Origin of the sequence: Cedecea neteri NBRC 105707 = ATCC 33855 (assembly GCF_001571265.1) — a bacterium.
GTDB classification, from domain to species: domain Bacteria; phylum Pseudomonadota; class Gammaproteobacteria; order Enterobacterales; family Enterobacteriaceae; genus Cedecea; species Cedecea neteri.
Window position 1 is genome coordinate 1 of the sequence record NZ_BCTL01000018.1, and the last position, 111,795, is coordinate 111,795.

At 55.8% G+C, this 111,795-nt stretch carries 98 protein-coding genes, 1 pseudogene and 1 other annotated feature; of the genes and pseudogenes, 50 read left to right on the forward strand and 49 right to left on the reverse strand.

Translation table 11 applies throughout. From position 1 onward, the window contains the following. Window positions 1–181: 181 nt before the first annotated feature. From napC to napF, 5 genes are all read right to left on the reverse strand, one after another. Entirely contained in the window at window positions 182–784 is a 603-nt protein-coding gene (gene napC / locus CNE01S_RS08610) for a cytochrome c-type protein NapC (protein WP_061275191.1), read from the reverse strand. 3 nt (window positions 785–787) lie between these two features. Beyond that, window positions 788–1,237: a nitrate reductase cytochrome c-type subunit gene (napB, locus tag CNE01S_RS08615; RefSeq protein WP_061275193.1), complete on the reverse strand. Its 450-nt coding sequence runs from the start codon at window positions 1,235–1,237 to the stop codon at window positions 788–790. 86 nt (window positions 1,238–1,323) lie between these two features. Then, on the reverse strand, window positions 1,324–3,810 hold the full coding sequence (gene napA / locus CNE01S_RS08620; RefSeq protein WP_061275195.1) for a nitrate reductase catalytic subunit NapA: 2,487 nt from the start codon (window positions 3,808–3,810) through the stop codon (window positions 1,324–1,326). Next, the gene (napD, locus tag CNE01S_RS08625) at window positions 3,807–4,070 is read right to left on the reverse strand and encodes a chaperone NapD (RefSeq protein WP_061275197.1); all 264 of its coding nucleotides are present in this window, start codon (window positions 4,068–4,070) and stop codon (window positions 3,807–3,809) included. Before napD ends, napA begins: the two co-directional genes overlap by 4 nt. After that, entirely contained in the window at window positions 4,060–4,551 is a 492-nt protein-coding gene (napF, locus tag CNE01S_RS08630; RefSeq protein ID WP_061275200.1) for a ferredoxin-type protein NapF, read from the reverse strand. Before napF ends, napD begins: the two co-directional genes overlap by 11 nt. Before the next feature lie 351 nt (window positions 4,552–4,902). On the opposite strand from napF, the gene narQ reads away from it, so the two are divergent. From narQ to acrD, 3 genes are all read left to right on the forward strand, one after another. Further along, the gene (gene narQ / locus CNE01S_RS08635; protein WP_061275337.1) at window positions 4,903–6,612 is read left to right on the forward strand and encodes a nitrate/nitrite two-component system sensor histidine kinase NarQ; all 1,710 of its coding nucleotides are present in this window, start codon (window positions 4,903–4,905) and stop codon (window positions 6,610–6,612) included. Between the two features lie 19 nt (window positions 6,613–6,631). After that, window positions 6,632–7,273 carry a nitrate/nitrite response regulator protein NarP gene (gene narP / locus CNE01S_RS08640; protein WP_061275202.1) on the forward strand — a complete coding sequence of 214 codons (642 nt, stop codon included), beginning with the start codon at window positions 6,632–6,634 and terminating at the stop codon, window positions 7,271–7,273. 153 nt (window positions 7,274–7,426) lie between these two features. Further along, complete coding sequence (gene acrD / locus CNE01S_RS08645; RefSeq protein WP_061275204.1) at window positions 7,427–10,537, forward strand: multidrug efflux RND transporter permease AcrD; 3,111 nt, start codon at window positions 7,427–7,429, stop codon at window positions 10,535–10,537. A gap of 115 nt (window positions 10,538–10,652) precedes the next feature. Here the strand turns inward: acrD and ypfM are convergent, their stop codons facing one another. Then, entirely contained in the window at window positions 10,653–10,712 is a 60-nt protein-coding gene (gene ypfM / locus CNE01S_RS25215) for a protein YpfM (RefSeq protein WP_115586383.1), read from the reverse strand. A 202-nt stretch (window positions 10,713–10,914) separates the two neighbouring features. Here ypfM and CNE01S_RS08650 point away from each other — a divergent pair, with 202 nt between their 5' ends. The 3 genes from CNE01S_RS08650 to CNE01S_RS08660 are packed head-to-tail and all read left to right on the forward strand — an operon-like array spanning window position 10,915 to window position 12,620. Then, window positions 10,915–11,271: an ArsC family reductase gene (locus tag CNE01S_RS08650; protein ID WP_061275207.1), complete on the forward strand. Its 357-nt coding sequence runs from the start codon at window positions 10,915–10,917 to the stop codon at window positions 11,269–11,271. 4 nt (window positions 11,272–11,275) lie between these two features. Continuing rightward, window positions 11,276–12,403, forward strand: a complete 1,128-nt coding sequence (gene dapE / locus CNE01S_RS08655) for a succinyl-diaminopimelate desuccinylase (protein WP_038480353.1) — start codon at window positions 11,276–11,278, stop codon at window positions 12,401–12,403. A 28-nt stretch (window positions 12,404–12,431) separates the two neighbouring features. After that, window positions 12,432–12,620: a YpfN family protein gene (locus CNE01S_RS08660; protein WP_061275209.1), complete on the forward strand. Its 189-nt coding sequence runs from the start codon at window positions 12,432–12,434 to the stop codon at window positions 12,618–12,620. 42 nt (window positions 12,621–12,662) lie between these two features. On the opposite strand, the gene ypfH is transcribed toward CNE01S_RS08660, so the two are convergent. The 6 genes from ypfH to dapA all read right to left on the reverse strand — a co-directional run bounded on the left by ypfH (window position 12,663) and on the right by dapA (window position 19,344). Beyond that, a complete protein-coding gene (ypfH, locus tag CNE01S_RS08665) occupies window positions 12,663–13,358 on the reverse strand; it encodes an esterase (protein ID WP_061275211.1) in 696 nt (231 codons plus the stop codon). A gap of 72 nt (window positions 13,359–13,430) precedes the next feature. After that, window positions 13,431–15,461 (reverse strand): tRNA(Met) cytidine acetyltransferase TmcA, encoded by a 2,031-nt coding sequence (locus tag CNE01S_RS08670; RefSeq protein ID WP_061275213.1) that lies wholly within the window; start codon window positions 15,459–15,461, stop codon window positions 13,431–13,433. Between the two features lie 3 nt (window positions 15,462–15,464). Further along, window positions 15,465–16,343, reverse strand: a complete 879-nt coding sequence (ypfJ, locus tag CNE01S_RS08675) for a KPN_02809 family neutral zinc metallopeptidase (protein ID WP_061275215.1) — start codon at window positions 16,341–16,343, stop codon at window positions 15,465–15,467. Window positions 16,344–16,482: 139 nt separating this feature from the next. Further along, on the reverse strand, window positions 16,483–17,196 hold the full coding sequence (purC, locus tag CNE01S_RS08680; RefSeq protein WP_038480341.1) for a phosphoribosylaminoimidazolesuccinocarboxamide synthase: 714 nt from the start codon (window positions 17,194–17,196) through the stop codon (window positions 16,483–16,485). Between the two features lie 218 nt (window positions 17,197–17,414). Next, complete coding sequence (gene bamC, locus CNE01S_RS08685) at window positions 17,415–18,449, reverse strand: outer membrane protein assembly factor BamC (RefSeq protein WP_061275216.1); 1,035 nt, start codon at window positions 18,447–18,449, stop codon at window positions 17,415–17,417. Between the two features lie 16 nt (window positions 18,450–18,465). Further along, window positions 18,466–19,344, reverse strand: coding sequence for a 4-hydroxy-tetrahydrodipicolinate synthase (gene dapA, locus CNE01S_RS08690; protein ID WP_061275218.1), 879 nt, complete (start codon window positions 19,342–19,344; stop codon window positions 18,466–18,468). Between the two features lie 146 nt (window positions 19,345–19,490). Between dapA and CNE01S_RS08695 the strand changes: the two genes are divergently transcribed. Both CNE01S_RS08695 and bcp read left to right on the forward strand, forming a co-directional pair. Next, complete coding sequence (locus CNE01S_RS08695) at window positions 19,491–20,045, forward strand: glycine cleavage system transcriptional repressor (RefSeq protein ID WP_061275220.1); 555 nt, start codon at window positions 19,491–19,493, stop codon at window positions 20,043–20,045. A 15-nt stretch (window positions 20,046–20,060) separates the two neighbouring features. Then, a complete protein-coding gene (gene bcp, locus CNE01S_RS08700; protein WP_039295873.1) occupies window positions 20,061–20,531 on the forward strand; it encodes a thioredoxin-dependent thiol peroxidase in 471 nt (156 codons plus the stop codon). Between the two features lie 45 nt (window positions 20,532–20,576). Here bcp and CNE01S_RS08705 read toward each other — a convergent pair whose 3' ends face one another. After that, entirely contained in the window at window positions 20,577–21,653 is a 1,077-nt protein-coding gene (locus CNE01S_RS08705) for an AI-2E family transporter (RefSeq protein ID WP_061275222.1), read from the reverse strand. 203 nt (window positions 21,654–21,856) lie between these two features. Here CNE01S_RS08705 and bepA point away from each other — a divergent pair, with 203 nt between their 5' ends. Then, the gene (bepA, locus tag CNE01S_RS08710) at window positions 21,857–23,320 is read left to right on the forward strand and encodes a beta-barrel assembly-enhancing protease (RefSeq protein ID WP_061275224.1); all 1,464 of its coding nucleotides are present in this window, start codon (window positions 21,857–21,859) and stop codon (window positions 23,318–23,320) included. An 11-nt stretch (window positions 23,321–23,331) separates the two neighbouring features. After that, window positions 23,332–23,688, forward strand: coding sequence for an arsenate reductase (glutaredoxin) (gene arsC, locus CNE01S_RS08715; RefSeq protein ID WP_061275226.1), 357 nt, complete (start codon window positions 23,332–23,334; stop codon window positions 23,686–23,688). Window positions 23,689–23,718: 30 nt separating this feature from the next. On the opposite strand, the gene opgB is transcribed toward arsC, so the two are convergent. Continuing rightward, window positions 23,719–26,007, reverse strand: coding sequence for a phosphatidylglycerol--membrane-oligosaccharide glycerophosphotransferase (opgB, locus tag CNE01S_RS08720; protein WP_061275228.1), 2,289 nt, complete (start codon window positions 26,005–26,007; stop codon window positions 23,719–23,721). Between the two features lie 433 nt (window positions 26,008–26,440). On the opposite strand from opgB, the gene ahpC reads away from it, so the two are divergent. Both ahpC and ahpF read left to right on the forward strand, forming a co-directional pair. Further along, entirely contained in the window at window positions 26,441–27,004 is a 564-nt protein-coding gene (gene ahpC, locus CNE01S_RS08725; protein WP_008460202.1) for an alkyl hydroperoxide reductase subunit C, read from the forward strand. A gap of 80 nt (window positions 27,005–27,084) precedes the next feature. Next, window positions 27,085–28,653 carry an alkyl hydroperoxide reductase subunit F gene (gene ahpF / locus CNE01S_RS08730; protein WP_061275230.1) on the forward strand — a complete coding sequence of 523 codons (1,569 nt, stop codon included), beginning with the start codon at window positions 27,085–27,087 and terminating at the stop codon, window positions 28,651–28,653. Between the two features lie 243 nt (window positions 28,654–28,896). Here the strand turns inward: ahpF and cysS are convergent, their stop codons facing one another. Then, the gene (cysS, locus tag CNE01S_RS08735) at window positions 28,897–30,282 is read right to left on the reverse strand and encodes a cysteine--tRNA ligase (protein ID WP_061275232.1); all 1,386 of its coding nucleotides are present in this window, start codon (window positions 30,280–30,282) and stop codon (window positions 28,897–28,899) included. Between the two features lie 175 nt (window positions 30,283–30,457). Between cysS and ppiB the strand changes: the two genes are divergently transcribed. The 5 genes from ppiB to mnmH all read left to right on the forward strand — a co-directional run bounded on the left by ppiB (window position 30,458) and on the right by mnmH (window position 34,615). Next, on the forward strand, window positions 30,458–30,952 hold the full coding sequence (gene ppiB / locus CNE01S_RS08740) for a peptidylprolyl isomerase B (protein WP_038480312.1): 495 nt from the start codon (window positions 30,458–30,460) through the stop codon (window positions 30,950–30,952). Further along, a complete protein-coding gene (gene lpxH, locus CNE01S_RS08745; RefSeq protein ID WP_061275234.1) occupies window positions 30,952–31,674 on the forward strand; it encodes a UDP-2,3-diacylglucosamine diphosphatase in 723 nt (240 codons plus the stop codon). Before ppiB ends, lpxH begins: the two co-directional genes overlap by 1 nt. Before the next feature lie 139 nt (window positions 31,675–31,813). Continuing rightward, the gene (gene purE, locus CNE01S_RS08750; protein WP_038480306.1) at window positions 31,814–32,323 is read left to right on the forward strand and encodes a 5-(carboxyamino)imidazole ribonucleotide mutase; all 510 of its coding nucleotides are present in this window, start codon (window positions 31,814–31,816) and stop codon (window positions 32,321–32,323) included. Then, on the forward strand, window positions 32,320–33,390 hold the full coding sequence (purK, locus tag CNE01S_RS08755; RefSeq protein WP_061275236.1) for a 5-(carboxyamino)imidazole ribonucleotide synthase: 1,071 nt from the start codon (window positions 32,320–32,322) through the stop codon (window positions 33,388–33,390). Before purE ends, purK begins: the two co-directional genes overlap by 4 nt. Before the next feature lie 127 nt (window positions 33,391–33,517). After that, window positions 33,518–34,615: a tRNA 2-selenouridine(34) synthase MnmH gene (mnmH, locus tag CNE01S_RS08760; protein WP_061275239.1), complete on the forward strand. Its 1,098-nt coding sequence runs from the start codon at window positions 33,518–33,520 to the stop codon at window positions 34,613–34,615. On the opposite strand, the gene CNE01S_RS08765 is transcribed toward mnmH, so the two are convergent. Then, on the reverse strand, window positions 34,605–35,810 hold the full coding sequence (locus CNE01S_RS08765; protein WP_061275241.1) for an MFS transporter: 1,206 nt from the start codon (window positions 35,808–35,810) through the stop codon (window positions 34,605–34,607). The two genes, mnmH and CNE01S_RS08765, sit on opposite strands and share 11 nt — an antisense overlap. Window positions 35,811–36,392: 582 nt before the next feature. Here CNE01S_RS08765 and CNE01S_RS08770 point away from each other — a divergent pair. After that, window positions 36,393–37,571: a hypothetical protein gene (locus tag CNE01S_RS08770; RefSeq protein WP_061275243.1), complete on the forward strand. Its 1,179-nt coding sequence runs from the start codon at window positions 36,393–36,395 to the stop codon at window positions 37,569–37,571. Further along, a complete protein-coding gene (locus tag CNE01S_RS08775) occupies window positions 37,561–39,327 on the forward strand; it encodes an ATP-binding protein (RefSeq protein WP_061275245.1) in 1,767 nt (588 codons plus the stop codon). The genes CNE01S_RS08770 and CNE01S_RS08775 overlap by 11 nt, the downstream gene beginning before the upstream one ends. 455 nt (window positions 39,328–39,782) lie before the next feature. Here the strand turns inward: CNE01S_RS08775 and CNE01S_RS08780 are convergent, their stop codons facing one another. From CNE01S_RS08780 to CNE01S_RS08800, 5 genes are all read right to left on the reverse strand, one after another. Beyond that, on the reverse strand, window positions 39,783–40,316 hold the full coding sequence (locus CNE01S_RS08780) for a hypothetical protein (RefSeq protein ID WP_061275247.1): 534 nt from the start codon (window positions 40,314–40,316) through the stop codon (window positions 39,783–39,785). Between the two features lie 270 nt (window positions 40,317–40,586). After that, window positions 40,587–41,246, reverse strand: coding sequence for a methionine ABC transporter permease (locus CNE01S_RS08785; protein WP_039295917.1), 660 nt, complete (start codon window positions 41,244–41,246; stop codon window positions 40,587–40,589). After that, window positions 41,239–42,255: a virulence-associated ABC transporter ATP-binding protein SfbB gene (gene sfbB, locus CNE01S_RS08790; RefSeq protein WP_061275249.1), complete on the reverse strand. Its 1,017-nt coding sequence runs from the start codon at window positions 42,253–42,255 to the stop codon at window positions 41,239–41,241. The genes CNE01S_RS08785 and sfbB overlap by 8 nt, the downstream gene beginning before the upstream one ends. A 55-nt stretch (window positions 42,256–42,310) precedes the next feature. Further along, window positions 42,311–43,147 carry a MetQ/NlpA family ABC transporter substrate-binding protein gene (locus CNE01S_RS08795; RefSeq protein WP_061275251.1) on the reverse strand — a complete coding sequence of 279 codons (837 nt, stop codon included), beginning with the start codon at window positions 43,145–43,147 and terminating at the stop codon, window positions 42,311–42,313. A 229-nt stretch (window positions 43,148–43,376) separates the two neighbouring features. Then, window positions 43,377–44,855, reverse strand: coding sequence for an MFS transporter (locus CNE01S_RS08800; RefSeq protein WP_061275253.1), 1,479 nt, complete (start codon window positions 44,853–44,855; stop codon window positions 43,377–43,379). 174 nt (window positions 44,856–45,029) lie between these two features. Here CNE01S_RS08800 and CNE01S_RS08805 point away from each other — a divergent pair, with 174 nt between their 5' ends. Beyond that, window positions 45,030–45,983, forward strand: a complete 954-nt coding sequence (locus tag CNE01S_RS08805; RefSeq protein ID WP_245874384.1) for a helix-turn-helix domain-containing protein — start codon at window positions 45,030–45,032, stop codon at window positions 45,981–45,983. Window positions 45,984–46,049: 66 nt separating this feature from the next. Here CNE01S_RS08805 and CNE01S_RS08810 read toward each other — a convergent pair whose 3' ends face one another. The 3 genes from CNE01S_RS08810 to ybbA all read right to left on the reverse strand — a co-directional run bounded on the left by CNE01S_RS08810 (window position 46,050) and on the right by ybbA (window position 50,519). Then, entirely contained in the window at window positions 46,050–47,201 is a 1,152-nt protein-coding gene (locus CNE01S_RS08810; protein WP_061275257.1) for a porin, read from the reverse strand. Window positions 47,202–47,421: 220 nt separating this feature from the next. Continuing rightward, window positions 47,422–49,836: a putative ABC transporter permease subunit YbbP gene (gene ybbP / locus CNE01S_RS08815; protein WP_061275259.1), complete on the reverse strand. Its 2,415-nt coding sequence runs from the start codon at window positions 49,834–49,836 to the stop codon at window positions 47,422–47,424. Then, window positions 49,833–50,519, reverse strand: coding sequence for a putative ABC transporter ATP-binding protein YbbA (gene ybbA, locus CNE01S_RS08820; RefSeq protein ID WP_061275261.1), 687 nt, complete (start codon window positions 50,517–50,519; stop codon window positions 49,833–49,835). Before ybbA ends, ybbP begins: the two co-directional genes overlap by 4 nt. On the opposite strand from ybbA, the gene tesA reads away from it, so the two are divergent. The 3 genes from tesA (at window position 50,487) to CNE01S_RS08835 (ending at window position 52,871) form a co-directional block, all read left to right on the forward strand. Further along, entirely contained in the window at window positions 50,487–51,110 is a 624-nt protein-coding gene (gene tesA / locus CNE01S_RS08825; RefSeq protein ID WP_061275339.1) for a multifunctional acyl-CoA thioesterase I/protease I/lysophospholipase L1, read from the forward strand. The two genes, ybbA and tesA, sit on opposite strands and share 33 nt — an antisense overlap. Before the next feature lie 77 nt (window positions 51,111–51,187). Then, window positions 51,188–51,958, forward strand: a complete 771-nt coding sequence (locus CNE01S_RS08830) for an SDR family oxidoreductase (protein ID WP_061275263.1) — start codon at window positions 51,188–51,190, stop codon at window positions 51,956–51,958. A 58-nt stretch (window positions 51,959–52,016) separates the two neighbouring features. Further along, window positions 52,017–52,871: a co-chaperone YbbN gene (locus tag CNE01S_RS08835; RefSeq protein ID WP_061275265.1), complete on the forward strand. Its 855-nt coding sequence runs from the start codon at window positions 52,017–52,019 to the stop codon at window positions 52,869–52,871. Window positions 52,872–52,916: 45 nt separating this feature from the next. Here the strand turns inward: CNE01S_RS08835 and cfa are convergent, their stop codons facing one another. Next, window positions 52,917–54,068 carry a cyclopropane fatty acyl phospholipid synthase gene (gene cfa, locus CNE01S_RS08840; protein ID WP_061275267.1) on the reverse strand — a complete coding sequence of 384 codons (1,152 nt, stop codon included), beginning with the start codon at window positions 54,066–54,068 and terminating at the stop codon, window positions 52,917–52,919. Between the two features lie 243 nt (window positions 54,069–54,311). On the opposite strand from cfa, the gene CNE01S_RS08845 reads away from it, so the two are divergent. Continuing rightward, window positions 54,312–55,226, forward strand: a complete 915-nt coding sequence (locus CNE01S_RS08845) for an SPFH domain-containing protein (RefSeq protein WP_061275269.1) — start codon at window positions 54,312–54,314, stop codon at window positions 55,224–55,226. Next, window positions 55,223–55,669 (forward strand): NfeD family protein, encoded by a 447-nt coding sequence (locus CNE01S_RS08850; protein WP_061275271.1) that lies wholly within the window; start codon window positions 55,223–55,225, stop codon window positions 55,667–55,669. The genes CNE01S_RS08845 and CNE01S_RS08850 overlap by 4 nt, the downstream gene beginning before the upstream one ends. Here CNE01S_RS08850 and cueR read toward each other — a convergent pair. After that, entirely contained in the window at window positions 55,666–56,076 is a 411-nt protein-coding gene (cueR, locus tag CNE01S_RS08855) for a Cu(I)-responsive transcriptional regulator (protein ID WP_038480251.1), read from the reverse strand. The genes CNE01S_RS08850 and cueR overlap by 4 nt on opposite strands. A 107-nt stretch (window positions 56,077–56,183) precedes the next feature. Here cueR and copA point away from each other — a divergent pair, with 107 nt between their 5' ends. The 3 genes from copA to ybaK all read left to right on the forward strand — a co-directional run bounded on the left by copA (window position 56,184) and on the right by ybaK (window position 60,281). Then, on the forward strand, window positions 56,184–58,688 hold the full coding sequence (gene copA / locus CNE01S_RS08860; protein WP_061275273.1) for a copper-exporting P-type ATPase CopA: 2,505 nt from the start codon (window positions 56,184–56,186) through the stop codon (window positions 58,686–58,688). 104 nt (window positions 58,689–58,792) lie between these two features. Further along, window positions 58,793–59,593, forward strand: a complete 801-nt coding sequence (locus CNE01S_RS08865; protein WP_061275275.1) for a TraB/GumN family protein — start codon at window positions 58,793–58,795, stop codon at window positions 59,591–59,593. Between the two features lie 208 nt (window positions 59,594–59,801). Further along, window positions 59,802–60,281: a Cys-tRNA(Pro)/Cys-tRNA(Cys) deacylase YbaK gene (gene ybaK / locus CNE01S_RS08870; protein ID WP_038480242.1), complete on the forward strand. Its 480-nt coding sequence runs from the start codon at window positions 59,802–59,804 to the stop codon at window positions 60,279–60,281. A 3-nt stretch (window positions 60,282–60,284) separates the two neighbouring features. Here ybaK and ushA read toward each other — a convergent pair whose 3' ends face one another. Beyond that, a complete protein-coding gene (ushA, locus tag CNE01S_RS08875) occupies window positions 60,285–61,937 on the reverse strand; it encodes a bifunctional UDP-sugar hydrolase/5'-nucleotidase UshA (protein ID WP_061275277.1) in 1,653 nt (550 codons plus the stop codon). Window positions 61,938–62,125: 188 nt separating this feature from the next. On the opposite strand from ushA, the gene CNE01S_RS08880 reads away from it, so the two are divergent. Continuing rightward, window positions 62,126–63,343: an MFS transporter gene (locus tag CNE01S_RS08880; protein ID WP_038480236.1), complete on the forward strand. Its 1,218-nt coding sequence runs from the start codon at window positions 62,126–62,128 to the stop codon at window positions 63,341–63,343. Between the two features lie 217 nt (window positions 63,344–63,560). Further along, entirely contained in the window at window positions 63,561–65,237 is a 1,677-nt protein-coding gene (gene ybaL, locus CNE01S_RS08885; protein WP_061275279.1) for a YbaL family putative K(+) efflux transporter, read from the forward strand. A 72-nt stretch (window positions 65,238–65,309) separates the two neighbouring features. On the opposite strand, the gene CNE01S_RS08890 is transcribed toward ybaL, so the two are convergent. The 3 genes from CNE01S_RS08890 to adk all read right to left on the reverse strand — a co-directional run bounded on the left by CNE01S_RS08890 (window position 65,310) and on the right by adk (window position 68,420). Then, complete coding sequence (locus CNE01S_RS08890) at window positions 65,310–66,614, reverse strand: inosine/guanosine kinase (protein ID WP_061275281.1); 1,305 nt, start codon at window positions 66,612–66,614, stop codon at window positions 65,310–65,312. A gap of 64 nt (window positions 66,615–66,678) precedes the next feature. Beyond that, window positions 66,679–67,641, reverse strand: a complete 963-nt coding sequence (gene hemH, locus CNE01S_RS08895) for a ferrochelatase (RefSeq protein WP_061275283.1) — start codon at window positions 67,639–67,641, stop codon at window positions 66,679–66,681. A gap of 134 nt (window positions 67,642–67,775) precedes the next feature. Then, window positions 67,776–68,420 (reverse strand): adenylate kinase, encoded by a 645-nt coding sequence (adk, locus tag CNE01S_RS08900; RefSeq protein ID WP_008460251.1) that lies wholly within the window; start codon window positions 68,418–68,420, stop codon window positions 67,776–67,778. 400 nt (window positions 68,421–68,820) lie between these two features. Here adk and CNE01S_RS08905 point away from each other — a divergent pair, with 400 nt between their 5' ends. Then, entirely contained in the window at window positions 68,821–69,174 is a 354-nt protein-coding gene (locus tag CNE01S_RS08905; protein WP_061275285.1) for a hypothetical protein, read from the forward strand. Between the two features lie 149 nt (window positions 69,175–69,323). Here the strand turns inward: CNE01S_RS08905 and htpG are convergent, their stop codons facing one another. The 3 genes from htpG to CNE01S_RS08920 form a co-directional block, all read right to left on the reverse strand. Next, window positions 69,324–71,198, reverse strand: coding sequence for a molecular chaperone HtpG (gene htpG, locus CNE01S_RS08910; protein ID WP_061275341.1), 1,875 nt, complete (start codon window positions 71,196–71,198; stop codon window positions 69,324–69,326). A gap of 110 nt (window positions 71,199–71,308) precedes the next feature. Next, window positions 71,309–71,914, reverse strand: coding sequence for a recombination mediator RecR (gene recR / locus CNE01S_RS08915; RefSeq protein WP_038480219.1), 606 nt, complete (start codon window positions 71,912–71,914; stop codon window positions 71,309–71,311). 104 nt (window positions 71,915–72,018) lie between these two features. Next, on the reverse strand, window positions 72,019–72,888 hold the full coding sequence (locus CNE01S_RS08920) for a pirin family protein (protein ID WP_061275287.1): 870 nt from the start codon (window positions 72,886–72,888) through the stop codon (window positions 72,019–72,021). A gap of 108 nt (window positions 72,889–72,996) precedes the next feature. Here CNE01S_RS08920 and CNE01S_RS08925 point away from each other — a divergent pair, with 108 nt between their 5' ends. After that, window positions 72,997–73,902, forward strand: a complete 906-nt coding sequence (locus CNE01S_RS08925) for a LysR family transcriptional regulator (protein WP_061275289.1) — start codon at window positions 72,997–72,999, stop codon at window positions 73,900–73,902. Between the two features lie 41 nt (window positions 73,903–73,943). Here CNE01S_RS08925 and CNE01S_RS08930 read toward each other — a convergent pair whose 3' ends face one another. From CNE01S_RS08930 to CNE01S_RS08945, 4 genes are all read right to left on the reverse strand, one after another. Beyond that, window positions 73,944–74,273: a YbaB/EbfC family nucleoid-associated protein gene (locus tag CNE01S_RS08930; RefSeq protein WP_008460260.1), complete on the reverse strand. Its 330-nt coding sequence runs from the start codon at window positions 74,271–74,273 to the stop codon at window positions 73,944–73,946. Between the two features lie 87 nt (window positions 74,274–74,360). After that, window positions 74,361–76,289, reverse strand: a complete 1,929-nt coding sequence (gene dnaX, locus CNE01S_RS08935; RefSeq protein WP_061275291.1) for a DNA polymerase III subunit gamma/tau — start codon at window positions 76,287–76,289, stop codon at window positions 74,361–74,363. Continuing rightward, window positions 74,961–75,025: a sequence feature (DnaX frameshifting element), on the reverse strand. It overlaps the preceding gene by 65 nt. Before the next feature lie 260 nt (window positions 76,290–76,549). Further along, window positions 76,550–77,101, reverse strand: a complete 552-nt coding sequence (apt, locus tag CNE01S_RS08940; RefSeq protein ID WP_061275293.1) for an adenine phosphoribosyltransferase — start codon at window positions 77,099–77,101, stop codon at window positions 76,550–76,552. Between the two features lie 151 nt (window positions 77,102–77,252). After that, the gene (locus tag CNE01S_RS08945; RefSeq protein ID WP_061275295.1) at window positions 77,253–77,630 is read right to left on the reverse strand and encodes a DUF454 family protein; all 378 of its coding nucleotides are present in this window, start codon (window positions 77,628–77,630) and stop codon (window positions 77,253–77,255) included. A 35-nt stretch (window positions 77,631–77,665) separates the two neighbouring features. On the opposite strand from CNE01S_RS08945, the gene priC reads away from it, so the two are divergent. Both priC and rsmS read left to right on the forward strand, forming a co-directional pair. Further along, window positions 77,666–78,202 (forward strand): primosomal replication protein PriC, encoded by a 537-nt coding sequence (gene priC, locus CNE01S_RS08950; RefSeq protein WP_061275297.1) that lies wholly within the window; start codon window positions 77,666–77,668, stop codon window positions 78,200–78,202. A 20-nt stretch (window positions 78,203–78,222) separates the two neighbouring features. Then, entirely contained in the window at window positions 78,223–78,381 is a 159-nt protein-coding gene (gene rsmS, locus CNE01S_RS24355) for a pleiotropic regulatory protein RsmS (protein WP_072279121.1), read from the forward strand. Between the two features lie 9 nt (window positions 78,382–78,390). On the opposite strand, the gene mscK is transcribed toward rsmS, so the two are convergent. After that, window positions 78,391–81,765: a mechanosensitive channel MscK gene (gene mscK / locus CNE01S_RS08955; protein ID WP_061275299.1), complete on the reverse strand. Its 3,375-nt coding sequence runs from the start codon at window positions 81,763–81,765 to the stop codon at window positions 78,391–78,393. Between the two features lie 150 nt (window positions 81,766–81,915). After that, window positions 81,916–82,554: a multidrug efflux transporter transcriptional repressor AcrR gene (gene acrR, locus CNE01S_RS08960; RefSeq protein WP_061275300.1), complete on the reverse strand. Its 639-nt coding sequence runs from the start codon at window positions 82,552–82,554 to the stop codon at window positions 81,916–81,918. A 143-nt stretch (window positions 82,555–82,697) separates the two neighbouring features. Between acrR and CNE01S_RS08965 the strand changes: the two genes are divergently transcribed. The 6 genes from CNE01S_RS08965 (at window position 82,698) to CNE01S_RS08990 (ending at window position 89,656) form a co-directional block, all read left to right on the forward strand. After that, window positions 82,698–83,897 carry an efflux RND transporter periplasmic adaptor subunit gene (locus CNE01S_RS08965; protein ID WP_061275302.1) on the forward strand — a complete coding sequence of 400 codons (1,200 nt, stop codon included), beginning with the start codon at window positions 82,698–82,700 and terminating at the stop codon, window positions 83,895–83,897. Window positions 83,898–83,919: 22 nt separating this feature from the next. Further along, window positions 83,920–87,069 carry a multidrug efflux RND transporter permease subunit AcrB gene (gene acrB / locus CNE01S_RS08970; RefSeq protein WP_061275304.1) on the forward strand — a complete coding sequence of 1,050 codons (3,150 nt, stop codon included), beginning with the start codon at window positions 83,920–83,922 and terminating at the stop codon, window positions 87,067–87,069. Between the two features lie 563 nt (window positions 87,070–87,632). Then, window positions 87,633–88,007 (forward strand): Hha toxicity modulator TomB, encoded by a 375-nt coding sequence (gene tomB, locus CNE01S_RS08975; protein WP_008460297.1) that lies wholly within the window; start codon window positions 87,633–87,635, stop codon window positions 88,005–88,007. A gap of 28 nt (window positions 88,008–88,035) precedes the next feature. Continuing rightward, entirely contained in the window at window positions 88,036–88,251 is a 216-nt protein-coding gene (gene hha / locus CNE01S_RS08980; RefSeq protein WP_008460299.1) for a hemolysin expression-modulating protein Hha, read from the forward strand. Between the two features lie 251 nt (window positions 88,252–88,502). Further along, entirely contained in the window at window positions 88,503–89,054 is a 552-nt protein-coding gene (maa, locus tag CNE01S_RS08985; protein WP_061275306.1) for a maltose O-acetyltransferase, read from the forward strand. Window positions 89,055–89,179: 125 nt separating this feature from the next. Continuing rightward, window positions 89,180–89,656 carry a YlaC family protein gene (locus CNE01S_RS08990; protein WP_061275308.1) on the forward strand — a complete coding sequence of 159 codons (477 nt, stop codon included), beginning with the start codon at window positions 89,180–89,182 and terminating at the stop codon, window positions 89,654–89,656. 3 nt (window positions 89,657–89,659) lie between these two features. Here CNE01S_RS08990 and ykgO read toward each other — a convergent pair whose 3' ends face one another. From ykgO to CNE01S_RS09005, 3 genes are all read right to left on the reverse strand, one after another. After that, entirely contained in the window at window positions 89,660–89,800 is a 141-nt protein-coding gene (ykgO, locus tag CNE01S_RS08995; protein WP_003859006.1) for a type B 50S ribosomal protein L36, read from the reverse strand. Window positions 89,801–89,803: 3 nt separating this feature from the next. After that, window positions 89,804–90,064: a type B 50S ribosomal protein L31 gene (locus tag CNE01S_RS09000; RefSeq protein WP_008460319.1), complete on the reverse strand. Its 261-nt coding sequence runs from the start codon at window positions 90,062–90,064 to the stop codon at window positions 89,804–89,806. 124 nt (window positions 90,065–90,188) lie between these two features. Further along, on the reverse strand, window positions 90,189–92,093 hold the full coding sequence (locus tag CNE01S_RS09005) for a methyl-accepting chemotaxis protein (protein WP_061275310.1): 1,905 nt from the start codon (window positions 92,091–92,093) through the stop codon (window positions 90,189–90,191). A 379-nt stretch (window positions 92,094–92,472) separates the two neighbouring features. Between CNE01S_RS09005 and CNE01S_RS09010 the strand changes: the two genes are divergently transcribed. From CNE01S_RS09010 to CNE01S_RS09035, 6 genes and pseudogenes are all read left to right on the forward strand, one after another. Continuing rightward, on the forward strand, window positions 92,473–93,510 hold the full coding sequence (locus tag CNE01S_RS09010) for an isopenicillin N synthase family dioxygenase (protein ID WP_061275312.1): 1,038 nt from the start codon (window positions 92,473–92,475) through the stop codon (window positions 93,508–93,510). Between the two features lie 29 nt (window positions 93,511–93,539). Next, window positions 93,540–94,346 carry a MetQ/NlpA family ABC transporter substrate-binding protein gene (locus tag CNE01S_RS09015; RefSeq protein WP_061275314.1) on the forward strand — a complete coding sequence of 269 codons (807 nt, stop codon included), beginning with the start codon at window positions 93,540–93,542 and terminating at the stop codon, window positions 94,344–94,346. Continuing rightward, the gene (locus CNE01S_RS09020) at window positions 94,343–95,134 is read left to right on the forward strand and encodes a methionine ABC transporter ATP-binding protein (protein WP_072279122.1); all 792 of its coding nucleotides are present in this window, start codon (window positions 94,343–94,345) and stop codon (window positions 95,132–95,134) included. The genes CNE01S_RS09015 and CNE01S_RS09020 overlap by 4 nt, the downstream gene beginning before the upstream one ends. Further along, entirely contained in the window at window positions 95,131–95,790 is a 660-nt protein-coding gene (locus CNE01S_RS09025) for a methionine ABC transporter permease (protein ID WP_169799402.1), read from the forward strand. Before CNE01S_RS09020 ends, CNE01S_RS09025 begins: the two co-directional genes overlap by 4 nt. Before the next feature lie 199 nt (window positions 95,791–95,989). Then, window positions 95,990–97,250 (forward strand): annotated as a pseudogene (locus tag CNE01S_RS09030) (MFS transporter). Between the two features lie 4 nt (window positions 97,251–97,254). Further along, window positions 97,255–98,697 carry a glycoside hydrolase family 32 protein gene (locus CNE01S_RS09035; RefSeq protein WP_061275318.1) on the forward strand — a complete coding sequence of 481 codons (1,443 nt, stop codon included), beginning with the start codon at window positions 97,255–97,257 and terminating at the stop codon, window positions 98,695–98,697. On the opposite strand, the gene CNE01S_RS09040 is transcribed toward CNE01S_RS09035, so the two are convergent. Both CNE01S_RS09040 and CNE01S_RS09045 read right to left on the reverse strand, forming a co-directional pair. Then, window positions 98,692–99,687 carry a LacI family DNA-binding transcriptional regulator gene (locus CNE01S_RS09040; RefSeq protein ID WP_061275320.1) on the reverse strand — a complete coding sequence of 332 codons (996 nt, stop codon included), beginning with the start codon at window positions 99,685–99,687 and terminating at the stop codon, window positions 98,692–98,694. The genes CNE01S_RS09035 and CNE01S_RS09040 overlap by 6 nt on opposite strands. A gap of 43 nt (window positions 99,688–99,730) precedes the next feature. Then, a complete protein-coding gene (locus CNE01S_RS09045) occupies window positions 99,731–101,131 on the reverse strand; it encodes a PTS transporter subunit EIIC (protein ID WP_061275322.1) in 1,401 nt (466 codons plus the stop codon). A gap of 280 nt (window positions 101,132–101,411) precedes the next feature. Between CNE01S_RS09045 and CNE01S_RS09050 the strand changes: the two genes are divergently transcribed. Next, window positions 101,412–102,611, forward strand: coding sequence for an enolase C-terminal domain-like protein (locus CNE01S_RS09050; protein ID WP_061275323.1), 1,200 nt, complete (start codon window positions 101,412–101,414; stop codon window positions 102,609–102,611). Here CNE01S_RS09050 and CNE01S_RS09055 read toward each other — a convergent pair. Further along, window positions 102,608–103,321 (reverse strand): GntR family transcriptional regulator, encoded by a 714-nt coding sequence (locus tag CNE01S_RS09055; RefSeq protein WP_061275325.1) that lies wholly within the window; start codon window positions 103,319–103,321, stop codon window positions 102,608–102,610. The genes CNE01S_RS09050 and CNE01S_RS09055 overlap by 4 nt on opposite strands. Before the next feature lie 106 nt (window positions 103,322–103,427). On the opposite strand from CNE01S_RS09055, the gene pdeB reads away from it, so the two are divergent. Continuing rightward, window positions 103,428–104,987, forward strand: coding sequence for a cyclic di-3',5'-guanosine monophosphate phosphodiesterase PdeB (gene pdeB, locus CNE01S_RS09060; protein WP_061275327.1), 1,560 nt, complete (start codon window positions 103,428–103,430; stop codon window positions 104,985–104,987). Here pdeB and CNE01S_RS09065 read toward each other — a convergent pair whose 3' ends face one another. The 4 genes from CNE01S_RS09065 to norR all read right to left on the reverse strand — a co-directional run bounded on the left by CNE01S_RS09065 (window position 104,988) and on the right by norR (window position 108,887). Continuing rightward, on the reverse strand, window positions 104,988–105,458 hold the full coding sequence (locus CNE01S_RS09065) for a 2TM domain-containing protein (RefSeq protein WP_061275328.1): 471 nt from the start codon (window positions 105,456–105,458) through the stop codon (window positions 104,988–104,990). A 104-nt stretch (window positions 105,459–105,562) separates the two neighbouring features. Next, a complete protein-coding gene (locus CNE01S_RS09070; protein WP_082763199.1) occupies window positions 105,563–106,321 on the reverse strand; it encodes a molybdate ABC transporter permease subunit in 759 nt (252 codons plus the stop codon). After that, complete coding sequence (locus CNE01S_RS09075; RefSeq protein ID WP_061275330.1) at window positions 106,318–107,250, reverse strand: extracellular solute-binding protein; 933 nt, start codon at window positions 107,248–107,250, stop codon at window positions 106,318–106,320. The genes CNE01S_RS09070 and CNE01S_RS09075 overlap by 4 nt, the downstream gene beginning before the upstream one ends. A gap of 95 nt (window positions 107,251–107,345) precedes the next feature. Then, on the reverse strand, window positions 107,346–108,887 hold the full coding sequence (gene norR / locus CNE01S_RS09080) for a nitric oxide reductase transcriptional regulator NorR (RefSeq protein WP_061275331.1): 1,542 nt from the start codon (window positions 108,885–108,887) through the stop codon (window positions 107,346–107,348). A 222-nt stretch (window positions 108,888–109,109) separates the two neighbouring features. Here norR and norV point away from each other — a divergent pair, with 222 nt between their 5' ends. Beyond that, entirely contained in the window at window positions 109,110–110,555 is a 1,446-nt protein-coding gene (gene norV, locus CNE01S_RS09085) for an anaerobic nitric oxide reductase flavorubredoxin (protein ID WP_061275333.1), read from the forward strand. Beyond that, a complete protein-coding gene (gene norW / locus CNE01S_RS09090; protein WP_061275335.1) occupies window positions 110,552–111,691 on the forward strand; it encodes an NADH:flavorubredoxin reductase NorW in 1,140 nt (379 codons plus the stop codon). The genes norV and norW overlap by 4 nt, the downstream gene beginning before the upstream one ends. Window positions 111,692–111,795: the final 104 nt, after the last annotated feature.

Sequence of the window (111,795 nt, forward strand, 5' to 3'; positions counted from 1 at the left end):
CGATGAGAGCCGGGAACAAGGGCGTAGCGGTGAGACCTGAAGCGACTGTTAGTTTCCGTTTGGCTGCAAATTCAAAGCGAGTCGTTCACCGTTGCGGTGGCTGCATATAAAACAGGGCCGGAAGTGAACGGAACCTTAGCCGATCCTTCATAAGCAAGCCTCACCAGCCCCCCTGGCTCGATCAAAACCCCGCCTCAACCTCTCTCATATCCGGCAGCTTATGCGCTATCCCTTTGTGGCAGTCGATACAGGTTTTACCGTCTTTGATCGCTTCATCATGCATTTTGGCGGCCACGGTTTTCTGTGCCGTAAAATCCATATAGTCGAAATTGTGGCAGTTTCGACACTCCTGCGAGTTGTTGTTCTTCATGCGCCGCCACTCGTTTTGCGCCATCGCCAGACGGTGATCGTCAAATTTCTGTGGCGTGTCTATCAGGCCAAAAGCTTTGGCATACAGCTCCTTGCTGGCCTGAATTTTACGGATCATTTTTGGCACCCATTCATGCGGTACATGGCAGTCCGGGCAGGTGGCGCGCACGCCGCTACGGTTGTTGTAATGCACCGTGCCCATATACTCCTCATAGACGTTATTGCGCATTTCGTGGCAACCGATGCAGAACTCTTCGCGGTTGGACATTTCCATTCCGGTGTTGAAACCACCCCAAAAGATTATCCCGGCAGCAAAACCGATAAGCAGCAAGGTGCCGAGCGCTAACCGGCTTGGTCTGCGCCACCACCGCCACACGCGCTTAATGATGCCGGGTTGACGAGTTGATTTATCCATAACTTATTTCCCAAACCCTTTGGATGGCTCGAAGGTATTTTCAACAATCGGGGCAACATCCGCCTGGGGTACATGGCATTGAAGGCAGAAATAGCGGCGAGGCGCCACGTTCGATAACACTTTGCCGTCGCTATCCATAAAGTGCGTTGGGCTGACGCGCGGCGCCCCCGTGGTACGGTAACTTTCAACGCCGTGGCACTGCAGGCAGCGGTTGCTGGTCGTCGTGACCTGGTAACCGTCCACGCTGTGCGGGATCATCGGCGGCTGATTAACGTAGTTCAGCGCCATCCGTGGCTGCTGTTTTGGCATACCCACCGCCCCTTCCGGCGTGCCGGACACTTCTGGCGATTGATTGAGATCCACGCCGTTTGCCGCCCAAAGCGCGCCGCTGATAACCAGAGTGAATGCCGCTCCCCATTGAAACAACGCCTTCATCAGGCCTTGGTTATTCATGATTTAGCTCCCAGGCTCCATCGAATTGTTATTCTGAAAACATCCTCCGGGCGGATATCGATGCCGCGCCCGAAGGACATAGCTTGTTAAACCTTTGCCAGCTTCACGGCGCACTTCTTGAAATCCGCCTCTTTAGAAAGCGGATCGGTAGCGTCGAGCGTCAGGTTATTCACCAGCTGCGCGGCGTCGAAGAACGGCATGTAGACCAGGCCCCGAGGCGGCTTGTTACGGCCTCGGGTTTCGACGATGGAAACCACTTCCCCACGGCGGGAAATCACCTTCACTTTGTCGCCACGGCGCAGACCGCGCTCTTGCGCATCCAGCGGATGAATAAACGTTACGGCTTCCGGGAAGGCACGATGCAGCTCCGGCACGCGGCGCGTCATGCTGCCGGTGTGCCAGTGCTCAAGCACACGCCCGGTAGAAAGCCACAGGTCGAACTCCTGGTCCGGCGCTTCCGCCGCCGGCTCGAACGGCAGCGCGAAGATCACCGCTTTCCCGTCCGGCTTGCCGTAAAACTTGTAGCCTTCCCCGGCCTTCACGTAAGGATCGTGACCTTCGCTGTAGCGCCACTGGGTTTCTTTCCCGTCGACCACCGGCCAGCGCAAACCCCGCGCTTTGTGGTAGTCGTCAAACGGGGCGAGATCGTGCCCGTGTCCGCGACCAAAGCTGGCGTACTCTTCAAACAGGCCCTTTTGCAGGTAGAAGCCCAGCTCGCGGGACTCGTCGTTTAGCTGTTTATCTGTCAGTTCGGTTAGCGGGAACTTGCGGACCGCGTCGCTGGTAAACAGCACGTCGAACAGAGTCTTGCCCCGGTACTCGGGTTTCTTCTCAAGAAGGTCGGCAGGCCAGACATCCTCGACCTTGAAGCGTTTTGCAAAGGTCACCAGCTGCCAGAGATCGGACTTCGCCTCGCCCGGCGCGATCACCTGCTGGCGCCAGAACTGCGTGCGGCGCTCGGCGTTGCCGTAGGCGCCCTCTTTTTCCACCCACATGGCGGTCGGCAGGATCAGGTCGGCCGTCAGCGCACTGATGGTTGGGTAAGGATCGGAGACGATGATGAAGTTGCGCGGATCGCGCCAGCCCGGCATACGCTCTTCGGTGATATTCGGCCCGGCCTGCATGTTGTTGTTGCACATCACCCAGTACACGTTGAGCTTGCCGTCTTTTAGCGCTCGGTCCTGCGCCACTGCGTGCAAACCCACTTTGGCTGGGATAGTCCCGGCCGGCAGCTGCCACGTTTTTTCGACGATTTGCCGGTGTTTTTCGTTAGTGACGACCATGTCCGCCGGTAAGCGGTGCGCAAATGTGCCCACTTCACGCGCGGTGCCGCAGGCAGAGGGCTGCCCGGTCAGCGAGAACGGCCCGCAGCCCGGCTGAGAGATTTTCCCGGTCAGCAGGTGCAGGTTGTAAACCAGGTTATTAGCCCACACGCCGCGCGCGTGCTGGTTAAAACCCATCGTCCAGTAGGAAATCACTTTCTTATTCGGGTCGGCATAAAGCTTCGCGAGCGCTTCAAGCTGGTCTTTCGGTACCCCGCTCATTGCAGCGGTTTTCTCCAGCGTGTACTCGGCAACGAACGCTTTGTACTCGTCGAAGCTCATCGGCTCAGAGGCGTCAGACCCCGGATTCTTCGCGGCTTTTTCCAGCGGGTGAGTCGGGCGCAGCCCATAGCCAATATCCGTCACGCCCCGGCGCAGGTTAACGTGCTGCTTAAAGAACGACTCGTTAACCGCATTGTTCTGAATGATGTAATTGGCGATGTAGTTCAGGATGACCAGATCGCTTTGCGGCGTGAACACCATGCCGTTATCCGCCAGCTCAAAGCTGCGGTGCTGGAAGGTCGAAAGCACCGCCACATTGACGTTTTCATCGGACAGGCGGCGGTTAGCAATGCGCGACCAGAGCACCGGGTGCATTTCCGCCATGTTAGAGCCCCAAAGCACAAAGGCGTCCGCCTGTTCGATATCGTCATAACAGCCCATCGGCTCATCCATGCCAAAAGTGCGCATAAAGCCGACGACGGCAGATGCCATACAGTGGCGCGCGTTTGGATCGATGTTGTTAGAACGGAAACCCGCCTTAAACAGCTTCGCGGCGGCGTAGCCTTCCCACACAGTCCACTGGCCGGAGCCGAACATGCCGATGCCTTCCGGGCCTTTGTCTTTTAAGGTGGCTTTGAATTTCTCTTCCATCACATCAAAGGCTGTTTCCCAACTGACCGGCTGGAATTCCCCCTCTTTGTGGTACTGCCCGTCTTTCATGCGCAGCAGCGGCTGAGTCAGACGATCTTTTCCGTACATGATTTTTGGCAGGAAGTAGCCCTTAATGCAGTTCAGACCGCGGTTGACCGGCGCTTCCGGGTCGCCCTGGCTGGCGACGACGCGGCCATTTTGGGTCCCCACCAGCACGCCGCAGCCGGTACCACAGAAGCGGCACGGGGCTTTGTCCCATTTAATAGCATCGGGTTTGCCTACCACCGCACGAGCCACGCCCGGTGCGCTTAGGCCCGCCGCTGCGGCGGCTGCGGCAACGGCATTCGCTTTCATAAAGCTACGACGACTGAGTTTCATGGTGCTTCCTCACCTTGTTCATTCTGCTGGTGATAAACCAGCGACACCGCCAGCACGCCGGAGATATTGCGTGCCCGCTCAATTTGTTCGAGCAGCGTGCTGCTCTCGGCTGCCTCGATAACCACCGCAAGTTTGCCGCTGTCGATATCGTCAACCGCAACCTCGCTGCCCGGCAGGGCATTGATCGCGCTGCGTATGGCAGCGACATGTTCAGGTTTGGCCTGAACCACCAGGCCGCATACGTGCCAGTCAGACTGCATTTTGTGGCCTCAGAGTGATGGCTGAAGTCGGGCAAACGGCAACACAAGCGCCGCAGCCGTGACAGGCAGATGAAGAAATCCGTGGACGGGACACGTCCTGAAGAGTGGGGATGAACCGAATGGCCTGCGGCTCACAGGCATCTTCACAGCTGCGGCACTCCACCTGATGCCAGGCCAGACAGGTTTCGCTGAGCTGTAATGTCAGTGACCAGGGTTGAGCCGATTGCGGGGCAAAAAGCCGCTGTGGGCAAACGTCCGCGCACGCGTAGCAGAAGGTACACTCGCCCCGGCTAAAGTCGATTTCAGGGTAGCCGCCCTGGCCGCGGCGAAGCACCCGGCTTTGACAGGCGGTAATGCAAATATCGCAGCGCGTGCAGTCCAGCAGAAAATGAGATTCATCGCCGCTCCACGGAGGGCGAATGGCGGGAGTAGAACTGTGCCAGCCTCCGGTCAGCAGGCCGCGACGGGTCAGTTTAGCCATTGGGCAGATCCTTGCTCAAAATGCCCGGCCAGGTCGACACCGGGTAGAAACGTTTTTCTTTTTATCCGCGGATTTTCTGCGGTTTTTACGGCATTTAAGGTATGTGACGAGGGGTTACAAAAGCATCCCCATAAAGGGGTAAATGCCGGGGTCGGATCAAAGAGGTGAACGGTTTCGGCGCGACGGGGACGAATCAGCAGATGTAAGGCAGACGTTATGATGTGGCAAAGCTTGCGTTAAATGCGGCAGGATTTTTCGCGCCGGGGTGCAAAAGTCGCCGCCAGACGTTTGCGTCTAACGCAGATTCTGGTAGGTTTCGCTCCACCGCATTCTTTAAAGGGTTATTCCCCCGTGACAGTCAAACGCTCGGTCTCCACCAGCCTTGCCCGCGCTTTCTTTTCGATCGTTTTGCTGTCGTTGCTTTCAACCGGCATCGCGATGCTGACGCTCGCCAGCAGCCTGAAAGACGCGGAAGCGGTGAATATTGCGGGCTCGCTGCGCATGCAGAGTTACCGTCTTGGCTACGACCTGCAGGGTGATCCCAAAGCCGTTGCGGCACATTTACAGCAGTACCAGCAGTCGCTGGATTCCCCGACACTGCAGCAGCTCAACCGCTTTTGGGTGCCCGACGAGGTTAAGACTCGCTATAACTCGCTGCAGGATGCCTGGCAGCAAATGCAGAAGCACATTCAGAACGAAGATATCGACTGGTACCGCTACAACATCGCCGCCTATGTCGAACAAATCGACCTGTTTGTACTGGCGCTGCAGCACTATGCCGAGCGAAAAATGATGCAGGTTGTCGCAGCTTCGGTGGTCGGTTTTATGGCGATTTTCACCCTCGTGTTCTTCACCTTGCGCCGTATTCGCCAGCAGGTGGTTGCGCCGCTAAATACGATGGTAGAAGCCAGTCAAGCCATTGAGCGCGGCGAGTTTACGCCGCCCAATCTCGACCGCTCATTACCCAATGAACTGGGTGCGCTGGCGCAGGCTTTTATCCGCATGGCGGATGAGCTGCAAAAACTCTACCGCTCCTTAGAGCAGCAGGTGGAGCAAAAGACCCTGAGGCTGCAGGAAGCCAACCGTATGCTCGAAGTGCTTTACAGCTGCTCTCAGGCACTGAACGTCAGCACCATCAACCGCGACTGCTTCGTGCAGATCCTGCAAATTATCCACCAGCATGAGGCGGTTAGCGCCCTGCAAATGCAGGTCGGCGAAAACTGGCGCCTGACGGAAGGCTCCCCGGTACAGGACGAAGAATGGCATACCCTGCCGCTGGTCCAGCAGGACAGCGCTTTTGGTACGCTGCGCTGGCAATCGTCAGGTAAACCCCCTTCCCCACAACTGATGAAAAGCGTTGCCACCATGCTGGGGCGAGGCGTGTACTTTAATCAGGCACAGAAACACTATCAGCAGTTGCTGCTGATGGAAGAGCGAGCCACGATTGCCCGGGAGCTGCATGACTCTCTGGCACAGGTTCTCTCTTATCTTCGTATCCAGCTCACGCTGCTGAAGCGCGCGGTGCCGGAAGACAATCAGCCCGCTCAGCGTATTGTTGGGGACTTTTCTCAGGCCCTGAACGACGCTTACCGCCAGCTGCGCGAACTGCTCACCACCTTCCGCCTGACGCTGCAGCAGGCGGATTTACCTGCCGCGCTGCAGGAACTGCTTGAACCGCTGCGCGAGCAAACCCAGGCAGAGATAAGCCTGGCATGCAGCATGCCGACCCAGGCGCTGGATGCTTCTCAGCAAATCCATCTGCTGCAAATCATCCGTGAGGCGGTGCTGAATGCGATTAAACACGCGAATGCGAGCCATATTGAGATTGTTTGCCGCTCAGAAAGCGGCGGAGAGCATTACGCCTCGGTCTTTGACAATGGGCACGGCATTGCCAGCCTTGAAGAGCCGGAAGGTCACTACGGGCTGAATATCATGCACGAACGCGCGGGTCGCCTGGGCGGGGAACTAACAATATCTCGTCCGCCGCAGGGCGGAACACTTGTGGAGGTCCATTTCTCCTCCACTCCCCCGGCGGGTGCCGGTGGTCATAACAATAATTAGCTTTATTCAGGAGTTAGCAATGTCTGAGCACACGGTTTACCAGGTTTTAATCGTCGACGATCATCCGCTGATGCGGCGCGGAGTCCGCCAGCTTCTTGAGCTGGACAGTACGTTTTCCGTAGTAGGTGAAGCCAGCGGCGGCGCAGAGGCCATCAGTTTAGCGAATCGGCTGTCGCCGGATTTGATTCTGCTCGACCTGAACATGAAGGGCCTGAGCGGCCTTGATACGCTCAACGCCCTGCGCCGGGACGGGATCAGCGCTCGCGTGGTGATCCTGACGGTGTCCGACGCCCGCAGCGATATCTTCACGCTGATTGATGCCGGGGCCGATGGCTACCTGCTAAAAGACAGCGATCCGGAGGTTTTACTGCAGGATATTCACCGCTGCCTGACGGGTGAGAAAGCGTTTAGCGAGCAGGTTCGCGAGTGCCTGTTTAACCGTGGCAGCGAACGGCAGAGTAGCGATCCGTTTGCTATTCTCACTGAACGCGAGCTGGACGTGCTGTCAGAGGTGGCTCGCGGGCTGTCGAATAAGCAAATTGCCAGCGGGCTGCATATTTCAGAAGAGACGGTAAAAGTGCATATTCGTAACCTGCTTCGTAAGCTGCAGGTTAGATCGCGCGTCGCGGCCACGGTATTATTTTTGGAAAGTCGAGGTTAAAACGACCCAATAAAAGGTACGGTTACAAATCCTGCCAATTCCAAAGCATATTTACACTATCTCCTAAATTTCTCCACGTTTGACTAAGTGGTTAAAGCTACAGTGATGCGGTTATTGATAACAATTAGAAGCTTTTAAAGGGGTCCTGACCGCATGGCGAATTTTTTCATATCTCGCCCCATTTTTGCCTGGGTGCTGGCAATTTTGCTTTGCCTGACCGGGGCACTGGCTATTTTTTCGCTGCCCGTCGAGCAATATCCCGACCTCGCGCCGCCAAACGTGAGGATCACCGCGAACTATCCGGGCGCTTCCGCCCAAACTCTGGAGAACACGGTTACCCAGGTCATCGAACAAAGCATGACCGGCCTGGACAACATGATGTACATGTCGTCCCAAAGCAGCAGCGCCGGTCAGGCCACCATCACCCTGAGCTTTAAAGCCGGGACCGACCCGGACTCTGCCGTCCAGCAGGTGCAAAACCAGCTGCAGTCAGCGGTGCGAAAATTACCGCAGGATGTGCAGACTCAGGGCGTCACGGTGAACAAAACCGGTGATACCAACATCCTGATGGTGGCATTTGTATCCACCGACGGCAGCATGGATAAGCAGGACATCGCCGACTACGTCGCCAGTAACGTGCAGGACCCGATGAGCCGCGTGAACGGCGTCGGCAGCGTGGATGCCTACGGCTCGCAGTATTCCATGCGCATCTGGCTGGACCCCAACAAGCTCACTAACTACCAGATGACGACCCAGGACGTCGTCACCGCCATCAAATCCCAGAATGCGCAAATTGCCGTCGGCCAGCTTGGCGGTACCCCGGCGCTGGACAAACAGGCGCTGAACGCCACCATCAACGCCCAGTCGCTCCTGCAAACGCCGCAGCAGTTTAAAGACATTACCCTGAGGGTGAATCAGGACGGCTCGCTGGTCACGCTTGGGGATGTGGCAGACGTTGAAATGGGCGCGGAGAAATATGACTTCCTGAGCACCTATAACGGCCAGGCCGCTTCCGGGTTGGGCATTAAGCTGGCCTCCGGTGCCAACGAGATGGAAACCGACAAGCTGGCCCGCGCCAAAATCGAAGAGCTTTCGCAGTTCTTCCCGCACGGCCTTGAGGCCAAAATCGCCTACGAAACCTCCCCGTTTGTGAAGGCCTCGATTACCGACGTGGTGAAAACGCTGCTCGAAGCGATCCTGCTGGTGTTCCTGGTGATGTACCTGTTCCTGCAAAACTTCCGCGCCACGCTGATTCCGACCATTGCGGTGCCGGTGGTTCTGCTCGGTACTTTCGCCGTGCTGTATGTCTTCGGCTACAGCATTAACACGCTGACGATGTTCGCGACGGTGCTGGCCATCGGCCTACTGGTGGATGACGCCATCGTGGTGGTAGAAAACGTCGAGCGTATTATGAGCGAGGAAGGCCTCTCCCCTCGAGAAGCTACCCGCAAATCAATGGGCCAAATCCAGGGCGCGCTGGTTGGCATCGCTATGGTGCTGTCCGCCGTGTTTGTGCCGATGGCCTTCTTCGGCGGCACCACTGGCGCAATTTACCGCCAGTTCTCGGTCACGATTGTCGCCGCCATGGTGCTGTCGGTGCTGGTCGCGATGATCCTCACGCCGGCCCTGTGCGCCACCATTCTTAAGCCGCTGCACAAAGGCGAGCACCACGGCCAGAAAGGCTTCTTCGGCTGGTTTAACCGCACCTTTAACCGCAGCGCCGAACGCTACGAAAATGGCGTGGCCAGAATTCTCGCCCGCAGCGTGCGCTGGATGCTGATTTATGTCCTGCTGCTCGGCGGCATGGTGTTCCTGTTCCTCAAGTTGCCAACCTCGTTCCTCCCGCAGGAAGACCGGGGCGTATTTACCACCTCCGTGCAGCTCCCCAGCGGCGCAACCCAGCAGCAGACCACCAAAGTGGTGCAGCAGGTGGAACGCTATTACCTGACCGAGGAGAAAGCCAACGTCGTTTCGGTGTTCTCCACCATTGGCGCAGGCCCCGGCGGGAACGGGCAAAACGTCGCCCGAATGTTTATCCGCCTAAAGGACTGGGACGAGCGCAGCGCCGACGGCAGCTCGTTTGCCATCATCGAACGAGCGACCAAAGCCTTTAATAAGATTAAAGAAGCACGAGTCATTGCCAGTAGCCCGCCAGCGATTAACGGCCTGGGCAACGCCGCAGGTTTTGATATGGAGCTGCAGGATCACGCCGGTGCCGGGCACGACGCGTTAATGCAGGCGCGTGACCAGCTTTTGGAAATGGCCAGCAGTGACCCACAGCTCACGCGAGTACGCCACAACGGCCTGGACGACAGCCCACAGCTGCAAATCGATATCGACCAGCGTAAAGCTCAGGCGCTCGGCGTCTCGATTGACGATATCAACAACACGCTGCAAACCGCCTGGGGCTCAAGCTATGTGAACGACTTTATGGATCGCGGCCGCGTGAAAAAGGTTTATGTTCAGGCTGCGGCCAAATACCGCATGCTGCCGGACGATATCAACAGCTGGTATGTGCGCAATAAAACCGGCGGCATGGTGCCTTTCTCCGCCTTTGCCACCTCCCGCTGGGAAACCGGCTCGCCTCGTCTGGAGCGCTACAACGGCTATTCCGCGCTGGAAATTGTGGGTGAAGCCGCGCCGGGCTTAAGTACTGGCACCGCAATGGATATCATGGAACAGCTGGTGAGCAAGCTGCCAAACGGCTTTGGCCTTGAGTGGACGGGCATGTCCTATCAGGAACGCCTCTCCGGCGCGCAGGCTCCTGCCCTGTATGCCATCTCGCTGCTGGTGGTGTTCCTGTGCCTTGCGGCGCTGTATGAAAGCTGGTCGGTACCGTTCTCCGTTATGCTGGTCGTACCGCTTGGGGTGATAGGCGCACTGCTCGCCACCTGGATGCGCGGCCTGGAGAACGACGTTTATTTCCAGGTCGGGCTGCTGACGGTGATTGGGCTTTCGGCGAAGAACGCCATTCTGATCGTCGAATTTGCCAATGATCTGAACGCCAAAGGCCAGGACTTGGTCGCTGCCACACTTGAGGCCTGCCGCCAGCGCCTGCGCCCAATATTGATGACTTCGCTGGCGTTCATTTTCGGCGTGCTGCCGATGGCGACCAGCACCGGGGCGGGCTCCGGCAGCCAGCATGCGGTAGGCACGGGCGTTATGGGCGGGATGATCTCCGCCACCGTACTGGCCATCTTCTTTGTGCCGCTATTCTTTGTGCTGGTGCGCAGACGCTTCCCGCTGAAAGAGCATCACGACTAAGCGCCGCAGATCTTCGGCCACAAAAAAGGCGACCTCTAAAGGGTCGCCTTTTTACTGATGTTCGCTGAGTATTCAGTACCAGAATATCGCGCCGTTGCTTTTTATGCCGGAACGCTTATTTGCGCAACATATCTTCGATGAAGTCTTTCCACTGCCCTAATTCGTGCTCAATCATAACCGCCTCTCTTGATGTTGGCGCAATTATACGCGGATATATTCTGCGATTGAACCCTTTTTGAGCGGCGAAGTCTTGAGCGTCTTCACAAATATATTGTTAGCAGAATAATGATTTAGCCTGAAATCGCGGCTCGATAATTCCCCTCACCTGCGGCAAAATGGTTGCCCTCTGAAAAATTAAAACGGGACCGACCGCCACCATGATCACCATGTACGGCATTAAAAACTGCGACACCATCAAAAAGGCGCGCCGCTTTCTGGAAGCTCAGGGCGTCGATTACCAGTTTCACGACTACCGCGTTGACGGGCTGGACGCCGCGCTGCTGAATGGGTTTATCGCAGAACTCGGCTGGGAAGCGCTGCTTAATACGCGTGGAACCACCTGGCGCAAGCTGGATGAAGCCCATCGCGCGTCCATCAACGACGCACAAAGCGCGGCGGCGCTGATGCTGGAGATGCCGGCAATCATCAAACGCCCATTGCTCTGCGCGCCCGGTCAGCCTATGCTGCTGGGTTTCAACCAAACTCACTATCAGCAGTTTATCAACGAGGTATAGTCTTATGTCCTGCCCGGTTATTGAGCTGACGCAACAGCTTATTCGTCGTCCTTCCCTGAGCCCGGATGATGCCGGTTGCCAGGCGCTGCTGATTGAACGCCTGCGCGCGATTGGTTTTACCGTTGAACACATGGATTTTGGCGATACCCAGAACTTCTGGGCCTGGCGTGGACAGGGCGAAACGCTGGCGTTTGCCGGGCATACCGACGTGGTCCCGTCAGGCGACGCCGACCGCTGGATCAACCCGCCGTTTGAACCGACTATTCGCGACGGGATGCTGTTTGGCCGCGGTGCCGCAGACATGAAAGGTTCGCTGGCGGCGATGGTCGTTGCAGCTGAACGTTTCGTCGCCCAGCATCCAAATCATAAAGGCCGCCTGGCGTTTCTCATCACCTCCGATGAAGAAGCCAGCGCGACCAACGGCACCGTGAAGGTTGTTGAAGCGCTGATGGCGCGTCGCGAACGCCTGGACTACTGTCTTGTGGGCGAGCCGTCCAGTACTGAAATCGTCGGCGACGTGGTGAAAAACGGCCGTCGCGGCTCTCTGACCTGTAACCTGACTATTCACGGCGTGCAGGGCCACGTTGCCTACCCGCATCTGGCGGATAACCCGGTGCATCGCGCGGCCCCGATGCTCGCAGAGCTGACGGGGATTGAGTGGGACAAAGGCAACGAGTTCTTCCCGGCCACCAGCATGCAGATTGCCAACGTGAAGGCCGGGACCGGCAGCAACAACGTTATCCCAGGCGACATGTTCGTCCAGTTTAACTTCCGCTTCAGCACCGAGCTGACCGATGAAGACATCAAGCAGCGCGTTATCGCCCTGCTGGATAAGTACGAACTGCGCTATACCGTCGAGTGGTGGCTTTCCGGCCAGCCGTTCCTGACCTCACGCGGTAAGCTGGTGGATGCGGTAGTGAACGCCGTTGAGCACTATAATGAGATTAAACCGCAGCTGTTAACCACGGGCGGTACATCTGACGGGCGCTTTATCGCGCGTATGGGGGCTCAGGTTGTTGAGCTGGGGCCGGTGAATGCCACCATTCATAAAATCAATGAATGCGTAAACGCCGCCGACCTGCAGCTGCTGGCCCGGATGTACCAGCGCATAATGGAACAGCTTGTCGCCTGACGGGCAGTCAACTGAACGAGGTATCAGCATGGAATGGCTATCGCATTACTGGTGGATTATCGTCCTGGTGTTATTGCTGGGGATGTTTATTAACGTGATTAAAGACCTGAGCCGAATCGACCCGAAAAAGTACATGGCAGACAAACCCGAGCTTCCGCCGCATCGTGATTTTAACGATAAGTGGGACGACGAGGACGACTGGCCTAAGAAGAAATAGCCACACGCCTCACTCCGGGGGATTCCGGAGTGAGGCGCATATTTACAGCAGTTCAATCAGATCATCATCTTTCAGTGCTCCGCCGCCGCTCAAAGCTTCATCAAAATAGTGCTTCGGCACGGTGTAGCGCAGGTGATCCAGCGCCGCCTTCATGCTGCGGTCGTCTATTGCATGCCCCAGATCGTCAATCAAATCCAGCGTAACGTCCCCACCCAGGCTAAGTAACTTCTCGGCGGCATCCACCGAATGCGTCGCGTGGATCACTTTATCGTTATCGCCGTGAATCAGATGAATCGTGGTGCTGGTAGACGCCTGCTGCGGCAACTCCGCGTAACGCCCGCTAAAGGCGATGACACGCGCCGCAAGGCCCGGCTGCGCTTTAATGCTTTCCAGCGCCATGATAGCCCCCTGCGAAAAACCGATCAGCGCAGTAGCCGTGGGCGGCACGCCGCTTTGCTGCTGCCAGTAACGCACGGTTTCAATAAAGGCTGGCATCACGACATCCACTCGCTGCTGGCGGTTTTCCTCCGTTACGCCCGCCACGGAAAACCACTCCCGGCCTGCGCCGCTTTGGCCCGGGCCGCTAATACTGACCACCAGTGCGTCAGGAAATTCCGGAGCAAACCAGCTGCCGATTTCGCCCATCGCTTTCGCCGTGTCGCCCACGCCGTGGAACAGCAGTATCAGTTGGCTGGCGGGGGTGACGGGGCTTTGGACAACAAAATGGTCATGTTTCATGGTTTTCTCCTGGTTGATGAAGACAACTATACGCCGCCGTCAGGGGATGACCATGCCGTTTCATTGAACAAGTTAGTGGAATTTTTGCAATTGCAAAATGCCGTTTCGCAGCGCCTCTGCCCTTGCCTGGTCCAGGTTATCCAACGCGCTTCGAGCTTCCTCACGCATCAGCGCAAGCAACGCTTTTTTGCCAGAAAGCCCCAGCCGCTGGCTAAGTACTTCGCTGCTTTCACGCCGATCCAGGCGACCGCGCAGGGCGTGAAGCGGTAAAGGGCTCGCCAGCAGAAGGCGATTCAACGCGCCCAGGCAGGCTTCCAGCGGACGATGCGCGAAAGCAAAGCCGGACAGCTCTTCCCAGTCTGCTGCCAACAGTTCTGTTGGGCTATCCGTGGTCAGCGGCAAAGCCAATTCCAGCCAGGTTTTTTGCCATGGCCAGTCTCGCTGTAGCCGCTGCCGCTCATTTTCCATCAGCGACTGGCCTTCCGGCGTGAGCGGCAATAGCGCCATCGCGCTGTAGCAGCCGCTGCTGGCCTCTTTGTAAGAACCAATTCGAACCAGCTCGAACCCGCAGCGCTGCCAGAAGCGCCATAGCTCATCGGTGTAGCCGAAGCTGACCGAGAGATAGTCATGTCGAGCCTTCGCGGCCTGGCGTGCAAGCTGAACCATGCTGGCGCCGATATGTTCACGCTGGCGCTGAGGATGGACGGCAATGCGGCTGATACGCAGCCCACGCAAAGTAGCGGCAAGCGGGCTCCCGCCATGCGCCGCCAGCGATTGCGCCACCAGATTGCCTCTGGGGCGACGGAATCCGGCCCACACGCTGCGGCTCAGGTTTTCATCAAGCCCGCCTTCTTCGACCATCCACAACGCGCCTGCGCACAGCTCGCCCATATTAGCAGCGATAAAATGCTGGCCGGGAGCATCAAGCATGCGTCGCCAGTCGAGCGGCGAGGTGCGGTAATGCGCGCCCGAAAGCAGCCGGTACATCTGCTTTAACTGCTCAGGTTTACGCGACCAGTCTGCCTGCTCAACAACCTGTAAAACAGGATCGCCCTGCGGGAATTGTTCAAGATCCGGCTCATCGAACAGCATGATCCTGTCAACGGCATGTTCCAGCGGATCGCCCAGCGCCCAGCGGATCGGCGTATCAAGCGCGAAGCGCCTGAGCGACGGCAGTGTTGCGCAGAACTTCAGTAAAAAACCGCGCCCGGTTCCCTCGTACCCTTGCACCGTCGTGGTCAACAAAACGCGTGGGAAGCGATCTATTAGCTGGCGTAACAGCGGGGCCGGAATCGCCGCCGCCTCGTCAACCACCAGCCAGTCATACGCCGGCAGATCGTGTTCAGCAGCCAGCGCGTCCGGAGCCATAAACTGGAAAGATTCTCCGGCATAGCGAGCCAAAACGTCGGTGGCGGCCTTTGCCGGAGCGGTGACCAGAGAATCGCCTGGGCTGCGGCCAACCAACATACCGGCCAGAGCAGACTTGCCCCGCCCTCTGGCCGCCGTCACCACCGCTACGCCGCGCTCCATCTCAGACAAATTATCGAGAATGGCAGCCTGCTCCTGCTCAGGCGCGCCGCTCGCGGGCTGCCAGTCAGGACGAAAAGCAAAGCGATTCAGGGTAAGCGGCTCATGCTGCTGCCATAACATGGACTCTGAGTCCTGCCGTATGCAGCGCTGCAGATGGGAAACAAAATGGGGGGTCGGGATCGCGTGGGGAGTATCGCTCCAGCGGCAGGAATCTTCATCGGGAAGCGAAGGCCAGCGCGGCCAGTCGGGCGTCAGCAACAACAGCCAGCTGCCCGCTTTCAGCATCCCGGAAAGCGCCGCGAGCGCGGCGGCATCCAGTCCGAGCCTGGCATCGAATACGGCATGCTGAAACTCACGCCCCAGCATGCTACGCACCGCCGAGGGTGCACAGTGAAAAGGCAACTCAGGCGAAGGGCCAACCCACAGCCAGTCTCCAGTTAAAGAAGCCGACAGCGCGGCAACCTGCTGGCCGCTCCATTCACATTCGCCGGCCAGCACCATCAGCCGACGAATGCCCGTTTGCTGCATTTGCGTCGTCGCCTGCTGCAGCTGCTCTATCGTCCCTGCGGTCATTGATTAACGGAGCGCATTGCCGAAGGTGTTGCACTGGGCAGGATCGCCGCCGTCAAAACCACGTTTGAACCAGGTGTAGCGCTGCTCTGAGGTGCCGTGGGTAAAACTGTCCGGCACCACGCGGCCCTGGCTTTGCTGTTGCAGGCGATCGTCCCCGATGGCTTCGGCAGCATTGAGCGCCTCTTTCAGATCGCCCGAGTCAAGCACCTGCTGTTTCTGCATGCTGTTACCCCAGACGCCAGCGAAACAGTCGGCCTGAAGCTCCATTTTCACTGAGAGGCGGTTAGCTTCAGCCTGGGACGCATTCTGCTGTAGCTGGCGTACTTTCGGCTCAATGCCCAGCAGCTTCTGCACGTGGTGGCCGACTTCGTGAGCAATCACGTAGCCTTGCGCAAAGTCGCCGCCTGCGCCAAGTTTATTGCGCATATCGTCGTAGAAAGAGAGGTCGATATAGACGGTGCTGTCCGCCGGGCAGTAGAACGGCCCCATCACGGACTGGCCGGTACCGCAGCCGGTGCGCGTTGCCCCGCGATACATCACCAGCTTAGGCTGCTGATAGGTGCGGCCCATTTTCTGGAAAATTTCACCCCAGGTATCTTCGGTTGTCGCCAGAATCACCGAGGTAAACTTAGCGGCCTCGTCGTCTTTCGGGCTGATGGTACGCTGCTGGGAAGATTGCTGAGAGACTTGCGGCTCGCCGGACAGGAAGGAAGTGAGATCGACGCCGTAATAGCTTGCCACAATGACCACGACCAGCAGCACCAGGCCACCTTTACCCCGAGGAATGCGGAATCCGCCGCCACCCATGCTCATGCCGGGGCCGGAGGCGTCATTGCGCCTGTCTTCTACATTGTCGCTTTCGCGACGTCCTTGCCAACGCATACGCTCATCCTCATTCACAATCACAACTTGTAATGGATAGATCGTAGGTGGTTACCGGCAGGATTACCATAAGAACAGACAGCGAAAAAACAGGGTGCGCAAAAACGCACCCCATTGCGCAACGTAAACGATTGCGTGGTTAGTCTAATTTAACGCCGAGACGGTGAGCAACTTCCTCATACGCTTCAATCAGGCCACCCAGACTCTGGCGGAAACGGTCTTTGTCCATCTTATCAAGCGTTTCTTTGTCCCACAGGCGGCTGCCGTCGGGTGAAAACTCATCGCCCAGCACCACTTCGCCCTTAAACAGGCCAAACTCCAGCTTGAAGTCAACGAGGATCAGGCCAGCGTCATCAAACAGCTTGCTCAGCACGTCGTTAGCTTTGTAGCTCAGCTCGCGCATGCGGGCCAGATTCTCTTTGCTCACCCAGCCAAAGGTTTCGCAGTAAGATTCATTGACCATCGGGTCGTGCATGGCGTCGTTTTTCAGGAACAAATCGAACAGCGGTGGGTTCAGCTCAATACCTTCTTCAATACCAAGGCGCTTCACCAGTGAACCCGCAGCGCGGTTACGAATCACGCATTCTACCGGCACCATGTCGAGCTTCTTCACCAGCACTTCGTTGTCAGAAAGCAGCGCTTCCATCTGGGTCGGGATACCCGCTTCTTCCAGTTTGGCCATAATGAAATGGTTAAACTTGTTGTTTACCATGCCTTTACGGTCGAACTGCTCGATGCGTGCCCCGTCACCTGCTGACGTATCGTTACGGAATTCGAGCACCAACAGATCCGGGTTTTCCGTACTGTAAACGGTTTTCGCTTTGCCGCGATACAACTCAGCTTGCTTTTGCATCTTTCTTACTCCAGGTATAGCGATCGCTTGCGCAATCGGAGGGGTTTACCCGTCATACTTCAAGCTGCATGTGCGTTGGTTGCTCCTGCTCACTCCGGTCACATAGTTAGCTATGCTCCCGGAGATTTCCAGGCTTACCGCCTTCCTGCAGCTCGAATTATTTAGGGTATCTACATAGGCCTAAATAACAAGGGCCGGAATTAACCGGCCCCTGAGTGTTACTTGCTGAATGCTGCCTGGAAGACAGCGACCAGCGCATCGTTCTGAGACTGCGTCAACGGATGCCCTTTCGGGTCGATGAACTGCAGGCTGCTGCGGTTATCGAGGTCGCCAACCTGCAGCTTATAGTCGCCGTTGGTCAGCCCCGGGTCTTTCGCTCCCAGATCGCTCCAGCTGCTGTCAGACAATGCTTTGTAGGTGACCGCGATATTGCCCTTAGAACGGGTTGTATCGGTGACCTTCATGCCCGCTTTTTCAAGCGCAGCCGGCAGGCGGTTCCACACCACGTTGAACGGCGCACGAACGACCAGCATTGGCAGCCCGGTATCATCCGCCGCGCTCTGCACATCAAGCTGCGCTGAACTGCGGTTGTCCTGCGCATTCTGGCGGGTCGTTTCAGACTTATCGAGACCGGCACTGATGATGTTCAGCATTTGCGCGCTGTAGCGTTGCAGAGAAGAAGCATCCGCCACAGGCTTGCCGCCCTGCTCGAGGTTCAACAGTTTGACAACAACGGACTGCTGGTAGCCCTGCGGCTGCACGCTAATCTGGTAACGGCCGCGGTACTGCACGTCTTCGTCAGCACGGTTCCACTGAACCCAGTCAGTTGTCAGGGTCTGGCCGGCATCGTTGCGTTGTGCGATAGCGTAGTTCCCGGATTGCAGAATGCTCACAACCTGAGACCAAAGGCCGCTCGCCTTGTTAGCTTCAACCTGCAGCGTAGCGGTGTCACCGGTAAACTGAGTGCGCGCCCCGTTCACCAATGCCAGCGCCTGCGCAGGTGGGCGAATATCCAGCTGCTTACCTACAGCACCGCTGCCGTTGGTGACCGGAATGTTGTAGTCGCCATTCTGAATCGGCAGGATCATCCCGGCCGGAGAATGGATTTCCGCAAGTGGAGTCGCCTCCAGGTAGGACTCATCGCCGCTAACCTGACGCTTGTAACGTTGATCGGAACTGCACGCCGCTAACAGCATGGCGAGCGAAACAACAGCAACTTTTGCCACCGTCGACTTCTGTACTGAGTAAGCCATCAAATCTCCCTAAGCTTTACAGCAGACCGGCATGCTTAAGCGCGCTAATAATCACCGGGCGACTTGCGTCGGTCAGCGGCGTCATCGGCAGGCGTAAGGTATCGGTTGCCACAAGACCCAACTCCCTGGCGGCCCATTTCACCGGGATAGGGTTGGGTTCTACAAACAATTTATGGTGCAGCGGCATCAGACGCTGATTAATTTCGCGAGCCTGTGCAAATTGCCCTGAGATGGCCAGTTTACACATTTCCGCCATCTCACGCGCGGCTACGTTTGCGGTCACGGAAATTACGCCGTGGCCACCAAGCTGAATAAAGTCCAGCGCGCTGGCGTCATCGCCGCTCACCAGGATGAAGTCATCTTCAACCAGCTCTTTGATCTGGTTTACGCGGCTTAAGTTCCCGGTGGCTTCTTTGATACCGATAATATTTTTGATTTTCGCCAGGCGGCCAACGGTTTCCGGCAGCATGTCACAGCCGGTGCGAGACGGCACGTTATACAGCATCTGCGGCAGATGGGTGCTTTCAGCAATCGCTTTAAAGTGCTGGAACAGTCCTTCCTGGGTAGGTCGGTTGTAATAAGGGGTGACCGTCAGGCAGCCTACAATGCCGCTGTCCTGCAGGTGATGTGTCAGGGAAATCGCTTCGGAGGTGGCGTTAGCCCCGGTACCGGCAATGATCGGGATACGCCCGTCCGCCAGTTCCACGGTCAGCTTCACTACGTCGACGTGTTCGTCGTGGCTTAAGGTAGCCGATTCGCCGGTAGTCCCTACCGAGACAATCGCCGATGTTCCGCTGGCGACATGGTAATCAATCAGTTTTTTCAGGCTGGACCGGCAGACATTACCTTTCTCATCCATCGGCGTAATTATCGCGACAACACTTCCCGTAAACATTAGCCACCCTCTGTGCAAACATGTTCTCCAATGTTACGTTTGGTGCCATAGCAAAAGCAAGCCGCCAGAAGGCGCTAAGCGGTTGGCAGCTTACTTTTTTTATGCTTTCCTAATGTGAATCTCACCGATTGACAGGAAGAATACGTTTGACACCCTCATCACACCATTATTTGGTTATCACAGCCCTGGGGGCGGACCGTCCGGGTATCGTCAATACCATCACCCGTCACGTAAGCAGCTGCGGCTGTAACATCGAAGACAGCCGTCTTGCTATGCTGGGTGAAGAATTCACCTTTATCATGCTGCTTTCCGGCAGCTGGAACGCGATAACCCTGATCGAATCCACCCTGCCGCTAAAAGGCGCAGAACTCGATCTGCTAATTGTGATGAAACGCACAACCGCGCAGGAAAGACCGGCTACGCCTGCTACCGTGTGGGTGCAGGTTGAAGTGGCGGACTCGCCGCACCTGATTGAGCGATTTACCCACCTGTTTGACACCCATCAGATGAACATTGCCGAGCTTGTCTCCCGTACTCAGCCTGCTGAAAACGGCGTGGGGCCGCGCCTGTACATTCAGATAACTGCCCACAGTCCTGGTTCACAGGATGCGACAATTATCGAGCAAGCGTTTAAAGCCCTATGTACAGAATTGAAAGCAGAAGGCACTATTAACGTGGTTAACCCACAGCAAGATGATTAAAGACGGAGAGTAGTGATGAGCCCACTGAAAGCCGGTGATATTGCACCGAAATTTAGCTTGCCCGATCAGGACGGCGAACAAGTAAATTTAACCGACTTCCAGGGACAGAGAGTTCTGGTTTATTTCTATCCAAAAGCAATGACACCAGGCTGCACCGTGCAGGCATGTGGTTTGCGCGACAACATGGATGAGTTGAAAAAGCGTGGCGTGGAAGTGCTGGGCATCAGCACCGACAAGCCGGAAAAACTTTCCCGTTTTGCCGAGAAAGAGCTGCTTAACTTCACCCTGCTTTCTGACGAAGACCATCAGGTTTGCAGTCAGTTTGGCGTGTGGGGCGAGAAATCTTTTATGGGCAAAACCTATGACGGCATTCACCGCATCAGCTTCCTGCTGGACGGCGACGGTAAAGTGGAGAAGGTGTTTGACGATTTCAAAACCAGCAATCACCACGATATCGTTGTAAACTGGCTGACTGAAAACGCCTAAGAACAGATAAAAAAGCCGACATCTCAGTCGGCTTTTTTCTGGCTGTTATTCGCGGCTCACCGCGTCATCCCCCACCGAAGCATCCGGCCAGGCATGAACCACGGCTTTAATCAGCGTTGCCAGCGGGATAGCGAAGAACACGCCCCAGAAGCCCCACAGCCCGCCGAAAATCACCACCGACAGAATAATCACCAGCGGATGAAGATTCACCGCCTCCGAGAACAGCACCGGCACCAGCAGGTTGCCGTCCAGCGCCTGAATAATCAGGTACACGCCAAACAGCGTCCAGAACTCAGTGCCGAGGCCAAACTGGAACAGCGCCACGCAGATAACCGGAATGGTGACCACAAACGCGCCGATGTACGGAATAAGCACCGAGAAGCCAACCAGCACCGCCAGCAGCAACGAATAGTTCAGCCCGAAGACAATAAAGCCGATATAGGTCGCCACGCCCACGACGATCATTTCCAGCACTTTACCGCGAATATAGTTGGTGATTTGCTGGTTCATCTCCAGCCAGACCTGCCCCGCCAGGCCACGGTTGCGCGGCAGAACGCGGCGCACGGCGTTCAGCATCTGCTCTTTATCCTTCACCAGGAAGAACACCATTAGCGGCACCAGAATCAGATAGATAGCCAGCGTCAGCAGCCCAACCAGCGACGCCAGGGAGAATTTCACCACCTGGTCGCCCATGCCTGACAGCCGCCCGCGCACGTTTTCGGCCATGGCGTCGATAATGCCCGCGTCCACCAGCGCCGGGTAGCGCTTCGGCAGCGTGGCGGCAAAATCAGAAAGCTTGTTGAGCATTCCCGGCATATCGCGAATCAGGTTAATGCCCTGCTGCCAGGCGACGGGAGCCACAAACAGCACCATCAGCAGCAAAATGCCGACAAACAGCACCAGCACGATAGTCGTCGCCCACGTTCGGGAACAGCCGACACGCTCCAGGCGTGCCGTCGGCCACTCGAGCAAATAGGCCAGAACAATAGCCACCAGCAGCGGTGCCAGCAGGCCATGAAGGAAGAACAGAATGCAAAAGCCCGCCACAAGAATAACCAGCAGCGCAATCGCCTCCGGATCGCTGAAACGACGGCGATACCACTGCAACAACATGTCGAGCATACATCCCTTCCGTGAAGTTTTTTTTGATGGCGAATTGTATCGAAATGTCACCGTAAAGACTTTGCTTTTTACGGCGGATTACAAAGGGATAATCAACCAAATAAAATCTTCGCAGCTTCAACGCCCTACAGTACACTTCTTTAAGCGAACAAACTTGTACTCATCGTGTCAAAATCTGACAACGACTAAACGGGACAGTAGTTATGGTTAGGCAGTTGAAAAAGACCCTGATTGCAACACTTACGGCCGCACTGCTGGCGGGAAGCGCACTCCCTGTAAACGCGGATGTGACTGACCAGCTTCCCGACATGGGAACATCCGCAGGCAGCACGCTGTCTATCGCCCAGGAAATGCAGATGGGCGATTTTTACGTCCGTCAGCTGCGAGGCAGCGCCCCGCTGATTAACGATCCATTACTCACGCAGTACATTAACTCGCTGGGGATGCGGCTGGTCAGCCACGCCAACTCGGTGAAAACGCCTTTCCACTTCTTCTTAATCAACAACGACGAAATTAACGCCTTCGCCTTCTTTGGCGGCAACGTGGTGCTGCATTCGGCGCTGTTCCGCTATGCCGACTCAGAAAGCCAGCTGGCTTCGGTGATGGCTCACGAGATTTCCCACGTGACCCAGCGCCACCTGGCGCGTGCGATGGAAGACCAGAAGAAAAATGCGCCGCTGACCTGGGTGGGTGCGCTGGGCTCGATCCTGCTGGCGATGGCGAGCCCACAGGTCGGGATGGCCGCGCTGTCCGGTACGTTGGCCGGGACTCAGCAAGGCATGATCAGCTTTACCCAACAAAACGAACAGGAAGCGGACCGCATTGGCATTCAGGTGCTGCAGCGCTCAGGCTTTGACCCGCAGGCGATGCCGGGCTTCCTGGAAAAACTGCTCGACCAGGCTCGCTACTCTTCTCGCCCGCCGGAAATTCTGCTGACTCACCCGCTGCCGGAAAGCCGCCTGGCGGATGCCCGCAACCGCGCCAACCAAATGCGCCCGGTGGTTGTGCAGTCCTCAGAAAACTTCTATATGGCGAAGGTTCGCACCCTGGGGATGTATAACTCAGGACGCAATCAGCTGACCCCTGACCTGCTGGATGCCTGGTCGAAAGGCAACGTGCGTGAGCAAAATGCAGCTCAGTACGGGCGAGCGCTACAGGCTTTGCAGGCGGATAAATATGACGAAGCAAGAAAAGCGCTTCAGCCGCTGCTAACCGCCCAGTCGGCAAACCCCTGGTATCTCGACCTGGCGACAGATATCGACCTCGGCCAGCACAAGGCAAACGACGCTATCAACCGGCTGAAAAACGCCCCGGATCTGAAGAACAACCCGGTGCTGCAGCTGAACCTCGCCAACGCTTATCTTGAAGGCGGGCAGCCCGCTGAAACGGCAACGCTGCTTAACCGCTACACCTTCGCCCATCCTGACGATACCAACGGCTGGGATCTGCTGGCTCAGGCGCAGGGCAAGCTAGGCAACCGCGATCAGGAGCTAGCCGCGCGCGCAGAAGTCATGGCGCTAAACGGCCGTCTGGATCAGGCCATTTCGCTGCTCAGCAGCGCCAGCTCGCAGGTGAAGCTCGGCAGCCTGCAGCAGGCCAGGTACGACGCCCGGATCGATCAGCTGCGCCAGCTACAGCAGCGCTTTAAACCTTATATGAAGATGTAACAGGAGTTCTTATGTCCAAGAAGGTCGAAATTTATCACAACCCACGCTGCTCCAAGAGCCGCGAAACGCTGAACCTGCTAAAGGAAAACGGCGTCGAGCCAGAAGTGGTGCTCTATCTGGAAACCCCACCGGATGCAGCGACCATCCAGTCGCTGCTGAAGAAGCTGGGCTTCACCAGCGCGCGTGAACTGATGCGCCGCAAAGAAGACCTGTACAAAGAGCTAAAGCTGGATGACGCCAGCCTCAGCGAGGAAGCGCTTATTAACGCGATGATTGAGCACCCGAAGCTTATCGAGCGCCCTATCGTTCTCGCCAACGGGAAAGCCCGTATTGGCCGTCCTCCTGAGCAGGTGCTCGAGATCCTCTAACCTGCCAGCCCGTTCCCTTCCGGGAACGGGTTAGCCGCTCACCGGCACAATTTTCAGCTCAGCTAACCCCACGCCCAGCTTACGCGGATCGTGCCCCAGAATATTGCCCTCGTTGGACAGCTGCGGCTTCGGTGGCTCAATGGTCAGCACCTTGCTGCCTTCAGGGTTATCAAAGCGCAGTGTGACGGTCGAGAGCTGGTCGCCAAAGGTGATGCTCTGCTCTTCATCACCGACCTTCACCGAAACCGGCTCGCCGACGTTCGGCCCAAAGGCTTTCGCCACCAGCACCAGATCGAACGTTGTCGGCAGCGGATCCTGATATTCAATCGTCACAGCCGGAGCCATGTTGGCGTTTGACCAACGGCCCCAGGCTTCCGGGCGCGAAATACCGCTGAACTGCTTCACGCTCTGCGGCGCCCCGGCCACGTTGAAAATGAAGCTGTCCGCCTGGTAGCGAATGTTGTTTTCATCCGCCTTCAGCAAGGCAACGTTGTTTTTAAAGCGCTCATTGCTCAGCGTTTGCCCGTCAAACTGCACGTTGTATTCGTCCAGCGGCTTGTCCACCAGCCTTACCGTTGGCTCGCCGCCCAGCTGCCCCTGCGCCACGCACAGCCCGGTAGAAAGCGCGAGCTGTGGCTCCCACAGGCGCGCCATTTTGTAGCAGCGGTCGGCCCAGATAAACCGGTCATCGCTTTTAAAATCCGCCAGCTGATAGCGCAATGGCGCGGAATATTCACTTTCCGGCAGCGGCTCAATTTTACCTTTACCGATCTTCAGCAGCAGCGGCAGCTTGAAGTGCGCGCCGGAGTAGCTGAACGTGTTCTTCTTCTGATCGATGCTGTAGCGGCTGATGGTTTTCGGGAAATTCCACAGATCGATCACGTCCGGCTTCCACTCGGAGATCTTCTCTTTCAGGTTGGTGAAGACCATCGACAGCGACTCGCCGGACAGGCTACTGCGCCCCAGGCCGATGTAGTTCCCGCCGCCGAGAATATCCAGCACCGTGGCGCCGTTATCCATCGTGTTGCGCTTCACGGCTTTTATTTCTGCCTGCGGTTTGTCGCCGCGAATCACAAAGAACAGGTTCTGCCTGTCCTGCTTGGTCAGGTATTTATACGCCGTGTTGTTCATCGCCAGATGATCGGAAGAAACCACGATCACTGTATTACGGAAATAAGGCGAGGCTTTGATTTTGTCTATCAACGCCGCGATATGCTCCTGGCTGCAGGAAACGGCGCTAAAAGAGCGGTTTTCTTTACCGTCGTAGCTGTAGCTGCGGCGGTTACATGTTCGCGAAATAAAGCCGTCCGGGTGATGAGTATCGACCGTCAGCGTAAACAGCGAGAAACGCTTCCCGGCTTTAGAAAGCTCGATAAACTTGTCATAAGCTTCATCCAGCACCGTATCATCGTAAAAGCCCCAGTTATTCTTGTAATTCGGGTCGGCCACCATCCCCTTCAGCTCCTGCGCGCCGTACATATGCTCGAAGCCGTGGGACTGCAGGAAGATATCTTTGCCGGCAAAGCGCAGGTCCGCGCCCTGGATAAAGTAGTTTTGATAGCCGGATGCCTTAAGAATATCGCCCAGGCAGATGTTCTTCGGGAAGAAGCTCGACATCGACGCCGAAGAGTTGCCTTCAAAAGGCGCAAACAGCGGGATCCCACACTGCGAGGCCACAATGCCCGCAATGGTGTAGTCCATGCCCGCCATCTGGCTGGTGTGGCTAAAATCTATCGCCTGGCTTTTCAGGGCGTTCAGCTCGGGCGCTAAGTCGGGAAACGCCTGCTCATCAAAATAAGTGCGCTCCAGGCTTTCGCCGTAGATATAAACCAGGTTCAGCTTTGGCTGTTTAATGGTGCCTTCCGGCACTTTATACCAGTCGGCAAAGTCAGACGTGCCGGTACGAGTCTGAGATTTAATCAGCGACACCACCTGCTGATACGCAGGCGTTGTTTTTATCGAAAACAGGGCCAGAAACAACGCCAGGGCGCTGTAGCCCAAATGATGAGGATGGTTCTTTCGGCGTAAAACCCAGGTCAGACCGCCAAAAATGGCAATTAACCCGACGGCCAGGCCCAGCCCCGGCAGAATGTATTTGCCGACGCCTGCGCCGGTCATACTGCTGGTGAGCGTATAGAGCACCGCATCGTTAATGCCTTCGCCGGTAAAATAGTTACTGGCCAGCAACGTCACGTTGAGCACGATGAACAGGCCGAGCATCAGCAGGATGATCGTCAGCCACCAGATATTTCGACCGGCCTTTACCGCATACACGGCAATAGCCGCCAAAAATAGCACCAAAGAAAGCAATTCGGACAACGCCAATACCTCAACCCTCGCGCAGCCTGGCGCGATTATTCATGCAGAAAAATAACAGCCGGTAATTTAACCTCACTGTCATATGGCTGCAATTCTCCTGACACTACTTTGCGCACAGCATCGACTTTTCAGAATTTCCCCTCAATTTTAAGACTGACGGCCTTTAATAGTTTCCAACTATTACAACCATCGCTACTACAACGAACCAGGGAATTGACCTTTTTGGCGCTAAAGTGCTGTAATTTCGCCGCTGTTATAATTTTTTAAAGTGGAATTGTAACGCGCAACACCGGCCACCCCCGCAACGGGTGGCCTTTTTTATGCCCGCAGAAAAACTGTTAGGAAATACCTCTTGATTCAATAAAACCTACCCATTAGAGCCCAGGGCTAAAATTCGTTACCTTTCTCCCATCGCAAAACGGAGGAAGTTTAGATGTCTTTAATTAATACCAAAATCAAACCATTCAAAAATCAGGCTTTTAAAAACGGCGAATTCGTTGAAGTTACGGAAAAAGATACCGAAGGCCGCTGGAGCGTTTTCTTCTTCTACCCGGCTGACTTTACTTTCGTTTGCCCGACCGAACTGGGCGACGTGGCTGACCATTACGAAGAACTGCAGAAGCTGGGCGTAGACGTTTATTCCGTCTCTACCGACACTCACTTCACCCACAAAGCGTGGCACGGCAGCTCTGAAACCATCGCTAAAATCAAATACGCGATGATCGGCGACCCAACCGGCGCGCTGACCCGTAACTTCGAAAACATGCGTGAAGATGAAGGTCTGGCAGACCGCGCAACCTTCGTTGTTGACCCACAGGGCATCATCCAGGCTATCGAAGTGACCGCCGAAGGCATTGGCCGTGACGCTTCTGACCTGCTGCGCAAAGTGAAAGCTGCCCAGTACGTAGCTTCCCACCCAGGCGAAGTTTGCCCGGCTAAATGGAAAGAAGGCGAAGCGACTCTGGCTCCATCTCTGGACCTGGTCGGCAAAATCTAAGTTTTATCCGCGTTACCCTCTTTTATTTTACGGCTACTCCTTTTGGTAGCCGTTTTTTCTCGCCACCAGGGAGACTGACCATGCTCGACACAACAATGAAAACCCAGCTCAAAGCCTATCTTGAGAGACTAACCAAACCTGTTGAGTTGATTGCCACGCTGGACGACGGCGCGAAATCATCTGAAATAAAAGAACTGCTGGCAGAAATAGCTGAGTTATCTGACAAAGTTTCATTCACCATTAATAACGACCTGCCGGTGCGCAAGCCGTCGTTTTTAATCACTAACCCAGGCTCAAACCAGGGCCCGCGCTTTGCCGGCTCTCCGCTGGGTCACGAATTCACTTCCCTGGTGCTGGCCTTGCTCCAGGTCGGCGGTCATCCGTCCAAAGAGTCTCAGGATCTGCTGGCGCAAATCCGTGAGATCGACGGTGACTTCCACTTTGAAACCTATTATTCCCTCTCCTGCCACAATTGCCCGGACGTTGTGCAGGCGCTGAACCTGATGAGCGTGCTGAACCCGCGCATCACCCACACCGCTATCGACGGCGGCGTTTACCAGAATGAAATTCAGGAACGCAACGTGATGGGCGTACCTGCCGTGTACCTGAACGGCAAAGAGTTTGGCCAGGGCCGCATGACGCTGGCTGAAATCGTGGGCAAAATTGACACCGGCGCAGAAAAACGAGCGGCGGAAGCGCTGAACCAGCGCGAAGCTTATGACGTGCTGATCGTCGGCAGCGGCCCTGCGGGGGCGGCGGCGGCTGTGTATGCGGCGCGTAAAGGCATCCGTACCGGCCTGATGGGCGAACGCTTCGGCGGCCAGGTGCTGGATACCGTGGATATCGAAAACTACATTTCCGTGCCAAAAACCGAAGGCCAGAAGCTGGCGGGCGCGCTGAAAGCCCACGTGGACGACTACGACGTGGACGTGATCGACACCCAAAGCGCCAGCAAGCTTATCCCGGCCAAAACCGAAGGCGGCCTGCATCAGATTCAAACTGCGTCCGGCGCAACCCTGAAAGCGCGCAGCATCATCGTGGCCACCGGCGCCAAATGGCGCAACATGAACGTGCCGGGCGAAGATCAGTACCGCACCAAAGGCGTAACCTACTGCCCGCACTGCGACGGCCCGCTGTTTAAAGGCAAGCGCGTGGCGGTGATCGGCGGCGGTAACTCCGGCGTGGAAGCGGCTATTGACCTGGCGGGCATCGTTGAGCACGTGACCCTGCTGGAATTTGCCCCAGAAATGAAGGCCGACCAGGTGCTGCAGAACAAAGTTCGCAGCCTGAAAAACGTCGATATCGTGCTGAACGCCCAGACGCTGGAAGTGAAAGGTGACGGCAGCAAAGTGACCGGCCTGCAGTACAAAGACCGCGTGACCGAAAGCGTGCATGACGTTGCCCTGGCCGGCATCTTCGTGCAAATCGGCCTGCTGCCGAACACCACCTGGCTGGAAGGCAGCGTGGAGCGCAACCGCATGGGTGAAATCATCATCGACGCGAAATGCGAAACCACCGTCAAAGGCGTATTCGCCGCGGGCGACTGCACCACCGTGCCTTACAAACAGATCATCATCGCCACGGGCGAAGGCGCAAAAGCTTCCCTGAGCGCGTTTGATTACCTGATTCGCACCTCAGCCCCAGAATAAAGCACCTGCCAATAAGGCCGCGCCACAGCGGCCAGCCATAAAAAAAGCGGCTCATTGAGCCGCTTCATCGTGTCGAGAGATCCCAGACAACAGAATGATTGTCATAGGATTTAATTTCAGTAAATAAGGAAAATCAATTGATTGATTTTCGGCTGATAACCACAAAGAGGGAAAAACCACGCTTTTTCCCTCTTTGTTATCAACAAAAGCGGCTCATTGAGCCGCTTTTTCACGTTCTGAATCTTACTTACGACGCCAGGTTGTACCGCCTGCGCCGTCTTCAAGCACAATGCCCATCTCGTTCAGACGGTCACGCGCCTGGTCTGCCAGCGCCCAGTCTTTCGACTGACGTGCATCGTTACGCTGCTTGATCAGCGCTTCAATCTCCGCCACTTCGCCGTCGTCCGCCTGCGCGCCGCCCTGCAGGAACTGCTCCGGATCCTGCTCGAGCAGGCCCAGAATTGCGGAGAGCTTACGCAGCGCCGCCGCCAGTCCGTTGGCCGCCGTAAGATCTTCCGCTTTCAGGCGGTTAACTTCACGGGCCATATCAAACAGCACGGAATAGGCTTCCGGGGTGTTGAAGTCGTCGTCCATCGCTTCGCGGAAGCGGGCTTCGAAGGCTTCGCCCCCGGCTGGCGCCACATTACTGTCGGTGCCACGCAGCGAGGTGTAAAGACGCTCCAGCGCCGAGCGAGCCTGTTTCAGGTTCTCTTCGCTGTAGTTGAGCTGGCTGCGGTAGTGGCCGGACATCAGGAAGTAACGCACGGTTTCCGCGTCGTAATACTTCAGCACGTCACGCACGGTGAAGAAGTTGCCCAGGGATTTGGACATCTTCTCGCGGTCAACCATCACCATCCCGGAGTGCATCCAGGTATTAACGTACTCGCCGTCGTGGGCACAGGTAGACTGCGCGATTTCGTTCTCGTGGTGCGGGAACATCAGATCGGAGCCGCCGCCGTGAATGTCAAAATGGTTGCCCAGCTCTTTGCAGTTCATGGCGGAACATTCGATATGCCAGCCCGGGCGGCCTTCGCCCCACGGAGAAGTCCATGCTGGTTCGCCCGGCTTGGACATTTTCCACAGCACGAAGTCCATCGGGTTGCGCTTCACGTCAACCACGTCAACGCGCGCACCCGCCTGGAGCTGATCCAGGTCCTGGCGAGACAGCACGCCGTAATTCGGGTCGGTGACCACCGAGAACATCACGTCGCCGTTCTCAGCCACATAGGCGTGATCGCGGGCCAGCAGCTGTTCAACAATTTCGATGATTTCCGGGATATGTTGGGTCGCACGCGGCTCGCTGTTCGGGCGGGAAATGTTTAGCGCGTCGAAATCTTTGTGCATTTCGACGACCATGCGGTCGACCAGCGCGACAAAATCTTCGCCATTTTCATGGGCGCGCTTAATGATTTTATCGTCGATGTCGGTGATGTTACGCACGTAGTTCAGCTCATAGCCCAGGGAACGCAGGTAGCGCGCCACCACGTCAAACGCAACAAAAGTACGGCCGTGGCCGATGTGACAGAGATCGTAAACGGTGATACCACACACGTACATGCCTACCTTTCCGGCATGAATAGGTTTGAATTCCTCTTTTTGGCGAGTCAGGGTATTAAATATTTTTAACATCAGGGGATTCCATGTAAGCGTGTGGAAGAATACTCCCTGGTATCTTACCCGATTATTTTCCCCGGCGGCAGTCTGCTTTGCATTACTGACTATGATGTAGCGTTATGCTATAACAGCGTGCTGGTACGACGGCACCGTTTGCCGTCGTACTCTCTGACACTCATAGGATGCAAGCATGGTTACTTTTCACACTAATCACGGCGACATCGTCATCAAAACTTTTGATGATAAAGCGCCTGTTACCGTTAAAAACTTCCTGGACTACTGCCGCGAAGGCTTCTACAACAACACCATTTTCCACCGTGTGATCAACGGCTTTATGATCCAGGGCGGCGGTTTCGAACCGGGTATGAAGCAGAAAGCGACTAAAGACACCATTCAGAACGAAGCGAATAACGGCCTGAAAAACACCCGTGGTACGCTGGCAATGGCTCGTACCCAGGCTCCGCACTCTGCCACCGCACAGTTCTTCATCAACGTTGCCGACAACGACTTCCTGAACTTCAGCGGCGAAAGCCTGCAGGGTTGGGGCTACTGCGTGTTCGCAGAAGTGGTTGAAGGTATGGATGTGGTTGAGAAAATCAAAGGCGTTTCCACCGGCCGCAGCGGTATGCACCAGGATGTACCGAAAGAAGACGTTATTATCGAAAGCGTAACCGTAAGCGAATAATGTCGACGCTGTTTATTGCAGATTTACACCTCTGCTCAGAAGAACCGGCGATCACCGCCGGTTTTCTGCGTTTTTTGGCCGGTGAAGCCCGCCAGGCGGATGCGCTTTACATCCTCGGTGACCTGTTCGAAGCGTGGATTGGCGATGACGACCCGGAACCGCTGCACCAGCAAATCGCCACCGCGATTAAAGCGCTGGTTGATTCAGGCGTGCCCTGCTACTTCATTCACGGCAACCGCGACTTCCTGCTCGGCAAACGCTTTGCCAAAGCCAGCGGCATGGCGCTGCTGCCGGAAGAAAAGCTGCTCGACCTGTATGGCCGCAAAGTGCTGATCATGCATGGCGACACGCTGTGTACCGACGACGAAGGCTACCAGGCGTTTCGCCGTAAGGTTCACCAGCCGTGGCTTCAGGCGCTGTTTCTTGCCTTCCCTCTGTTTATACGTAAACGCATTGCCGCCCGGATGCGCGCCGGCAGCAAAGCCGCCAACAGCAGCAAGTCTATGGCCATCATGGACGTTAATCCGCAGGCCGTGGTCGATACCCTCACCCGCCATAATGTTCAATGGCTGATTCACGGGCACACGCACCGCCCGGCAATCCACGAGCTTACCGCCAACGGGCAACCCGCTTTCCGTTGCGTATTAGGCGCGTGGCATGAAGAAGGGTCGATGATCAAAGTGACGGCGGAAAACGTCGAGCTGATCCACTTTCCTTTCTGATAACAAAGCCCGCCTTTTTGCCGATTTGCTAACCACGCAACCGTTTTCCTTGCCGGAAGTTCGTGCTATTCTCTGAGCCCTTCTGAGCGGGCGCCCGACGCCCGATGATGTCTGCACACCCACAGGAGTTTTGAGACGCATGTCTTCTGAGCACACCCCGGCGCGTATCGCCATTGTTATGGGTTCCAAAAGTGACTGGGCCACCATGCAGTTTGCCGCTGAAATCCTTACCGCCCTGAATGTCCCTCACCATGTCGAAGTCGTCTCCGCCCACCGCACGCCGGACAAACTGTTCAGCTTTGCCGAGCAGGCCGAAGCCAATGGCTACCAGGTGATCATTGCCGGAGCCGGTGGCGCTGCGCACCTGCCGGGTATGCTGGCCGCGAAAACCCTGGTCCCGGTGCTGGGTGTGCCGGTCCAAAGCGCTGCTCTGAGCGGCGTGGACAGCCTTTATTCTATCGTCCAGATGCCGCGCGGCATTCCGGTCGGCACGCTGGCCATCGGTAAAGCCGGGGCAGCCAACGCCGCCCTGCTGGCCGCGCAGATCCTGGCCCTGCATGACGCAGACCTGAGCCAGCGCCTGGCGACCTGGCGTCAGACCCAGACCGACGAAGTGCTCGATAATCCGGATCCACGGAGCGAAGCATGAAGCGCGTCTGTGTCTTAGGTAACGGCCAGCTGGGGCGCATGCTCCGCCAGGCCGGTGAGCCGCTGGGCATCGCCGTTTACCCTGTCGGGCTGGACGCCGAGCCGGAAGCCGTGCCGTTCGCTCAAAGCGTGATCACCGCCGAGATTGAGCGCTGGCCGGAAACCGCTCTGACCCGCGAACTGGCGCGCCACAACGCCTTCGTTAACCGCGATATCTTCCCAATCATCGCCGACCGCCTGACGCAAAAGCAGCTGTTCGATAAGCTCGGCCTGGCCACCGCGCCGTGGCAATTGCTTTCCGGCAGCCACGAATGGCAGGCCGTGTTCAGCCAGCTCGGCTCTCTGGCGATTGTGAAGCGCCGCGTCGGCGGGTATGACGGCCGGGGCCAGTGGCGCTTGCGTGCCGATGAAACTGACCAGCTGCCGGAAGAGTGCTACGGCGAATGTATCGTCGAGCAGGGCATTAACTTCTCCGGCGAAGTTTCTCTGGTGGGCGCGCGCGGCCATGACGGCAGCACGGTGTTCTATCCGCTGACCCACAACCTGCATCAGGACGGCATTCTGCGCACCAGCGTTGCCTTCCCGCAGGCCAATGCCGAACAGCAGCGCCAGGCCGAAACCATGCTCACCGCCATCATGCACGAGCTGGGCTACGTCGGCGTGATGGCGATGGAGTGCTTCGTCACCCCAGCCGGCCTGCTGATCAACGAGCTGGCTCCGCGCGTGCACAACAGCGGGCACTGGACGCAAAACGGCGCCTCCATCAGCCAGTTCGAGCTGCACCTGCGCGCCATCGTGGATTTACCGCTGCCGCAGCCTGTGGTGAATGCGCCATCGGTGATGGTGAACCTGATCGGCACCGACCTGAACTATGCCTGGCTGAAGCTGCCGCTGGTGCACCTGCACTGGTACGACAAAGAGGTTCGTCCGGGCCGCAAAGTCGGTCACCTCAACCTGAATGACAGCGATACCGGCCGCCTGAGCGCCTCGCTGGAAGCTCTGGTTCCCCTGCTGCCGGTGGAATACGCCAGCGGTATTGCCTGGGCACAGAGCAAGCTGGTGAAGTAAAAGCGCGTCGCGTCTGACCCTCTGTACGACTTTAGAGGGTCAGACCAATTTCCCCCTCCCCCTTTCCTTTGCCCGACCAGAAGCGCACAATCCCCCACGTTACGCCGCTTCAGACTAAGGTTATGCCATGGAAAAACGCCCTAACGCGCAGGACTACGACCGCCTGCTGCTCAACGACATCCCGCTGATAGACGTTCGCGCCCCGGTAGAGTTCGCTCAGGGAGCAATGCCCGCTGCCCATAACTTACCGCTGATGCTGGACGATGAACGCGCGCAGGTCGGGACATGCTATAAGCAGCAGGGCCAGCAGGCAGCCGTCGAACTGGGGCACCGGCTGGTCAGCGGCGAGCGAAAAGCCAGCCGGGTCGAACGCTGGCTGGAGAGCTGCCGCCAGCAGCCTGAAGGCTATTTATGTTGCGCCCGGGGCGGGATGCGCAGCCACATCGTGCAACAGTGGCTACGGGAAAACGGCCTCGAGTACCCGCTGGTCACCGGCGGCTACAAAGCCCTGCGCCAGCATGCCATGCAGGTAATCGACACCCGTTCGCAGTGGCCGATGATTATCGTCAGCGGCAACACAGGATGCGGCAAAACCATTCTCATCCGTTCGCAGCCAACGGGCGTTGACCTTGAAGGCCTGGCGCACCATCGCGGCTCGTCGTTTGGCCGCACGATTGTGGCGCAGCCTTCTCAGGCCAGCTTCGAAAATAACCTCGCCGTCACCCTGCTGAAAATCAGCCCGAACGAGCCCAAAACGCTGGTTGTGGAAGATGAAGGCCGGATGATTGGCTCCCGCCATATCCCCGAAGCCTTCAGAGAACAGATGCTGCGCTCGCGTATTGTGGCGATCGACGATCCGTTCGAACTGCGGCTGGAGCGCCTCAAAAACGAATACTTCGAGCAGATGATCGAGGCGTTTTTATCCGTCAGCGATGAAGAAACCGCCTGGCGCGATTACGCCGAGTACCTGCACCACGGCCTGTTTGCCATCCGCCGCCGTCTGGGCATGGAACGCTTCCAGCAGTTCACCACCAGGCTGGACGAGGCGCTGCTCACCCAGCGGAAAACCGGCTCCTGCGAAGGCCATCTGGCCTGGCTGTCGCCGCTGCTGAAAGAGTATTACGACCCGATGTACCGCTATCAGCTCAGCCAGAAGGCCGACCAGATTGTCTTCCGGGGAGATTACCAGCAGGTCGAGTCCTGGCTGCGCAGCATTAACGGTTAGCCGATTTATCCCCTGCCGAGAGCGCCAGCCCCAACCCGGTTACCGCCAGCAAGACCAGAGGAATGCCCACCGCCCACGGCAGCGTAAACGAAAGCGCGAACAGTGCCGTGCCGGTAGCCGGCCCCACCGATCCCTGCAAATCGCTCACCACCGAAAGCGCGGCCATATAGGTCGCGCGTAACCGCGCCGGGGCTAACTTGTTCACCGCCGTCGGGATCAGCGGGCCGGTCATCATCTGGGACAGCGAATAGAGGCAGACTGCCATCACCAGCGTCACGACGTGAGGATAAGCCAGCAGCAAAACAAAGGCGGTGATAAGCGAGGAGCCTGCGCTGAGGGTGATAAACAACGGCGAACGTCGGGCAAACAGCTTTGTTAAGGCGAGCTGACCAATCGTGTTAATCCCCGCCCCGAACGCGAACAGATAACCGATACTGGCCGCGCTCATCCCCATCTGATTGCTGGCATACAGCGGCATGACGGCCTCCACCCAGCTCCCGGCCACGCCCAGCAGCAGCACCCACATTAGCAGCACGGCCAGGCGACTATCCCGGAACGCGGGCAACAGCGCGCTAAACCCTTCTTCGCCGTCCTCATCTTCCACATCAGCGGCTAACGAACGTGTTTCCGACAGGCAAATCGCCAGCATCAGACCGCCCGCAACCAGCACCGAACCTCCGGCCAGAAAAACGTAGCCCAGCCCCTCTTGCACCAGCACCGTGCCCAGCAGTGGCCCGGCAATGGCGCCCGCGCCGGAACACACGCGCATAATGCTGAACTGGCGGCGGTGCTCCGCAGCTGGCGTGGAGTCGGCCACAATGGTGTAAATGGTCGGATGCAGCACCGACTCAAACAGGCCAATAACGATCAGCACTGCAGCAGCAGCAAAGACGCCGTGCGCAAAGAACAGCGCGATAAAGCCCGCCCCGACGCCGGTCGCCGAAATAATCAAAACGGGCCTTCTGCCCACGCGATCGGCAATGCCGCCGATAAACGGCGCGGCCAGCAGTTCGCCCCCGGCATAGCAGCCGAACAGCAGGCCAATAAACTCCACCGGGATAGCGGCAGACTGCTGCGCCCACAGAGGGAAAAACGGGACAATGGCGCCGTCGACCAGGCCAACGATGAAATAGAGGATAAAGCCCAGAACGTGGGGCTTGCGGTACGAAACAAGGGGGGATGCGAATAGTGCCATGATGTTACCCAAGTACAATTACCCCGAATGCCGGGGAGAATATGTACGTTGGATAACGTTAACGTTTACGACTTGCGAGAAGCTGGAGCGATACTAGCCAATCGCCGGGTAAAGGGCAACTGTGAGATTTGGGGGCTGGTGGTGGGTGGGGGATTTGGGTAGTTTTGAGTTTGGGGGTTATTGCTAAAGGGCTGGCACTAAAAAAGCATTTACTTGTAGATAGATTTTTTGTCTGCTTAGTGCCAAAAGCAGACCTCTCAGAACTATTGAATTTAGTGCAATGGTGAAGAATAAGTGCCGCTTAGCTTACTGGTTATACATATTGGGATACCTTGGCATGGACATCAGAGAGCCATGGATTTACCATCAAAGACGGTTCGTTATAAACATGATCTCTATACAGATTTAACTAAAATCAATTGTCGCTTTTTGCTCAGTTCTTTACTCCTTGAGGATTAATTTCCATAAAGTGCGATCATTAGCATACTGCTAGGCTAGCAGTATCTAAACGGGCGGATTATAGTGTTATTTTTTTTGTAACCACTTCTGGAATTTAGCGTTTTAAAACTTAAAGAGGTTAAAATGGGGCGTTCAGCCGACTACACTATCCAAGGTTTTTTATATCAATTTAATCTAACACTCGCTGAGCTACTCAAGGCTGCGGATGAGGCAGAAATTACTATCGAAGGGATTGTCGAAGATATAGAAGTCGCTACATTTACCGGAACCAAGGCCATTCAATGTAAATATCACGAAACACAGGAAAAATATACTCCCAGCATTCTGTATGACCCGCTGCTTCAGATGATGAAGCATTTTAAGTCAAATCCCAATGCAAAAATAAGTTATCACCTTTTTGCTCATTTTCCGAATACATCTTTAATAACTATTTCTTCTGCGGATTTGAAGAGCGCCCTTACTTCTAAAAATAAAGATTTACAGCATTTGATAGCAGAGGCTATAGATGTTGATATTAATCAATTCCTTAAGGTATTTGATATAAAAGTAACGCCAAAGTATGACGATTTGATGGAGGAGAATGTAAAACTGCTTGTCGATCTAGGCTTTAACAAGAGTGAAGTGGAAATATTATTCTATCCCAACGCCATTCAGATCATTGGTGATCTTAGTATTAAGCATGACGAAAATCTTAGGAAAATCACCAAGAGTTTTTTCCTGGAAAAATTACGCCGAATCAGATCTACCGCAGTTTCTCAATGGACTCTTGCTTTAAAAACACGTCATAAGATTTTAGAGGCACGACGTAAACAATTAAAAGAGAACCTGAATGCAAATGTTCGTTTGCGATTTATACTTATTTTTCCTGCTCTTCTAGAGGAGTTTGATAGCCAAATCGTTCTCTTTATAAAATCTTTTGTTGATAAGTATCATTTTAAACAGATACATACTCACACTCCAATTTTTATATTGAATGTTTCTCAAGAAATATTTGATGGTATTGCAGATAGACTAGTTGGCAAGGATGTAATTCCAAATCTTGGGCGACCAGTAAATAATTTCTCAGGGAAGCATTTTTTCCGTGATCCGATTGTTACCAAGGATAAAAAAGAGTTTGTCTTACGCTTCATCCGTTGGGATGACTATAAAAGTCTTTTTGTCGAAACTAAGGCGGACGATTTATTTGTAATTGGCAACGGAGATATTTCTAGTTTAGACCTACAGGATGTAAATCTTGAAATTTTAGGCGCTGAAAAAATTGATGAAATAAAATATATGCTGGGGATGACTAATGCTTATTAAAATTGGAACAGTGCTTTCATGTGCGCCAGAGGCTGTTGTAGTTGCTGTTGATAACCTTGAAGTTTTTGAGAAGAATAAAGAAAATCTTCAAGTTGGCCGTTTTCTTAAGATTGCCCAGGGAAACCTTGACTTTACTATCGTTACCATCAGAAACATCAAAGGTACAAATACAACCACACCTGACGGAAAACCGATCTGGAACTTCCAAATTGAATGTCAAGCTATAGGAACTTTAGTTGATGGCAAAAGTTTTGACCGTAGCAGCCTTCTTTTACCGGTTCCAACTGAACATGCATTCATTGCGGAAAATGATACCTTAGACAAGATATTCACGGCTGATGGCGATCATGACTTCCCTCTTGGAAAACTTTCGATGAATAAATCTATTGATCTTATGATCAGTGGCAATAGATTCTTCAGTAAGCATATTGCGGTTGTGGGATCTACTGGTTCCGGTAAGTCGTGCACCGTTGCTAGTGTGTTACAGGGTATTGTGGGAATATCTCAACGTAAAAACAGCAACAAGAAGATGCAAAATAACTCGCATGTGGTGATATTTGATATTCATGATGAATATACTGCGGCATTTACTTTACAGGCTGAAGAGTCTTTCACTCTGAGTCGATTAGATATTGACTCCCTGCAGCTCCCATACTGGCTGATGAACTCTGAAGAACTCGAAAGTATGTTTATCGAAAGTAACGAAGCGAACTCTCATAATCAAGTTAGCCAGTTCAAGTATGCTGTTGTGCTTAATAAGGAAAAACATAACCCTGCGGTTCCGGAAGTGACTTATGACACCCCTGTGTATTTCTCGATCACAGAGGTTTACAACTTCATTGAAAATATGAATAGGGAGGTCATTGGTCGGCTATCTGGAGAGGATAAACCAAAGTTAGCTAATGGAGATCTAGTCTCTGATCGGAGTATTTATTTCGAAAAAGCACACGATTTTGTTGCTACCTCGAGTGCAGCTGCATCCAAGGCTACTAATGGACCTTTCAATGGGGAGTTCAATAGGTTTGTTTCGCGGTTGGAAACAAAATTAACTGATAAACGTCTTCGGTTTCTTTTGAATACTAAGAAAGCTGATGGCAAGAAACATTTGACTGAGGACTTCGAGACGCTAATGAAGCAATTTATTGGCTATCTCCAAAAATCTAACGTCACTATTGTCGACTTAAGCGGAGTTCCGTTCGAAGTTCTTAGCGTAACTGTAAGCTTGATTTCTCGCCTAATTTTTGATTTTTGCTTTCATTATTCTAAATTGCAGCATGCGCTTGGTAAACTCAATGATATTCCTGTTATGTTGGTGTGTGAGGAGGCGCACAACTATGTACCTCGAGATAATCATGCTTCATATCGAGCATCTCGGAAGTCCATCGAACGCATAGCAAAGGAGGGCAGGAAATATGGCCTAAGTCTGATGGTAGTAAGTCAGCGTCCTTCAGAAGTATCGGAAACAATATTTGCTCAGTGTAACAATTTCATTTCTCTGCGTCTTACAAACGATGCCGATCAGTCATACGTGCGACGACTATTTCCAGATAATGCCAACGCGATTACGGAAATCTTACCTAATCTAGCCCCCGGAGAATGCGTAGTAGTTGGTGATGCCGTGTTGCTGCCAGCGGTGATAAAAATGCCACTACCTTCCCCAGAACCACATTCCCAGAGCGTAAAAGTGCATAGTGAATGGAATGCAGCATGGCGTGACATTGTCTTCGAGAAGGTTATTGAACGTTGGAGAAAATAAAATGAGTTATTACTGATAGCTAGGTTTAATAGTTAAAAATATAAATGAATGGCCGCTGCATTGCGGCCATATCTACTACATCTAGATATCATCAGGTAGTTCACGAATAGCCTTGCGTATATTAGTCTCAGCATTATCTAACTCTTTTACAGCGCGTGATATATCTGAGCGACCATCTTCTACTTTTGAACGAGCTCGTCGTAATGTGGATATAGCATCATCGATAGCACTCAATGCTCGCTTTAATCTTCTTTTCGTATCCAACCTTTAAATCCTCTTATAAGTAAATAATGATTTATAGACTCGTATGTAAAACACGGCATTCGGCGATTAAGTATCGACTGCGTTAGATCAATCTACCGCAAGTGTATCGAATCCGTTTCTCGCTCACGGTAGACACTTTAAAATCAAACCACCCCTCCCCCTCTGGGGGAAGGCACCACCCAACCAAAACATCAATGAACCAAATTCAAAGCCCCGCCCTGAATCATCCCTAAATCACCGTCCAGTGAGCGAACAAACCTCGGGGCTTTTAAATCTTCGGTCAGCACTACGATCAGATCATACAGCAGCCCGGTCATCTGCTGACTTTGCTCCGGGGATTCTTGCTGGTTCAGCAGGACGATAGTTAACGCCGCGCAGTATTCGCGCAGCGGTTCGGAGTCGGTGGCTAGCGGGTTATAGCAGATGCGGGCTTCGCTCTCTTTGAGCGTCAACTTCTCTATCAGGTAGTCCGGCAGCGGGGCTTTGAGCACGCTTTTCAGGACTTCCAGCCCGGCGAGCAGGCGACCGCAGAGCGCCATGCGTTCCGTTTGATTTTGGTTTTCAAGCAAATGCTCTGCATACTGCTCGCAGATATCCAGCACCTGGAAGAGATCCATCGCTGCGCCCTGCGGCTTTTCTAGCAGGGTTGCGATATCGCCCGCAAATGCCGGGTCGTGTGGGGTGATTTCAGGGCGAGCCTGTGTGTTACTATCAGCGTTAGCCATAGCGTTAGTCCTCATAACGTTGGTGGTTAGCCCTCGTCTGGTGTCTCACCACCATTCGGGGGCGCTTCTTTTTCCGGCTTTGGCCGGGTTTATTTCTTGCTCATCCCTCCGATCATACTGGATGGTTGCACAGTAACCCAGATGAAAAACCAGGCAGATTGGCAAACTTCGAGGCGGCTCGCAGGAAATGATGAAACGCTTGGGGGAATTGCAGATTGGGGGCTTATCAGGAAGAAAACAGGCCGAACAAACGTCCGGCCAGAAAGAAGGTTAATGCCTGTCGCGTTTATCCGCGCGTTTGGCGAGATAGTCGCCAAACATTTGCACGATTTGCACCAGCACAATCAGCGCCACGACCGTGACCACCATGACCTGGGTTTCGTAGCGGTAATAGCCGAAGCGGATCGCGAGGTCGCCCACGCCGCCGCCGCCAACAATCCCCGCCATCGCCGAGTAACCGATCAGGCTGACCAGGGTTATGGTTAACCCGCGCAGCAAACCGGCGCTGGCTTCCGGCAGCAGCACGGTGCAGATGATGCGCATCGGGCTGGCGCCAAAGGCTTCCGCGGCTTCAATAATGCCTTTATCCACTTCCCGCAGCGCGCCGTCCACCAGGCGGGCATAAAACGCAATTGCCGCCACCGACAGCGGCACGGAAGCCGCAATCGGCCCGATGGTGTTGCCGAGCAGGAACTGCGTCAGCGGCAACAACAGCACCAGCAGAATGACGAACGGCACCGAGCGCACGATGTTCACCAGTACCGAACTGATGATGTTCAACGAGCGGTTCTGCCAGAACAGATTGCGGTCGGTGACGAAGATCAAAAAGCCCAGCGGCAGGCCGCCGATGATCGCCAGCAGCGTGGAAATGCCCAGCATCTGGAAGGTTTCGCCAAAGGCAATCGTCAGGTCCGCGACTAAATCATCCATTCAGCACCTCCACACAGGCCGTATGTTTCCGAATATGGTCGATGGCATCCCCCACCGCCGCCGGGTTGCCGGGCGCGGTGATCGCCACCACCAGAATGCCCAGCGCCCGGTCGCTGATATACTCGATTTTGCCGTGCAGAATGTTCACGCCGACCCCAAACTTCACCGCCGCGAAGGAGAGCACCGGCTGTTCGGCCGAGTCGCCGACGAACATGATTTTCAGCAGCGCGCCGCGCATGTTGTCCAGCAGGCGCACCGGCAGCGTCAGATTCAGCGTGTGGGACACCAACTGGCGGGTAAATTCATGCTGCGGATGCGCGAAGATGTCGAACACCTCGCCGGATTCCACCACTTCGCCGCCGGACATCACCGCCACGCGGTCGCAAATCGTTTTGATCACGTTCATCTCATGAGTGATCAGCACGATGGTGATCCCCAGCTGCTGGTTGATCTTTTTCAGCAGCGCCAGAATGGTGGCGGACGTTTCCAGATCCAGCGCCGAAGTCGGTTCATCACAGAGCAAAACATCCGGATGGTTCGCGATGGCGCGCGCAATGCCCACGCGCTGTTTCTGCCCGCCGCTCAGCTGCACCGGGTAGCGGTTGGCTTTGTCGGCCAGGCCCACCAGCTCAAGAATTTCATCCACGCGCGGGCCGATTTTACTGCGTTCCCAGCCTGCAGCTTTGAGGCTGAACGCCACGTTCTGCCTGACCGTCCGGGTGTGCATCAAATTGAAGTGCTGGAAAATCATGCCGATGCGCTGACGCGCTTTGCGCAGCTCGGCCCCCTGCAGCGCGGTGATCTCGGTCCCACCGATTTTTACGCGACCCTCACTTGGGCGCTGGAGCGCGTTCAGGGTACGCAATAAGGTACTTTTCCCGGCTCCGCTGGTGCCGACAATGCCAAAAATCTCCCCCGCGCCAATGTGCAGCGAAACATCGTTCACCGCCCGGCTGGTCTGGCTCCGGCCCGAGGGGAAGTCCACGCAGACCTTTTCAATCTCAATCATGACAACCTCAAATCAGCGATAAAGAGCAGGCATCCCGCCTGCTCGATTTGCTCTATTACTTTTTATCTGCGGCAACCATCCAGTCAGGTTTCTGGAAGGCGTTGAAAATATTCTGCGGATCGTCGATCGCTTTTTCGTAGGCCGGTGACTTCACTGTCTCGACGATGTCTTTGGCAAACGGTTTATCCGCATCTTCGGCACGCACCGCGATGATGTTTTTGAGGTTCTCGTCCAGGTGTTCCTGTTTGAGCGCGGAAGAGAGTTTTAGCCCGGCGGCAATGGCAAAGTTACCGTTGACCAATGCGGCGCTGGCGCTGTCCAGCGTGCGCGGCAGCTGTGCGGCTTCCAGCGATTTAAACACCAGCCCTTTCGGGTTGGTGGCGATGTCGCGCTCGGAGGCCTTGGTCGGGTCAATGTTGTCTTTGATGGTGATAAGCTCCATCGACTGCAGGAAGCGCAGCCCACGGGCCAGGTTGGTCGGGTCGTTAGACAGGGTGACAATGTCGCCTTTCTTCAGTTCGTCCAGGCTTTTGACTTTATGGGAATAAATACCCATCCCGGCGGTTGGCACGGTGATCAGCTTCGCCAGCTTGAGGTTTTTGTCGGCGGTGAATTTGTCGAAGTACAGCGAGTGCTGGAACAGGTTGGCGTCGATGCTGCCGTTCGCCAGCGCCATGTTGGGCTGCACGTAGTCGCTGAACTCGCGCACCACGACTTTATAGCCTTTCTCTTTTAACGACGGGGCGATGGCCTGTTTGACCATGTCGCCGTAAGGCCCCGGCGCCACGCCGAAGACGATGGTGTGCGGGTCGCTGTTGGCCTGAGCAAACTGCAGGCCGCTGGCCAGAAGTAAAGCGCCGGTCGCCACGCGCCAGCCGAAACGATTTCCCATGGGTATTCTCCCTTACAGAATGATGTGTGGTGTCCTGAGGCGAGCCTCTTTCACGGGCCGATTACTAAGTCGTTGATCCAACTGGACAGAGTAAGATGGCACATTCCGCTAGCAGGGGTAATTGAAAATATTTCATCTTGCGCGCGGGAGAAGGCGCGGCAGGCATAAAGCGGGCTTTTGCGAATAACAAAAAAGCAAAGCGGAAAACCCGCTTTGCTTTAGAGTGAGCTTAATCAGCGCAGGATGCCGCCCGTTTGCGCTTAACGTATGTTTTGACGTTGAACAGCAAATAACTCGCCAGCGACAAACAGCCCACGCCCGCTGCGCCGTAGGCCAGAACGCCTGAAAAACCGTCATTCAGCGCCTGAATAATAATGTCGCTGCTGAGCGTGGCTCTGGTGCCGCCAGCGATTTGTTCTGCCAGGGCATATCTTTCGCTCACGCTGTCGATATGGCTCTGTAAACTTTCGGCTATCCCCGCCACCAGCAGGCTCCCCATTAAGGCAATATTGATGGCGAGGGTAATTAAGCGCGAACTGATATCAATCCCGGAAGCCATGCCCACGCGGTTAGCGGCGACGGAACTCGTGGTGGTGTTGGTGACCGGGGTATTGATTAACCCCAGCGCCATCCCCGAAAGTATTGCGCCGGGTAGCAAACTGACCTGATAGATGACGGCCAGTCTCATCAGGACAAATCCCAGGCCGATAGTCAGCAGCCCCAGCGGGATGAGGCGCGCGGCACCAAAACGCAGCACAAGCTTCTCACCGACCGGCGGCATTAACAATGTGGGCAGGGTGTAGGCCAGCAGCGCCATACCAGTCTCCATAATGCTGTAGCCCTTCCCTATCTGGTAATAAACCGGCAGATAAATCATCAGCGGCCAGAAGCTGAAATTCATCCCCACGGACCCCATCAGCGCGCCGGAGAAAGGTCTGATCCGAAAGACAGAGAAATCAAACATAGGATGCGGGTGGCGTAGCTCAATGATGACGAACAGCCCCAGGCTAATAAACGTACCCAGCAAGGTTAACTGGGCTTCACGGCTGGTCCACCCGATGTTCCCGCCCTGAGTGATGAGCCAGGTCGCCCCCACCACTCCTATGCTCAACGTCACCAGGCCCGCAACATCCAGCGGTTTCGTGGTGTTTTCCCGCGACTCGATAACATTTTTCAGGGTCAGAGCCAGGGTGAGCAGCGCAATAAAACCGTGGATCAGAAATACCCATTGCCAGCTAAACCACGCCTCCAGCACGCCGCCGATGACGGGGCCAAAGCCCAGCCCAAAACCAAATGTGATCCCCCAGGCGGAAAATGCCCTGCTGCGCGCTTTTCCCGCTGGAAACTGAACCGACAGGATGGCAATCAGGCTGGTTAACATCGCCCCGCCGCTCAGTCCCTGCAAAAAGCGCCCCACAATAAGCCATTCCGGCGTCCGGGCCAGGCCACAGAGAACCGACGTCAGGCCAAACCCAATAATGCTGATAATAAAAATACGCTTGCGGCCATATTTATCCGCCAGTGTTCCCGTGGCCATCAGTACCGCCGTACAGGAGAGGGTATAAGCGTTCATAATCCACTGCAGTTCACGGAAATTGGCCTGCATCTGCTTTTCCAGCACCGGCAAAATAACCGGGACGCTGGATATTTCCAGGCCCGACATTAACGCGGCCAAACAGACCGCCATCAGCGCTAATAGGTTTTTCATACTGATTTCCTGCAAAACGTTAAGAAGGTGCCAGCATGAAAGATTCGGGGTGGAGTAGAAATCGACGCCCAGGTCAGTTATCGTCAAGATCGTGCCATTTTAGAGACAGAACGACCATGCCAGTCACCTATTCAGATCAAGACCGCGCTTAGAGCGAAAAATCGACGGCTGGTTGTGCTGGCCTATCAGTGTCTCTGCACCTTTGAGTTCGGGATTGCCGTCGAAGCTTTTGGCCGCGTGGATGAAGTGCTTGGGCAGCCTCTCTATGATTTGCGCGTCGCGTCGTTAGAAAATGGCGTTTTTGACGCTCAGGGCGGCGTACGTTTAGTCGTGGACGGAGGACTGGAGCTGCTCGAGGATGCCGGGACAATTGTCATCCCCGGCTGGCGAAATGTTTTTGAACCGGCCCCGGAGCCGCTGATTGCCGCCTTACAACGCGCCCATCAAAACGGTTCCCGGATAGTGTCGATTTGCGCCGGCAGCTTTATTCTCTGCGAAACAGGATTACTGGACGGCAAGCGAGCCACCGCCCACTGGAACAGCACGGAGATCCTCGCGGACAGGTTCCCTGCGGTGCAGGTGGAACACAGCATGATCTATGTCGATGAGGGCAGTCTGATCACCTCCGCAGGCGGCGCCGCCGGGGTCGATCTTTGCCTGCATCTTATCCGCCGTGATTACGGGATTGAAATCGCCAACCGGACTGCACAACGCATGATTACGCCCCCGCTACGGGAAGGCAGCCAGGCACAGTGGGTTCAGCAGCCCGTCCCTAAACGCCGCACTAAAAGCCTGGCGCCCTTGCTGGACGATCTGCGCCATCATCTGAATACGCCCCTGGTGATTGAGCAGCTAGCCAGGCAGGCGGGCATGAGCCGCCGGACCTTCATCCGCCGGTTCAAAGATGCCACCGGCACCACGCCGGGCGAGTGGATGCTCAGCCTCCGGCTGGAAAAGGCTTGTGCGCTGCTGGAAAGCGAGAAACTCAGCATTGATCAGGTTGCGGAACAGTCTGGATTTGGCTCAGCGGAAACGCTCCGGCATCACTTCCGGCTGCGATTTAAAACCACGCCCACACAGTGGCGCAAGGCCTTCAATGCCAGAACATGCATACCCGTTTCTGAATAGGTAAAAAATAAGGCAGGAAACGCTAAATAAGGCGGGCAGCAGGGCTGCCACCCGCCAGAGGCACGATTAGAAATCGTAGCGCAGACGAACCAGGTTCATGTCGCCCAGGTTGTCGGTGCTGGAGGTGAAGACGTGCTCGTAATCCACCTGGAAGCCGTAATCCAGCTTGAAGCTCACACCCACACCGTTGTCGATGCGCTGGTAGCTGCGGCCGGTCACGTACTGCAGACGGTCACCCATGAAGTATGGCTGCACGGATTTCACCGCGTACTGGCCAACCGGGATGGTGTAACCCGCGAAGTACTCGATGCCCCACGCGTCGCCGGAGAAGTAGTTGTTGATGTCTTTCTGTTTGGTCAGAAGGAAGTTCTGGTACCAGCCGCCGCCGAAGCTGAACGTCCAGTTGTCCGGTTTCCAGCTCAGCGCCGTACCGTAGATGTTCTGGTTGTAGGACTTGCTATCGCCGTCGTTCGGGTTACGCATATCGGCACGGGTGTAGTTCCATGCGGTGCCCCAGGTCAGGTCTTTGGTGATGTGGTAATCCACGCCCAGAGAACCGCCGCCTTTACGCTTGTAGCGCATGCCGTTGGTGGCACGGATGTCGTGATCTTCAAACAGGTAAGAAGCGTACACATCCGCATCGCCGAAGGTGTTTTTGTACTTCAGCATGTTGCGGGAACGGTAAGAACCGTCGTAGTCGCCGCTCATGCCGTTACCCGGAGCCTGACCGATCATGTCGTAGTCCCAGATATCGGTTTTCGCGCCAACCACATCATAGTAGATGCTGTTTTGCTGGCCGTAGGTCAGCTGACCCCAGGTTTTGCTTTTCAGGCCGGTATACAGCATACGGCGAGTGGTGTTGTTCGCGCCGTCTGCATAGTGGTGGTCCCACTCGAAGACCGCCGGAATATTCACGCCCAGCTCGTAATAGCTGATCCAGCTAATATCATCGAACAGATAATAATCAGCCGCGAAACGGAAACGGGTGCCGCCGTCAAAGCCATTACGTTTGTAAGAGCCTTTATCGCCGTCGCCGGACATCATATTAAACTGTGGACGAATACTGCCGCCCACGGTGAAGTTGAGGCGGCTGAGTGGGTTACCGGCCTGCGGGTCTTGCTTCAGGACGGTGATTTCTGCGTTAGCAGCGAACGACGCCATACCTGCAAGCAGGCCGGCCCCAATCAGTAATGGTAAAGCGCGCAAATTTGCTTTCATGTGGATCCTTAGTAACCGTATTTATTATAAGCGCGGGCATATTAACGCTTATTAAGTCCGATTTCTGAGGGATTTTTATTAATTCGTGCGGTTATCTATCAGTCTTTTCTTAATAGATATTAAAAAAACATCAAAAAATGCAGAAAATATGTGCTAACGCAATAAAAAGCGAAATATAACAAAGTTTATAGCGGTAGCCGGGCGTCCCTGCCCGGCTTCATCAGACGACAAACTGGCGGAAAAGCGCCTTCCCTTTCAGCAGGCGAACGCCCAGCCAGCCGCCGCAAAGTGACAGCAATACCGCCCCGGTAACAGGCAGCACGATCCACAGGCGCCAATCAGGCTCCCACGGGAAGTCGAACACCCGCGTTTGCAGCACGCCAAGCGCCGTTTCGGCCCCGATGGCCGCCACCAGGCCGGACACCAGCCCCAGCACGGCAAACTCGCACCACAGCGTGGTTCTGAGCAGCTTTTTGCCCGCGCCCAGCGTGCGGTAAACCACCAGTTCCTGATGGCGCTGGCGCATGCCAACCTGCACCTGAGCCAAAAGCAACAGCAGGCCGCAGGCGGTCACCAGCACCACCATCACCTCCAGCGCGCGGCTGACCTGTTCCAGCACCTGGCCGATTTGTTTCAGGATAGCCCCGATATCCAACAGGCTGACGGTTGGGAATTCACGGTTAAGCTGGGTCAGCAGGCCGTTACTTCCCTCCCAGCGGAAGCTGGTGAGCCAGCTCTGCGGCTGCCCGTCCAGCGCACCCGGCGGGAAAATGAAGTAGAAGTTTGGCCGCAGGCTTTCCCAGTCCACTTTGCGCAGGCTGGTCACCTTCGCGGTGAAGTCCTGGGTATCCCCCATAAAGGTTACGCTGTCGCCGAGTTTAATGTTCAGCCGCTTCGCCACCCCGTCGTCCATCGACACTTCCCTGGCCTTCGGCGGCCAGCTGCCCGCCAGGATAGGGTTATGATCCGGCTTCTGGCTCTGCCAGGTCAGATTCAGCTCGCGGTTCAGCGCCTCGTCCGGGTTGCCCTCGGTGGACTGGCCGTTAATCGCCGTCATGCGCGCCCGCACAATGGGATAGAACGAATCCGGGATCACCTGATGGTCGGCGAGGAAAGTTTTCACCGGCTGAACCTGCTCCGGCGCAATGTTTACCAGGAAGTAATTCGGGCTTTCCGGCGGCAACTGCTGCTGCCATCTGTCCAGTAAATCGCCCCGCAGCACTAACAGCAGCGCCAGCAGCATAAACGACAGCGAGAATGCCGCCAGCTGGCTAAGCGTCGCCCACGGCTGGCGCAGCAGGCGATTAACCGCCAGGCGCAGCGCCAGATTTTTCAACGTGAGCTTCTTAAGCAGTTTAAGTACGCCCCAGCCGACGAGGCCGCACAGCGCCGCCAGCACCAGCGTGCCCGCCAGCACTGCCCACAGCAGCGCACTGCCGCCCATGAGCAACGCCAGCAGCAGCACCACTACGACGCTTATCACCGGCAGATAAATTTTCAGCGGCCAGACGCTGGCCACGGCGTCACGGCGCAGCACGCGCAATGGCTGAGTCGCCAGCAGCAGCCGGTACGGACGCAGCCCCACCAGCACGGAGATCGTTACCATCGCGCCGATAGCCCACACCCACGGCCAGAGGCTCGCAGGCGGCAACGCGGCAGGCAGCACCGGCTTCAACAGCTGCATCAACGCGGCCTCGAACAGCAGCCCTACCGCGCCCCCGGCAATCGCCGAGAGCAACAGCACCATCAGCCACTGGCCGATAATCAACTTACGCAGCGCCGCCCTGCCCGCCCCCAGCGTTTTCAGAATAGCCACCAGGTCGTAGCGGCTGCGGCAGTAGTGGCTCATCGCCACGGCAATCGCCGCCACGGCCAGCAACAGCGTCAGCAGGGCGGAAAGCAGCAGGAACTGCTGAGAACGCTCCAGCGACTTGCCCAGCGCGCCTTCGTCCTGCTCCATGCCGATCCAGCGCTGCTCCGGCTTCAGCTTCGGCAGCAGAAAGTTTTCAAACTGCAGCAGCTGCTGCGGGTTGCCGCCAAACTTATAGCGCCAGCTAATGCGGCTGCCGGGCTGCACCGCGCCGGTTTTCTCGACGTCAGCCAGGTTCATCATCAGCCGGGGCGCAATCTGGAACGGGTTAAACCCGGCGTCCGGCTCCTGAATTACCTGCCCGACAATACGCAGCGTGGCATCGCCCACGTCTATGTTATCGCCCACTTTCAGGTTGAGCAGAGCCAGCAGGCGCGGCGCAAGCAGCGCGGTACCCGGCTCAGGCTTCAGGCCTGGCGGGTTAGTTTCCAGCTCGCCGTACATCGGGTAAACACTGTCGACCGCTTTCACATCCGCCAGCTGCGGCGTGTCTCCGGCAAAAGTCATGGTGGCGAAGCTCAGCTGTTTGCCGACCTTTAAGCCATCGCTTTGTGCCTGAGTCAGCCATTCATCCGGCACGGCGCGGGCGCTGCGCAATGTTCTGTCGCCCGCCATATACTCGCGGCTTTGCTGGCTGAGGCCTTTTTCCATTCTGTCGCTGATGCTGCCGAGCGCCAGCACGCAGGCCACCGCCAGGCTAAGCGCCAGCCAGACAATCAGCAGCGAGGGAGAGCGCCACTCGCGCCAGAACCAGCGGGCTATCATGCTTCCTCCCACAGTTTGCCTTCACGCAGCCGCAGGCGGCGGTCGCAGCGTGCCGCCAGCTGCTCGTCGTGAGTAACGAGGATCAGCGTGGTGGAGAAATCACGGTTGAGGGAAAACAGCAGGTCGGCGATGCGGTCGCCGGTTTGCCTGTCGAGGTTGCCGGTTGGCTCATCGGCAAACAGCACGCCCGGTTTGCCGTTAAACGCCCGAGCCAGCGCCACGCGCTGCTGTTCCCCACCGGAGAGCTGTGCTGGCAGGTGATCCAGGCGTTTGCCTAAGCCCAACTGCTCCAGCAGCGCTTTGGCCTGCGCGCGGCTGGCCGAGCTGTTTTCACCGCGCAGCAGCGAGGGAAGCTCTACGTTTTCGAGGGCATTCAGGGTAGGCACCAGCATAAAGGACTGAAACACAAAGCCGACGTTCTTTGCGCGCAGCGCCGCCCTCGCCTCTTCATCCATGTTGTGCAGCGGCTGCCCGCAAAGGTGGACCTCGCCGTCCGTGCCGTCATCAAGCCCGGCCAGAATCGCCAGCAGCGTGGACTTGCCCGAGCCTGACTCGCCAATCAGGGCGATGGTTTCGGCCGGTTTGACAACCAGCTCAACTCCGGTAAGGATGGAAAGCTCGTGTTCACCCTGACCCACGGACTTACTAAGATGATGAACTTCAACAATGTTTTCCGCTGGCATTTGCCCTTCCTGTTTCTGGCTTTGATGACCTTCCGCGCCGCCGCGGCGGACACGTTATTGATTTTAGGCGATAGCCTGAGCGCCGGTTACCGTATGGCAGCCACCAGCGCCTGGCCCGCTCTGCTGGATGCCAAATGGCAGCCGCAGAATACAAAAGTCGTGAATGCGAGCATCAGCGGGGATACCGCTGCGCAGGGCCTGTCTCGCCTGCCCGCGCTGTTAAAACAGCATCAGCCTCGCTGGGTTTTAGTGGAGCTTGGCGGCAATGACGGACTGCGTGGGTTCCAGCCTCAAGAGGTAGAAAAAACCCTTAAGCAAGTTATCACCGATGTGAAGGCCGCCAATGCCCAGCCGCTGCTGATGCAAATTCGCCTGCCCGCCAACTACGGACGCCGCTATAATGAGGCGTTTAGCGCTATTTATCCGCAGCTTGCCAAACAGTTTGATATCCCTTTGCTCCCGTTCTTTATGGAGGAGGTGTATCTGAAACCGCAATGGATGCAGGATGACGGCATTCACCCTAATCGTGATGCTCAGCCGTTTATCGCCGACTGGATGGCGACGCGGCTGACTCCGTTACTCTCTAAATAACCGGCGCAGCAGCGCCAGGCATGACGAGATAGTTAAACACGACTGATAAATAATCGGGGCACCCTTCGGGTAAAGTTATGCAAAAATCCGTTTTAATTACAGGCTGCTCCAGCGGGATTGGCTTAGCCAGCGCGCAGGAGTTACAGAAGCTTGGCTACAACATTCTCGCCGCCTGCCGTAAACCGGCAGACGTAGAGCGCATGAATCAGCTCGGTTTTACCGGCGTTCAGCTCGATCTTGATGACCCGGAAAGCGTCAAATGTGCCGCCGCCGAAGTGATTGAAATTACCGGCAATCGCCTTTACGGACTGTTTAATAACGGCGGTTACGGCGTGTATGGCCCGCTGAACGCCATTTCCCGCGAACAGCTTGAACAGCAGTTTTCCACCAACTTCTTCGGCACGCACCAGCTCACCATGCTGCTGCTGCCCGCCATGCAGCCTCACCACGAAGGCCGCATCGTGATGACCAGCTCGGTAATGGGGCTGATTTCCACGCCGGGGCGCGGGGCCTATGCCGCCAGTAAATATGCGCTGGAAGCCTGGTCGGACGCGCTGCGCATGGAGCTTCGCCACAGCGGGATTAAAGTCAGCCTGATTGAGCCGGGGCCGATCCGCACCCGTTTTACCGATAACGTCAATCAAACCCAGAGCGACAAGCCGGTAGAAAACCCAGGCATTGCCGCAAGGTTTACCCTCGGCCCGGAGGCGGTAGTGGCGAAAGTACGCCATGCTTTTGAAAGCCCAAGGCCAAAACTGCGCTACCCGGTGACCGTGGTAACCCACGTGATTACCGTGCTGCGCCGCCTGTTGCCGGCGTGCGCAATGGACAAAATTTTACGGAGCTGAGTTGAAGTCCCGGCCTCAGCCCCCATGTAAAAAACAAATGCTTAACAGAGAATCGCCCATGTCCGCAGAAAACATTATCAACATTACCGAAGCGAACCTGCACCAGACGCTGGAACAGTCCGTGGCTAAACCCGTGCTGTTTTACTTCTGGTCTGCCCGCAGCCAGCACTGCGAGCAGCTCACGCCGGTACTGGACAAGCTCGCAGCCCAATACAACGGCCAGTTTATTCTCGCCAAAGTTGACTGTGACGCCGAGCAGATGGTGGCTTCGCAGTTTGGTCTGCGCTCCATTCCTACCGTATACCTTTTCCAGAATGGCCAGCCGGTAGACGGCTTCCAGGGGCCGCAGCCGGAAGAAGCGATTCGCGCCCTGCTCGACAAAGTGCTTCCGCGTGAAGAAGAGCTGAAAGCCCAGCAGGCAGTGGAACTGATGCAGGAAGGCAAACACGCCGAAGCGCTGCCGCTGCTGAAAGACGCGTGGCAGCTGTCCAACCAGAACAGCGAAATCGGCCTACTGCTGGCGGAAGTGCAGATTGCCCTGAACCGCAGCGAAGACGCTGAAGCGGTGCTGAAAACCATTCCTTTGCAGGATCAGGACACGCGCTACCAGGCTCTGATTTCCCAGATTGAACTGCTGAAACAGGCCGCCGACACGCCGGAAATTCAGCAACTGCAGCAGCAGGTTCAAAACGAGCCGGACAACGCCCAGCTCGCCAGCCAGCTTGCCTTGCAGCTTCATCAGGTTGGCCGGAACGAGGAAGCGCTGGAGCTGCTTTATACCCACCTGAAAAAAGACCTGGGCGCAGCAGACGGCCAGGCGCGTAAAATGATGATGGAAATTCTGGCCGCGCTGGGCACCGGCGACGCGCTGGCATCCAAATATCGCCGTCAGATTTACGCTTTGATGTATTAAGACTTCTGCGTAAAAAAACAAAGGCCGGTAATTCCGGCCTTTTGCTTATCTGTAAACACGGATCCCGCCGTCCACGCCATTCGGGCTGAACAGCACCTGCCAGAGCTGAATGTTCCGCGCACGGAATGCCCCCGCACAAGCGTTCAAATAGTAGGTAAACATCCGTTTAAAACGCTCGTCATAATTGCGCGAAATATTAGGCCAGCAGCGAAGGAAGTTATCGTGCCAGGCCATCAGCGTTCTGTCGTAATCCGCGCCAATATTGTGCCAGTCTTCCATAATAAAATGTTTTTCGCTGGCGCTGGCAATATGGCGCACTGAGGGCAAACAGCCGTTGGGGAAAATATACTTATTGATCCAGGGGTCGACGTTTAAATCCGTTTCATTCGAACCGATGGTGTGCAGCAGAAACAGGCCGTCGTCTTTAATGTTGCGGGCGGCAACCTCAAAATAGGTGTTGTAGTTTTTCGGCCCGACGTGCTCGAACATGCCCACGGAAACAATCCGATCAAATTTGCTGTTGAGGTCGCGGTAGTCCTGCAGCAGGATCTCGACGTCCAGGCCCCGGCAGCGATCCTGCGCCATTTTTTGCTGCTCCGCCGATATCGTTACACCGACCACCGACACGCCGTATTCCTGTGCCGCATACTGCGCCAGACCGCCCCAGCCGCAGCCGATATCCAGCAGCCTCATACCTGGTTTAAGCTGCAATTTTTCGCAGATCATATGCAGCTTGTTACGCTGAGCCTCTTCCAGATTGCCCGCCTCTTTCCAGTAGCCACAGGAATATTGCATATACGGATCGAGCATCGCGGCAAACAGATCGTTGCCGATATCGTAGTGTTCTTTGCCGACTATCCAGGCGCGCTTACGGGACTGCAAATTAAAGACTCTGGCCCCGGCAATACGCAGCAGATCGGAGAAATGCTTCGGCATTTTGCTGTCCAGGCCGTGGCGCAAAATCTGGGTAAACAAAATATCCAGCCGGTCGCAGTCCCACCAGCCGTCCATATAGCTTTCACCCAGGCCGAGAGAACCTTCCTGTAATATTCGCTTGAAGAAGTCTGGATTATTCACCCGAATATCTGCCGGGCCGTTGCCGTCAATATCAATCGCCATAGGTGAAATTAATTCTTCCACGATTTTCTGCCAGTGGCTGTTATTGGTCTGATGCTGCTCAGCTATTATTGTCCCCATTGCTTCCTCACCGGGATAAGTGCTCTTGCCAAATACCGCCCGCCCGATAGCGCGAGCCGCCGAAGCATCTGATATTACGCCTGCGCACACCATGCGTGAAATGAACTTACCCTATGAAAATCATTCCATTTAGGAATAATAAAATAATAAGCAGCAATTAATTCTCAACGGGCGCAGGACTGTTGCTGAATGTTTCAGGTTAAGCAGTTAGACTGAATGCAAAACAAACAGGAGGTTTTTTTAATGCTTATCGTGATCCCCGTATTAATTCTCGTGGCGCTGGTGGTTGTAGCGGCCGGGGTAAAAATCGTGCCTCAGGGCTTTCAATGGACAGTCGAACGCTTTGGCCGCTATACCAACACCCTGATGCCGGGCCTGAATCTTGTGGTGCCGTTTATGGATCGCGTGGGCCGCAAAATCAACATGATGGAACAGGTGCTCGACATCCCTTCTCAGGAAGTCATTTCCAAAGACAACGCCAACGTCGCCATTGACGCCGTGTGCTTTATTCAGGTGGTTGACGCCCCGCGTGCCGCCTATGAAGTCAGCAACCTTGAGCTGGCTATCATTAACCTGACGATGACCAACATCCGTACCGTGCTCGGTTCGATGGAGCTGGATGAAATGCTGTCCCAGCGCGACAACATCAACACCCGCCTGCTGCACATCGTGGATGAAGCCACCAACCCGTGGGGCATTAAAATCACCCGTATCGAAATCCGCGACGTGCGCCCGCCGGCCGAGCTGATTGATGCCATGAACGCCCAGATGAAAGCCGAGCGTACCAAGCGCGCCTACATTCTTGAGGCCGAAGGGATCCGCCAGGCGGAAATCGTCAAAGCCGAAGGTGAGAAACAGTCGAAAATTCTGAAAGCCGAAGGGGAACGCCAGTCAGCCTTCCTTGAAGCCGAAGCCCGCGAACGTAGCGCCGAAGCGGAAGCCCGCGCCACGCAGATGGTGTCCGAAGCTATCGCCAAAGGGGATATTCAGGCGGTGAACTACTTCGTCGCCCAGAAATACACCGACGCGCTGCAGCAAATCGGCTCGGCCAATAACAGCAAAGTGGTGCTGATGCCGCTGGATGCCTCCAGCCTGATGGGCTCTATCGCCGGGATCAGCGAACTTATCGCCCAGAGCGGCAACGAGCGTAAAAAATGATCGACAGTATTCTCGCGCACCCACACGTCTTCTGGCTTGCGCTAGGCGGACTGCTGCTGGCGGCGGAGATGCTCGGCGCCAGCGGCTATTTGCTTTGGAGCGGCGTGGCGGCGGTCATCACCGGCCTGCTGGTCTGGCTGCTGCCGCTCGGCTGGGAAACGCAGGGCGTCTGTTTTGCCCTGCTGACGCTGGTCGCCGCCTTTCTCTGGTGGCGCTGGCTGTCCAGCCGCAAGCAGCAAATTCCGGGTGAAGTGCTCAACCAACGTGGTCAGCAGCTGGTTGGCCGCCGTTTTCGTCTGGAAACAGCCTTGGTGAACGGCCGGGGACATGTTCGCGTGGCCGACAGCAGCTGGCCGGTAACCGCCGATGAAGATTTACCGGCGGGCTGTGAGGTTGTGGTGCAGGCCGTGGAAGGCATTACGCTAAAAATTAAAGCGGTTTAGTTTATCTCGTGGCGGTGGCAGCAGCCGGAAAGGTTGTCGATGATCGGGCAGTCGGCGCTTTCATCGCCCGGGCAGGCTTCTGCCAGCGTCAGCAAATGCTGGCGCATATTCTGCAGCTCAATAATATGCCTTTCGATATCCGCGACCTTCTGTAAGGTGCGCGCTTTTACGTCCGCGCTGTGCCGGGCCGGATCGTTAAACAGGCTCACCAGCTCTTTGCACTCTTCCAGATTAAACCCGACCTGACGGGCCTGACGCAGCAGCGTCAGCTCATCGAGGTGCTTTTGCGTATAGCTCCGGTAGCCGTTGTCGGCGCGAAAAGGCGGCGTGACCAGCCCTTTCTCTTCGTAAAAACGAATCGCCTTGCTGGTTAGCCCGGTTTTTTTCGCCACATCGCTAATATTCATTTTTGCTCCTTGACCTTCCCCTTGATGGAAGGTTTAACCTCTTTCATAGTTAACCGAATCATCCTTTCGGTCAATATTTCACCTCACCATCATACAGGAGTCTTGCGATGTCACACATTGTGGATCTGAATCTGGATGGCCTGACCTGCGGCCATTGTGTTAAACGCGTGAAAGAAAGCCTCGAGCAGCGTGCAGACGTTGAGCAGGCTGAAGTCACCCAAACCCACGCCCGCGTCACCGGTAGCGCTGCACCGGAAGCGTTAGTGGAAACCGTCAAGCAGGCGGGATACGGCGCAGAAGTCGCCAGCCACCCAAAGGCTGAACCGCTGGCAGAGTCATCAACTCCGTCGGAAGCACTGACAGCGGTCGCCCCTTCGCTTCCGGCAGCGTCTACCGACGATGACAGCCAGCAGCTGTTGATCAACGGTATGAGCTGCGCCAGCTGCGTCTCCCGGGTGCAAAATGCCTTACAGAATGTCCCGGGCGTCAGCCAGGCACGGGTTAACCTTGCGGAGCGCAGTGCGCTGATAATGGGCACCGCCTCCGCAGAATCGCTGGTCAAAGCCGTGGAAAACGCAGGCTATGGTGCCGAAGCGATTGAAGACGACCAGAAACGCCGTGAACGTCAGCAGGAAACGGCGAACGCCGCCATGAAGCGCTTCCGCTGGCAGGCGATTGTCGCCCTTGCCGTCGGGATCCCGGTGATGGTCTGGGGCATGATCGGCGACAACATGATGGTCACCGAGAGCAACCGCTCTCTGTGGCTGACCATCGGCATTATCACCCTCGCGGTGATGGTCTTTGCCGGCGGCCATTTTTACCGTAGCGCCTGGCGCAGCCTGATGAACCGCGCGGCCACTATGGATACGCTCGTCGCCCTCGGCACCGGCGCGGCCTGGCTCTACTCCATTACCGTCAATATCTGGCCGCAGCACTTCCCGATGGAAGCCCGCCACCTCTACTACGAGGCCAGCGCGATGATCATCGGCCTGATAAATCTCGGCCATATGCTTGAGCAGCGTGCACGTCAGCGATCCTCCAAAGCCCTTGAACGCCTGCTGGACTTAACGCCGCCGACCGCACGAGTAGTGACGGATGAAGGCGAAAAAACCTTACCGCTGGCGGAAGTCACCGCCGGAATGACGCTGCGTCTGACCACCGGCGACCGCGTGCCGGTTGACGGGGAAATCACCCAGGGTGAAGCCTGGTTCGACGAAGCAATGCTGACCGGCGAACCGGTCCCGATGCAAAAATCAAGCGGCGACGGTATTCATGCCGGCACCGTGGTGCAGGACGGCAGCGTGCGGTTCAAGGCCACCGCAACCGGCAGCCACACTACGCTGTCCCGCATTATCCGCATGGTTCGCCAGGCGCAGAGCAGCAAGCCGGAAATCGGCCAGCTTGCCGATAAAATTTCTGCCGTATTCGTGCCTGTGGTGGTGGCCATCGCGCTGATTAGCGCCGCTATTTGGTACTTTGTCGGCCCGGTGCCGCAAATCGTTTACACCCTGGTTATTGCCACCACGGTGCTGATTATCGCCTGCCCTTGCGCCCTGGGCCTTGCGACGCCGATGTCGATTATTTCAGGCGTGGGCCGTGCCGCCGAGTTTGGCGTTCTGGTTCGCGATGCCGATGCCCTGCAGCGCGCCAGCACGCTGGATACCGTGGTCTTTGATAAAACGGGCACGCTGACCGAAGGCAAACCGCAGGTGGTTGCTGTAGAAACTCGCTCCGGCGTGGATGAAGTACAGGCCATACGCCTTGCGGCCGCGCTTGAGCAGGGTTCAAGTCATCCGCTGGCTCGCGCCATTATTGAAAAAGCAGGCAGTTCGACGCTGCCGGAAGTCACCTCGTTCCGCACTCTACGCGGACTGGGCGTTAGCGGTGAAGTTGACGGGCATAAACTACTGCTGGGCAACAAAGCGCTGCTTGATGAACAGGGAGTGGATACACAGCCGCTTGTCGACAGCATTGATACGCAGGCGCGCTCAGGCGCCACGCCGGTTCTGCTGGCGGTAGACGGCCAGCTTATGGCGCTGTTAGCCATACGCGATCCGCTTCGCAGCGACAGCGTAAGCGCGCTGCAGCGCCTGCATCGCAACGGCTATCGTTTAGTGATGCTCACCGGCGATAACGCCGTGACCGCCAACGCTATCGCCAAAGAAGTTGGCATTGACGAGGTGATTGCGGGCGTGCTGCCGGACGGCAAAGCTGACGCCATCAAACAGCTGCAGCAGCAGGGCCGCCAGGTGGCGATGGTGGGCGACGGCATTAACGATGCTCCGGCGCTGGCTCAAGCAGAAGTGGGGATTGCGATGGGCGGCGGCAGCGACGTCGCGATTGAAACCGCAGCCATTACCCTGATGCGTCACAGCCTGGTGGGCGTTGCTGACGCGCTGGCCATTTCTAAAGCCACGCTGCGGAACATGAAGCAAAACCTGATGGGAGCCTTCGTGTACAACTCGCTTGGCATTCCGATTGCCGCTGGCGTGCTATACCCGCTGACCGGCACGCTGCTTAACCCGGTGGTTGCCGGAGCCGCGATGGCGCTCTCTTCCATCACCGTGGTCAGCAACGCCAACCGCCTGCTGCGCTTTAAACCGAAAGACTAACCTCTCTGCGGCCTGCCGTTCTCCTTTTGAGCGGAAGGCCGACTTTTTACTTTCCCCTTCCAGCCCAGGACGTTAGCATGGCTTTTTAGCCAGGGAATCGCGATATGGGTTTGTTCCAACGTCTTAGCTCACTGTTTTCCAGCCTGACAGCCTCCACTTATCCCTGGCCTGCCCTTGATATCACCCTTCCCGGCAAGCGCTATCTGCATCTCGTGGGCAGCATTCATATGGGCACGCGCGACATGGCTCCGCTTTCCTCGCGGCTGGTGAAAAAGCTGCGTGAGGCAGATGCCCTGATTGTAGAAGCGGATATCCGCACTGGTGATTCGCCGTTCAGTGAAATCTCGGAGGACATCGAGCTTGAAGCGCGTATGGCACCGGACGATTACCAGCAGGTGCTGAGCCTTTGCGGCGAACTGGGTATCTCGCTAAGCAGCATTGAGCACCAGCCCGCCTGGCAGGTGGCGCTGATTTTACAGGCGCACCAGGCGCAGCGGCTTGGCCTTCGCCCCGATTACGGTATTGACTATCAGCTGCTGGAAGCCGCGCAGCGCTATAACGTGCCGGTTACCGAGCTTGAAGGCTCGCAAAGCCAGATAGATCTGCTGAAGGGGTTGCCTGAGGGGGGGATGCCGCTGCTGAACGACACGCTGGAGCACTGGCACACCAATGCACGCCTGCTGCAAATTATGATCGGCTGGTGGCTGGAAACGCCGCCGCAGCAGGGCAACATTGCGCTCCCGAACACCTTTGGCGATGCGCTTTATGACGTATTAATGCACCAGCGAAACCGCCAGTGGCAGGCGTTTCTACAGCAGCTGCCCGCCGGGCGCTACGTGGTTGCGGTTGGCGCGCTGCACCTTTACGGCGAAGGTAACCTGCCGGAAATGCTGAAAAAAGGGTAAAAAAATGGCCAATATTTCTATTGGCCCGTCAAAGAGGAATTTCATTTATTATTCTGTTTATCCCGGCTGCCGAAGCAACCGAAGCTGAATTGTCGCTCAATGTGATGGTTTACGCCATCACTATTGTGTAGCGCTATATTACTCGTCAAGTATATCACTACGATTACTATTTTGTGCGTTTTCAAAACAACGAATAAAGAAGGAAACCATGACTCCCGCGGTAAAACTCCTCGAAAAGAACAAAATCAGCTTTCAAATTCATGCCTATGAGCACGATCCGCTGGAAACCAACTTTGGCGACGAAGTGGTTCGCAAGCTGGGGCTGAACGCCGACCAGGTGTATAAAACGCTGCTGGTGGCGCTGAATGGCGACATGAAACACCTGGCCGTGGCGGTGACGCCGGTTGCCGGGCAGCTTGACCTGAAAAAGGTCGCGAAGGCGCTGGGCGTGAAGAAGGTTGAAATGGCGGACCCGATGGTCGCGCAGCGGATCACCGGCTATCTGGTCGGGGGCATCAGCCCTCTCGGGCAGAAAAAGCGCTTACCGACGGTGATTGATGCTCCGGCACAAGAGTTTGCCAGCATCTACATTTCCGGCGGCAAGCGCGGGCTGGATATCGAACTCGCGGCAAACGACCTGGCGAAGCTGCTGGATGCCAGCTTCGCCGATATCGCCCGCCGCGATTAGCGCTTAGTTCCAGCTTACCTCGCCCTTAGGTTGGTAAGCATTTACGTCCAGCGGGGAGTTCTGTTCGATGTACTGTTTCAGGACTTCCGCATCGACAAAACCGGTGTTGACATAACCCGGCTTTTTATCGATTTCCGGGTAACCGTCGCCGCCGGTGCCGTTGAAGCTCAGCGTCGCCATGCGGTAGGTTTTGGCCGGGTCAATCGGCTGGTCTTTGATTTTCAGGTTGCTCAGCTTACCGCCGGTTGAGGTGAAGCTGACGTTAGAGAACTGCGGATAGGCGCCAGAGTCCGGCGTTTTCTGCGCCACCGCCGTCAGGTATTCCTCAACGTCTTTGCCATTCATGTCGATATAAACCACGGTGTTGCCGAACGGCTGCACCTTGAGCACGTCTTTATAGGTAATGTTCCCGGCTTCGATGGAATCACGCACGCCGCCGCCGCTCATCACCGCAAAGTCCGAGTTGGTTCGCGCCATTTGTGCCGCCAGCAGTACGCGCGCCAGGTTAGTCTGCACAAAGCGGACTTTACTGCGATCCCCTTCCAGATGCCCGTTCACGCTGCCTACTTTCACCTTCAGCGCGGCCTGGCCTTTGTTCTGGAACGGCGTCAGCAGGGAAAGCATCTGCTGGTTTTCAGCGATTTCAGGCGTGTAGAGTACGCGCTCACTTTGCCCGTTGTCGTAGGTGATTTTCTTTTTCAGGTTGATAGGGATCAGCTGATAGTGCACCAGCTTCATCTCGCCGTTGCGGAACTCAAAATCTGCCCGCCCGACGTATTTCCCCCACTCATGCGCCTGCACAATCCAGGTGCCGTTTTGTCTGTCCGGCGCGCACGGCGTACCCGGTACATAATCCTTCTGCTTCTGGTTTTCCTGCGCCATGCAGACCGGATCCTGTGAGTGACCACCCACAATCATCGTCAGCGCCCCGGCTGGCAGGCTTCTGGCCATTTCGACATCGCCCGGTGCATTCGAGCCGTGGTTGCCATTATCGTAATGGCCCATATGGGTTGCGGCGATGATCACGTCAGGTTTTTCAGTGCCCTGCAGTTCCTGAATCACCAGTTTGGCTTCCTCCGCAGGCTTGCGGAATTCGATGTCGGTGAAGTATTCCGGGTTACCGATTTTTGCCGTGTCGTCGGTGGTCAGGCCGATAACCGCCACCTTGATGCCCTGAGGTTTAAAAATCGCGTAGGGCTTAAACAGGCGCTCGCCGGTGCTTTTCTGGTAAATGTTGGCGGAGAGCAGCGGGAACTTCGCCCATTTTTCCTGCTGGCGCAGGACGGAGAGCGGGTTGTCGAATTCGTGGTTGCCGACGGCCATCGCGTCATAGCCAATCAGGCTCATGCCACGGAAGTCCGGCTCGGCATCCTGAAGGTCTGATTCCGGCACGCCGGTGTTGATATCACCGCCCGACAGCAGCAGCACGCTGCCGCCCTCGGCCGCAACCTCTTTACGCACGCTGTCTACCAGCGTTTTTTGCGCCGCCAGGCCGTACTCCGAGTACTCGTTGCGCCAGAAGTGGCCATGATGATCGTTGGTATGAAGAATCGTAATTTTGTAGGTCTTGTCTTTTTCCCAGGCCAGCGCTGAAGCGCTGGTTAAACTCAATGCCACCAGCAGCGCCGTGGTTATTGTTTTAGTAGCAAAACGCATTGCCCATCTCCATGTCAAAATGTAACTGCGCAGAAATACCAGATAGCGGCCAGGATAGACAACTAACTTTTCCGAAATGCGACTTTCTTCAAATCCCCCGCACGAGTATGTTAGCAGGGTAAGAATTTCTTCCGGGCGATTTCCTGCGTCGCCCGCTCTAAAAACAATAACCGTTCGTACAGGTAATTATGGCAAGCTCTCAAACCCTCACGCAGCCGGGCACGCCCCCGGAGCAAAAAAAAGCGCGCACCGCATTTGGGATCCTCGGCGCTATAAGCCTTTCCCATCTGCTTAATGACATGATTCAGTCGCTGATTCTGGCTATCTATCCGCTGCTACAGGCCGAGTTCTCCCTGAGCTTTATGCAAATCGGGATGATAACTCTGACCTTCCAGCTCTCTTCATCGCTGCTGCAGCCGCTGGTGGGCTACTACACCGACAAATACCCGATGCCATGGTCGCTGCCGATTGGCATGTGCTTTACCCTTTGCGGCCTGGTGCTGCTGGCGCTGGCGGGCAGCTTCCCGGCGGTTCTGGTAGCAGCGGCATTGGTCGGCACCGGCTCGTCGGTATTCCACCCTGAGTCCTCGCGCGTGGCGCGTATGGCGTCCGGTGGCCGGCACGGGCTGGCGCAGTCACTGTTCCAGGTGGGCGGCAACTTCGGCAGCTCTCTGGGGCCATTGCTGGCGGCAGTCATTATCGCGCCTTACGGCAAAGGTAACGTGGCGTGGTTCGTGCTGGCAGCCCTGTTGGCGATTGTGGTCCTGCTGCAAATCAGCCGCTGGTATTCCGCTCAGCACAAAATTGCGAAAAGCCGCCCTGCCGTGCCGGTGGTCAACCCGCTGCCGCGCAACAAAGTTATCCTGGCGGTCTCTGTTTTGCTGCTGCTGATCTTCTCTAAATACTTCTATATGGCGAGCATCAGCAGCTACTTCACTTTCTACCTGATGCAAAAATTCGGATTATCGGTACAAAACGCCCAGATCCACCTGTTCGCCTTCCTGTTTGCCGTCGCGGCGGGGACGGTTATCGGCGGGCCATTAGGGGATAAAATTGGTAGAAAATACGTGATTTGGGGCTCAATCCTCGGCGTCGCGCCATTTACCCTTGTTTTACCCTACGCGTCGCTTTACTGGACGGGCGTGCTGACGGTAATCATTGGCTTCATTTTGGCCTCCGCTTTCTCGGCCATCCTGGTGTACGCTCAGGAGCTGCTTCCTGGCCGTATCGGCATGGTTTCCGGGCTCTTTTTCGGATTTGCCTTTGGGATGGGTGGCCTGGGTGCCGCAGTGCTTGGGCTTATTGCCGACCATACCAGTATCGAATTGGTCTACAAAATATGTGCCTTCCTGCCGCTCCTCGGTATTATGACAATATTCCTCCCCGATAATCGCCACAAAGCGTAGATTTTAGCGGCCAAAGTATTGCTTTGGCCGCGTCCCATTGCCATACCCTTCTGGTAACTGCCCCACATAACTGAGTTAAATGCTACTCAGAGCCTTTTTTTTATCGAAATGCGCCTTTTATTCAAAATTCAACAATTATTCATAAACGCCGATAAGGAAATTGTCATAAACTGTGTAACAGAACGTTTTGGAACATCGGCCAACCAAAGGAGACGGAATGCATCACGCCACACCGCTTATCACCACCATTGTTGGTGGTCTCGTGCTCGCTTTTTTACTCGGTATGCTGGCTAACAAGCTGCGCATATCTCCGCTGGTGGGCTATTTATTAGCTGGCGTGCTGGCGGGACCTTTTACTCCAGGTTTTGTTGCTGATACCAAACTTGCCCCTGAACTGGCGGAATTAGGCGTGATTCTGCTGATGTTCGGCGTTGGGCTGCATTTTTCATTGAAGGATTTGATGGCGGTAAAGGCCATCGCCATCCCCGGTGCGATCGCGCAGATTGGCGTCGCGACGCTGCTGGGCATGGCGCTTTCCTGGCTGATGGGCTGGTCATTGATGACCGGCATCGTCTTCGGGCTATGTTTGTCGACGGCAAGTACCGTCGTGCTGCTACGTGCGCTTGAAGAGAGGCAGTTAATCGATACCCAGCGAGGGCAGATTGCCATTGGCTGGCTGATTGTTGAAGACCTGGTGATGGTGCTGACGCTGGTGCTGCTGCCTGCGGTAGCCGGAATGCTGGAAAAAGGCGACGTTGGCCTGGCTTCCCTGAGCCTGGATATGGCTATTACCATCGGCAAGGTCGCGGCGTTTATCGCCCTGATGATGCTGGTAGGCCGTCGCCTTGTGCCGTGGATTCTGGCACGCAGTGCCGCCACCGGCTCCCGCGAACTGTTTACCCTTTCGGTCCTCGCGCTGGCGCTCGGCATCGCCTTTGGTGCGGTGGAGCTGTTTGACGTTTCCTTTGCGCTGGGTGCCTTCTTTGCCGGTATGGTGCTGAATGAGTCCGAGCTTAGCCACCGTGCGGCGCACGACACGCTGCCGCTGCGCGACGCCTTTGCGGTGCTGTTCTTTGTCTCCGTCGGGATGTTGTTTGACCCGCTGATTCTGATTCAGGAGCCGCTGGCGGTGCTGGGCACGCTGGCTATTATCATCTTCGGTAAATCACTGGCGGCGTTCCTGCTGGTGCGCATGTTTGGCCACTCCCAGCGTACCGCGTTGACCATCGCCACCAGCCTCGCGCAAATTGGTGAGTTTGCCTTTATCCTGGCGGGCCTCGGCATGGCGCTGAACCTGCTGCCGCAGACCGGGCAAAACCTGGTGCTGGCGGGCGCAATCCTGTCGATTATGCTGAACCCGATTCTGTTCGCCATTCTTGAGCGCTACCTTGAAAAAACCGAAACGCTGGACGAACAGACGCTGGAAGAGGCTATCGAAGAAGAGAAGCAAATCCCGGTGGATATCTGCAACCATGCGCTGCTGGTCGGCTATGGCCGCGTCGGCAGCCTGCTGGGCGAGAAGCTGCTGGCCGAAGGCGTGCCGCTGGTGGTGATTGAAACCTCCCGCAGCCGCGTGGATGAGCTACGCGAGCGTGGTATCCGGGCCGTGCTGGGCAATGCCGCCAACGAAGAGATCATGAATCTGGCGCACCTGGACTGCGCGCGCTGGCTGCTGCTGACTATCCCTAACGGCTACGAGGCGGGTGAAATCGTCGCGACGGCCAGAGCAAAATGCCCGGATATCGAGATCATCGCCCGCGCGCATTACGACGACGAAGTGGATTACATCACCGAGCGTGGCGCTAATCAGGTTGTGATGGGAGAAAGGGAGATTGCCAACACCATGCTGGGGCTGCTGGTGCCGCCGGTCACGCAAGAAGCGGTGACGGGTTAATTGTTTTTTGGGCAGGTCTGGCACCTGCCCGCTTCAAAAAAACAGAGCCTTCCTCAGGCTCTGCTCTTCAGCTTAACGTTCCCAGTAAGACTCTTCGAGGCTGTCTTCCCGCTCGGGCAGGCCGCGCGTCAGGCGTGGAGAATGCTGATTCAGCACCTGATAGCTAACGCGGTTGGCGTATTTGCACACCTGAGCCAGCGAGGAATAGGTCAGCCAGGTCAGCTTGTGCTTGCTGGAGTTCGGCACGTTGCTGCGGTGATAGTTGTTCGCGGTAATATCGTGCAGCAGCGCCGCAAGCGCGCCGTCACCCGCCCCGTTGGTGTTCATTATCTTCTCCGGGCCGCCCATGTAAGGGGCGATATGGGAGTAGATACGCCGCGGTTCAGCACAGTCTTTCAGGCGCATCGCGCGGCTAAATTCGTACTGGTTAAATTCGGCGATAGCCCCCGGCAACAGAGGATGTTGGGTATTACGCTTCGCGGTTTCTTCGGTGTAGCCCGCCATATAAAGCCCGACCGGCCCGGCGGTGCACAGTACCAGGTCAACCCAGTCCAGCGCCTTGTCGGCGGCCAGCAACGGATCGCTTTCGCCGGTTAGCGCCTCACCCTCTTCTTCGTTCATCGCCAGGATAGAAACGTGTTCGCTCAGGAAGGCCTGCCACCAGGCCGGATTCTCGGCAATCACGTATTTGGTGCCCAGGGTCAGTACCACCGGCACGTTGTGTTTCTTCGCCCAGGCAATCGCCTGCATAGTGGCGTCCGGCATCGGCTCGCCCGGCTTGCAGCGCACCAGGTAAGAGGTCAGCACCAGCGCGGACGCCCCGGCAATCACCTCTTCAGGAATGCTTTCAGCGCGCAGCTGGTTCATGTGGCCAGGGCTGATGGCGAACGTACGCTCACCCTGGTCGCCAATCAGCGTAAAGCAGCGGCCAATCGCGCCGTCTACGCCCTGCAGGTAGTTAAGATCGGTCCGGCTGGAGGTATTGCAGAGGTAGCGGTAAGCGTAGCTGCCGATCTCGACGTTACGGCACATCACGCCGAGCAGCACCGAACGGTCATCGGCCAGCACCGAGTAGTTGTGCATGGTATTGCCGATGGTGCCCCCGGCAAACTGGTGGGTAATCAGGTTGTTGTCGACCAGTTCTTTGTAGAGCGCGTCGGCCACATCATCCTCAATCACCAGGGAATGACCGAAGCTCAGCCCGTAGCGCTGTACAAATTCGTCGTCCACTTTGGCTTCAATGTCGACCAGCGTTTGATCGATGCCGACCACCCAGGAAGAACCACTTTCGGCTTCAGGCTGAGTTTGCTGCAGGAGCGGATCGCGGGCGTTGACGGGGAAGTAGTGTTTGGATTTGCGTTTACCGGGAAATTTCATGGTGTCGTTACGGGGCTGAATAATAAGGCGGAGAATAGTAACATTCCCCGCCTCAGGATTCTATTTAGCGATACCGCTCCACCAGATTGACCATCATGGCGATATGGGCCGGATCGTCATTCAGCGCTGGGATGTACTCGTATTTCGTCCCGCCCGCTTCGATAAACACTTCCCGGTTCTGCACCGCCATCTCTTCGAGGGTTTCCAGGCAGTCGGCGGAGAAGCCAGGACACATCACCTGAATGTGCTTCACGCCCTTTTCGGCCAGCATTTTCAGCGTTTCGTCGGTGTACGGCATCAGCCACGGTTCACGGCCAAAGCGTGACTGGTAGGTCATCATCACTTTTTCGGGCGGCAGCTCAAGGGCGCTCAGCAGCTCACGGGTCGTGTCGCGACAGCGCTGCGGGTAATCATCGCCTTCGTTGGCATAGCGCTGCGGAATGCCGTGATAGGAAAGCAGCAGCACGTCCGGCTCGCCGTGTTCGGCAAAAGAGCGTTTAACCGAGGCCGCGAGCGCGTTGATGTACGCGGTGTCGGTCGCATAGTCACGAATCAGGGAGATAGAAGGCAGGCTGCGATAATCGGCGAAGATCCGCCCCAATTCGTCCCATACCGCCGCGACGGTGGAGCAGGAAAACTGAGGGTAAAGCGGCAGCACCACAATGTGCGTGACGTTCTGCGCCAGCAGCTCCTCTACAGCGCTTTTCAGCGACGGTTCGCCGTAGCTCATCCCCAGCGCAACCGGCGTGTCCGGCAACTGCTGCGCCAGCGCTTTCTCCTGCCGACGGCTGTAAACCATCAGCGGCGAGCCCTCTTCCATCCAGATGGACTGGTAGAGTTTAGCGACGCGCGGCGAACGCAGCGGCAGAATGACGCCGCGCAGCAAAGGCCACCACAGCAGGCGAGGCGTATCCACCACGCGCTTATCGCTCAGAAACTGACGCAGATAGCGGTTGACCGCCGCCGGAGTCGGGGCGCTCGGCGTGCCAAGGTTAGCCAGTAAGATGCCAATTTTTTCCTGATTCATTCCCACCCCTTATCTATAAATTGCCGTCAATTGTAACGTAAAAGAGCGAAACGAGAACCGATTACAGCAAAAGGGGAAAATGAGGACAAAAAAATACCAGGGCATGCCCTGGTATTGATTGTCGCAGTGGGAAATTATCCGAGGATTTTTTCCAGCTCTGCGCGAACGTCAGCCACGGCTTGGGTGCCGTCAACTTTAGCGTATTGGGTGTTACCCGCCTGCGCTTCTTTAGAGTAGTAGCCGATCAGCGGCGCGGTCATCTGATGATATTCCACCAGGCGTTTACGCACGGTTTCTTCCTGATCGTCTTTACGGGTGGTCAGCTCTTCGCCGGTCACATCGTCTTTGCCTTCAACCTTAGGTGGGTTGAATTTGATGTGGTAAACGCGGCCGGAAGCAGCGTGTACGCGACGGCCTACGATACGATCAACGATCAGTTCGTCCGGAACGTCGAACTCCAGCACGAAGTCAACTTTGATGCCCGCTTCTTTCATGGCGTCAGCCTGCGGGATAGTGCGTGGGAAACCGTCCAGCAGGAAACCGTTACGGCAGTCTTCCTGCGCAATGCGTTCTTTAACCAGGGCGATAACCAGCTCATCGGTCACCAGCTTGCCAGCATCCATGATGTCTTTGGCCTGTTTACCCAGTTCTGAACCAGATTTGACCGCGGCACGCAGCATATCACCGGTGGAGATTTGCGGAATACCGTATTTCTCCATGATGAACTGAGCCTGAGTCCCTTTACCTGCGCCCGGCGCGCCGAGCAGAATGATACGCATTGCGTAATTCCCCATACGTTTAATTATTCAATCGAATTTGAGGCCAAAACCATACCACTAAAGGCGGTATCATCACAAGGAAGGGAGGCACTCAGGCTGAGGCTCCGAGCCTGGATTCCGCCAGGATCTCGCCCCATTTTTTGCTGCGGCCGAAGCCAGAATCGGTTCAGCCAAACAGTGTTTTTATTTGTAGAGCAGCTTATTTATCCCTTATATCACCAGGGATAAATTAGGTCTTCGTCTGCTGATTTGTGACTCGTCATGCTTACTGAAAAAGGTGCGCTATATAGATTACGTTTATATACAGCAATTATAATGGCGCCCAACACTCCTGCCGATTCTGTATGGCGTCAGGCTGTTAATCAGGAGATCTATTTTGCTAAGAGGAAGAGCGCCCGCCATGAATAAGACTTTACTCCCCCTCATCTGTTGTTTGCTGCTCAGCGGATGCACATCGCAGTGGGTAAAAACTCGCAGTAACGCGCAGGAATACACCAGCGCACGTGCTGCCTGTGAAACCCAAGCCCAGCAGGCTTTTCCGGTGAGGAACGAGGTTGCACAGCGGACTAAGTACACCACTTACTATGAAGCCTGTACAAAAAAAGATGATTGCGACGGCGAGAAAACTCGGGCGGTAAAAAAACCTGAAATAGAAAGCTATGTGATGGATGTGAATAGTGAAAGCCGCGACAGGTTATTTAATCAGTGCATGGAACTTAAAGGCTGGGAAAGCAAAATAAAGTGGCTGTCATAGCTGAAATTCAATATCAGACACTCACATGACGGCAGTGAAATAACCTTACTTTTATATCATTTATTTTTAAGGTGATTGCCACGCCCCAAATTTAAGCGAAAAAAACCACCTGCCGATGCAGGTGGTTTTTGTCAGTCTCTCAACCCGACTTAAGAAACCAGCAGCTGGTTCATACGGCGGATGAACTGGTTAGGATCTTCCAGCTGACCGCGCTCGGCTAACAGCGCCTGGTCCAGCAGCAGTTCAACCCACTCGCCGAACTGCGCGTCATCCTGCGTATCCGCAGCGCGTTTCACCAGCGCATGCTCCGGGTTAAGCTCGAAGATGTACTTCACGTCCGGCACTTCCTGGCCCGCAGCGGCAAACAGTTTCGCCATCTGGGTGCTCATGTCGTTGCTGTCGGTGGTCACGATCGCCGGCGTATCGGTCAGGCGGTGAGTCAGGCGCACTTCCTTCACGCGCTCGCCCAGCAGGGTTTTCACGCGGTCCACGAACGGCTCCAGGGCTTTCTCAGCTTCTTTCGCTTCTTCGGTCTCTTCGTCCGTCAGCTTATCCAGCGATTCGTCGGTTTTGCTCACAGACTGGAACGCTTTACCGTCGAACTCGGTCAGGTAGCTCATCATCCACTCGTCGATGCGGTCGGAAAGCAGCAGAACCTCGATGCCTTTCTTACGCAGCAGTTCCAGATGCGGGCTGCTCTTCGCCGCCGCGTAGCTGTCTGCGGTAATGTAGTAGATCTTCTCCTGGCCTTCTTTCATGCGGGAGACGTACTCTTCCAGCGACACGGTCTGGGCTGAAGAATCCGTGTGCGTGGTCGCGAAGCGCAGCAGCTTAGCGATCGCTTCCTGGTTCGCGTTATCTTCCGCCGGGCCTTCTTTCAGCACGAGGCCGAAGTTTTTCCAGAAGGTTTGGTACTTCTCGGCGTCATCTTTCGCCAGCTTATCCAGCATCTGCAGCACGCGTTTGGTCAGCGCGCTACGCAGGTTCTGGGTCACGCGGCTGTCCTGCAGAATTTCACGGGAAACGTTCAGCGGCAGATCGTTAGAATCTATCAGGCCGCGAACAAAGCGCAGGTAGTTCGGCATGAACTGCTCGGCATCGTCCATGATAAACACGCGCTGTACGTAGAGCTTCAGCCCGTGTTTATGGTCGCGGTTCCACATGTCCCACGGTGCCTGGGAAGGGATATACAGCAGGCTGGTGTATTCCTGCTTACCTTCCACACGGTTATGACTCCAGGAAATAGGGTCGGTAAAGTCATGGGCGATATGCTTGTAGAACTCTTTGTATTCGTCTTCGCTGACTTCAGACTTGCTGCGAGTCCACAGCGCCTGAGCTTTGTTGATTTTTTCCCAGCTAATAACGGTTTCACCGTCTTTTTCTTCTTGCTGTTCAATCTCAACCGGCAAAGCGATATGGTCAGAATATTTGCTGATGATGGAGCGAACGCGCCAGTCGTCCAGGAACTCATCTTCGCCTTCGCGCAGGTGCAGCGTGATTTCGGTACCGCGATCGGCTTTCTCGATGTCGGCCACGGTGTATTCACCCGCGCCTTCAGATTCCCAGAACACGCCCTGCTCCGCGCTGGCACCGGCGGCGCGTGTGCGAACGGTGACTTTGTCAGCCACGATAAACGCAGAGTAGAAGCCAACGCCAAACTGACCAATCAGTTGGCTGTCTTTCGCCTGATCGGAGCCCATGGACTCGAGGAAAGCTTTGGTGCCGGATTTAGCAATGGTACCCAGATGATCAATGACTTCATCGCGGGTCATACCAATGCCGTTATCGGCGATGGTCAGGGTGCGATTCTCTTTGTCAAAAGAGACGCGAACGCGCAGCTCACCGTCGCCTTCATAAAGGCTGGCGTTCGACAGCGCGCGGAAGCGCAGCTTGTCTGCCGCATCAGAGGCGTTGGAGATCAGCTCACGCAGGAAGATTTCTTTGTTTGAATACAGAGAGTGGATCATCAGGTGCAGAAGCTGTTTTACCTCTGACTGAAAACCGCGGGTCTCTTGTCCTTTCATGGTCATTGATACCTCAACAAAATCATACGGGATGAAGAAAACGTTGAGGGGGATATGGTAGCGATTTGTGCCTTTTCAAGCAGGAGGAGGCAAAAACCTCCTCCGAACGGCTAAAAATTAATCTTGTGGCGGCCAACCAGCGAGTGCGACAGCGTGGTGCCGTCCACCATTTCAAGCTCGCCGCCTACCGGCACACCGTGCGCGATACGGCTGGCTTCAACGCCGTACTGGGCGCATAGCTCGGCAATGTAGTTGGCGGTCGCCTCACCTTCCACCGTCGGGTTGGTGGCGAGAATGACCTCTTTCATCGGCTCGCTGGCAAGGCGATGCTCAAGGCGATCCAGGCCGATGTCGTTCGGGCCAATGCCGTCCAGCGGAGAAAGGTGTCCCATCAGCACAAAATAACGGCCGGAGAACTGCCCGGTTTGCTCGATAGCGTGAATATCCGCCGGGCTTTCGACCACGCAAATCTGGCCATTTTCCTGGCGACGCGGGTTAGAGCAAATGGAGCAAACTTCCTGCTCGGTGAAGGTACGGCAATCCGCACAGTGGCCAATCTCGGACATCGCGCGGGTCAGCGCCTGAGCCAGACGCATACCGCCGCTGCGGTCGCGCTGCAGCAGGGCAAACGCCATACGCTGGGCAGATTTCGGGCCAACGCCGGGCAGGCAGCGCAGGGATTCCATAAGGGCTGAGAGTAAAGGACTGGTTTGCATCGCTCGGGCTTGTGAGAAAAAGTGGGCTATAGCCTAACATTAGCCTTGCGGATGGGTATAGGAAAAGATATCCCCCGCACGAAGGCTCGCCGGGGGGATAAAGTTTACGCGATGTCTTTGCCGAAACGGCCCTGGTTAAAATCATCGATGGCCTGATGAATTTCCTCTTTGGTGTTCATCACAAACGGACCGTAACCCACAACCGGCTCATTCAGAGGTTCACCGCTGAGCAGCAGAACCACCGCGTCATTGTTGGCTTCAAGGGTCACGCTATCGCCTTTGGCATCCAGCACCACCAGCTGCGCCTCGCGAGCCACCTCTTCACCGTTGACCAGCACCGTGCCTTTCAGCACCACCAGCGCCGTGTTCCAGCCGTCTTTCACCGCCAGCCGAGTCACGCCCTGCGGGTTAAGGCGTAAATCCCAGATACTGATTGGCGAGAAGGTGCGAGCCGGGCCTTTGGTCCCTTCAAACTCGCCGGCAATCACGCGAGCCTTACCGGCATTGTCCGGCAAATCGACCACCGGAATATCGCCGTCGGTAATCGGCTGATAGCCAGGCGCGGTCATTTTGTCTTTTGCAGGCAGGTTAACCCACAGCTGCACCATTTCCAGGCTGCCGCCCGCTTCGCTAAACGCCGGAGAATGATATTCCTCATGCAGGATCCCGCTCCCTGCGGTCATCCACTGCACGTCTCCCGGACCAATTACGCCGCCGTTACCGGCGTTATCGCGGTGCGCTACTTCGCCTTTGTAGACGATAGTCACGGTTTCAAAGCCGCGATGCGGATGCTGATCCACGCCGCGCTGGCCTTTATTGCTCGGCTTAAATTCCGCCGGGCCCGCGTAGTCCAGCAGCAGGAACGGGCTAAGTTGCTCGGCAAATTTAGAGTACGAAAACAGCGAACGAACCGGGAAACCATCGCCCACCCAGTGGGAAGCCGGTGCGGTGTAAACGCCAAGAATTGATTTCATGATTCTCTCCACAAGGGTTGTTTCTGATGGGATAAAGCTTACCTGTCAGACGCTCAGCCCGGTAGAGTGCTAAAGTAGACTCAGTGTTCCATGAACAGGACAATAGAAATGCAGGACCTCAACGATCTGTGGTATTTCGTGCAGGTGGTCGACAACGGCGGTTTCTCCCCCGCCAGCCGGGCGATCGGCATTCCAAAATCACGCCTGAGCCGCCGCATTGCGCTGCTTGAAGACCGGCTTGAAACCCGCCTGTTACAGCGCTCGACCCGCAGCTTCACCGTCACCGAGGCCGGGCAAATCTTCTATCGCCACTGCAAGGCGATGATGATCGAAGCTGAAGCGGCGCAGGAGGCCATCGACACGTTAAAATCAGAGCCGCGAGGGCTGATTCGCCTCACCTGCCCGATTGCGCTTTTGCATGTCCACATCGGCGATATGCTGGCGCGTTTTATGAGCCTCTATCCGCAGATAGTAATTCAGCTCGAGGAAACCAACCGCCGCGTGGACGTGTTGAACGAAAACGTTGATTTAGCGATTCGCGTGCGGCCTTTGCCGCTGGAAGACAGCGAGCTGGTGATGCGCAAGCTGGCAACGCGCAGCATGTGCCTGGTGGCCAGCCCGGAGCTGGTAGCCCGTCAGGGTATGCCTGCCGCACCAACGGATCTGGCCCACTGGCCAAGCCTGGCGCTGGACAGGCCGCAGCAAACTTATCGCTGGTGTCTGTTTGGCCCGGAGCAGCAGGAGGTGATTGTTCACCACAGGCCCCGTTTTGTTACCACAGATATGATCGCGCTGCGCACCGCCGCGCTTAATGGCATTGGCGTCGTGCAGCTCCCGAAGCTGATGCTTAACGATGCGCTGGCGCGGGGCAAGCTGGTTCACGTGTTGCCTGAATGGCGAGCAAGAATGGAGATCGTGCATGTGGTCTTCCCTTCCCGGCGAGGGCAGTTACCGGCGGTACGGGCGTTGATTGATTTTCTGGCGGAGAGCTATCAGGCGCTGGATGAAGAGTAGATCAAACAGCCTTCTCCCTGGCGGGAGAAGACTGGAAAACATCAGAATGGCATTTTGAAGCCCGGTGGCAATTGCATGCCGTTGGAAACCCCAGCCATTTTTTCTTTCTGCGCTTCACCAATGCGGCGAGCGGCATCGTTGAAGGCTGCGGCAACCAGGTCTTCAACCATCTCTTTGTCATCTTCCATCAGGCTTGGGTCGATTTCGACACGGCGGCAGTTGTGCGCCCCGTTGATGGTCACTTTTACCAGGCCCGCGCCGGACTCGCCGGTGACTTCCATGTTGGCGATTTCTTCCTGAGCCTGGGCCATTTTTTCCTGCATCTGCTGGGCCTGCTTCATCAGGTTACCCAGACCGCCTTTTCCAAACATAATCTTCTCTCTTTCATCGGGCCAGCCCTCGCAGAATGCGACAGTGGCTATCAGGGTTTCACACTATGCCGCGCAAAACGAGGCATATCAAACAGGGCGAATACTATCTTCATCCAGCTCTGCATCAAAGAATCTTTGCAGAGTCTGAATATTGCTGTCGTTGCTCATCGCCTCGCGTGCCTGCGCCAGCTTCTCTTCATAGATAGCCTGACGCCATTCCAGCGGGGTGCGGCGAGCCAAATTCTCATCTTCAATAATAGTCAGTTCTATCGCTTCGCCATGGTGCGAACTCATGGCATCTGACAGCGTTTTTTGCGCCGATGGCGAATTCAGGTGACGCTGGCCAGGGCGCAAATGCAGGCAAACCCGGTTGCCGTCCGCCTCTTTCCAGGCGTTAAGCGCCAGCTGTTGCACCAGTTTTGGCAGCACCAGTTGATTGATTTCCGCCGCCCATTCGTCGCGCTCAATAGCCTCTTCGGCCAGCTTCTGCGCCAGCTCCGGCGTTTTTTCATGCTCAAGCGCTTTTTTCAGCGCCTTGGGCGTAGCGACCGGCTCAGGGGCGACTTCCGTCGGATTTTGTGCCTTCCAGCGATAGGCTTCTGGCTTCGCCGGTTTTTCCAGCGCCGCTGGCGCAGGGCGCGCCTGAACGCGTTCGGTTACCGAGGCCAAACGTTCCAGCGCGGTGCTTTTTGCCGGCCGCGCTAGTCGTTGCGCTGCCGGCTCATTCTTTTTTGCTTTATCAGCCTCCTGCTGGCGCATCAGTTGGCTGCGCGCCTGAAGGATCTGGCTGGTGGCATCCGGCAGCGGAGGGGCTTCCCTGTCCGGTGGCGGAGCCGTCTGCTGCTGCCTTGCTGTCGGCTGATGCGAAGCCGGGTTAATCACCGGAATGCTTGCCGCCTGGCGGGGCACTTCCGGCTCGGGCAGCGGTTTGCGCGGATGGAAGGCCAGCGCACGCAGCAGCGTCATTTCTACCCCCATCCGGCGATCCGGCGCCCACGGCAGCTCTTTGCGGCCAATCAGCAGCGTCTGGTAGTAAAGCTGGACGTCGGCGGGCGGAACAACGCGCGCCAGCTCACGCATACGCTGTTCGATGGCCGCCATATCGCTGCCAAGGGCAGCCGGAGAAAGCTGAACCATCGCCACGCGGTGCAGCAACGCGGACATTTCCACCAGCAGCGCTTCCCACTCGACGCCACGCGCGGCTGCGTCATTCAGCAATGCCATTACGCGCTGCCCGTCAGCCTGGACGACAGCTTCAATCAGCGACAGCGCCTGGTCATCATCAAGCGTGCCGAGCATGGTGCTAACGGCCGCAGTGGTGACCTGCCCGTCGCCGCTGGCAATCGCCTGGTCGGTGAGGCTGAGCGCATCTCGCAGGCTGCCGTCCGCCGCGCGGGCTAACAGCTGCAGTGCACGGGGCTCACTAACGACTTTCTCTTCACCAAGAATATGCTCCAGCTGATGGCGGATCTGTTCAACGTCCAGCGCTTTCAGGTGGAACTGCAGACAACGGGAAAGAATCGTTACCGGCAGCTTTTGCGGATCGGTGGTGGCCAGCAGGAATTTTACGTGCGGAGGCGGCTCTTCCAGCGTCTTAAGCAGCGCGTTAAAGCTGTGGCGCGAGAGCATGTGCACTTCATCGATAAGGTAGACCTTAAAGCGGCCACGCGCGGGGGCGTACTGCACGTTGTCCAGCAGATCGCGGGTGTCTTCTACTTTGGTGCGCGAGGCGGCGTCTATCTCAATCAGGTCGACAAAGCGGCCCTGTTCTATTTCGCGGCAGTTATCGCAGACGCCACAAGGGGTTGCGGTAATGCCGGTTTCACAATTCAGCCCTTTCGCCAGCAGGCGAGCGATTGAGGTTTTCCCCACCCCACGGGTGCCGGAAAAAAGGTACGCGTGGTGGATGCGGCCCAGCGACAAACCATTAGCCAGCGCGGTCAGTACGTGTTGCTGGCCGACAACATCAGCAAAAGTTTGGGGGCGCCATTTGCGGGCTAAGACCTGGTAGCTCATCTGGAGTTAGGCTCTGGTTCGCGGGAAAGGTGAATCGAGGGGGTAATGCTAACATAAGCCCCGCCCGATGGGCGAGGCCTGTGATATCTGACTGTATATTGGCGCTTTAAAAGCATTCTCTTCGCCTCAAAAAAGCAAAGGATATGAACTTTTGACTTGCCCAAACGCCTAAAAACCACGTTTTTTGGCGTTTGTCGCTAAACTAAAGCCCCGCCCGATGGGCGAGCGAGGCTTGTCATTCTATGGGAATACAGACGATATTAGTGACCCGGGAAAGGCACCAGGCAGAAGCTTTTCACGCCCATCTTTTCCAGGCGCTGCTCGCCGCCGAGGTCAAACAGGTTGATAACGAAAGCAGCGTCGGTCACTTCACCGCCGAGACGACGAATCAGTTTCACCGTCGCTTCAATGGTGCCGCCGGTTGCCAGCAGATCGTCCACCACCAGCACTTTATCGCCCGGTTTGATGGCATCTACGTGGATTTCAAGGCTGTCGGTGCCGTATTCCAGCTCGTAGCTTTCGGCGATGGTTTCACGCGGCAGCTTACGAGGCTTGCGCACAGGAATGAACCCAACGCCCAGTTCCAACGCAACCGGAGCACCAAACAGGAAGCCTCGCGCTTCGGTGCCCACCACTTTGGTGATACCAGCGTCTTTAAAACGAGAAACTAACAGCGCAATGCTGGTGGCATATGCTTTCGGATCTTCCAGCAAGCTGGTCACGTCACGGAACAGAATTCCTGGTTTTGGGTAATCAGGAACGCTTTTAATGCTGTTTTTGAGATATTCAAGCTGCTGCGCAGTCGCGGTCATCGGTTTATGCCTGCTAAAAACATGATACTAAACAGAGTACCTGTGGGTTCAAATGTGAACCACTGGTTAACGGTTAACCAGCCGTACCCGTTCTCGAAAACGCTCGAATTTACTGGCTGGGCGCGACAATTGCAACAGCTTCTGCTGAGGTTTATCGCTTTTGTTGTGCTTCATCAACCACCGGAATGCGCCACATAAAAACAAGCAACGCACAAAGTATCACCAACAGCAAAATTCTAACCCACACTATCTTCACCAGCCATAGCGAAAGCGCGAAGGTAACGAGAATAAACAAAATAGCTTTTGGCTTAGAACCGCGGGGCATTGCGCGGTGCGTTTGCCAGTGCCACAGATAGCTACCAAACCACGAACGGTATAGCAGCCAGTGGTGAAAACGCTGCGACGAGCGGGCAAAACACCACGCGGCCAGCAGCAAAAATGGCGTGGTCGGCAACAGCGGTAATATCACGCCCAGCGTCGCAAGCACTACCGCCAGCCAGCCGATGATGAGTAGAATAAGACGCTTCATGCTGTAACCTCTGACAATCCCTGGAGAGCCATTTTGTGAAAACCGCTTCGCTGTTACAAGCCCTTGAAGCTCGCGTCGCCGAGCTGGCGGCCGCCGTTGAGCCGGTCGCTCTGCTGCGGGCAAGCCAGGCGCGCTTTGACCGTAAGCTCTTCCATACCCACAGCACGCAGCTGAAAGATTATCTGCAGGAAGCCCAGGCCAATCTCGCCCAGCTTCAGCTGAGCGTCAGCCACGGTAAAACGGACCAGGTGGCGTTTATCGCCGAAAAGCTGGTGGCGCAGATTGCCGCGCTGCAGCGAGAATTAGCCACCGCGCATTTACGCAAAAGCGAGCCGACGCAGAAGGTGCAGGAAAATCTGTACGAAAAACTGGCCACGCATCAGGATTACGAACGCAGGCTGCTGGCGATGGTGAGCGATCGCGAAAGCCAGCTTTCACTGCAAACCACGCTTGCCGGCCAGCAAAAGCTTCAGCGTGAACTGGCCGCGCTGGAAGGCCGCCTGCAGCGCTGCCGCCTGGCGCTGACCCGTATAGAAAAAGCCATTGAAAGACGTGAACGCGGGCTGAGTTAACCCAAAAATAAGGAGCAGGAATGTCGCTGGATAACGCCCCGGACGAGGTCAAACTGGCCGTCGATTTAATTATGCTGCTGGAGCAGCATCAGATCCCAACGGATACCGCGATTGCGGCGCTGGACATCGTTCGTGAAGATTTTCTACGTAAACAGCGGGAAGAAACGGCTTCCCGCTGATTTTCACGTTTAGAGAGACGGCGGCAGCAGGCCGCCATTTTTGCCCAAATCGCGCTTCACTTCCGTCAGCTCATCGCCCTTCTCGTTGTGCAGATGCACCTCAAGCTGGTTGAAGGCAATATTGATATTGTTTTCACGGCACAGTCTGTCGATGGCGCGGTTCAACTCATCCACGGTGATGCTGCGGTCACGCAGTTCACGGACATACAGGCGCAGTTCGTGGTCAAGCGTGCTGGCGCCGAACGTCGTGAAGTACACCGCAGGTTCCGGGTCATGCATCACCCGCGGATGGTCCATTGCCGCCTTCAGCAGGATCTCTTTCACTTTATCGAGATCGGATCCATACGCCACGCCGAGCTTGATCACCACGCGGGTGATCGTGTCCGTCAGCGACCAGTTGATCAGTCGTTCGGTCACGAAAGCCTTGTTCGGGATGATCACTTCTTTACGGTCAAAGTCGGTGATTGTCGTCGCGCGGATACGGATCTTGCTGACGCTGCCGGAGAACGTCCCGATGGTGACGGTATCGCCGATACGCACCGGGCGTTCGAACAGAATGATCAGACCGGAAACGAAGTTCCCGAAGATCTCCTGCAAACCAAAGCCCAAACCTACCGACAGCGCCGCTGCCAGCCATTGCAGTTTGTCCCAGGACACACCCAGCGAGCCAAACACCGTCATCGCCCCAATCACGATAATGGCGTAGTTAAGAATGGTTGTAATCGCGTAGGAAGCCCCCTGGCGCATTTTCAGCCGCGACAGGACCAGGACTTCAAGCAAGCCCGGCAAGTTTCGAATCAGCGCCCAGGCGACCATCGTCGCCACTATCGCGAACAAGATGCTGCCCATGGTGACGTTTTTCATCACCGTGGCGCCGGCTTCGCTGCCGGTGTAGTGCCACAGCACGATGCTGTCGAGATAGGCAAAGACGGTAATTAAATCCGACCAGATGGCGTAGAACACCACGCCGAACAGGGCGAACATCAGCAGCATGGTTAAACGCATGGTCTGCTGGTTGATCTGATCCAGCGCCAGCGGCGGCTCTTCGACGGGTTCAGCGCCCTCCGCGCCCTCTTTAACCATATTCTGCCGGCGGGCCAGCGCGCGGCGGTAGGCAATACGGCGCGCCGCAACGCTCAGGCCACGGATCACCGTCTGGTGAATCAGATTCCAGATAATCACCAGGTAAACCGTGTCTATCCAACGGTTAGCCAGCCGCAGCGTGGTATAGAAATAGCCGGTTGCCGTCAGTACCAGCAGCGCTACCGGTACAATAGAGAGTACGGTAATGGTCAGCAGGCGCATCGGGTGTGACTCTTTGTCACGCCAGTTGTCGCGGCACATCGGAATAACCAGCGCGGTGATCAGCAGCAGGTTAAGGAAAATCATAAACTGCCCAAGCACATCGTCCATCAGATTCAGCGGCGACAGCTCGCCGACAACCGACCAGAACAACAGCGGCAGCAAGGCAAAGCTAATACGCACTATTTGACGGCGATAATGGCGGGTCAGGTGCTCCGGCATGTTAAACCAGGTTACGGCCAGGCCGCGGCTGCTCAGAATGCGCCAGGCCATGCCAAACACCAGCCAGAACAGCGCCAGTTCTTTGGCAAACGCCCACAGCAGCCCGCTAATATTGAGCTGCATAAACAGCAATACCAGCCCCACCGAGAGAATAGCCATCGTCAGCGGCAACACTTTCAGGAAGTTAAGCAAAATCGCTTTGGGCGTGTTGAGCTGGGTATCCGTGCGTAGTTGCCCGACTTCCGACGCCAGCTTAGCCAACTGCTTGTCGATCCACTTATAGCGCCAGCGCAGCAGCCCGGCTAGCAGCATCAGCGGCAGCGCGGTGAACAGCGACATAAATAGCCCATCCAGCACTTTGTGCCAGCTGATATCCAGCTTCATGCCTTTGATTTGGTCATGCAGCGCGCGCGGGAAGGATTTGATCCACTCCCAGTTCATCGGCTTGTTACTGTTCACCCAAAAAATTTGCTGGGTCAGCATTTTTTGCAGGCTGGTGCTGACGCTCATCAGCTGCTGCTGGTTAATTTGCAGGTTAATCGCCATCATCAGCTGATTACCCAGCTGCTTGTTGAGCTGATCCAGCAGCTCGCGACGCATGTCCACCACCTGCATCAGCGCATCGTGAACTTCGTCGTTAACCTCGTTTTTATGCCCTTCGACAATCTTGTCGACGTAGCTGTCACTTTGGAACAGAGCATCACGCTGCTGGTTAATATCAAACTGCTCCAGGCGCAGGTCGGCAATGCGGTTAGTGAGGTCTTCGAGGTCGTCGGCAGACGGCAGCGTTTGCTGCTGCTGATAAAGAATGCGCGACAGCAAGAGGCTGCCCTTTAGCACCGAAATTTGTTCTTTTAAGTTACGCTCGGACTGCAGCGCGCGATCGAGCCAGTTTTTGACGCGAATATTCCGCTGAACCAGCTCGTTCCCGCTTTGGGTAGCGTTAATCAGCCGCTGACTAAGCTGGTGGTTGACGTCCAATTCCTGACGCACCAGCGGGTTATTTTGCACCGCGCTGGCGTCAGCGTCGTCCGGCGTGACGGCTTCCTGAGCGGTCTTTTCCGTCAGCGTTAAGCGTTTGCTGTTAACCGCTTCCTGCAGCAGTTGAAGCGTATGCTCAAGCTGCCCGATATTGGCGTTGGTGTAGTCACGTTGTTTTTGCAGCGCATCCTGCAAGACTGTATTGCCTTCCAGGCTTTTCCGCTGCTGTTCAATCTGCGTATTGAGCAACGCCTGCTGTACCAGCAACAGATTTTGCTGGCTCGGGCGCAAAGTGGCTTCGCCCGGCGTGGTGCCATTCAGGCGGTTGCGCACCTGCAAGAGCTGCTGCGAAGCGCTGTACATCGCATTCTGCACGCGCTCAGGTTGCGTTTGCAGCGACACCAGTTGGCTGTTCAGCGTAGATAAATCGTTATTGGCCGATTGCAGTTGATCTAGCACGCTGGTCAGTCGGGTTTCCAACTGCCGAAGGGAAAGCGAGCCCAGCGTTTTACGCGTAGCTTCGTCGTCGGCCGGCGTACTCAGCGAATTCAACGCGTCGGTCGCCTGCCTCAGCTTGTCCGGTGCCTGAGCAACCGTGGTTTTAAGCTGCGCCGTCTCCTGCTTCACGCGGTCGAGCTTATCCAGCATCTCAAGCGTTTCGGTGAGATCTTTCTGGGTAAGCTTATCGTCAGGGGTCAGCGTCTTTTGCTTGTTCAGCGTGTCCAGCTGCGACTGTACCTCCGCCCTGGCAGGCAAATCGTTATTACTTTGCGCCGCCTGAGCCGCACAAACAGGCAGCAGGATGGAAACCAAAAAAAACAGGAAAAGCATGAATGCGGAACGAGAAGTCCGCGACAGAGCGTTGTGCTGCGTAGTCATGGTTGATTCATTACGGTGCTGCGCATGTGAGTGCCAGCTAAAAGTAAAAGGCCACGGAAGACGCGCAGAATAACACGGCTTCAGGGCGCAGAATAGCAATCGCCCTCGGAGGAATCTCAAATCATTTTCAGGGTGAAAGTAAGTCGAAAGTTACGCCGGTTTGTTCAGCGTTGGGCTCAGTTGGAACATCTCCAGAAGCACGGCGATAAAGTCCGGCGCTTTGGCATAAAGATCAAAGGTTTCCGGCGCCACCAGCCAGTTTTCAATCAGCCCGGTGATGTAGCTGCGCATCAGCGTAACGGCGAGGGAGAGGCGCAGGCTCGAAGGCAATTTTCCGGCGTCGATACAGCGCTGTAAGGCGGCCTCAATGCGTTCATTTCCTTCCATATAGAGCGTGCGTCTGGCCTGCTGCAGAACCTCAAGTTCACCGACAAACTCACATTTGTGGAAAATGATTTCGGTCATTAAGCGTCGGCGCTCTTCTGTCACCGTTGCCTGTAAGATATAAATGAGTAATTCTCTTATCACAGACAGTGGATCGTCTGGATATTTTGCCCGATACTCAATCTCTAAGTCACCAATACTGGATTCGGTTAGCTCCCAGATCTCACTAAACAACTCCGACTTATTTTTGAAATGCCAGTAAATCGCACCACGTGTTACCCCGGCAGCCTGCGCGATATCCGCGAGCGAAGTCGCAGAGACGCCCTGCTGTGAAAACAGGCGAATCGCAACGTCGAGGATGTGCTGGCGGGTTTCAAGCGCCTGAGCTTTGGTTTTTCGTGCCATAAGTGGGTGAATTTACTTTAGTCAGATTTACATACATTTGTGAACGTATGTACCATAGCACGACGATAATATAAACGCAGCAATGGGTTTGTGGACATTTGATCCATTGAACAACTTTGAAATCGGACACTCGAGGTTTACATATGAACAAAAACAGAGGGTTTACGCCTCTGGCGGCCGTTCTGATGCTCTCAGGCAGCTTAGCGCTTACAGGATGTAACGAGAAAGAGACCCAGCAGAGTGCGCCGCACGCCCCGGAAGTGGGTGTAGTGACTCTGAAAAGCGCGCCATTGCAGATAACTACTGAGCTTCCAGGACGTACCAACGCTTTTCGCATTGCAGAAGTTCGCCCTCAGGTCAGCGGCATTATTCTGAAGCGTAACTTCACCGAAGGCAGCGACATTCAGGCCGGTGTCTCGCTGTACCAGATCGATCCTGCAACCTATCAGGCTGCGTACGACAGCGCGAAAGGCGACCTGGCGAAAGCCCAGTCCAGCGCGAATCTCGCACAGTTGACCGTCAAGCGTTATCAGAAACTGCTGGGTACCAAGTACATCAGCCAGTCTGACTACGACACAGCCGCAGCAACTGCACAGCAGGCAAACGCTGACGTCGTCGCAGCCAAAGCCGCTGTAGAAACCGCACGTATCAACCTGGCGTACACCAAAGTGACCTCGCCTATCAGCGGCCGTATCGGTAAATCTGCGGTCACCGAAGGTGCACTGGTGACCAGCGGGCAAACCACCGCCCTGGCAACCGTCCAGCAGCTCGACCCTATTTATGTAGACGTTACCCAGTCCAGCGATGATTTCCTGCGCCTGAAGCAGGAGCTGGCCGACGGCAAACTGAAACAGGAAAACGGCAAGGCGAAGGTCAAGCTGATGACGAACAACGGTGTAGCCTATCCTCAGGAAGGGATGCTGGAATTCTCTGAAGTGACAGTTGACCAGACCACCGGGTCAATCACCCTGCGCGCCATCTTCCCTAACCCGGACAAAACCCTGCTGCCAGGGATGTTTGTTCGCGCCAGTCTGGAAGAAGGCGTTAACCCGAACGCTATCCTGGTTCCGCAGCAAGGGGTGACTCGTACTCCACGCGGCGATGCCTCCGCGATGGTTGTCGGCAAGGATGACAAGGTTGAAGTTCGTCAGCTGCAAACCAGCCAGGCGATCGGCGACAAATGGCTGGTGACCGGTGGCTTAGAAACCGGCGATCGCGTCATTGTTACCGGCCTACAGAAAGTAAAACCGGGTGTTCAGGTAAAAGCGCAGGAAGTTGCGGAAGACAATAAAGGCCAACAGCAACCCGCCGCAGGCGCACAGCCAGAACAACCGAAGTCTTAACTTAAACAGGAGCCGTTAAGACATGTCTAAGTTTTTTATCGATCGCCCCATCTTTGCCTGGGTAATCGCCATCATCATTATGTTGGCGGGTGCGCTTGCGATCATGAAATTGCCTATCGCGCAGTATCCAACGATCGCGCCACCGGCAATTCAGATCTCGGCAAACTACCCGGGTGCAGATGCTAAAACGGTACAGGATACCGTCACGCAGGTTATCGAACAGAACATGAACGGTATCGATGGCCTGCTGTATATGTCCTCTACCAGTGATTCCTCTGGTACCGTTCAGATAACCATTACCTTCGACTCCGGCACCGATGCCGACATCGCACAGGTTCAGGTTCAGAACAAACTGCAGCTGGCTATGCCGCTGCTGCCGCAGGAAGTGCAGCAGCAGGGTGTTAGCGTCGAGAAGTCCTCCAGTAGCTTCCTGATGGTTCTCGGTATGATCAATACCGACGGCACCATGAACCAGGAAGATATCGCGGACTACGTGGGTGCAACCATCAAAGATCCGGTCAGCCGTACCCACGGCGTAGGTGACGTGCAGCTGTTTGGTGCTCAGTACGCGATGCGTATCTGGATGGACCCAAACAAACTGAACAACTACCAGCTGACGCCTGTTGACGTGATTAACGCCATCAAAGCGCAAAACGCCCAGGTCGCAGCCGGCCAGCTCGGCGGGACGCCACCGGTTAAAGGCCAACAGCTGAACGCCTCCATCATTGCGCAGACCCGTCTGAAATCCGCAGACGAGTTCAGCAAAATCCTGATGAAGGTTAACCCGGACGGCTCTCGCGTCTTGCTGAAAGACGTAGCGAAGGTTGAGCTTGGCGGCGAGAACTATGATGTTATCGCGCGTTATAACGGCCAGCCTGCTTCCGGCTTGGGGATTAAACTGGCAACCGGTGCTAACGCCCTGGACACTGCCGAAGCGGTACGTGCTACGGTTGAAAAACTGGAGCCGTTCTTCCCGCCAGGTCTGAAAGTTGTTTACCCGTACGACACCACGCCGTTCGTTAAAATTTCCATTAACGAAGTGGTAAAAACGCTGGTGGAAGCCATCGTGCTGGTGTTCCTGGTTATGTATCTGTTCCTGCAGAACTTCCGGGCAACGCTGATTCCAACCATTGCCGTACCGGTGGTACTGCTGGGTACGTTCGCCATTCTTGCCGCGTTTGGCTACTCGATAAACACCCTGACGATGTTCGGCATGGTGTTGGCGATAGGCCTGTTGGTGGATGACGCCATCGTCGTGGTAGAAAACGTTGAGCGCGTTATGGTGGAAGATGGACTGCCACCGAAGGAAGCCACGCGCAAATCCATGGGCCAGATTCAGGGCGCCCTGGTGGGTATCGCGATGGTGCTGTCGGCGGTATTTATCCCGATGGCGTTCTTCGGCGGCTCTACCGGCGCAATCTATCGTCAGTTCTCGATCACTATCGTTTCCGCGATGGTGCTGTCGGTGCTGGTGGCCATGATCCTGACCCCGGCGCTCTGTGCGACCATGCTTAAGCCAATCCCGAAAGGTCATCACGATGACAAGAAAGGGTTCTTCGGCTGGTTCAACAGAATGTTCGAGAAGAGCACGCATCACTATACCGACAGCGTCGGTAACATCCTGCGTAGCACCGGTCGTTATCTGGTTCTGTATCTGCTGATTGTGGTTGGCATGGGGCTGCTGTTCATCCGCCTGCCAAGCTCGTTCCTGCCGGACGAAGACCAGGGCGTACTGCTGGCGATGGCTCAGCTGCCCGCGGGCGCGACTCAGGAACGTACGCAAAAAGTACTGGATGAAGTGAACGACTACTTCCTGACCAAAGAGAAAGCGAACGTTAACTCGGTGTTTACCGTTAACGGCTTCGGCTTCTCCGGTCGCGGCCAGAACACCGGCCTGGCGTTCGTTTCGTTGAAAGACTGGAGTGAGCGTTCTGGAGAACAGAACAAGGTTCCGGCCATTGCAGGCCGTGCCATGGGCACCTTCTCACAGATCAAAGACGCGATGGTCTTTGCCTTCAACCTGCCGGCGATTGTCGAGCTGGGTACCGCTACCGGCTTTGACTTCCAGCTGATTGACCAGGCAAACCTTGGTCACGAGCAGTTGACTCAGGCTCGTAACCAGCTGTTCGGCATGATTGCTCAGCACCCTGACCTGCTGGTTGGCGTGCGCCCGAACGGCCTGGAAGATACGCCGCAGTTTAAAATCGATATCGACCAGGAAAAAGCACAGGCGCTGGGGGTATCCATCAGTGATATCAACACCACGCTGGGTGCAGCCTGGGGCGGCAGCTACGTCAATGACTTCATCGACCGTGGCCGCGTGAAGAAAGTGTATGTGATGGCTGAAGCGCCATACCGTATGCTGCCAAGCGATATCGGCAACTGGTACGTCCGTGGTTCTTCCGGCCAGATGGTACCGTTCTCCGCGTTCTCCACTTCGCGCTGGGAATACGGTTCACCTCGCCTGGAGCGTTACAACGGCTTGCCGTCCATGGAAATCCTCGGCCAGGCCGCACCGGGTAAAAGTACCGGTGAGGCAATGGATATGATGGAACAGCTGGCGGCGAAACTGCCGACCGGCATCGGCTTTGACTGGACGGGGATGTCCTATCAGGAACGTCTGTCCGGCAACCAGGCCCCTGCCCTGTACGCCATCTCGCTGATTGTGGTGTTCCTGTGTCTGGCGGCGTTGTATGAGAGCTGGTCAATTCCGTTCTCGGTCATGCTGGTTGTTCCGCTTGGGGTATTCGGTGCCCTGCTGGCAGCCACCATGCGAGGCCTGACCAACGACGTTTACTTCCAGGTAGGCCTGCTGACAACCATTGGGCTGTCGGCGAAGAACGCGATACTTATCGTGGAATTCGCCAAGGATCTGATGGAGAAAGAAGGCAAAGGCCTGATTGAAGCGACGCTGGATGCGGTGCGTATGCGTCTGCGTCCGATTCTGATGACCTCTCTGGCATTTATCCTCGGGGTAATGCCGCTGGTTATCAGTACCGGTGCGGGCAGTGGCGCGCAGAACGCCGTAGGTACCGGCGTAATGGGTGGCATGGTGACCGCGACCGTGCTGGCTATCTTCTTCGTTCCGGTGTTCTTCGTGGTGGTACGCCGCCGCTTCAGCCGCAAGAGTGAAGATATTGAACATGCGCATGCGGTAGAGCATCACCAGTAAGCCATTCAATCACATAACAAAAGGCCGCGTAATGCGGCCTTTTTTATGAATATAGAAACCGGTTTCAGTATTGTTATTTCAGATTTCTTATTTCCACATTCACTTCTTTCCCCGCATTTTCTTCAACATAAATGCCGCCTCATTTCGGAGAAAATAACGCTTAAATGCTCGTTAATCCATGATTAACGAAACAACAAAAACCGAAGTGTTACATTTATTTGGGAATATTCTTACAAATTAACGCCTGGTTTTTAGCCGGATACAGAATAGTCTTATAGATTGATTAACCAGCTGAAAGTTATAAATATTACCCTCTATGGGTTAATGTATCTCTGAGAATTTAAGTTAAAATTCATACTAAAGTTTTAATTCACATTTAGTAACGTATTCTGATTTTTTAACTTAATTGTAATTTTTCGTTAGAGCCGCATGAAATCCAGGCAATATTGATTTATAGTTACAGCACATGTAATAATCGTGGCAACAGTTCTTCACCTCATCAGGTGTGTCCACCCCAACCCGTTGTGTTTATCATTTGGTTTAGCGATAAAAGGGGCAGCACTATGGACGAATACTCACCAAAGCGGCATGATATCGCGCAGCTTAAGTTTCTCTGTGAGAGTCTGTATCACGATTGTCTGACCAATCTTGGTGAGAGCAATCATGGGTGGGTTAATGATCCTACATCGGCCATTAATCTACAGTTGAATGAATTGATTGAGCACATTGCCGCATCGGCGCTTAATTATAAGATTAAGTACCCTGATGAGAGCAAATTGATTGAACAGATTGATGAATACCTGGACGATACTTTCATGTTATTTAGCAATTACGGCATTAATGCGCAAGATTTGCAGCGGTGGCGTAAATCAGGGAATCGCTTGTTCAGATGTTTCATCAGCGAGAGCCGCGCTAACCCAGTAAGCCACTCGTTCTAAAAAATATTAAAATACTTAAGGCGAATTTATGACTACCAAGCTCACCAAAACCGATTATTTGATGCGTCTCCGGCGTTGTCAGACAATTGATACGCTGGAACGCGTAATAGAAAAAAATAAATATGAATTATCAGATAATGAACTGGCGGTATTTTATTCAGCAGCCGATCACCGTCTTGCAGAACTGACGATGAATAAACTGTATGACAAAATCCCACCTTCAGTGTGGAAATTTATTCGTTAATAGTCATTTTATTAAATAATATTTAAAATCACATTTTATCTCCTGTTATTGTCTGGTTTGTCTCAGTCGATGTTGCACAGGTTTGGATTAACACCCGTTAACCAGCCAGCGAAATACCGTAAGCACTCCTCAACGCTAACCTCGCCTCGCCGCAGCCTGCGACGTGAGATTCATCACGCTCAGGGAACGATACCCACTCATTTCTTTCGAAATTCAGGTAGCCTTGCAGGCCACTGAAGAGGGAGTCTGTGATGAGTGAAGAAAAGCGTAAAATGATTGCCGGTGAGCTATACCGGCCTGGAGACGAAACCCTGCAGCAAGAGAGCCACAAGGCACGCCAGCTGCTGCATCGCTACAACCACAGCTCGCCGGACGAGCAGGCGTACCGCGATGAGATCCTCGCCGAGTTGCTAGGCCAGAGCGAAGGGGCTTACATCGAACCGACTTTCCGCTGTGACTACGGCTACAACATCTACCTGGGTAAAAACTTCTACGCCAATTTCGAATGCGTCATGTTGGACCCCTGCCCTATTCGCATTGGCGACAACTGTATGCTGGCACCCGGCGTTCATATTTATACGGCAACCCATCCTCTGGATGCCGAAACGCGAAATAGCGGCGTTGAATTGGGCAAGCCGGTGACGATTGGCAATAACGTGTGGATTGGCGGGCGGGCGGTTATTAATCCTGGCGTGACCATTGGCGATAATGTCGTGGTAGGCTCAGGCTCGGTAGTCACCAAAGATATTCCGGCCAACTGTGTTGTGGCGGGTAATCCAGCTCGTATCATTAAGATGCTTTAAGGCGGCCAGAGAGGTTAACTGTTATGGTTATTTTTGGCTTATCTGTTACTTTTTTGCATGGCCTGTGGTTCTTAAAATAGTCTGGTCATGCGTACAACCGAAACAGAGAACTTAGAAGGCACACCATGTCAGAAATTCAGCGCCTGCTTACCAATACCATCGAACATCTGAATGAAACTGAAAAGCGCGATAATCGCCCGCGCTTCAGTATCAGTTTTATCCGCAAACATCCCGGATTGTTTATCGGCATGTATATCGGCTGGTTTGCCACTATGTGGGTAATGCTTGAATCAGAAACCCTGGCGGGCTCAGTATGGCTGCTGGTCGTGCTGTTCGCGCTGATGAACGCGTTTTTCTTCTTTGATGTCAATCCTCGCTACCGCTACAGCGATATTGACGTCCTCGATCTGCGAGTTTGCTATAACGGCGAGTGGTACAACACCCGCAACGTGCCCGGGGCGCTGATCGATGAAATCCTCAGTTCCCCGAGCGTGGATGAAGAGCAAAAATCTTTGTTGCACAAAATGCTCAGTCGCAAAGGGGAACTGTCGTTTTATGACGTATTCTCACTCACCCGCCAGCAGCCTGCGGGTGAGCGATAACCACTAGCGACGTTTTTTTCGTCCCTGCACCGCTTTAAAACGCGGATTAGATTTGCAAATCACATACAGCCGCCCCTTGCGCTTAACAATCTGGCAGTCGGGGTGGCGCTGTTTTGCACTGCGAAGTGAATTCAATACCTGCATTTCTTAAGACTCCTTCCCGCCAAAGAACTTGCCAAAACGCTGCTGGAAGCGCGCCGGGCCGCCTTCATTGACGAAGACTTTCTGTTTGCCGGTGTAATGAGGATGCGAAGCAGAAGAAACTTCGATCGTCACGTAGGGGTAAGTGACCCCGTCCAGCTCAATCTCGCGGTCGGTTTTGATCGTCGAGCCCACTTTAAAATATTCATTTACGCTGGTGTCGTGAAACACCACGGTCCGGTAAAACGGATGGATATCGCGCTGCATAAAAATCATTCCGATATGTTATAACGTAACAATAAAATAAAAGATGATTGGGTAAATTGCAAGCGGGGTTTAAAACCCAGAGGGAGTCAAAAAGAAGCGGGCACCGCTTGGGTGCCCGACGAGATTAGAGTTTAAATCCGGCTACCACACGCTCAAGCTGGGTAGATTGCTCCGCCATAGAGTGTGAGGCAGAAGAGACTTCCTGCACCAGCGCGGCGTTCTGCTGCGTAGTGCTATCCAGCTGATTAATTGCCAGATTCACCTGCTCGATGCCGGTGCTCTGCTCACGGCTGGAAGACATAATTTCGGCCATCAGCGTCGTCACGTTACGTACGCCCAGGGTCAATTCTTCCATGGTGCTGCCCGCCTGATGAACCAACTCCGTGCCAAGGTTTACGTTGCTGACTGACGTTTCGATCAGCGCTTTAATTTCCCGCGCCGACTGTGCGGAGCGCTGGGCAAGGCTGCGAACCTCAGAGGCAACAACCGCAAAACCACGGCCCTGCTCACCGGCCCGAGCGGCCTCAACGGCGGCGTTCAGTGCCAGGATATTGGTCTGGAAAGCGATACTGTCAATCACGCTGATAATATCCACCACTTTGCCAGAAGAAGTCTGAATAGCATTCATCGTGCTGACGACCTGCTTCACCACTTCCCCGCCTTTCACCGCCACGCTGGAAGCTTCACGCGCCAGCTCGTTGGCATGAGCGGCGTTATCGGCATTCTGGCGAACGGTGCTGGTCAGCTCCTCCATCGACGCCGCCGTTTGCTCAATTGAGCTGGCCTGATCTTCGGTTCGGGCAGAAAGATCCTGATTGCCCGTCGCTATCTGATGAGAGGCCGAAGAAATTGCCCGGGCGCTATCCCCAACCTGCCGCAGCATGGTTTGCAGGTAACTAATCACACCGTTAAAACTGTCGATAATGGCGTTAAATTCAGGGCTACTGGTTGGTTCAAGACGCTGAGTCAGGTCGGCACCGCCGGCGGAAAGGCGGCTGATGTTGTGGTTAAGATCGCCCAGGCGGCGCATCATATTGCGAACAAACAGTACCAGGATCCCGAGCAAAACGATCGCCATCGGGATCTGCACCATGCCAAGACGCAGCAGAATCGAGTCCGTTTGTTTCGTCAGAAGCGCAGTTGGCAGGTCAACCGCCAGAATCCACGGGCTGCCTTTTACCGTTTGCAAAATAACGGTGTGCGAAGTCCCATCGTTATCGTATTCATTCTCACTGCTCTGGCTGGCATTAAAACCGGGCAGCATTTCCTGAACGGCTTTCGCCATTGGCAGAGAGCCACTCAGCTCAGAAAGATTTTTTAAGCCCGCCGTTTTGCCAATCTGATCCGCGTTACCGACGACTTTACCGTCGGCTTCAATAATCAGCACCTGGCCTTTAACCGCCTCACTCATCTGCTTAGCCAGCTGATTAAAGAAGCCCAGCGTCACATCGATGGTCGCCACGCCCCACGGCTGCCCCTCTTTGGCGATCGCCATTGCGCAGTTTGTTCGCGGCTGCGGGCTGGCATCATCCTGGTAGGCGTTGGCCCAGGCGCACTGCCCTGCCGGAGAAGCAAGCCCGGCTTTGTACCACACCTGCTCGTAGTAATTAGGCGCGGCATCCGAGTTCCAGTAGGTATTTTCTTCCAGTTTGTTACTGCCGCTGCGGGCAAAGAAAGTGCTGAATTTATTACGCCCCGCCTCGCGTTTTTCCGGCAAAGGCCAGATGCCGCCGCCAAACACGTTCACATCCTGGTATTGATCCACCAGCGTTGGCAATAACTTATTAATATCATCGCTTTGCATCGCGGCCACGGACTGGGTAATGCTGCGCATCTGCGCCTGCACCCGATTCATCTGCTCGGTGATATTGACCGCCACGTTATCCACTTCGAAGCGAATCAGCTGGGTTTCATTGCGCTTAAGCTGCGGGGTCACAAAAAAGTGAATCACCAGCGAAGTGATCGCAATTAACAACATGAAAAACAAACATAAAGAGGTAATAAATCGGGATTGTGTAGTTTTTAGCATGATGAAGACACCTGGTGGTAGAAAGCGAAACGCTTAGCAAGCTCTTCGGCATAAAACCCATAAACTTAACTGCTGCCATAAGTTAACTGCCCGTTAACTATTTCCAAATGTAATTAACTCTCAGTGAAATCCATAAGTTACCCCTATGCATTGAAACATTTTGCAATGATTAGACTTTTCTCGTTTCCGCAAATGCTTAGAACCCCGCCGGGTCATAGCTTAGAAGATAACAATATTGGGCGAGGATTTTTGATTACGGCAAGGTAAGCGCTAACGCTACCCGACCGTATTCAGAAGGACATTGCCATGATGCTGCCCCGCTGTTGTGCCGAACTCAACGTAACCACTTTTTCCAAGCCCCTGATTACCGGAGTAAATTATGAGCACCAATCCAGGCCTGGCACTGCCGATTCTTGACCTTTCCCAGCTTAACGGCAGCGAGACTGACCGTTCAGCCTTCCTCAGCCAGCTGCGCTACGCCGCACGAGAAATTGGCTTTTTCTACCTGATCAACCACGGTATCAACCCTGACTTGCAGCAGGCCGTCCAGGACGAAGCCCGCAGCTTCTTTGCCCTCCCCGACGATGAAAAACAGCAGGTGGCGATGATCCACTCGCCGCATTTCCGTGGTTACAACCGTGCCGCCAGCGAACTCACCCGCGGCCAGCCCGACTGGCGCGAACAGTTCGATCTCGGCGCTGAACGCCAGGCATTGCCGCCGGATGAATATGCCCCAGCGTGGCGCCGCCTTCAGGGACCCAACCTCTGGCCAACCGCCAGGCCTGAACTCAAACCGACGCTTTTACAGTGGCAAAGCGAAATGACCGCCGTGGCGTTAAAGCTGCTGCGCACCTTTGCCGAAGCGCTTAGCCTGCCGGCCGATGCTTTTGATGACCTGTACGGAAACCTGCCAAACGAACACATCAAGCTGATTCGCTATCCGGGGCAGTCTGCCACGCAGAGCAACCAGGGCGTGGGCGCTCACAAAGATTCCGGCTTTCTGAGCTTCCTGCTTCAGGACGAGAAAAAAGGCCTGCAGGTCGAAGTCTCGCCGGACAACTGGGTCGATGCCCAGCCGCTGCCGGGCAGCTTTGTGGTCAATATTGGCGAACTGCTGGAGCTGGCCACCAACGGCTACCTGCGCGCCACCGTCCACCGCGTGGTTTCTCCTCCTCAGGATGAAGAACGCCTGTCCATCGCCTTCTTCCTGGGCGCACAGCTCAACGCCGTGGTGCCGGTTTATCAGCTCCCGGAAGCGCTTTCCCGCGAAGCTCAGGGGCCAGAAAGCGATCCGCAAAACCCGCTGCTGCGCGACGTAGGCTGGAACTACCTGAAAGGCCGCCTGCGCTCACACCCCGACGTAGCGGAGCGTTATTACCCGGATGTCCTTCGTAACAGCAGTGAACTGATCGCTTAATAACACATTAAAATAAAAGGAAAATAACGATGAAAAAGACCGTTTTTAAACTGGCTGGCGTTGCTCTGTCACTGTCTCTGGCTTTCGCGGCGCAGGCCGCTGACGTGCTACGCGTCGCGGCTGACCCGGTACCACATGCGGAAATTCTCGCCTTTGTGCAGAAGCTCGACCCTAACCTCAAGTTAAAGGTCGTCGAGCTGAGCAACGGCGTTAACGCTAACGAACTGCTGGCCAATGGCGACGTTGATGCCAACTACTTCCAGCATGTGCCTTATTTACGCGATCAGGAAAAAGCGCTCGGCAAGAAATTTGTCGTTGCCGCAACGGTACATATCGAACCGCTGGGCATTTACTCGCACAAATACAAAGATCTGAAATCCGTGCCGGAAGGCGCAACCATCGCGGTGCCAAACAACGTCACCAACCTTAGCCGCGCGCTGTATTTGCTGCAGGACAAAGGGTTAATCACCCTCAAACCGGAATTTAAAGATGCCGCCACCAATCAGGCGACGCCCAAAGACATCGCCAGCAACCCGAAGAAGCTGAAAATCCTGGAAGTTGAATCCCCGCAGATCCCCCGCTCTCTGGATGACGTTGGCCTGGGCGTGATCAACGGCAACTATGCGCTGGAAGCCGGACTCAGCCCGGCCAAAGACTCTCTGGGCCTTGAGAGCGCAACCCATAACCCCTACGCCAACATTCTGGTCACTAACCCAAATCTGGAAAACGACCCGCGCATCAAGCAGCTGGCGAAAGATCTCGAATCCCCTCAGGTGGCAGAGTTCATTCGCAAGCAGTACAACGGCTCGGTGATCCCGGTAGAGACTAAGTCATGATCTCCCTTGAGCGGCTGAGCAAAGTGTACGCCGGAGAAGGCCAGCCGGCGCTGGATGACATTAACCTTGTGGTCCCGGATGGCGCGATTTACGGCATTCTGGGCCGCAGCGGCGCCGGGAAAAGTACGCTTATTCGCTGTCTCAACCTGCTGGAGCGGCCCACCTCGGGCCGCATTATCATGAATGACCGGGACATCACCACCTTTAATCAGCGCGAGCTTCGCCAGCACCGCCAGCGCACCGGCATGGTGTTCCAGCATTTCAACCTGATTCACGCCCGCAGCGTGGAAGACAACGTTGCCGTGCCGCTGGAAATCTCCGGCACGCCACGTGAAGCTCGCCAAAAACGCGTTGCCGAGCTGCTCAACCTTGTTGGCCTGAGCGACAAAGCCAAAGCCTTTCCGTCTCAGCTTTCCGGCGGACAAAAACAGCGAGTCGGCATCGCCCGTGCGCTGGCCGCCCACCCGGAAATCCTGCTCTGCGATGAGGCCACCAGCGCGCTGGATCCTGACACAACCGCTTCAATCCTGGCTCTGCTGGCAGACATCAACCGCCAGCTTGGGCTGACCATCGTGCTGATCACCCATCAGCTGGAAGTCGTCAAAGCCATTTGCGATCACGCGGCGCTGCTGGAACACGGCAGGTTAATCGAAAGCGGTCCGCTGTCTGAAAGATTAGTGGACCCGTTCTCCAAATTACGTATTTCGCTGCTGCACGACGAACAGGCAGAACGCGAGTTCTTACGTCGCCACGGCGTGGAAGGGAGAGTCTTATGCGAAGTAGCATGAGTTGGGAAGATCTGTGGCCGCTGCTGCTGGACGGCACTCTTGATACGCTTTACATGGTGGGGCTTGCGGCGCTGTTCACAGTACTGATTGGCCTGCCGCTCGGCGTGCTTCTGTTTCTCACCCGCCGCGACGGGGTATTGCCCGCCCTCCGCCTTAATCAGGTGCTCGGCAGCATCATTAACGTAGGGCGCTCGCTGCCGTTTATCGTCCTGCTTATCGCGCTAATCCCGCTGACCCGAATTATCGTCGGCACCACGCTCGGCAGCACGGCGGCGGTTGTGCCTATTACCATCGGCGCCTTCCCCTTCTTCGCCCGCGTGGTCGAAAGCGCGCTGGATGAGGTGGATAAAGGCCGCATTGAAGCCATTCTGTCGATGGGCGGCAACGCCTGGCACGTGGTGAGCAAAGTGCTGCTGCCGGAAGCCTTACCTGCCATCCTGGCGGGGATCACGCTCACGGTAGTGATGCTGATTGGCTTTTCTTCGATGGCCGGCGTCATCGGCGGCGGCGGCCTGGGAGACCTGGCCATTCGCTACGGCTACCAGCGTTTCAATAACCAGGTCATGGTCGGGACCGTTATCGTGCTGATTGTGATGGTGCACCTGGTACAAAGCCTTGGCGACCATTTAGTCCGTCGCCTCGCCCACCGTCGCTGATCTTGTTCAAAGCCCGGAGTCCTGGCCGGGCTTTGAACGTGCCTCCCTCGCCCCTTCTCGTTATCCGCGCTGGATCACAAAATCAAATTGTTAACGTTAACTATTGCGATTAACATCACGTTTATGACGGTTACTCTCTTCTCGCGACAAATAGTTAACGTTAACAATACTGTCATTCAAGCACTCAGAGACTGCACACATGGCACTGACAAAACGGAATAAACACCACTATCTGATCCTGAGCGGGCTGCTGTTTACCTTTTTCTGGACCTGGTCATCGGCGTTTTCGCTGATCTCACTTTGGCTAAATCAGAAAATCGGCCTGAAAGGCGCGGAAACCGGGCTGATCTTCTCGATAATAGCCTTCACCGCGCTCTGCGCCCAGCCGCTGTATGGCTTCATCCAGGACAAACTCGGGCTGCGCAAATCGCTGCTGTGGGTTATTGGCGGGCTGCTGCTAGTCAGCGGGCCCTGGTTTATCTTCGTTTGCACCCCGCTGCTTCAGGTGCATATCGTCGCAGGGGCAATCAGCGTCGGGCTTTACGTCGGCGCCACCTTCTTTGCCGGTATCGGCGCGCTGGAGTCCTATACCGAACGCGTCAGCCGTATCGTAGGCTTTGAATACGGAAAATCACGCATGTGGGGCTCTTTAGGCTGGGCCGGTGCCACGTTTTTTGCCGGGCTGCTGTTTAACCTCAATCCACAGCTGAATTTCTGGATGGGTAGCGTCTCTGCCTGCCTGTTCCTGCCTGTTCCTGCTCCTCCTGTGGCGTATGCGTGACATGCAGCCTAACGCCCTCAGCGAGCTGGAGTATGGTAAAGCCAGCGCGCTGACGCTGGCCGATGCCTTCGGTCTGCTCAAGCTCCCACGCTTCTGGGCGCTGGTGCTTTTTGTTTGCGGCGTCAGCGTTTACAACGTTTACGATCAGCAATTCCCCGTCTACTTCGCCTCGCTGTTTAACGAAGTGCAGCGCGGCAACGAAATGTTTGGCTTTCTCAACTCCTTCCAGGTATTTCTCGAAGCGGGCGGGATGTTCCTGGCCCCGATGCTGGTAAACCGCATCGGCGCAAAACGCGGGCTGCTGCTCAGCGGCCTGATCATGGCTATACGTATCTTTGGTTCAGGCATGGCAAGCGACCCGCTGACCATCTCCTTCATGAAGCTCCTGCACGCCGTCGAGTTACCTATCCTTTTGATTTCAATGTTTAAGTACATCACCACGCAGTTCGATCAGCGACTCTCCGCCACGCTCTACCTTGTCGGCTTCCAGTTTATTACCTCTATCTGCGCCACCGTACTCTCTCCGCTGGTCGGGCGCGGATACGACCAGCTCGGCTTTGCCGACACCTACATGATTCTGGCCGGGCTGGTGCTGGCACTGACGCTGGTTTCCGCTTTGCTGCTCAGCGACTCGGCCCCAGATAACACACACCCTTCTTTAAATCTGACCACCAGGTAATGCTATGACGACCCCACTTATCAAGGCACAAGCCGCCTTAGAAACGCTGCATGCAACGCGCGGGAACGCCTTTTACCCTCTTTATCATCTGGCACCGCCCGCGGGCTGGATGAACGATCCTAACGGCCTGATTTATCACCACGGGCTGTACCACGCCTTCTATCAGCACCATCCGTTTGATGAAAACTGGGGGCCGATGCACTGGGGACATGCCACCAGCCGGGATATGGTGCGCTGGGAGCACCAGCCTATCGCTCTGGCTCCGGGTGACGAATGGGACAGAGATGGCTGCTTCTCCGGCAGCGCGGTTGACGATAACGGCGTGCTCTCGCTGATTTACACCGGGCATATCTGGCTTGAAGGCGCGGGAAATGACAGCGCTATACGCCAGGTACAATGCCTCGCGACCAGCGAAGACGGTGTTCACTTTAAGAAACAGGGCGTCATTCTTACCCCCCCGCCCGGCATCATGCATTTCCGCGATCCGAAAGTCTGGCAACAGGACGGCAACTGGTGGATGGTACTCGGCGCACGCGACGAGCACGATCGGGGCAAAGTCCTGCTTTATCGCGGCAATTCACTGCGGGAGTGGCGGCTGGATCGTATCCTCGCGGAAGCCGACGCGGGCATGGGCTATATGTGGGAATGTCCGGATTTCTTCCCGCTTGGCAACAGCCAAATCCTGATGTTTTCCCCTCAGGGCATCCCTGCACAGGGCCTGAAGTATCAGAATCTGTTCCAGAGCGGCTATCTGCGCGGGAGATGGCAACCGGGGGAAGAATTCAGGCCCTGTCAGCCGTTTGAAGAGATGGATCACGGGCACGACTTTTACGCGCCGCAGTCCTTTGTCGCCGCCGATAGCCGCCGCATCGTGATGGGCTGGATGGACATGTGGGAATCCCCCATGCCCTCTAAAGGCGAAGGCTGGGCGGGCTGTCTCAGCCTGCCTCGGGAAGTGTGCATTATGCCAAATGGAAAACTCTATCAGAATCCGGTTCACGAACTGGCCACGCTGCGCACCCATGAACAGCTGGTTCTGCCCTGCGTGCTGGATAAACTTAACCAGAGGCTGCTGCCTGATGCGCAGGCGGTTGAGCTGGAGATAGCCTGGGAATGTGGGCAAAGCACGGCTGAGCGGTACGGCATTCGTCTGGGGCAAGGCTGCGAATTGTTTGTCGACGCTCAGGCCTGCCGCCTGGTGCTGTCACGCCGCTATCAGGCTGAGCAGCTTTGCGGGGATCGCAGCGTGCCGTTATCGGAAAACGGCGATCTTCATCTGCGTATTTTTATCGATCGTTCTTCTATCGAAGTTTTTGTTAACCAAGGCGAATACTGCCTCAGCAGCCGTCTCTACCCGCGGCCGGGAGAACGTCAGCTTGAGCTGTTCGCCAGCCACGGAAAAGCCTTATGTCGTGGCGGCACCCTGTGGCAGCTGAACGCGCTATAGCGACACGCGCTTAACCAGCGGGCAAGGCAGCTGTTTCACACCGCCACTGGTCAGACCGTCAATCAAATGCAGTGCCGCCTGGCGACCAATTTCGTCATGCGGCAACTGGACCGTCGTCAGCGGTGGCAGGAACAAATCGCCGACCCCGACCAGGTTATCAAATCCGAGTACCGCCACCTGCTCAGGAATAGCAATTCCCCGCGCCAGCAGCGTCTGGTAGGCGACAAAAGCGATACGGTCGTTACCACAAATCAGCACATCGAAATCCGCTTTCCCCCCCTGACAATGCCCGGCAACGCGCTCGGCCAGTTCGGGATAGTGGGCATCTCCCCACTGCATGTGATACTGCTTCACCGCCTCAAGCTCCAGCCCGGCTTCACGCCAGGCCTGCTCGAATCCGTCCCGGCGTGGGCGGCTGGCGAGGGCTTCATTGGGCAGCCACAGGCACAGCGGGCGACGGTATCCTCGTTCAATCAGATAGCGGGTCGCCTGATACTGGCCGTTAAAATCATCGGGGATATAGCTCGGTAAACCAGCCTCGTCGCTCAAGCAGTTAGCCAGCACCACGCGGTGGTTTTTTAAGACTGCGGGTAGCTCAACGTGCCTCAGGCCCATCGTGGTAAAAATGATGCCGTCCGGCCGCTGGGCTAATAGCTGATTAACTGCCCGCTCGGCGTCATCGGCAGAAAGAATATTAATCAGAAAGCTGTTCCAGCCCCGCTCACGTGCGGTTTGCTCAATGGCCAGCAGCATTTCTACAGAATAGGGAGTGGTCGCCGTATCCAGCGCCAGAATGCCTATTGTCGAAGCTTTAACGCCTTTGCTGCGTATCTTTCGGGCAGAATAGTCCGGCACATAATTAAGCTCGTCAATGGCTCGCTGCACCCGCTCCCGGGTTACCGGGCTAACGTGTTCAGCCTGATTAATAACCCTGGAGACGGTCATTAACGACACGCCCGCCAGGGTTGCTACGTCTTTCAGAGAAGCCATATCCAGCCATTCAGCGCAAAAGAAAAACCGATAGTAGCGGTTTTTAAGCGTTTTTTCTCGACGAGAATGACTCTGCGCCTTTTTCCCTCACCAATACCGTGGTCAGCACGAAGGACAGCCCCAGCGCCAGCACCACGCCCAGCAGAGCAAAGATAAAGTACGGGCCAATATAGGCCGGCAGGCTAAAGATACTCGACAGGATATAGCCGTACAGCCGCACGCCGAAGAATGCGATGAAGGCCGAAGCGATAGAACTGGCAATCGTGGCGGCAATAAAAGCTTTCTTGTAGCGAGTTAACACGCCAAACAGCGCCGGTTCGGTAATACCCAGCAGCGCAGAGATCCCGGCGGACAGCACGACCGAGCGATCCGCCTTCGACTTGCTCTGCCGCCAGATGGCAAACGTCGCCCCGGCGATGGCCATGTTGGCCATAAACATCATCGGCATCAGCATGTCATAGCCGCGATCGGTAAAGTTCTGCAACGCAATTGGCGTCATGGCGTGGTGCATTCCGGTCAAAATCGCTATCGGACGGATCGCGCCCACCACCAGCCCGGCAAAGCTCGCGGAAATCCCGAACAGCCCTTCGATAAACCAGGCCAACCCTTTCCCCAGATAAATCCCCAGCGGCCCAATCACCACCAGCGCAACCAGCGCGGAGATGAACAGCGTCAGCGTCGGGGTAAACACCGTTTTCAGCACCTCGGGCATGATGCTATCCACCCAGCGGTGGATATAGCTCAGCGCCAGTACCGAGAAAATGACCGGGATAACGCTGGAGGCGTAGTTAAACACCGAAACCGGGATCACGTTGAGAAAATAGAAAGCATCAACGGCCCCAGCCTGATGTGCGGCCAGCGCCTTCGCCGCTTCAATCAGCGACGGATACATTAAACAGGCCGCCACCGCCGCCGCGAGATATTCGTTAGTTTTGAACATTCTGGCGGCGGAAATCGCCAGGAAAAACGGCAGAAAATAAAACACGCCGCTGGCGATGAGATCGATAACAATCACCGTATCGCTTTTGGCAGAGATCAGCTTCAGCGCCACCAGCCCGGCCAGCAGGCCTTTTATCATCCCGGCCCCAGCAATCGCCGGTACAATCGGGCCAAAAACGCCGGAAACCGTGTCCATAAACAGCGACACCAGGCTCTTACGCTCTTTCTTGCCGGCAGATGAAGTCTGATCCTCTTTCGCGCCACCAAGCTGCGTCGTCAGTTGCTCATACCAGCTGTTCACCTGCGGGCCGATGATTATCTGAAACTGGTCGCTTTGTGTCTGCGCGCCCAGCACGCCGGGCAGCTTTTTGATCTCCGGCTGGTTCACTTTATTATCATCAATTAAATCGAAACGCAGACGCGTCATGCAGTGCCAGACTTTATTAATATTATCCGTCCCGCCGACCAGACGGATAATAGAAGCAATGACGTCACGACTCCCCATGAATAACTCCCCGGTGTTGGTTTATTGTTATGTGTTGTTGCCGCCGATGGTAGAGAATCAAAAAATTAAAAACAAACCAATGAAACATGACAGGCGTCACAGTTAGCCAAAACAAAAGAACAATAACGGTAATTGGTACGGTTTTATTGCCTTTAAAAGTGAAATAACTGACCAATAAAAAAGAGTCAAAAAAAGCGTTTACCGCCGGGGAAAAATAGGGTGATAGTAATAGCAGAACTTAATTCACTGCGTTTTATCAGCCTGATGGTGGAGCTTTCTCGTGCTACCCACAATTATCGAAAATATTGAATGTTTTATTACTAAACCGGACCGGCATAACCTGGTCACGGTGCGCGTCACGACCGACAAAGGCGTTACCGGCCTCGGCTGCGCGACCTTTCAGCAGCGGCCGCTGGCGGTAAAAACCCTGGTCGACGAATACCTCAAGCCGCTGCTTATTGGCCGCGATGCCAACCACATCGAAGACCTGTGGCAGATGATGACCGTCAACGCCTACTGGCGAAACGGCCCGATCATGAATAACGCCATCGCCGGCGTGGATATGGCGCTTTGGGACATCAAAGGTCAGTTAGCCAATATGCCGCTTTATCAGCTATTAGGCGGTAAATCGAAGGATGCCATTGCGGTCTACAGCCACGCCGCCAGCGAAACGCTCGAAGGGCTCTATCAGGAAGTGGATAAACTGCTGGCGCAAGGGTACCGTTACATCCGCTGCCAGTTGGGGTTCTACGGCGGCACGCCTCAAGGGATGCACCAGACCAAAGATCCTACGCCCGGCGCGTACTACGACCAGGACGAATACATGGCGAATACGGTGGAAATGTTCCGCGCATTGCGTGAGAAATACGGCCACCGTTTCCATATCCTGCACGACGTTCACGAACGTTTATTCCCGCAGCAGGCCATTCAACTGGCGAAAGCGCTGGAGCCTTACCAGCCGTGGTTTATCGAGGACATTCTGCCGCCGCAGCAAAGCGCGTGGCTGGAACAGGTTCGCCAGCACTCTTCCGTGCCGCTGGCGATGGGCGAGCTATTCAACAACCCGGCGGAATGGCATGACCTGATTGTGAACCGCCGCATCGATTTTATTCGCTGCCACGTATCGCAAATCGGCGGGATCACCCCGGCGCTAAAACTGGCGGTGCTCTGCCAGGCCTTTGGCGTGCGCCTCGCCTGGCACGGGCCGCCGGACATGACGCCAATTGCGGTTGCGGTGAATACGCACCTGAACATTCACCTGCACAACGCGGCGATTCAGGAATTTATTCCCGTCAAAGAGAACACTGCAGCCGTGTTCCCTGGCGCCCCAACTGCAGAAAAAGGCTATATGTATCCACTGGAAAAACCGGGCATTGGCGTGGGGTTTGACCAGGCGCAGGCGGAACGTTTCCCGGTGGAATATCGCCCGCACGAATGGACGCAAAGCCGCCTGCCCAACGGCGCGATCCACACGCCTTAAGACGTTTTACGCCGAGCCAGATTGGCGTGGTTGAAAGGGATAACGTAGGTACAGGAATAGTCGATATCGACGATATCGCTAATTTCAAACACCCGTCCCCCTTCCAGAATGCCGCGATTGCTGATTTGCATCGCGGGCTGGCCCTTCTTGCATTCGAGCAGTTGGGCCTGCTCTTTATTGACCGCAACGGCCTGATAGCGGGTCAGCAAATGCGAAATGCGGTGCCCCTTGCTCAGAACATATTGCTGCAAAGAGCTTTCAATCGCCTTCTGGTTAAGATCGGGGAAGTCTTTAGCCGGCATGCGCGACGTTTCAATCTGCACTTTTTGGTTATCCACCAGCCTCAGGCGGCAAAACTGCCAGATAAACTCATCGGCGGCGAGGCCAAATACCTGCTGCTCGTCGCGGTCAGGTAGCTTTTTATGCAGGCTGACCAGCCGAAACGAAATCCGGTCGAAAGACTTTTCGGTAATCGAGTTATACACCAGCGGGCTGGTGCGGGCCTGCTCGTTAATCCAGATCCCGGAACCCTGAATAATGGAGACCACGCCGATGCTAACCAGTTTTTCCAGCGCCTGGCGAATCGTGAAGCGCGAAACCCCATATTCTTCAGCCAGTTGCCGCTCCGGCGGGAGCTTGCGCGGGCCAGGCTCGCTGTGCTGATAAATTTTGCTCAGTAAATCCTGAGTCACAAAGTCTTTCTTTTTCATCGCGGGCTCCTAACCTTTGCGCTGAAACATAACATTCCTGCGCCCGGTGAACTATGCTGGCAGCTAAATTACCCCAAACGTTGACCCCTTACGCCGGAACCCACTTATGACAAGCAAAAAAATGGTCAGTCTCGTCAATGGCGTGCTGATTGTGGCCGTGCTGCTGCCGGTCTTGCTTAGCATCTATCTGGCGCATAACAAGGCTGAGAAAACCTTCCACAGCGAGCTGGAAAATTACGCCGACCGCGCGTTACTGCGCAGCGACAGAGTGATTAATCAGGCCACCGCCGCGCTCACGCAGATAAACAGCTTTAGCGGCCAGTATTGCTCCCGCGCTCACCTGGATGCGATGCGCCGCGTCGCTTTCAACTATCGCTACATCCAGGAAGTGGTCTATATCGTCAATAACCGCACCGTGTGCTCTTCGCTTGAAGCCACGCACGACGGCGCGAAGCTAGGCCCGCCCGACACCAGCGGCACCAAAGGCTTCTTCGCCTGGTACACCGACGTCAGCGACCTCGGCTTCGAGCGCCCGATGATGTACATCGGCAAATTACAGCACGTGGTGGTGATAGACCCGGTAGCCTTTATCGACGTGATCCCCTTCGGCCATAACCCGGTGGACGTGGCAATGGTCGGCATGCAGCACAACCGGCTCATCGCCAGTAACGCCCCGCTGCCTAATGACAGCTGGGAAAGTCAGATTGGAAAAGGCGTGGAGGAGTTTTCAGACGGGCAAAACGACTATGTTATTCGCCGCTCATCGGCGTTAGGGCTGGCGATGATCGCCTGGGCACCCAGCGCCCCGCTGCAAACGGCCTGGTACAAGCAAATGCTCCTCTGGCTGCCGATTGGCATTCTCTTCAGCCTGAGCGCCGGCTGGTTTATAACCCGCCTGCTGCGCCGCCTTGAATCTCCCCAGGCACGCATTCAGGATGCGATTCGCGACCGGGAATTTACCCTTGAATATCAGCCTATTGTTGATTTAAATACGGGCGAAGGCGTAGGGGCGGAAGCGTTAATCCGCTGGCGCTTGCCGGACGGCAGCTTTATCAGCCCGGACGTCTTTATCCCGATAGCCGAGCAGGCCGGGCTTATCTCGCAGATTACCGAACTGGTGATTAAAAAGACCTTCGCAGATCTCGGGGACTGGCTGCACGCTCACCCCCACCATCATGTTTCGATCAACCTCGCCCCGGCGGATGTGCTTAACGACAATATTTTGCAGGTCATCAAGCCCCTGCTGCTGAAGTATCAAATCAAAGCGGAGCAGATAGCGCTGGAGATCACCGAACGTGGCTTCGCCAATCCGAAAGTCAGCGCCCCGATAGTGGCGCAATACCGCGAAGCGGGCCACCCGATCTACCTGGATGACTTTGGCACCGGCTACTCCAGCCTCAGCTACCTGCAGGATCTCGACGTCGACATCCTGAAAATAGACAAATCGTTCGTTGACGCGCTGGAGTACAAAAACGTCACGCCGTACATCATTGAAATGGCGAAAACGCTTCATCTGGCGACGCTGGCCGAAGGCATTGAAACTGCGGCACAGGCGGCGTGGCTGCGGGAACACGGCGTTGCCTGGGGGCAGGGCTGGCTTTACAGTAAAGCCCTGCCAAAACAGGCTTTTATCGACTGGATTGCCCGTAACCGCACCTTGAGCTGATCACTTCCGCAACAGCTGCTGGAGGCGCTGCTGCTGGCGTTTCTCCAGCCAGCCCTTCAGCAGGAACAGGCGCAGGCCGCCCATTACCAGCAACGCGCCCCAAATCAGCGTTGCCCACTGGAACCAGTAATGGCCCGGCGAAGTCAGCCAGTTAATGACGGCCAGGCCGGTACACACAATCGCCCATACCAGCACGGAACGGTAGAAGCGATACTCGCGTGCAACGCGGCGCTTAGCGTCAAGAATGCGCGTATTAAGCGCATCCTCTGGTTCACCGTCCGGCTCATTGTCGTCGTACAAATCCGTCACCTTGAGATCGAACGCCGCCGCAATCGCGCTCATGGTTTCCAGGCTCGCCTGGCCGCCATTTTCAATACGCTGAATGGTTCTGACGCTCAGAGAAGAGAGTTCGGCCAGCTGCTCCTGGGACCAGGCGCGGGACAAACGCAACGCTTTAATGTTGTTACTCATGGCTGGAGATCCTCAAATGATTTAACCCGCCCTGACTATGGCTCAGCCCGCGCCACTTCAACACGACAGCGACCCGACAGCAACCCGACAGCAACCTGACAGCCCTAATGCGCCGCTTTTCGTCGGGCAAAAGCAAAGCAAAGCATCGGCAGAGGCAAAGTGAACAGCAGCAGCAGCCATACCAAAGTATAAACCGCATCCACGCCGTCGTTTTGCAGGTTGGTATACAGCTTGACGGGGATCCCCTGAGGAAAATAGGCAAAAATCATCACGATGCCAAATTCACCGATGGCCCGAACCCAGGCCACGGCAAGCGCCGACGCAAGCCCCGGAGCAGACATCGGCAAAGCAAGGCGCAGAAAGCGCTGCCAGGGCGATGCCCCGAGCGTGCGTCCGGCTTCAAGGATCTCTTTCGGCACCGCGGCAAACGCGGAACGGGCGGCGGTAATAAAATAAGGCAGCGCGCCGTAAACCTGAGCCAGCACAAAAGCTCCGGGGTTATTCACCAGCGTTAGCCCAAGGCGGGACAGCCATTCCCCCGCCAGGCTGTAGGGTCCCCAGGCGGAAATCAGCAAAATCCCCATCGCCAGCGGCGGCGTAAGCAGGGGAAGCAACACCAATATCTCGACCAGCAGCCGACGCCGACCTTTGGCCCAGGCCAGCCACCAGGCCACCGGCAGCCCCAGCGCGACAACAATCATCAGCGCCAGGCCGCCCAGCCCAAGGGAAACGGCGATCGCGCCACCGTCGCCCCAGGCCAAATGAAACCCGTGCCACGGCGTGACGCCCAGCAAAGTCGCAAACGGAATCGCCAGCAGCAGCAGTGCCGGGAGCGACAGCCACAGCGCCGGGCTACGCATCATTTAGCGTAAATCGCCCGGCCTTTTGGTGGCGCATAGCCATTCGCTTTAAACAGCTTCTGGCCTTCGGTACTGCGCATAAAGTCGATAAACTTCTGCCCCTGCTGCACGCCGTTCGGGGCGTTTTTCAGCACGGCAGCGTAATAAACCAACGGCTGGGTATGCAGCACCTGATCTTTCCCGGCGCTGTCCTTGATGGTGAAGCTCACTGTGTCGTACCACTGTTTGGCTTCATCAGGGTTGCTGAGGTTGATCTCATCCGGCAGCGCGATGTACGGCAGTTTGGCGGAAATCACCTCGCTTTCATACCCGGCGGCGGCGTCAACCTGCCCGCTCTCCAGCCGCGTCAGCAGTCCACCTTCCAGACTAACCTGGGCGGGGTTTTGCACCTCCCCCATCACCTGCTTCGCCATGCCCGGCTGCTGGTAATATTTTTCCGCCAGCAACAGCGTAAAGACAATATTCTGCCCTTTCGGATCGTTATACGGGTCAGTACGGCCAAACTTCAGCCCCGGCGTCGCCAGCACTCTCAGCCAGCTGGCGTCCTTTCCGCTCGCGGCGGCAAACTGCGGGGCGTATTTCCCTTTCGGGCTATAGGCGATAACCATACTGGTGCTGGCCACCGGCACGGCCTCGTCAATCAGCCCGGCATCTTTCAGGATTTGCATAGGTCCGGGGGTGATGGAAACAAACACATCGGCGGTAATTTTCTTACTGGCGAGCAGCCGCGCCATTCCGTAAGCGCCTTGCCCCTGTCCCTGGTAATCACCGTGGTTTTCTTTGGCAAAGGCCGGGCCGAGGGACTGGTCCATGACCTTGCCCATCGAACCTGCATAGGTGACGCGAATATCGGTAGAAGCCAGCGCCGGGGCGCTGAAAAGAAGTGAGCAAAGCGCCAGGGCGCCCGCGCTGCGTGCTGAAGTCAAAGCCATAGCATCCTCGTTATATATAAAAATACACAGCGATTATCCGCGCCGCTTCGCCGCTAAACAACGAGTTTGTATGATGAATTTATCTGCGGTTGAAGTTAAGAGGTACTCCCTCGGGGTGACTTTACCCCCAGCCGCTTCGCCAGCCGGTGCAGGTTTGCCACATCGACCCCAAGCTGCCGGGCACTTGCCGCCCAGTTATTATCGTTACCCGTAAGCGCTGCAACAATCCTTGCGCGCTGAAACTCATCGGTCGCTTCGCGCAGGCTGGCAGAAGGAGGCGTTTGAGGTGAGGTTTCCGGCTCGTGGAATGCAGCATCCGCCTGGCCAGAAAGCTGGAAGTGCTGGGGCAGCAGCACAAGCTCTCCCTGCGGATGACCGGCACGAGCCAGCACAATAGCGCGGTAAATGGCATGCTCCAGCTCGCGGATGTTCCCCGGCCAGCCGTACTGTGCAAGCTGCACGCGCGCCGCTTCGCTCAGTACCACCTGCTTTAGCCCCATTTTCACGCGACTTTGCTCGCAGAAAAACCCAGCCAGCAGCGCAATATCGCCTCCTCGCTCACGCAGCGGTGGAACGTGCAGCGGAAAAACGCTGAGGCGGTGAAACAGGTCGGCGCGGAACTCGCCGGCCAGTACCTGCTGGCGCATATCGCGGTTAGTCGCGGCCAATACCCGAACGTCCACGCGCTGGCTGCGATCGTCCCCCACCCGCTGGATATCGCCGTACTGCAGCACGCGCAGCAGCTTGGCCTGCAGCGCCAGCGGTAATTCACCGATTTCATCGAGAAAAAGCGTGCCGTTATCCGCCATTTCAAACTTGCCGGTACGGTGGTGAATTGCGCCGGTGAAAGCGCCTTTCACATGGCCAAACAGTTCGCTCTCCGCCACGCTTTCCGGCAGCGCGGCGCAATTAAGGTAAATCAGCGGACTTGCCGCCCTGGCCGATCCGGCATGAATCGCCCGCGCCACCAGCTCTTTCCCGACGCCCGTCTCGCCGGTGATCAGCACGTTCAGATCGGAGCTGGCAACGATATCAATCTCTTTTTTCAGCTGGATGATGCCCGCCGAGCGGCCAATCATCTCCCCCACTACGCCGCGCGCAATGGCAGGCTGCACCGTGCCTTCCGGCGTTTGCTTCTCAAGCTGCTCAAGTAGCAGGGCGTTGTTCAGCGCCCCGGATGCCAGCACGCCAATCAGCCTGAGTTCCTCATCGCTGAAGCCGTCGAACTGGTGGGGATCCATACCGTCCACGGTCAGCGCCCCGATAAGATTCTGGTCGGCAAACAGCGGCAGTCCCAGACAGGCATGAACTTTAAGGTCTTCATGCTCGGGAATAAGGCCGTCGTACGGGTCAGGCAGCTCGCTGTCGGCCGGAAAACGCACCACGTCACCTGCGCGGGCAATGGCTTCCAGGCGCGGGTGAGCGTCCACGGCAAAGCGCCGCCCAAGCACATCAATGGCAAGGCCGTCTATCGCCAGCGGGTAAAAGTGCCGCGACTCGTAGCGCAGCAGCGCCGTGGCATCGCCGCCGAGCAGCTTTCGCAGCGTGCGGATGACGCGAGAAAAGCGGTCAGAATGGCTGATGCCGCTCTGCAGTTCGATAGCAATGGCGGCGAGAGAAGACATCGACAGGCTCATGATGAGGCTCCGGGGAAAACGGGGAGTTCAGCTTACGCCGGAGTAGTCAAAATGACAAACAACTGAGTCATAATGACCAAATTCAATAATGTCATTATGACAATAAAAAGTTACACATGAAATAATAAAATATTGAAAATCAATATATTAAAAAGTTGGCACGATACTCGCTATAGAACAGTCATTGAAGCACTTAACGCTATAACATCAATGAGGTTCTCAATGGCTATTCAGGTTAAAAACAACATTCAGTGGGTTGGGCAACGTGACTGGGAAGTGCGTGATTTTCACGGCACGGAATACAAAACGCTGCGCGGCAGCAGCTATAACAGCTATCTCATCCGTGAAGAAAAAACCGTCCTGATCGACACCGTAGACCATAAGTTTAGCCGCGAGTTTGTGCAGAACCTTGAGCGTGAGATTGACCTTAACACGCTCGACTACATCATTATCAACCATGCGGAGGAAGACCACGCCGGGGCGCTGACCGAGCTAATGTCGCGCATCCCGAACACGCCAATCTACTGCACGGCAAACGGCATAGATTCTATTAACGGCCACCACCATCACCCGGAGTGGAACTTTAACGTGGTGAAAACCGGCGACAGCCTGGACATAGGCAATGGCAAACAGCTTATCTTCGTCGAAACGCCAATGCTGCACTGGCCGGACAGCATGATGACCTACCTGACCGGCGACGCGGTGCTGTTCAGCAACGACGCCTTCGGCCAGCACTACTGCGACGAACACCTGTTTAACGACGAAGTGGACCAGACCGAGCTGTTCGAGCAGTGCCAGCGCTACTACGCCAACATCCTGACACCCTTCAGCCGCCTGGTGACGCCGAAAATTACCGAAATCCTCGGCTTCAACCTGCCGGTGGATATGATTGCGACCTCCCACGGCGTGGTCTGGCGCGACAACCCAACGCAAATCGTTGAGCTGTACCTGAAATGGGCGGCCGATTACCAGGAAGACCGCATCACGCTGTTCTACGACACCATGTCGAACAACACCCGCATGATGGCGGACGCCATTGCCCAGGGCATTCACGAAGTTGACCCGCGCGTGGCGGTGAAAATCTTCAACGTCGCCCGCAGCGATAAAAACGAAATACTGACCAACGTGTTCCGCTCCAAAGGCGTGCTGGTCGGTACCTCCACCATGAACAACGTGATGATGCCGAAAATCGCCGGGCTGGTGGAAGAGATAACCGGGCTGCGCTTTCGCAACAAACGCGCCAGCGCCTTCGGCTCCCACGGCTGGAGCGGCGGCGCGGTCGACCGCCTTTCCACCCGCCTGCAGGACGCAGGCTTTGAAATGTCCCTCAGCCTGAAGGCAAAATGGCGTCCGGACGGCAACGCATTGGCGCTCTGCCGCGAACATGGGCGCGAAATTGCCCGCCAGTGGGCGCTCTCCCCGCTGCCGGTGGCTCAGGCTGCAACCACCGCCGCTCCGACGGTCGAAGAAGCAAAATCGAATAGTACCGACCTCGGCCCCTGCATGCAGTGCAGCGTTTGCCAGTGGATTTACGATCCAGCCCTGGGCGAACCGATGCAGGCCGTAGAGCCTGGCACCCCTTGGAATGCGGTGCCGGACAGCTTCCTGTGCCCTGAATGTTCGCTGGGCAAAGACGTCTTCGACGAACTGGCAACGGAGGCCAAATGAACAACGGGATCGTGATTATCGGCTCAGGCTTTGCCGCCCGCCAGTTGGTGAAGAATATCCGTAAACACAGCACAGATGTGCCTATCCGGCTGATTGCCGCCGACAGCGCCGACGAGTACAACAAACCGGATCTGAGCCACGTGATGAGCTTAAATCAGCGTGCCGAAGCGATGACTCGCCAGCATGCCAGCGCCTTTGCGGAGCAGTTCAACCTGACGCTACACGCCAACAGCTGGGTCAGCAGTATCGACCCAAAAAACAAGCGGGTGAAATGCGGTGAGCAGCAGTGGCACTACGACAAACTGGTGCTGGCGACCGGCTCCTCCGCCCTTTTGCCGCCTGTCCCCGGTAAAGAGCTAATGCTGACGCTCAACAGCCAGCAGGAATACCAGGCCTGTGAAACCCGGCTGCGTGACGCCCGGCGGGTGATGATCCTCGGCGGCGGGCTGATCGGCAGCGAGCTGGCGATGGACTTCTGTCGCGCAGGCAAAGAGGTCGTGCTGGTGGATAACGCCAGCCATCTGATGCCTTCATTACTCCCCGCAGAAGTCAGCGGACGCCTGCAGTCTCGCCTGACGCAAATGGGCGTCGAGCTGCTGTTTAACCAGCGGCTAGAGGTGGTAAACCAGACGGAGCCGGGGCTGTGCGCCACGCTCAACAATGGGCGCAAGCTTGATGTTGATGCGGTGGTTTCCGCCATCGGCCTGCGCCCGAATATTGGCCTGGCGCAGCACGCGAGGCTGGACGTTAACCGTGGCATCAAGGTGAATAGCCAGCTACAAACGTCTGACCCGGATATTTACGCCCTCGGCGACTGCGCGGAAATCGACGGTAAAGTGCTGCCGTTCCTGCAGCCGATTCAGCTCAGCGCCATGACGCTGGCGAAAAACCTGCTCGGGGCGAACGACGCGCTTTCCCTTCCGGCGATGCTGGTCAAGGTGAAAACGCCGGAAATGCCGCTGCACCTGGCCGGTGAAACCCAACGTCACGACCTGACCTGGCAAATTACCGCCAGCCAGCAAGGGCTGATAGCCAAAGGGATGGACGCCGCGCAGCAGCTGAGGGCATTTATCGTCAGCGAGGAGCATATGAAGCAGGCGTTTAGTTTGGTGCGGGAGTTAACTTCAGCGCCTTAAGCCTGGCCGTTTCTATGCAAACATGGCTAAAGTTCCGTTCACCTTAAGTACAGTTTTATATGCAGCCCCGCACAGGTGAACGTCTTAAGGGAGCCACCGTCGCT

Excerpts from the sequence above, each read along its gene's own strand:
- napC (WP_061275191.1), bottom strand. The coding sequence starts at position 784 with ATGGATAAATCAACTCGTCAACCCGGCATCATTAAGCGCGTGTGGCGG.
- napB (WP_061275193.1), bottom strand. The coding sequence starts at position 1,237 with ATGAATAACCAAGGCCTGATGAAGGCGTTGTTTCAATGGGGAGCGGCA.
- napA (WP_061275195.1), bottom strand. The coding sequence starts at position 3,810 with ATGAAACTCAGTCGTCGTAGCTTTATGAAAGCGAATGCCGTTGCCGCA.
- napD (WP_061275197.1), bottom strand. The coding sequence starts at position 4,070 with ATGCAGTCTGACTGGCACGTATGCGGCCTGGTGGTTCAGGCCAAACCT.
- napF (WP_061275200.1), bottom strand. The coding sequence starts at position 4,551 with ATGGCTAAACTGACCCGTCGCGGCCTGCTGACCGGAGGCTGGCACAGT.
- narP (WP_061275202.1), top strand. The coding sequence starts at position 6,632 with ATGTCTGAGCACACGGTTTACCAGGTTTTAATCGTCGACGATCATCCG.
- acrD (WP_061275204.1), top strand. The coding sequence starts at position 7,427 with ATGGCGAATTTTTTCATATCTCGCCCCATTTTTGCCTGGGTGCTGGCA.
- CNE01S_RS08650 (WP_061275207.1), top strand. The coding sequence starts at position 10,915 with ATGATCACCATGTACGGCATTAAAAACTGCGACACCATCAAAAAGGCG.
- dapE (WP_038480353.1), top strand. The coding sequence starts at position 11,276 with ATGTCCTGCCCGGTTATTGAGCTGACGCAACAGCTTATTCGTCGTCCT.
- CNE01S_RS08660 (WP_061275209.1), top strand. The coding sequence starts at position 12,432 with ATGGAATGGCTATCGCATTACTGGTGGATTATCGTCCTGGTGTTATTG.
- ypfH (WP_061275211.1), bottom strand. The coding sequence starts at position 13,358 with ATGAAACATGACCATTTTGTTGTCCAAAGCCCCGTCACCCCCGCCAGC.
- CNE01S_RS08670 (WP_061275213.1), bottom strand. The coding sequence starts at position 15,461 with ATGACCGCAGGGACGATAGAGCAGCTGCAGCAGGCGACGACGCAAATG.
- ypfJ (WP_061275215.1), bottom strand. The coding sequence starts at position 16,343 with ATGCGTTGGCAAGGACGTCGCGAAAGCGACAATGTAGAAGACAGGCGC.
- purC (WP_038480341.1), bottom strand. The coding sequence starts at position 17,196 with ATGCAAAAGCAAGCTGAGTTGTATCGCGGCAAAGCGAAAACCGTTTAC.
- bamC (WP_061275216.1), bottom strand. The coding sequence starts at position 18,449 with ATGGCTTACTCAGTACAGAAGTCGACGGTGGCAAAAGTTGCTGTTGTT.
- dapA (WP_061275218.1), bottom strand. The coding sequence starts at position 19,344 with ATGTTTACGGGAAGTGTTGTCGCGATAATTACGCCGATGGATGAGAAA.
- bcp (WP_039295873.1), top strand. The coding sequence starts at position 20,061 with ATGAGCCCACTGAAAGCCGGTGATATTGCACCGAAATTTAGCTTGCCC.
- CNE01S_RS08705 (WP_061275222.1), bottom strand. The coding sequence starts at position 21,653 with ATGCTCGACATGTTGTTGCAGTGGTATCGCCGTCGTTTCAGCGATCCG.
- bepA (WP_061275224.1), top strand. The coding sequence starts at position 21,857 with ATGGTTAGGCAGTTGAAAAAGACCCTGATTGCAACACTTACGGCCGCA.
- arsC (WP_061275226.1), top strand. The coding sequence starts at position 23,332 with ATGTCCAAGAAGGTCGAAATTTATCACAACCCACGCTGCTCCAAGAGC.
- ahpC (WP_008460202.1), top strand. The coding sequence starts at position 26,441 with ATGTCTTTAATTAATACCAAAATCAAACCATTCAAAAATCAGGCTTTT.
- ahpF (WP_061275230.1), top strand. The coding sequence starts at position 27,085 with ATGCTCGACACAACAATGAAAACCCAGCTCAAAGCCTATCTTGAGAGA.
- cysS (WP_061275232.1), bottom strand. The coding sequence starts at position 30,282 with ATGTTAAAAATATTTAATACCCTGACTCGCCAAAAAGAGGAATTCAAA.
- ppiB (WP_038480312.1), top strand. The coding sequence starts at position 30,458 with ATGGTTACTTTTCACACTAATCACGGCGACATCGTCATCAAAACTTTT.
- lpxH (WP_061275234.1), top strand. The coding sequence starts at position 30,952 with ATGTCGACGCTGTTTATTGCAGATTTACACCTCTGCTCAGAAGAACCG.
- purE (WP_038480306.1), top strand. The coding sequence starts at position 31,814 with ATGTCTTCTGAGCACACCCCGGCGCGTATCGCCATTGTTATGGGTTCC.
- purK (WP_061275236.1), top strand. The coding sequence starts at position 32,320 with ATGAAGCGCGTCTGTGTCTTAGGTAACGGCCAGCTGGGGCGCATGCTC.
- mnmH (WP_061275239.1), top strand. The coding sequence starts at position 33,518 with ATGGAAAAACGCCCTAACGCGCAGGACTACGACCGCCTGCTGCTCAAC.
- CNE01S_RS08765 (WP_061275241.1), bottom strand. The coding sequence starts at position 35,810 with ATGGCACTATTCGCATCCCCCCTTGTTTCGTACCGCAAGCCCCACGTT.
- CNE01S_RS08770 (WP_061275243.1), top strand. The coding sequence starts at position 36,393 with ATGGGGCGTTCAGCCGACTACACTATCCAAGGTTTTTTATATCAATTT.
- CNE01S_RS08775 (WP_061275245.1), top strand. The coding sequence starts at position 37,561 with ATGCTTATTAAAATTGGAACAGTGCTTTCATGTGCGCCAGAGGCTGTT.
- CNE01S_RS08780 (WP_061275247.1), bottom strand. The coding sequence starts at position 40,316 with ATGGCTAACGCTGATAGTAACACACAGGCTCGCCCTGAAATCACCCCA.
- CNE01S_RS08785 (WP_039295917.1), bottom strand. The coding sequence starts at position 41,246 with ATGGATGATTTAGTCGCGGACCTGACGATTGCCTTTGGCGAAACCTTC.
- sfbB (WP_061275249.1), bottom strand. The coding sequence starts at position 42,255 with ATGATTGAGATTGAAAAGGTCTGCGTGGACTTCCCCTCGGGCCGGAGC.
- CNE01S_RS08795 (WP_061275251.1), bottom strand. The coding sequence starts at position 43,147 with ATGGGAAATCGTTTCGGCTGGCGCGTGGCGACCGGCGCTTTACTTCTG.
- CNE01S_RS08800 (WP_061275253.1), bottom strand. The coding sequence starts at position 44,855 with ATGAAAAACCTATTAGCGCTGATGGCGGTCTGTTTGGCCGCGTTAATG.
- CNE01S_RS08810 (WP_061275257.1), bottom strand. The coding sequence starts at position 47,201 with ATGAAAGCAAATTTGCGCGCTTTACCATTACTGATTGGGGCCGGCCTG.
- ybbP (WP_061275259.1), bottom strand. The coding sequence starts at position 49,836 with ATGATAGCCCGCTGGTTCTGGCGCGAGTGGCGCTCTCCCTCGCTGCTG.
- tesA (WP_061275339.1), top strand. The coding sequence starts at position 50,487 with ATGATGAACTTCAACAATGTTTTCCGCTGGCATTTGCCCTTCCTGTTT.
- ybbA (WP_061275261.1), bottom strand. The coding sequence starts at position 50,519 with ATGCCAGCGGAAAACATTGTTGAAGTTCATCATCTTAGTAAGTCCGTG.
- CNE01S_RS08830 (WP_061275263.1), top strand. The coding sequence starts at position 51,188 with ATGCAAAAATCCGTTTTAATTACAGGCTGCTCCAGCGGGATTGGCTTA.
- CNE01S_RS08835 (WP_061275265.1), top strand. The coding sequence starts at position 52,017 with ATGTCCGCAGAAAACATTATCAACATTACCGAAGCGAACCTGCACCAG.
- cfa (WP_061275267.1), bottom strand. The coding sequence starts at position 54,068 with ATGGGGACAATAATAGCTGAGCAGCATCAGACCAATAACAGCCACTGG.
- CNE01S_RS08845 (WP_061275269.1), top strand. The coding sequence starts at position 54,312 with ATGCTTATCGTGATCCCCGTATTAATTCTCGTGGCGCTGGTGGTTGTA.
- CNE01S_RS08850 (WP_061275271.1), top strand. The coding sequence starts at position 55,223 with ATGATCGACAGTATTCTCGCGCACCCACACGTCTTCTGGCTTGCGCTA.
- cueR (WP_038480251.1), bottom strand. The coding sequence starts at position 56,076 with ATGAATATTAGCGATGTGGCGAAAAAAACCGGGCTAACCAGCAAGGCG.
- copA (WP_061275273.1), top strand. The coding sequence starts at position 56,184 with ATGTCACACATTGTGGATCTGAATCTGGATGGCCTGACCTGCGGCCAT.
- CNE01S_RS08865 (WP_061275275.1), top strand. The coding sequence starts at position 58,793 with ATGGGTTTGTTCCAACGTCTTAGCTCACTGTTTTCCAGCCTGACAGCC.
- ybaK (WP_038480242.1), top strand. The coding sequence starts at position 59,802 with ATGACTCCCGCGGTAAAACTCCTCGAAAAGAACAAAATCAGCTTTCAA.
- ushA (WP_061275277.1), bottom strand. The coding sequence starts at position 61,937 with ATGCGTTTTGCTACTAAAACAATAACCACGGCGCTGCTGGTGGCATTG.
- CNE01S_RS08880 (WP_038480236.1), top strand. The coding sequence starts at position 62,126 with ATGGCAAGCTCTCAAACCCTCACGCAGCCGGGCACGCCCCCGGAGCAA.
- ybaL (WP_061275279.1), top strand. The coding sequence starts at position 63,561 with ATGCATCACGCCACACCGCTTATCACCACCATTGTTGGTGGTCTCGTG.
- CNE01S_RS08890 (WP_061275281.1), bottom strand. The coding sequence starts at position 66,614 with ATGAAATTTCCCGGTAAACGCAAATCCAAACACTACTTCCCCGTCAAC.
- hemH (WP_061275283.1), bottom strand. The coding sequence starts at position 67,641 with ATGAATCAGGAAAAAATTGGCATCTTACTGGCTAACCTTGGCACGCCG.
- adk (WP_008460251.1), bottom strand. The coding sequence starts at position 68,420 with ATGCGTATCATTCTGCTCGGCGCGCCGGGCGCAGGTAAAGGGACTCAG.
- CNE01S_RS08905 (WP_061275285.1), top strand. The coding sequence starts at position 68,821 with ATGAATAAGACTTTACTCCCCCTCATCTGTTGTTTGCTGCTCAGCGGA.
- htpG (WP_061275341.1), bottom strand. The coding sequence starts at position 71,198 with ATGAAAGGACAAGAGACCCGCGGTTTTCAGTCAGAGGTAAAACAGCTT.
- recR (WP_038480219.1), bottom strand. The coding sequence starts at position 71,914 with ATGCAAACCAGTCCTTTACTCTCAGCCCTTATGGAATCCCTGCGCTGC.
- CNE01S_RS08920 (WP_061275287.1), bottom strand. The coding sequence starts at position 72,888 with ATGAAATCAATTCTTGGCGTTTACACCGCACCGGCTTCCCACTGGGTG.
- CNE01S_RS08925 (WP_061275289.1), top strand. The coding sequence starts at position 72,997 with ATGCAGGACCTCAACGATCTGTGGTATTTCGTGCAGGTGGTCGACAAC.
- CNE01S_RS08930 (WP_008460260.1), bottom strand. The coding sequence starts at position 74,273 with ATGTTTGGAAAAGGCGGTCTGGGTAACCTGATGAAGCAGGCCCAGCAG.
- dnaX (WP_061275291.1), bottom strand. The coding sequence starts at position 76,289 with ATGAGCTACCAGGTCTTAGCCCGCAAATGGCGCCCCCAAACTTTTGCT.
- apt (WP_061275293.1), bottom strand. The coding sequence starts at position 77,101 with ATGACCGCGACTGCGCAGCAGCTTGAATATCTCAAAAACAGCATTAAA.
- CNE01S_RS08945 (WP_061275295.1), bottom strand. The coding sequence starts at position 77,630 with ATGAAGCGTCTTATTCTACTCATCATCGGCTGGCTGGCGGTAGTGCTT.
- rsmS (WP_072279121.1), top strand. The coding sequence starts at position 78,223 with ATGTCGCTGGATAACGCCCCGGACGAGGTCAAACTGGCCGTCGATTTA.
- mscK (WP_061275299.1), bottom strand. The coding sequence starts at position 81,765 with ATGACTACGCAGCACAACGCTCTGTCGCGGACTTCTCGTTCCGCATTC.
- acrR (WP_061275300.1), bottom strand. The coding sequence starts at position 82,554 with ATGGCACGAAAAACCAAAGCTCAGGCGCTTGAAACCCGCCAGCACATC.
- CNE01S_RS08965 (WP_061275302.1), top strand. The coding sequence starts at position 82,698 with ATGAACAAAAACAGAGGGTTTACGCCTCTGGCGGCCGTTCTGATGCTC.
- acrB (WP_061275304.1), top strand. The coding sequence starts at position 83,920 with ATGTCTAAGTTTTTTATCGATCGCCCCATCTTTGCCTGGGTAATCGCC.
- tomB (WP_008460297.1), top strand. The coding sequence starts at position 87,633 with ATGGACGAATACTCACCAAAGCGGCATGATATCGCGCAGCTTAAGTTT.
- hha (WP_008460299.1), top strand. The coding sequence starts at position 88,036 with ATGACTACCAAGCTCACCAAAACCGATTATTTGATGCGTCTCCGGCGT.
- maa (WP_061275306.1), top strand. The coding sequence starts at position 88,503 with ATGAGTGAAGAAAAGCGTAAAATGATTGCCGGTGAGCTATACCGGCCT.
- CNE01S_RS08990 (WP_061275308.1), top strand. The coding sequence starts at position 89,180 with ATGTCAGAAATTCAGCGCCTGCTTACCAATACCATCGAACATCTGAAT.
- ykgO (WP_003859006.1), bottom strand. The coding sequence starts at position 89,800 with ATGCAGGTATTGAATTCACTTCGCAGTGCAAAACAGCGCCACCCCGAC.
- CNE01S_RS09000 (WP_008460319.1), bottom strand. The coding sequence starts at position 90,064 with ATGCAGCGCGATATCCATCCGTTTTACCGGACCGTGGTGTTTCACGAC.
- CNE01S_RS09005 (WP_061275310.1), bottom strand. The coding sequence starts at position 92,093 with ATGCTAAAAACTACACAATCCCGATTTATTACCTCTTTATGTTTGTTT.
- CNE01S_RS09010 (WP_061275312.1), top strand. The coding sequence starts at position 92,473 with ATGAGCACCAATCCAGGCCTGGCACTGCCGATTCTTGACCTTTCCCAG.
- CNE01S_RS09015 (WP_061275314.1), top strand. The coding sequence starts at position 93,540 with ATGAAAAAGACCGTTTTTAAACTGGCTGGCGTTGCTCTGTCACTGTCT.
- CNE01S_RS09020 (WP_072279122.1), top strand. The coding sequence starts at position 94,343 with ATGATCTCCCTTGAGCGGCTGAGCAAAGTGTACGCCGGAGAAGGCCAG.
- CNE01S_RS09025 (WP_169799402.1), top strand. The coding sequence starts at position 95,131 with ATGAGTTGGGAAGATCTGTGGCCGCTGCTGCTGGACGGCACTCTTGAT.
- CNE01S_RS09035 (WP_061275318.1), top strand. The coding sequence starts at position 97,255 with ATGACGACCCCACTTATCAAGGCACAAGCCGCCTTAGAAACGCTGCAT.
- CNE01S_RS09040 (WP_061275320.1), bottom strand. The coding sequence starts at position 99,687 with ATGGCTTCTCTGAAAGACGTAGCAACCCTGGCGGGCGTGTCGTTAATG.
- CNE01S_RS09045 (WP_061275322.1), bottom strand. The coding sequence starts at position 101,131 with ATGGGGAGTCGTGACGTCATTGCTTCTATTATCCGTCTGGTCGGCGGG.
- CNE01S_RS09055 (WP_061275325.1), bottom strand. The coding sequence starts at position 103,321 with ATGAAAAAGAAAGACTTTGTGACTCAGGATTTACTGAGCAAAATTTAT.
- pdeB (WP_061275327.1), top strand. The coding sequence starts at position 103,428 with ATGACAAGCAAAAAAATGGTCAGTCTCGTCAATGGCGTGCTGATTGTG.
- CNE01S_RS09065 (WP_061275328.1), bottom strand. The coding sequence starts at position 105,458 with ATGAGTAACAACATTAAAGCGTTGCGTTTGTCCCGCGCCTGGTCCCAG.
- CNE01S_RS09070 (WP_082763199.1), bottom strand. The coding sequence starts at position 106,321 with ATGATGCGTAGCCCGGCGCTGTGGCTGTCGCTCCCGGCACTGCTGCTG.
- CNE01S_RS09075 (WP_061275330.1), bottom strand. The coding sequence starts at position 107,250 with ATGGCTTTGACTTCAGCACGCAGCGCGGGCGCCCTGGCGCTTTGCTCA.
- norR (WP_061275331.1), bottom strand. The coding sequence starts at position 108,887 with ATGAGCCTGTCGATGTCTTCTCTCGCCGCCATTGCTATCGAACTGCAG.
- norV (WP_061275333.1), top strand. The coding sequence starts at position 109,110 with ATGGCTATTCAGGTTAAAAACAACATTCAGTGGGTTGGGCAACGTGAC.
- norW (WP_061275335.1), top strand. The coding sequence starts at position 110,552 with ATGAACAACGGGATCGTGATTATCGGCTCAGGCTTTGCCGCCCGCCAG.